Here is a 115,343-nt window from a genome sequence, read left to right as displayed (position 1 = left end):
ATCAGCCGAAAGTGGTTCTTGTGGATGAAAAAAATCAAGTGATGGAAATTCGCGGCCATGAATAGTTTAACAAAATTATCAGAAAAAATGGGTTTAAAACCTCGTCCCTTCGGCTTTGCTCAGGACAAGCCTTTTAGGGCGACTTGGTGTGAAAATATGTTGAAGTCGTTGACTTTGGGAACCCAGGAAACAAGAGACACTCCATAATCCCTAAAACTCTAGCCATCACTGGTAGAAAAGCTTTCATCGTCAGTCCAAATGGCCAGAGCGAAGTCAAAATCAAATAGGGTAGGGCATACCCGAATTTACGCTTGGGGAGTAGTCTGTAAGAGTGCTTACTGTAAAAGGTGTAGTCAGATACGACATGAAACTGTAAGACCAAAACTAACGAGGGTTAGTGGAGGCAGGATTCAGCCCAAGAATCCCCACGCCTTTAGGCTGGGGAGTGTCAAAGAGACCCCTTGGGGATAGGGAGTGGCTGCTAAACGTTAATCCTTTAAAAAGGGTTGGATAAACATGATCACATCTGTCTATTCTAACTTAAACGCTAGAATAGTTCTGGTTGTGGAACTTGCTTGGGTCTAAGAAATTCTGGAAACTGTGTTGAAATTATGGATGATCAATCAGTCATAACAGTAACTAGGGAGTATTGGGTCTCAAGTGTTGCTTATCTCACTGCTGTTCAACCTCTGTATCAGTTAAAATGCCAGTTTCTGATCGACCTGTTAAAAATCCTCAAGTTTCCGATAATAATGCGATGAATGATAATTCGGCTCCTGTGGAGTTTTCTGTACAGTTTTGGGGGGTGAGGGGAAATATTGCTACCCCTGGCCATAAAACTGTTCGATATGGGGGGAATACCTCCTGTGTCGAAATGCGTCTGGGAAATCAACGTTTGATTTTTGACGGAGGGACTGGGTTAAGAGTTTTGGGTTTGGATCTGCTCAAACAAATGCCCGTTGAAGCCTCTGTCTTTTTTTCCCATACCCACTGGGACCATATCCAGGGGTTTCCTTTCTTTGTGCCAGCATTTATCCCGATTAATCGCTTTCATATCTATGGGGCGATCGCTCCTGATGGCTCAACGATTAAGGAACGCCTGTCTGATCAAATGGTACATCCTAATTTCCCGGTTCCCATGCACGTCATGCAATCAGACCTGAAATTTTATGATCTGATCCCTGGGGATGTGATTGCTTTGTCTGATGACATTCAAATCGAAACGGCTCCCCTAAATCATCCTAATATGGCGGTCGGCTATCGGGTTACTTGGGAAGGCCGTACAGCTGTTTACTGTAGTGATACAGAGCATTTTCTTGATCGCTTTGATAATAATGTTCTGCACTTGGCTCGCAATGCCGACTTGCTGATTTATGATGCTACCTATACTAATGAGGAGTATCATGATCATAAGTGTCCCAAAATCGGGTGGGGACATTCTACCTGGGAGGTAGGGGTAGAAATTGCCAAAAAAGCGGGTGTTAAGCAGATAGCGATGTATCAACATGACCCATCCCACGATGATGATTTTCTCGATCGCGTCCAACTTGAACTTAAAGCTGCTTTCCCCCAGGGGGTTGTTGCCAGAGAAGGTATGGTCATTACCCTAGAATAAGCTAACTTCTATAATATGTTCAATTCCAGACTCTCCAATCGGCGCAGCGAAAGGAGATATTCTCTATTGATTCGATGCTGTTTGATTCTGGTTGCTGTCCTGATATCCTTGGGCATTACAACGCCAAGTATAGGTCAGTATTCTGTTAGTGCGATCGGTACTGTTGATTTTGTACCGCCAGAATTTCAACTGGGCCAGGAACTCTATTTAGAAAACTGCGCTACTTGCCATATTCCTATTCCGCCGTCAGTTTTACCGAGACAGACTTGGCAACAAATTCTCCAGGATAGTCAACATTATGGCACTCAAATTGAACCTTTAGTGGATCCGGCTCGCCTGTTGGTGTGGAATTATCTCCGCCATTTTTCCCGTTCTATGACTGTGGCTGAAGAGGGTATCCCTTTTAGAATTGAGCGATCGCGCTTTTTTAGGGCGCTACATCCCCGCGTAGAATTTACGGAACCCATTAATATTCATAATTGCCAAACCTGTCATCCGGGTGCATCCGATTATAACTTCCGTCTTTTGACTCCAGAATGGCAAGATTCTCCGTAGTGAATTTTTACCAATTATCTGGGGGATGACGGGGATTATCCCAATCATCTTGAGATGAATCTTGGTATAAATAAGGGGCAATATCTGAGGGTTTGTCTAATTCTAATTCTAGTTCATCATCGGACTCTGCTGATGATTTATCGAGGTGCAACGGTTCAATCACTCGGGCGATCGCATCTTGAATAAATCCTCGCACAAACTCATCTCGCCGATTAAGTTGAAATTGTCGCTGCACCACCTCTGTTATACCCCCATCTCCCCAATCTTGATTTTGGCGAAAATACTCGATAAAACTACGCCCCGCAATTCGGGTTAAATAAGCCGCAGTTATCCCTTGAATCGCCTTACCAACTACAATAGTACCGATGTGAAAATGTAGGGCGGTAGCTACTAACTGAATCGCACCTTTCACAATTCCTAAACTGCCTAAAGTTTTCGCTAGAGATAAAGCCAACTCTCGCCCTCTATCCATATTTAATTCACACCCATATATTTTGCCAATTTCTACTACCATTTGGGCATTAACTGCCGCAGTTGCTAATAAATCTACCACCGGAAGCGGCGTAACAGCAATAGCCCCAGCCCCAATCCACTGATATCTATCGACAATTTTTTCGGCTTGGCGTAGACGTTGGTTATCAATTAAACGCCGCGCTTCTTCGCCTAATCTTTGAGACTGGAGAAGGATATTATCAGCTATTAATTCTTCCCCTTCGGCGCGTAGAATTGTGGCGATTTTATGAATAAGTGGCATGATATCAGGCTCAGGTTTAAATGTATCTCCATTGTCCAGATTAATTAGTTGAGGATTAGCGGCGATCGCTATGACATCTTCCGGAGAAATAAACCCGCTCACTCGTTGCTTTAATCGATTTAAAATCTGATTTTTATCAGCTTCTGTATACAAGTCCGTTTTGTTAAAAATTAATAGCGATCGCTTCCCCATTTCCGCCAAATTCCGCAGAGGATACAATTCGGATTGACGCAAATCATTATCCACCACAAATAATAATAAATCTGCCTCTGTAGCCAGGGTTCTAGCCATTTCTGAACGAGTCGCCCCCCCTTCTCCGACCTCCCCAATTCCCGGAGTATCAATAATTAAAATTTCTCGATTTAACCCCTTTAATTCTAGTCGATAAGTTTCCCCATTTATAGTAGTTCCCATGGGTGCGTTAACCCGCCCTACCATCTCCCCCATTAACCCATTAACCAGAGATGTTTTCCCGGCAGAACCTGTGCCAAATATCACCACCTGAATACTACCTTGAGATAGGTTAGCTTCTATATCCTGAGAACGACTTATTAACGCCTGACGCGCTACTTCATCTTGAATTTGATTAACCTGTTGTCGGATAGCTTTTAAAGAGGTTTCAGCCGCCTCTGATTTATCCAAGGGTATACGCCAGTTATGGCCGCGTTTTTTTCTCCCATGACTTCCAAATTGAAACAGCCTAAAATAGTAGAAAAACGTATAAATCAATAACCCTAGCAAACCTATTAACACAACTAGCAATAAATTTGCTAAAATCGGGTTAGCCATCCACGCCACTTGACTGTATAACCAAGAAATCGATGTGACTAGCCAAATCATTAAACCCAGGATGACACAAACACCCACAATGATGATGAAAAGGCGGTATAAAGGCATAATCTTATGGTTAATCTCAAATCAGTCTGTTTTCTATCATAGCTGGTTAATTTGGGGATTTTGACTGACCTATGCAGCTATTAGGATTTGGGCTAAAATGGTATAGGTACAAAATTGGGGGCTGGTATAATGCAATTATGGCTGGCTATTAGTTTCCCCTGGGGGGATAATCCCGGATAGATTATTGATAGGTTAATCTAAATAACTAAGGTTTTCAGACCTTTGACTAAACGCCCAATTCCTTCGGCGGCGGTGTCTGGTTTTAACGCCCCATAAGCTACCCGTAAATAACAGCCTTGTGACATACCAAAGGTAGTCCCCGGAATTACGGCTACCCCAAACTGTTTAATCAGTTGTTGGGCTAATTCCATTGAGTCTAACTCTGTGTCTATTTTCAGTAGAAAGTAAAACGCGCCATCAGCTTGCGGAATTGTGCAAAAATCTGATAATTGGCTGAGTTCATTTAGAAATATATCCCGAACTTCCGTGATGGTTTTAATATGATTTTGGCAATATTCATAACCTACTTTTAACGCGCCTAAAGCTACATATTGGGAGATAACGGGAGGACAGATTAAGATGGTATCTTGAACTTTTTGGATGGGGATTAGTAAGTGTTCAGGAATTAGCATATATCCAATGCGCCAGGATGCAAAACCGTAGGCTTTGGATAAACTGAAGAGAGAAATTGTGTGGGATTCACTGTTAGGAAAGGTGGCGGGTGAGGTGTGTTTGATGTTATTATAGGTAAAGTATTCGTAGGCTTCGTCACTGATATGGTATAAGTGGCGATCGCTACAAATTTGATTAATTTCTTGTAATGCTTCTGGGGAATAAACCGCCCCGGTGGGGTTATTGGGAGAAATGGTAACAATCGCCCTGGTTTTATCAGTGATGGCGGCTTGAATGGCATCAATTCGTAGTTGATAATTGTCATCGGTCTGAATAACTACAGGCTGACAACTTGCCATCATAATCGCCATTTCATGATTAAAATAGTAAGGAGATTGTATAATGATTTCATCCCCAGGTGAGGTAATAGCTAAAATCGCATTCATAAACCCCATATTACTACCAGCAGTGACGACAATTTTCTGGCGATCGCTGAGATTAATATGATTCTCTGTTTGCAGTTTATCGGCGATGATCTCAAGTAGTGGAGTGATACCAATTACTGGTTTATATTTATGATTTTCTGGACTAGCTAAAAACTCGGATATATGGTCAAATGCCACAGGTGGCGGGCCATAATAAACTACCCCTTGACCTAGGGAAATTGTCCCGGGATGATTGTTAATTAGTTTTCCAATAATCGGAATAATTGGGGATTGGACTGATTGCATTCGGGAATAATCTAGGTTCATAATCTTAACAATGGTATGAAAATTAGATCTATGAAAAATCGCCGCCAATTTATAAGTGAGTTAGGTTTGACACTTTTAGCAACAGGATTTCCGGTATTAGCATCTTCTCCTAATCCTATTAAACCACCCCGTTTGCGGGTTGGGGATACAGTGGGAATAATTGCGCCTTCTGGATGGATTACCACACAGGAGTTAAAATTTCTAACTTTGCAATTAATGCAACAAGGACTTAATCCGAAAGCCGCACCTCACCTGATGGATAAATATGGTTATTTAGCCGGATTAGATCGAGACCGCGCCGCCGATGTTAATACCATGTTTGCTGATCCGAATATTCGGGGAATTATTACCGCCGCTGGTGGCTGGGGGGCTGCCCGTATTTTACCCTTATTAGATTATAACATAATCCGCAACAATCCCAAGGTGATTATTGGTTATAGTGATATCACATCATTATTATTGGCGATATATTCCCAGTGCAATTTTATCACATTTCACGGATTATTAGGCACTTCCCATTGGCGGAGTTTTTCGGTTAGTTACTTAAAGCGAGTTTTGTTTACGGGGGAAGCTGTTACGTTTGAAAATCCTGGGAATATTCAGGTAGAAACTATTACCAGCGGTAGCGCCAGGGGTCAACTGGTGGGGGGTAATTTATCAGTTTTAGCGGGGTTGGTGGGTTCGGAATATCTACCGAATTGGTCGGGAAAAATTCTATTTATTGAGGATATTAACGAGGATGTTTACCGGGTCGATCGCCTATTGACCCAATTAAAACTCGCCGGAATTTTAGATAAATTATCGGGGTTTATTTTCGGACAATGTAGCCGTTGTTCACCGGGGAGGGAAGGGGAATCATCTTTTAGCTTATGGGAAGTGTTAGTAGATCATATTCAACCCCTAGGAATACCCGCCTGGTATGGTTCAGCCATAGGTCATATTCGCGACCAATTTACGATAGCCATAGGTGCTATGGTAGAAATTAATAGCGATCGCGGAACTATCCAAATGCTAGAAGCCGCAGTTAGCTAAGTTAATTCAACCATTCTCCCTTAGCGATCGCCACCACTTTTCCCCCCACCATGACATCAATTTCATCCCCAACTTTTTGGGCTTTTAAAAATAGTAAAGAAGGGCGATTAATCTCATAACCCTGTTCCACACGCACATTAATCTCATCCCTATTATAATAGGAATTATGCACCAAATAACCTGCCAGACAAGAATTAGCGCTTCCCGTGGCTGGGTCTTCGGCAATTCCTAAAGCCGGGGCGAACATCCTAGCGCTGATATCATTTTCCATGTCATATGGTTCAGGACAAAAAACAAAAATCTCCTTAGCATTAGTGTTTTTAATAAACTCACCATAATGGTCTAAATTAACCTTAGCCTGTTTTAAAGCCCTTTGATTTTTGAGAGGGACGATTAAAAAAGGAATCCCCGTTGACACTTCTTGAATGGGAAAGTTATCGTCAAAATCCGCCATTTCCAAACCCAAAACCGGGGCGACATCTGCCGGATTTAAACAATTATAAAAAACGGGATTACTGGGGCGCATCCATAACAACTCTTGGTCAGTGTTACCATTACTCCAAGTCACCGGAATTTGACCGACTCCCAAATTCAATACCACCTGATCAACAGGTTTTTTAATCATTTCCCGTTGAATAATATAAGCAGTTCCCAGGGTAGGATGACCCGCAAAAGGCAATTCTTTAGAAGGGGTAAAAATCCGGACATCATAGCCACCATCAACCATTCCCTCGGAACGGATAAAAGTAGTTTCTGAATAATTAATTTCCTGGGCAATTTCTAACATTTCCTCATCGGACAGAGAGGAAACACCCTCACCGAAGAAAACAGCGAGTTGATTTCCGGCATATTTAGCTTCTGCAAAAACATCAACGATGTAGAAATTCATAAAAACTAACTCTCAGAAGTTTTCAGACAGCTAATGGCTTCCAATAACCCCCGCGCCTTATTGAGGGTTTCCTCATATTCCTTTTCCGGTTGGGAGTCAGCCACAAGTCCAGCCCCCGCTTGTACAGAAACTTGATTGATACCATCTTCCCCCTGACGGACAATCATAGTGCGGATCGTAATAGCCGTGTTTAGTTGTCCCTCAAAATCATAATAGCCATAAACGCCGGAATATGGACCTCGGCGGCTAGGTTCCAACTCATTAATAATTTCCATAGCCCGAATTTTCGGCGCACCGCTAACAGTCCCAGCGGGAAAACAGGCTTTTAATAAATCCCAAGCAGTTTTATCATCTGCTAAGTCTCCCACCACATTACTAACAATGTGCATAACATGGGAATAGCGTTCGACGACCATCAACTGATCAACCATTACGGTTCCATTTTGGCAGACGCGCCCTAAATCATTACGTCCGAGGTCTACTAGCATAACGTGCTCGGCGATTTCTTTGGGGTCCTGTAGCAAATCTTGCTCTAGGTGTTGATCCTCCTGGGAGTTTTTACCACGGCGGCGGGTTCCAGCAATGGGGCGAACGGTGGCGCGCGCCTTTCCGTCAATGTTTTTTTCGGCTTTGACCATCACTTCCGGGCTAGATCCAATCATCTGCCAATCCCCAAAGTTAAAATAAGCCATATAGGGGGAAGGATTGATTAAACGCAGGGATCTATACAAGGAGAAAGGATCGCCTTGGTATTGTGCCGCCAGGCGTTGGGAAATGACGACCTGAAAGATATCTCCCGCCCTAATATACTCCTTCGCCCGGTCAACAGCAGCACAAAACTGGTCGCGGGAGAAATTGCTGCTGTATTGGCGTGATGTTTCGGTATCATCAGATTTATTGCTATCGGGGGGAGTCCATTGTAATAGGGTACTCTGACGAGATAGGGGAGATCTCAGTTTATCTACCAATTGAGTAACGCGATCGCAAGCCTGTTGATAGGCTGTTTCTGGGTCTGTTTCCCGCAGGTCAGCATAAGATATAGCCCAAACCTTGCGCTTCACCTGGTCAAAAATTAGTAAACTATCAAGCTGCATCCATAGGCCATCGGGTAAATCATCGTCTGTAAGGGGATAAATGGGGACTCGTGGTTCAATCCAGTTGATTAATTCATAACCCCAAAACCCGAACAGTCCCCCAATTCCCGGCGGTAGTTCTGGCAATTTGACAGGTTGATAAGGTTTAAGACAGTCAGCTAATACTTTGAATGGATCGCCTTGAAAATCTTGTTGTTGACCGTCCCTAAATTTTTGAATCATGCGATCGCCACGGGCTGATAAAGTCCACAGAGGATCACAACCCAGAAAGCTGTAACGCCCAATTTTCTCCCCACCTTCGACTGACTCCAACAGGAAGCTGTAAGGTTGACCTGCACAAACCCGATACCACGCCGAAACTGGTGTATCCAAGTCCGCCACCCACTCCTGATAGACAGGAATGAAGTTACCCCTAGCCTGTAGTTGGCAGAATTGGGAGAAATCTGGAAAAATCATCGTTGTAATTTTTGGGAAAATTGGTAGCTGAATTTAATGCTACCGTGTATCAAAAATAACAGAAAATGCTGGTTTTTGGTGAACAATCAGGAACCAGCAAACCTGATCTTATAGGGAGTTTACCTGTAGTGTAGGGGTGGGTTCTACAAATGGCCTTATTCAGAATGAAAAGTCCGGTGAACCCCCCCTACCCATAGACCCCTAAGACTCGTAGGTGGCTTTACCGCTGAATTTGACACTAGCTGGGTTGGGGTTGTCACCAATCTTGCGATCGATTTTTCCGTTAAACTCCCGACCTTCGTTAACTTTCTCAGGGAAAACGCCATCTTTGGGGTGGAGATATTCCATTTCGCCATTGGGGAAAATCCGATAGATTTTGAAATCCTCGATTTTCGGCTTGAATTTAGTCCGCAGTTGGGTTCCCAAGGCGAGACACTGCTCTTTGCGAGCCAGATAGAGCAAGTTTTCTCCCTCGTTCATAATAGCTGCGCCACCTGTGGGCATTTCAAACACCTGTTCTTTGGTGCTGGTCCAGGTAATGGCATATTTCTCCTCAACTTGGGCTTTGGTGAGAAGACCACCTGTGCTACCACCGAATTTGGGAGCTTTTCCTGTCAGTGTTTCTACCATAGAAAATTATCTCAAAGGTTTTTACGGCATCCTATCACTGATAATACCTTGTCAGTAGCGATCGTAAAGATCCGTTACACAGATATCCACAGCAGCCATAAAAACAGCCAAACCTTGGCCCAACCCCTCGCAGGCGATCGCTCGCACAGGTAGGGATTAGCGCCAGGGCTGGTCATGATTGAGCCTGAGCAAAACCGGAGAGGGTGGGATTCTAAGTCGTCAGGATAGCTATAACCCCTATTTTACCGCCACTCTAATGCACTCAATAGCGATCGCACATTTAGGAGTTAGTGCAAAATGAGTGTAAGTACAAACAGTACACATAGTGGTACATATCAAGGCTTTCAAGACATTCTTGAGTTTTTTAACCTATCCCGCAAACAATGTCCCAAGGGTGTCAGGATTAAGCGTAACCGGGGGACGATTCAGCTAGATATTACCACTGACCCGGAAACCGGGGGACGTAAGCAACGGGGATGTAATTGTCAGTTCACTTCTGAGGGTATCCGTAAGGCTGTTGACAAAGCCTGGTTAGTTCATAAATCCCTTGACGGACAATTCCAGTCAGTATCTGAATGGCTGGACTGGTACAAGGCTACTATCCTTGATGAAAACAAAACCCCCCTAGAGAATGACTTAATCACTTATCGTCAAGTGTTTAAAGAAATGGAGGATGATTATTTTAATGGCGTACACAAAAACACCAAGCGAAAACGTTCCCGCGATATATCTAGCGATAAAAGTTCATTTAAACGATGTTTCCTTGATGTATTTAACAAAGTTACAGATTGGGATACTTACGTTAGCTGGGAGGGTATCAAAGAGGCATTGTATAGCCCACTACAGGATGACAGCAACCCGGTAGGCAGTAAAACCTTTAAAGACAGATACTATCGGTTAAAACAAGTAGCGGAACGTGCTGGATGCAAGAAAGCACTGGACAAGCTAGACAAGATTAATCCCGCTCAAACAGTATTTACCAAATCCCAAAGTATAGACTTGGACACCTTACTAAGTTTGCTAAATAAGGAACGCAACACTGATTATCGTTCTGTCATGGAAAATCAGGCACGTGATGGTTGGTGTTGGGTGTCGGCAATGTGCGCTTTATACGGGTTGAGACCATCAGAGATAGCAGCGGTCCAAAACCTAAACAAGGCAGTCAAGATTGACGGCATCACTTTCCCAGCCATATCTGACCCTAACAACCTTGAGTTAGTGCTGGTTATTGGTGAGTTTACTTACTTTGGTAGTAGCACCAAAACAGGTCAACGGTTAGCAGTCCCGATGTCAAAAGACAAAACTTTGATTAACCGCCTAGGGATTCATAACGTCTGTTTACCTATCACAAACTCTAAAGAACCCGGCAAATTTAATGATAATCATCGGTCTTGGCTTAAGCGTCATAATTGGGGAATTACTCAAACCTATGCTTTCCGACATCTAGCCAACCAACTGGGAGAGATGAACGGGATACCACAGGAAATCAGGGCGCGTTCGTTTGCTCACAGTGTTGCGGTCAATGACAGCAAGTACAAAAAACGTCGCAACCTTGCCACAGAGTTAGGTATCCTGACACGACATCACAAACAGCCATTGCCGCTAGAAATGGCAAAGCAAACATTACTCAATCATGGTATTGACCCAGAATCCCCAGAAATGAAAGCAGGCCTTAGACTAATCTATCAATTAGACGATTAATTCCCTAATAAACCCACAATACAACACCCTCTAGGCTAAATACCTAGGGGGTTTCATTTGACACTAACTCCTAAATGTGCGATCGGCATTGAGTGCATTAGAGTGACGGTAGAATAGGGGTTATAGCTATCCTGACGACTTAGAATCCCACCCTCTCCGGTTTTGCTATCACCCTACCCTAACGGCGATTGTCGGGAAACACTTAACCCGATAGTCGCATTACTACACTCTTAATACACTCTATCTAGTCTTAACATACGGGACAATTAGCGCATATCCCTTAGCAACAAAGCTTAATTATTGACGGGTTAATCAATAAGCACAACTTAATTAATCTGTCAAATATCTATATCACCACCCCAACCAAACAAGCGATAGGTTAACTCCCTTACGATACCCGTCAAGGGTATCCCTATCGGTTCGTACCTCACCCTTGACTGCTATCGTATCGGTCGTTTCCCCAATAGTGTTTGTTCCGGTTAGGGTGGAGGATTGTTTCTCAAAATCAACCACTACAGCAGTAAAGGATAATTCCCCAATCTATCAATGTACAAAGATAGTCGAGCTATTTTTCGTGGACTAGACCTATAGGTAAACCTATGAGCGATCGCTGTAGTGATTGTCTATGGGGTCAAATCTATGTTGGCAATCATCACGTGCAACAACCATTACCCACATAATCAGTTCACCCCCAAAATCTTAGCTATCTATTGTAGGTAAAATAGTTATGGGTATTATGTGGACACGATAGGGTGAGCATTCATATACTCTCGCTTTCATAGTGAATTATCATAATGAAAACCCAAAAATACATAGACACCCCCTACAGTCAGAAACCATAGGGGGCCATTTTAGGGTATTGGGTTATGGGTTAGGCGTTAGGGTTTTCGCCAATCATCAGCATTAGGGGTATCTTTACGGTTAGGGTTCTGATGATTGTTACTCGATTTACAAACGATTCTATCAAAGGAACTTTTCATAAAATCAAGTAAAATACGCAACAATTCACTGTTATAGTCAAGTTTTGACTCGATAACCTTATCCTCTTTAAGTATCGCATAAGTCGAAAATATAACTATAACTACTATTAAAGCTAATTCAATAATTACTATATTCATTGTGTTAATATCCAAAAATAAAGAGTGAACCATTTTATCCGTTCTAACGGGTCAAATACCGCATAAAAACTGCTATATGGGGGTGATTCGATTATTTGATATTCATTGAGCCAAATAGTCTCACGTTTAACCATCATATTCTGTTTAACATCATTGTATGCGTAAAATTTTAACCATCCCGCCATTTTCCAATAAACAGGGACTTGGTCTGCATTAAATAATATTCTAACAAATTTACTGCCAGATATATCATCGGGCAATCGTTTACTCCCGTGTGGGGTATCATCCTCTTTGATAAAATATTGGTTGTCAGTTAAAAACCATTTATTCTCTGATATATCGTAGTTGTTAGGCATATTATTAAGTTATCCAGTGAGTAGGTCTAATAGTTTGAAGACCAGACTCTGTTGCATGAGTTAATCCATCAACATCTATTGACAATGGATTCCAGGAAAAATAAATATTGATATCATCCTCACACGATAATAAATCCCAACTTACACCGTTATAACCACTATCTGTAAAGTGAGTTACTAGATATATTTCGTTGTTAGCTTGAGACATATAACAGCGTAATCCTGCTACAGATGGACTAAATGTATGAGCTTGATGATGTGTAGAGAAACTAACCCACATATAACCAGTGGCTAATACTCTCAATACTCCGGACAGATTTAGGGTGAAAGAGAACCGTAGGATAGGAGTTCTGAGTATTTGGGATGGGATTTAATTAAAGTCGGGTCTAAGTCCAACATATCGATAAATAGGTCAAAAAGATGCTCATTGAGAGCCAAGCGTTTGAGCGAGGTGATGGAAAAACTCAAAGGTTCAGCATCAGTGTGGGTCGATTGGGTCGATTGTAAGGTGGCTTTGGCTAAATTGAGAGCCATGAGACTGGCATTAACATGGGAATCGAGGGCTTCAGCCGAGCGAGCCTGGCAATCAGAGAACCCCAGAAACTGACGAGCATCACGAAAAATAAACTCAATTTGGAAACGAGCGGTGTAACAACGATAGAGATGGAGAGGGTCAATGGTGACATCGGTGGAAAACAAAACCACGTAACTGCATCGTCCATCCTGTTCTTTGAGCAAATAAGCCAAACGAACTGGCCGTCGAAAGTTCACTGACCAGACCACCGCTGTATACAGAGAAACTCCTTCGTCTAAAGTGGTGACGAAAGTTAAACGACTCGGGTCAGTCAAATCGACCTTACCGTCATAGCGACGGGGGCGACCTCGTCCCGTATGAGGACCGTCATAGAGAAACTTAAGATTGGCATCGCTACGCAAGCGACCGATGGCCTCGAAGCCTAAGCTCACCACCCCATTGACCCATTTGGACTTGCTGTAAAAGCCATCAGCCACTATATAACGAATCCAGTCAGGGAAAAAGATTGTGCAGTAAGCCAGATGCCCGAGGTAGAAATTCAAGCGGCCCCTCGAAGCCACTTGGTCCTCGGTTGGGGTCTTCTGAGTTCTCAAGTCCGCTTCCGTTTGTTGGGCCGACAAGGTATAGCCCGTCTTCTGCTGCAAGTCGATAATAGCCACGACCGACCATTCGAGTCCTTTTTCGGCTCGTTGAGCTTTGCTGTTGTCAAACCAATCCAAGCCATAGGTGTGACGACCACTTTTCTCGTTGAAGGTGCAATCGACTACTACTATCTGTTCGCTGTCGTCGGGTCGTAGCTGTTCGATTAAGCGGCGGTTGAGACTTTCAAGTCCCAGACCCGTCTCGAAGTGTCGTCGATAGGTCCGCTCGTCGAGACGGCTGTAGCGGCTGAGATTTGTATAGTTGACTCGACCACAAACGACAAAGAGAGTGGTCATCAGGGTCATCAGAAATTTCTGCTGGGGTTTACTAAATGGGTCGCTGTTTCCAGCAGACCCGCTACAATGCTCTTTAGGCTATCCATCTGTGCGGCTTTGTTAGATTTACCACCTGCACTTTAGACGATGGATAGCTTTTCTCCAACTCGGCCAGCCAACACCGCCGCTCTCTGGTGTCTCTCTCAACGACGTCAGCTCACACCCTCGGCAACTCCCTTTCTTTTCCCAACTCGACTTGTTGCACGAGACGGCACATCCCTGGCATCCTTTGCCTGATATAGGTGACAGGCGTTTGTCTTGCCGACTCAACTCGATAATGCCCAAAAAACTGTCCGGAGTATTGACCAAAAGAGCGATACAAAAAAGAAAACAAGACACAATTAATGACAGATTATCCATTGATGTAATCGCTACGCATTCAATGATATACAAAACATCGATAGATAGTTCAATTAAAGTATTTAATCACTACTGGGAATTGGTAGAAGAAAAAATATTTACAGTATCTAGCGGTACAGAACAATTCTTAGATAGTTTTATTGCTCAAAGTATTGAGAGTAAAACTAAACAAAATGAGCAAGCGATAAAAGCAGGCTGTCCCGAATTAATCGAACCGGTAACAGATATTGACCCCAAGACGCTGAAGATAGCCATAGAAACCGCTAAAAATGATGGTTACTTAGATTCACGGGTTACTGTAAATGAATTAACCAATCTGATGAAAAATAGAGGCTATAACATGATTAATGTTAACGGTAAAAATGTATGGAAACAAATTGTTTGATTTCCAATTAGTTTATTAACCTAGGAGAACAAAAATGATGAAAGATATCACAAATCAGATGTTTGTAAAGTTTAAAACTATGGTAGATAGTTTAGTTTACAACAGCAACAAGGAGGAAGGCTTGGCAACGTTAAAATCAATTTTAGACGATTGTGAAACAGAATTAGCTGCTACAGAACTCAAAAGGCAATTACTGATTAAACAATTGAATTACACAAAACACCTGATGGATAAAGTCCAGTAAATACCCGTCCGCAATGACGCTAAACTACGACAAAAACGACTGTATGGAGTTTTAATTATGAATGAATAACAAGCAAAAATGATGGTTATTGCGGAATTAGCGCGCGATATTTATATCCAGTTAATGTCACGGGATATTCCCTACAGCAACCAAGATACCAGAATTAAGTTAGCCGAGGTTGCGCACAATGCCGCTATTGACTTTATGACGGTACATCAACAATGGATATCATCCCACGATGCAATCATTCAACCAGCACCATTTATACCCAACTTTAATAGCAATGGATACAGTAGTGATATTTTTATGGGAGGCGAATTCAATGCCTAGATTGTTACCTGTAGTCAATTTACACGCCGGCGTTTTTAGCAACTACCTACAAGGACCTATTGGAACTTGTATAGAGTTAGACACTCCAGAATGGTTTGAATACCTGAGAAAAAACAAATCATTTTCGCTTGAGTTGAATGGTAAACGGTTTACAGCATGCAAGAAAACATCAATCAATGGTTTTGCGTACTGGAATCTGAAAGGTTGGGACGGTACGGTTAACCATCACATCTATATCGGAAAATCTGACCAAATGACAAACGAAAAAATCCAACAGGTTGCTATGGCTATGTTTTATCGGTGCAACCCCGATAGCAATCGAAAACCCTAGTAGCCTACCTAGCACCTAACCCATAACCCTAAAATGGCCCCCTATGGTTTCTGACTGTAGGGGTGTCTGCATATTTTTGGGAACTCATAATGAGAACTCATAATGAGAGTGAGAATATATGAATGCCTACCCTATCATGTCCAGATAATACCCATAACTAAGCTACCCCTAGCAGATGGTTTTATCTACAACCTACGGCTAAGGTTTTTGGGTAAGGTGATTATGTTGGTATCGACTCTCATCACGGCAATCGTCATCAATTAGAAAATGGTTTAGGGGTATCGGGTTAGTTCCGGCAGGAGATGATTCAGGTTTTGCGATCGCACTCCCAAGAATCCCCTCAGTAACAATCATGGCTTGGTCCCATAGACAATCACTACGGCGATCGCTCATAGGTTTACCTATAGGTCTAGTCCACGAAAAATAGCTCGACTATCTTTGTACATTGATAGATTGGGGAATTATCCTTTACTGCTGTAGTGGTTGATTTTGAGAAACAATCCTCCACCCTAACCGGAACAAACACTATTGGGGAAACGACCGATACGATAGCAGTCAAGGGTGAGGTACGAACCGATAGGGATACCCTTGACGGGTATCGTAAGGGAGTTAACCTATCGCTTGTTTGGTTGGGGTGGTGATATAGATATTTGACAGATTAATTAAGTTGTGCTTATTGATTAACCCGTCAATAATTAAGCTTTGTTGCTAAGGGATATGCACTAATTGTCCCGTGTGTTAAGACTAAGTGGAGTGTATTAAGAGTGTAGTAATGCGACTATCGGGTTGAGTGTTTCCCGATAATCGCCGTTAGGGTAGGGTGATAGCAAAACCGGAGAGGGTGGGATTCGAACCCACGAGGAGCTTGCACCCCTAACGAATTTCGAGTCCGTCGCAATCGACCATCTCTGCCACCTCTCCAGGCATTTCCAAGCCCATTAATCATTATAGCATTTCCTGGGAAAATTTCAACAAAAAAGCTGTAGGTGTTGGTTGGCCCACAGACACAGAAAAGCACCCCACTCTAATGCTGCGAACTGGTTTTACTCCATTTTAGAGATCGGGGGTTACTTCTGCTGATTTTCTAATTGCATAGGGATTCGGGATCAACTCCCCCCTGATACTCGCAGGTAAAACCATTTTCACACCAGGAAGCCATATCGACTTCTGGAAGGTGAACAACATCAGAACAACTCGGTTGCCAGATCTGGCTAAAAAAAGCCCAAAGTATGGCTCTGCTGAGGTCTAATATGGTTTTGATGAGAGATTCTGTGTTCCCGGGTATCCCGGATTCTTCTACTAATTCCATTTCTGGCCAAATCCCATGGGATCCTAACATGATTCTAGCCATCCATTGAGCCCTGGGAAGATGGGTATCTGAGGTGAGGATTTTTACATGGCGCGCACCCCACTGGGTGAGTAAGGGTTGACTAAACATATAATTGCCGAAGGTGGAGTTGGCACATTTTTCTAACCAAACTCCTTGGCTGGGGGCTTTGTTGCGTTCAAATAGCTTGACAATGCAGGGATCGTCGGAACCTTTAGAAATGATAATGGGGATTTGTGGATATTCTGTGGCTAGTTGGGAAACATAGATTTCTCGGCGAATACTTCCCCCCAATACTAAGAAGGTATCAACGGGTTCTCTAGCGGACGATCGCATTATTAATAGGTGATTGACCAGTCCTAGACTCATGAACAACATTAAGGCGATCGCTGCTATGCTCACAAGCCTCAAAAGGCGGCGATCGCCTTGTCTAATCAACCTGGGGGTGTTCTGAGGCTTCCTCATCTAAGGCTTCCCAAATCCTACTGCTATAATGTCAAATTGTGGAGACTTCCGCAGGCTGATACGCAATAAATATAACATGAGCATACCCCCAATTTGGCAACCATTTTTTTTCCTAGGTTCCCTGACTGTCACGGTGACTGTCTCTACGATGGCTGCTGCTGAATCTCCTAGTTACCAACAACAACCCAGGAATGCTTATCCTCAAGAGTTTGTCAGCAATTATGTGAGCAATTGTCGTGAGCGATCGCAGAGGTCAGGGCTAACTCCCCAACAGGCGCAAACTATCTGTCAGTGTACCATTTTTGAGTATCAAGATCGATTTTCGATTGAGGAGTTTGTTGGTATCGTACAGCAACTTCAGGAAACTGGACAAGCCCCAGATGAATTGGTGGATGTAGCCTTAACCTGTAGTGCGAAACTGGAAAATAATTAACCCGATGATGGTAAAGGCGCTATGATTAGTCATAGCGCCCTGAAACCGTCATAAGAAGTCGAAATAACTCGCGTCAATATCCAGAAAGAAATTATCTTGAATAACGGCCAACAGTTGCCGAGTACCATCTAGGGTGGTCTGAATAATTGCCGTCCCTTGTGGTAGACTAACATTGGTAGCAACAGATAAATCCAGGGATGGAACTAATTCATGATTGGCTCTGAGTCCCCGTAACATCACCGTATCTTTTTCTGGGTCAAAATCACCGATGAGGGTGTAACCTCTTCCGGCGCGACTTATCCCCACTAGGGTATCATTTCCGGTGTCACCAAATAACAGGTCATTACCACTACCGCCCACTAGGTAATCGTCTCCCTGACCCCCATAGATGGTATCATTGCCGCCGTCACCATAAATTGTATCATTGCCCTGGTTGCCAAATAACAGGTCGTCATCTGCGCCACCGTAAATGATATCATCACCGATATCGCCGAATATGGTATCTCTACCTTCAGCCCCTGATAAGATATCATTACCCTGACCGCCATAAATCAGGTCATCTCCCCCTTGACCATCTATGAAATCATCACCCATAAATGCGTAAATGGTATCATTTCCGCCGCGACCTAGGATGACATCATTCTGATTGGTTCCAAATAACTCGTCGTCGTCGTTAGTACCAATTTGAGTAGTGGGTGGACTCAGGGGAGGCAATTGGTTAAAATGATTCTGAAGTAGGAAAACATTATTACCAGGACCACCAAATAAGGTATCTATCTCATCCGTAGATACACGGGGAGGTATAGGTATTACCGGGGTTTCCGGGGTTTCCGGGGTTTCCGGGGTTTCGGTATTGGTTAGATTTTGAATTAGGTCTTCCATGGGTATAAAAAATAAACAACAACTCGGACTTGCACTGTGTTTTCTGCTACCTTCATTTTACATCAGGAAATTTGGCAAAAAATCCGATATTTGCGTCTGTATTGTCATTTACTTGTATGACATGAACCTTCTAGCGATTAGTTAAGAAAATCTAAAATAATCTGCCTCCAAATCCAAGCCGAAAACGTCCTTAACTACTGCAATCAACTCAAAATCTCCTTGGCGATTTTGACGGACAATTGCTGTCCCGGGGGGTAATTGTTCCGGAGAAGGTTCGAGTCGAAAAGTTCCTCGGAAGCCAGTTAATTGGATGATATCCTCATCAATATCAAAGTCATCAATTAATGTATAACCAGGAACTCGACCGCTAATACCCATTAAGGTATCATCCCCCTTATCACCCAATAACAGGTCGCTACCTGTTCCACCTACGAGAGAGTCATTACCTTGCCCGCCGTAAATGGTATCATCATCCTGGTCTCCATAGATGGTGTCATTCTCTTCATTTCCATATAAGATATCTCTCCCTGGACCACCATAGAGGACATCACTACCCCTTTCGCCAAATAGGGTATCATCTCCTGGATTACCAATGAGGATATCATTACCTTGACCGCCGAAAATGAGATCATCTCCCCCTTGTCCGTCTAGGAAGTCATCTTCACCGAAACCTAGAATTGTGTCATTTCCACCCCGGGCGAGAATGACATCATTACCATCAGAGCCCTCTAAACTATCATTATTGGGTGTACCAAATTGACTGACAGCGGGACTTAGGGGGGCGAATTGGTCGCCGTGATTTCGCAGTAAAAATACATCGGACCCTTCACCACCAATGAGGGTATCGACTTCTAGGGGTTCAGGAATGATGGCCACTGGTACATCAAGGTTAGTCAGGGCGATCGCACGGCTAATTTCATGATAACTCAGATCGAGGCTACTACTGACTAAATTAATAGTATAGGGGCGATCGCCATCTGGTTCTTGGTCAGGTTGTCCGGTAACGACCACAGTTTGGGCTGTATCCCAATTATCAGGGGTAAAGATAAGTTCTGTGGGGCTAGGAATACCCTCGGTGGGGTCAGAGGTTTCTACTGCAATAATCACATCATCTGTGGGGGCATTTTCCAAGAAGACAATCAGTTCAACAGTAGACCCACTTTCCCTAGTGACCAAGGGGGAACCCGGGGCAAAATTCACCACTAAATCTGCTTGAGAACTAACTGTTACTAGAAACTCATCACTGGTGGTATCTTCTCCATCAGAAACTGTGATAGTAATAAGTGCTTCGCCGCTTTGGTCGGGGGCGGGAATAATCAGCAGATTGCGATTTTCCGCTTCTCCTGACAGGATAATTCCTTCTAGGGGAATTAAGTCAGGATTATCGGAACTAGCAGTAACGACTAATTCCGTGGCGGGAGTTTCCACATCTTCCACACTAAATGCGATCGTGGGGGCGGGGATATTTTGGAATAGGGTTTGATCAGAAATCTCCGAAATAGTTGGCGGGTTATTCGGGGGGATTTCATCATCAATAATAATGAGTTGGGCGGTATTTTGACGACCAAAAAATACATCTCCATCAGGAGAGTCTAAAATCAGATCGACGATTTCATCATCTTCTAAAATATCATCATCAACAATAGGGATAGTGAAGGTTTGCACCAGTTGACCATCAGCAAATTCTACGAGAATGGGGGAATTATTGATATAGTCATCGGGGGAAGTAGCGGTATTGTCAGCGAGGTTAACATTAGCCCTGATAACTCCTTGGCTACCGCCACTACGAATGAGGGTAATAACGGCGTTAGGAGTGGCTTCGCCGACCTCAAATTTAGCCTCAGCAAATTGAATAGTACCCACGGGGTTATCGTTATCTTCAATAACTAAAATCGCGGTGCTTTGTTGGCCAATAACTGCCCCGCCCGTGGGATTATCTAGGAGTAAGTTAACGGTTTCATCGTTTTCTATTATATCATCATCAACAATGGGAATATTAACCGTTTGGCTAAGTTGACCATCAGCAAATTCTATGGTAACTGGGGATATATTTTGATAATCTTCTGGGGCGGTAGCTGTGCCGTCAGTAATAATAAGTTCGGCGCTAACTTCCCCTAAATCTCCTTCACTACGACTAATGGTAATTGTGGCGAATGGTACACCTTCAACAACGTTATATTCCGCCTGTTCAAAGGCTAAAGTTCCGGGGGGATTATCGTTATCTTCAATGGTGACAGTAGCTGTGCGTCTTTGACCTAAGCGGGTTCCTTGACTAGGATTTAATAGGGAGACGGTAAAGGTTTCCGGGTCTTCTCGGATGTCATCATCAATAATGGGAATTCTGACAATTTGGCGAGTTTGACCGTCAGTAAATCGCAAGGTGCGGGGGGAGATATTAGTATAATCCTGGGGGGCTTTGGCTGTACCATCTCTAATTAGTAAATCGGTGCTAATTTCCCCGGCGCTACCATTAACCCTAACCACGGTGATTTCGACATTAGGGCTGCCTTCGGTGACGGTATATTCGACTTGTTCAAATTCTAAATTTCCGGGAGGATCATCATTATCAAAAATGGTGACTATAGCGCGTCTGGTTTCTCCATAACTCGCGCCGCCGCTAATACTATCGAGGAACAAATTAAAGGTTTCGGTTTCCTCAAATATATCATCGTCAACAATGGGAATACTGACGGTGCGCCGGGTTTGACCATCGGCAAATTCCAACTCAATGGGGGTATTATTAATAAAGTCTTGGGGGGCGGTAGCAGTGCCATTAGCTGCTAAAAATACGACACTAACAGCCCCGGCGCTACCATCTCGCCGTAAGACGGTGGCGGTGACGCTAGGGGTTCCCTCAGTGACGGTATATTCGACTGCATCAAAGGTAATTAGTCCGGCGGTGTTATCATCGTCTTCGATAATTAAGGTGGCGTTAGACCGCCCCAATCTTGCGCCTCCGGTAGGATTTGATAGGCTAATATCAACGGTTTCTGTGGGTTCGGGAATATCATCATCGGTAATGGGAACCCTGACGGTTTGGCTAGTTTCGCCGTCAGCAAATTGAACGACTACGGGGGAAATATTAGTGTAATCTTCTGGGGATGTGGCTGTAGCGTCTCGCAGGTTGAGGGTGGCGCTAACACTTCCCTGGTCGCCTTCAATGCGGTTAATGGTAATTAGGGCGGCGGGGGTTCCTTCGGTGACACGAAATTCCCTTTGGCTAATTTCTAGGACTCCGGGGAGGACTTCGTTATCGATAATGGTGACGGTGGCTGTACCCTGGGAACCGACTAGGGCATTAATATTACCGCCTGCTAGACTATCTAGGACTAATTCAAAGGTTTCGTTTTCTTCGACAACTGTATCATCATTGATGGGAATGGTTAGGTTGACTCTGGTTTCCCCGGGTTGGAAAATGATGGTTTGGGGGGTGTTGTCAAAGTCTTGGATACCAGAGTTGGGGTTGAGGGGAGGTGTGGCCCCGGTGGCAGTGCCGTCCTGTAGGCGCAGGGTGATAACTGAGGCGGCGCTGATATCTCCTCCCCGGTCTAGGGTGATTTCTGCCCCCTCTGGGGTGCCGTCTTCGTTAACTCGATAGCTGGCGCGGGTGAAGTTAATTGTAGCAGGGGGTTGGGCGGCGCGCGCCCCAGAAAATTCGGAGGTGTCGCCCTGGGTATTAGTGGCGGTGGCGGTGACAAAATCTCCTATTCCTAGGGCTATGGGAAGGTTGAGAACAAAGCTGGTGTCGCCGTTGTCGTCGGTGGTGACAGGGGTTTCCCCGATTAAGTCGCGACCTTGGCGGGTGGCTTGGGTATTGGAGAAAAATTGCAGGGTAAAGGTACTATTGGGGGTACTGTTGAGGTTTCCGGTGATGGTGGTAGTGGTTTCGTCGGAAAAAGCGCCGGACAGGATGGGGAAGTTTTGCCGGCTATTGGCACCTGTATCGAGATCCTGGGGGTCGTTGACGGTGATGCCATCTCTACCTAAATCAATGCCGAGTCCACTGTTATTGATGATGGCATTATTGGTTATGGTGTTGCCAGTGCCTGTTTCTACGGCGATACCGTCGCGACGGTTAAAGGCTATGGTATTGTTGGCGATCGCATTATTATTGGCGTTGATCAAAATCCCCCACCGACCATTACCTAAATCTAAGTCGCCCCTAATGTCACTACCGATAATATTCCCTTGAATTTGGTTATCTGTGGCGTTAACCCCATCTATAACTATGCCACTGAAATTTTGACCGGAGATCAGGTTGGGGTTTTCGGGGCTGCCAATTATGTTATTGGCGCTATTGGAAATTGAGATACCAAAGCCATTACCTAGGGCGGTTGTGCCTAGGCTATCAATACCGATATAGTTACCGACAATGGTATTATTGCCCTCTTCGATTAATTCGATGCCAAATTGGGAAAAGCCGTTAATGGCTAGTCCGGTGATGGTGGTGTTTCCTCCTGTTACGGTTAAGCCACTAGCCGCCCCGGCTATACTGCCATCAAGTTGGATAATTGGGGTTCCCCTAAATCCTCCCTGGGTGGTACCGTCTATGATTACTGGGTTGGTAATGGGGGGAAGGGCTGACTCTGGGCTGATAGTATAGGTGTCTGTACCAAAGTCGAAACCTGGATCAAGGATGAATAGATCGAATACAATCTGGTTGGGTTCTGATTCTACGGCGGCGTTGGAGTCCAGAATCGCCTGACGCAGAGAACCTGGCCCTTGGTCGTCGCTATTGGTGACGGTGAATGTGGCAAATATACCAGGGTAGGTCTGTTGCAGTTGCGGGGAAAATGGGACCGATGATATGATCTCACCCAGATGATGGTCTAGGGTCCAGGTTCCTCCCTTCCTGGGGTTCCCTACGGCTTGGACTGAGGCGGCGATCGCTGCACCAGTTATTTCATGCAGTCGTTTGAGGAATTTTTGACCGTGGTTAGCCGCTATATGGCAGGTGTAAAGGCAAATCTGCCGGACTTTCCATTTATGGATCTGGGGGTAGCTGTCAATGGTGCTTAGGTTGAGATGGGTTTCTCCTAGGTTGATTTGACCCGGTAAGCCGTGGGCTACTAGGTGAAGGCTACAAATGGGGTGCGGCGCGCTTTCAATGGCTGCAGTGATTTGGTCGATGGGATGCCGATCATGATCTAGTATCAGGACATGGCTGCCGGGAATTATCCCGGCGGCTAGGCTTTGGTGGTTGTCAACATTGGGGTCGATGATGACTAGGCTGGTGGATGGACTAACTTTGATCATGATCGGTTGTGGCTGGTGATGATTTTTTCCCGATGAACACGGGAATTTCTGAGAATAGGCTACAGAACCTGATCGAATTATCTTCTACATTGACCGAAATTACAATAAGATTTTTTCACAAATTGGGGGGACATTTAACGGGCTGATTTTGATGGGTATCACCCTACGGACTAGGGGTGTGTGGGGATTTTTTCCATGTCTGTTTCAGGATATCTCCGAGATTCTCTGAGTAGGAAATACTTTGATATATCGCCGGGTTTTGCCTGAGTTTCTCCTGGAGGCGATCGCTATATTGTTCCCGGAATCTTCTATTATTTCCTAAAGCGATCGCTAGTTTTATATAGCCATGTTCATCCCGGGAAACCAGCTCCGCTAGTCCCAAATCTCTCAAGATAGCCGCGCTGGCGGTGTGGTGGGGAATGATGCTATCTTTGACCACTATTGGCAAGGGGACTTGGAGAGCATCATATATTGATATTATATCAGAAACTGGGTAGGAGTCAAGATATATATTGGCGATTTTTAGACAATTTCTGAAATCACTACGGCTGAGGGATGAATCTAGGTTTAACAGCAAAAGCCGACTGGGATCTATGGACAATTTACCCAGAATTTGACTGTAGTAATTTAACCAATTTTTTTGCAGGTAATTGGCTGCGGGATTGGTTAAAAATGGAGAGATTACCATCACCGAATTTTGCACTTCCGACAAAATTTCTCCCCAAGATTCGATTAATTCTGAGGTTATATTGACCAAAGAGACAGCCGATATAAAAACTGTTGAATTTTCAGATATTCCTAAATTATCGCGTTCTAAATTAAGGCGCGGAGAAGTTTCACCGATAGCAGGACTCCAGCAGTAACCGCAGCCGGGGATAGTCAATTGCTTGGATTTTTGGATATTTGGGGAGGTAATTAAATCACCAATAATCTGATAATCTATAGAGTGAAATTCGGTGAAAACCGGAGACAAGGAAAAATTTATTTGGATTCTGGCTAGTCGGTGTAAAGCCAATAAAACCAGGGGGGTTGTAGTATTCGTTAAAGTTCCACAAATTAACACCATATCCAAATCATCACCCCGAATTAGATTAACTTGATTTTCCAGGTTATCGGGAAGTTTAATAAAATCGTGGGTATGTTGTTTACAGTAACTCTCTAGGGGGTTTCCGGTTTCATTCAAACAGTACAATTTTATCTGAAACCCCGGGGGGAGATATTCATAGGTTGACAGACTCAGCAGAGTTTCTGGGGTGGGTTTCAGGTGAGAGATAATAATTCCCAACTTGATTAATTTTCGAGAGGTTTGATGAGGAAATTCCCAGGTTAAGCTGTGGTTTTGCAATTTCATCACCAGAGATAAAATTTCGACTCGCTGACGGTAGACCGTTTCTAGGTTTTCTTGGTGAGAGAGTATGGTTAAATCAGCGGAATTTGTAAATAAAATGGCTACAGTATTCCATAACTGAGATTTTGGATATTTGATAACTCGATGATGGATAAAGTTAATCAATTTTTGCAAATACTCACCATAACGTTTAATTCCCTGGGGTTGCGGAAAATATGCGGGAACTTTTAGCCAAAATTCTACTGTGTCTTGAATTAGCCAATGGGGAAGTAAGGACAATTCGGGAAATTGTGGTATTTCATCTCCCCAACAGTAGAGTTGAAAGCTAATCAAATATTGCAGATAATTGAGATTATCAAATCCTAACTGTAGCTGAGATTTAATGGTGGCGACAAAATCGATTTCTGGTTGAGTTAAAGGATGATATTTAAGGCTGGTGTTTAATAGCATTTTATGAGATTTACCTAAAAGTCCGTTATATTGCTTTTCCAGGACAGACAAGGGTGATTTTATCCAGGTTTCGGCGATGGTTTGGCGAACTTGTCGCAATTGGTCTAAAGCTAATTTATAGGGAGTTTCCTCTAGGGGGTGATATCTTTCGGTGAGGACAAAATAGGTAGCAATTGCTAACATTCGTAGATGCTGATTGAGATGATTAAAACTAGGGTCAAAAGCTAGTTTATGATAAAACTTTACTTGGTCAGATACTCCAGAATAGGCATTTTTTAGGGTTTGCTGTTGTAGGTGTAGGCGAAAATGGGATAGGGTTTGATTGACAAATCCTACCTTATATTTAGTGCAAATTCTTAGCCATAATTCTAGGTCAACCAGTTGGCGAAGTTGTGGGTCAAAACCTCCTACGGTATTAAAGACTTCTCGACGGATTAATACTACACTAGGTTCACCAATTTTGTTGAGGGGAATTTCGAGGATATTGGGGTCAGATAATAATTCTAATCCCCATTGTACAGATTCTAGTTTTGACCAAGATTTATGGAGGTTTTTACATCCTTGATAGATTTTTATTAAAGCGGGATGTTTTGCGTCTGACTCTGACAAGATTAAACTACGCTGAGAAAAGACTAAACCTATTTTTTCGTCGGTTTCGGCTAATTCTACTAACTTTTTAATGCAGTCTGATTCGATAATGTCATCTTGAAATAGGAATTTAATATACTTACCTTTGGCTTGGGATAGACAAAAGTTGCAATTTTGGGCGAGTCCTAAAGGTGACTGATGCTGAAATAAACTAATCTGGTAGGGAGACTGGCGGCGAAAGAGTTTGACTATGGTTAAACTGCGATCGCTTGAACTATCATCAGCTATAATAACTTCTAAATTTGGATAGGTTTGACCAGCTAGACTTTTGAGGGTAGCGGCTAGGTAAGTTTCACCGTTGTGGAGGGGAATACAAACGGTAACTAGGGGAGATTCTGGGGGGTCTGATAAGGAGGAAGTTTCGGATATATTGGCTGAGGTGAAATATGATTCTTGTAACAGTTGTTGATAAGCGGCGACCATTTCCTGAAAGCTGGTTAAGCCTTGGAGGACTAGGGGGGAGTTTTTGGCGAAATGCGATCGCATTTGGGGAGACCGCAACATGGAGGCAATAGCTATGGCTAACTCCTGAATATTTTCCGGCTGATAAAATAAGGCATTTATTCCTGATTTTAGTTGTTCTTTTATCCCAAATACAGGAGTAGAAATAATTGGAAGTTGATTAGCCATAGCTTCTAAAATTACCCGGGGGAAACTTTCAACGCGGGAAGTAAAAATCAACAGATCCGCCGCTTGGTAATATTTAGCCGTGTCGGGAGTTTCGGGGATCACTTTAATTCGCTGTCGCAAATGGTCAGGAAGACCCAATATAATACTATGAAGTTTATCACTATAGGGGCTAGGGCGATCGCCTACAATAAACACCTTAATCAGCTGTTGTAATTCTGGGGAGAGGTGAGATAAAGCTAGGGGTAAGTCTTGCTGTCCTTTGCGATCGCATACCGTCCCCAACAATAGCAATACTATATCTGTGGGAGAGACATCCATCTCCTGTCTGGCTGTTTCCCGCGTCCACTGTTTCGCCTCGGCTTCCCATTTTTGGCGATTAAAGCCATTATGAATTACCGTAAAATTATGAGATCCATTCAGGGATAAATACTGATTTCGAGAAGCATCAGAAACAAATACGACTCGATAGGGTAAGCCAAAACATTCGAGTCCCCGACGCGCGATTTCTGGTCCGAAACTATCCAACCATTCAGCATAATTTTGTTGAGGTTGACTCTCATGGATATTCCAAATACAAGGGATACCCATTTTGGCGGCGCAGTCTACCCAAAAAAAGTTATCAAGAGTATTGATATAAATCACATCAATAGGATACTTACTCACCTCGGACGCTAGTTTAGTAATAGCGTTGTGGTAATCATCCAACCGATAGACATTTTGGAGGGGATGACCCCCATAAACGGTAATAGGTATTTGATGATTTTGATATGCTTGTTTCAAGATACCATCAGTCAGACAAAAAGCCAGAGGTTTAATAGCATCTTTCTTGGCAAATTCCACCGCTAAATCAAACTGATGAAGTGGCGCACCCGTCAAGTCTAAAGCATTACTAACCATCAAAACTCGCAATTTTCGAGTTAATTTTCCCATCAAAAACCGACGAGGTTGGATAACAAACTGTTCATTATCTAAAGATAGATGGGGACTATAAAATCTATCAACTTGACTCCGATATTTTTCTCTAAATGTCGCGACTTCCTGGGGGTCATCTTCCCGACCACGAGATACACCTTCTCGGTGGATTAATTCCGCATCAGGACAATAGACAGACCGCCACCCAGCCACCCACAAACGATGACAATAATCAACATCATTATAAGCAACCCCAAATTCTGTATGATTAAACCCTCCCATATTCAAAAACAAATCCCTGGAGGTGAGTAAACAAGCCGCCGTAACTCCACTATAATTTTTAGGAGTATTCAAAGACCATAGATAACCAGAGGTTAACCGAGAAACCAGTTTAAAAGCGTGACCGACTAAACCATTATGTAAACCCCAAATAACCCCCCCATGTTGTATAGTTTGATTGGGAAAAATTAATTTGGCACCCACAGTCCCAACTTGGTTGATTTGGATATATCCCATCATCTGACTTAACCAATTAGGAGAAATTACGGCTGTGTCATTATTCAGGAATAAAATATAGTCGGTATCTACCAATTTTGCAGCCTCATTCATGAGGTATGCAAAGTTAAACCTTCCGTCGATATTTCCTAACCTAACTACCCGGTGGGGGAGTTGTCGCAAATATTCTAAAGTCCCTATATCATCGCTTTCATTATCAATAATCATCACCTGATAATTATGATAGCTGGTTTTGGCGAGAGACTCTAAACAGGTTTGTAGTAAATCCCGCTGATTTTTAGTGGGAATTATGATAGTTACGGGGGGACCTTCATCAGGAAATTTAATATTAAAAATACCACAATGGGATGTTATAGCCCAAGTTTGCTGATCAACTTTCCCGCTTATTTTCCGTCGATTTAAGGCTTCTTGAATGGCATTTTGTGCGGCGATAAAACTATGGGGTTTGGCGGAACCTGATGCAGCAGTCGAACCGGGAATAACCCGCCAATGGTATAGTATAAGGGGAATATGAGCAATATTTGTAGTAATTTCTGTGGCTCTTAATACCAAATCATAATCCTGAGAACCTTCAAAACCTTTCCGCATTCCGCCTAGGCGATCGCCTATTTTTTTTCGGATAGTTAATAAATGACCGAAATACATATAAGATAGTAATAATTCCGGCGACCAGTCCGGCTTAAATTGCGGAGAAAATCGTTGTCCTTCCTGGTCTATTTTGTCATCATCAGAATAGATAATATCGGTTTCTGGGTGTTCCGCAATATATAAGGCGACCTCCCCTAACGCATCAAGGGTTAATTCATCATCATGATCTAAAAATAGCAGAAAGTCTCCGGTTGCTTGTCGGATAGCAGTATTAGTCGCCTCGCTAATATTGCCGTTTTCTTCTCTAAAAATAACTTTGATTTTGGGGTGAGTCTGACTGATATTTTCTAAAAATTCCCTAACCCCTGGATGAGAACTTGCATCATCAGCTACACAAAGTTCCCAATGATGATAAACTTGGTTAATTACACTATATATTGCGGATTCTAAAAACCTAATTGGGGGATTATAAACTGGCATAATTACGGAAATCTTAGGTAATTTATCCCCCCAGATGTTTAATCTGGCTTGTAACTCTTTTTGGGCTTTATGATTCCATTGATTAACCCGTAACCAAGCCTGATATGGTGTTAATAAAGGAGGGGTATGGGGAGGAAGAAAGGCTAAATTATCCGATTTTTGCTGATTCTCAATTCTGGCGAGTCTAGTTGCTAAAATTTCCACTTGTGCTTGATATCTCTCTAACTCAATTTGGGTGTTATGTAACCTAGTATGAGTTAGGTTTAACTCTGTTTCTAACTGTTGATTTTGACTATGCTGTTGACGGACTTCTAACCAGTCAGACATTAGCCAAGTTTGGGAATTAGCAAACCTAGGAATAGACCCCCAAGATAAATTAGGTTCAGCGTTTAAAGGGGTCGCCTTGCTGTCGAGGGTTAAATAGATATCAATAGCTTCAGGATAGAATTTTTTGATAATACTTGGACGGAAACTTTCCGAAATATCAGTTTTTAATAATTCGGGTTCAAATATATTCCCAGTTATGGGATTAAAATTAAGGTTAAATTTATGGTTAATGGCTGAGATGACAGTTTGGGGAAACTGAGTAACTTGGTGAAGGTGAATAATTAGAGAATGGTCAGGAAAGCGATCGCTAAATTCTAGGATATTTTGGTTATAATGTATCCAGGTTAAAATGGCGATTTCTGGCTGTGATATAATTAGGCTATCTGTCCCCCGTCGATAGAGAGAATCGACGACCTCCCAAGGAGACCTATAGACAAAAATAAACCCAGCATGAGGAAGTAAGTCTCGCCAAAAATCGAGAAATAAACAAGTCCGAGGTTCCTTCCATCCCCATAGGGAATTATTAGATTTTTTGGCAATAATTTCCCTAGCCTTTTTCCGGAAAATTTCAACCACGGAAATCGGCAATTTTTCCAGCCAGCCATCGGAGTTCAAATTCTGCGATCGCAAAATTTCTTTATGGAAATCGATCATCTCTAAATCCTCAAAATGTCCGCGAATATTCCCCCGACTAGACCCTAATAAACTCTCCCCCAAATTCAGACCTGCTTGCTGTAATAAAGCCGCAAGTAAAGAAGTCCCAGACCTGTGCATTCCGGTAATAATTAAAACCGGAGACTGTATAATCTTAACCATAGCGATTAATTCCCCCTCAACAAAAACTCCAGCGGCGCACAATCAAACACCCATTCTAACCCAAAATTATTAATGGTTTTCACCATAATAATATCATCAAAATTCACCGCATCCAATTTTAACCCCAAATTCCATGTTTGGCCAGAATGATTTTCCCAGTTAATTGTTTCCCGATAAATTAAGAGACTATTAAGATAAACCAAAATTTCGGAAACCTGACCACCAGGGTTAATTTCGGAAACCCAACCCCCCAATTCCAAAACCCCATCAGCGGTAAGATGACAATGTTCAATTTTTCCTATAGGATGATGATAATATCGAAAATTCTCCCAAGTCATGGTCGGATTTTTCGCCAAAATATATAGGTCTTGATACCGACAAATTCCCTGGGGTATGCGATGATAAACAGCCTGATGGTCGGAAATATCAGCAATGGTATTAGCGACAAAATTTTCGCCGACATAACTGGTTCCATATTCCCCCAAGTCCAAAGTTCTGCTTTCACTATTCAGACAAAATAATAACTCGGAATCATCAATCATTAAATGAGATGGTAATAAACTGCGATCATGGACGCTAAATAATAATAAACCGTTGGGATTAAGTAAGTTATATAACACCTTTAACCATTGGGAAAAGGTAGCTTTAGGGAGATGGCTAAAAAAGGAACAAGCCAAAATCACATCAAAACTCTGACTACAAAGATAGTCTTTTGGCTGAGAGGTAGACACAATACCATTAACGCCAAATTGTTCAACCTGAAACTTTACCCCCTCGGCATAAATATCAGAAATCCAGACTTTATCTGAGGGTATTTCTTGCACAAAAAACCTGGTAGAGCGACCATAGCCACTAGCAAAGTCTAAAAAGGCACTGATTTTATTAAACCCGCCAAAATGCCAATCAACGACTTGTTTGACGGCATCAAAAATGCGAATACCATTGCTATAATAACGAATGATAGCCCGTTCATGGCTGCCTTGATTTTGGAGGGCGAATAAATACATCTCATCCTGATTGTCAATGGTTGAATTAAAGCGTTCAGGAAACTTAACTTGATTGTTAACAAATGTTTTAATGGCTGGCATTTTTGCGCCGGATGTGCTATAATTCATGCAAGATAATCCTCAAATATTGTAATATTTAGCTGGTGGAGACAGTCTAGCAGACTGGTTAGCACATCTCAACCGGAAGGAGCTGGGTCTGGAATGGGGATCCATGGTGGAGTTGAGAAAAAAGGTGATCGGAGGTTGTAAGATAAGATAAAGCTGTTGTTAACAACCCGATTCAAGATCATGAAAGTCTATGTCTTGCTGTTCAATGCCGGGACTGATAATGAGGGAATCCACACAATTCAGATGGGCGATCGCAATAAGGTGTTAATGTTTGAGGAGGAAGACGATGCCATCCGCTTTGGTGGTTTGTTGGAAGCCCAAGATTTCCCCAGTCCCTGTATTGAGGGAATTGATGATGATGAAATCAAAGAATTCTGTCGCAGTGTAGATTATGATTGGGAGCTGATTCCGTCTGGGGCTTTAGCGATTCCTCCAGAAAATAATGTGGAGGAGTTGGAGTGGGAAAAGCAAGGCAAAACCCAAGACGAAAGGGACTCAGAGGAATCCTCAGAATTCCCATCAGACGAACTCGACAGCATTCGCCGTCGCCTAGAAGGTTTACTTTAGCCTGATCACTTGTGAAGGACCAACAGCAAAACATGACTAATTTGGAAACGCGGGGCCATTTATTGACGGAACAGGCTAATGCGAGTAGCGAAAACCTCGATCGCCTGACTTCCCTGGAATTGGTGGATTTGTTCAACCGCGAGGATGCCAGAACTTTACTGGCGATCGCCCATGCCCGCGAATCCCTGGCCCTAGCCATCGACATAACTACACAATCCCTAAAAAAAGGGGGGAGGTTATTTTACGTCGGGGCGGGTACGAGTGGCCGTTTAGGGGTGTTAGATGCGGCTGAATGTCCGCCCACCTTCTGTAGTCCCCCGGAACTGGTACAGGGGATTATTGCGGGGGGCGCAGGGGCATTAATTCGTAGTTCGGAGGAATTAGAAGATAGGGCCACAGATGGGGAAAAAGCGATCGCCCACCGCCAAATCACGGAGTTAGATATCGTCCTAGGAATTACGGCTGGCGGCACAACTCCCTATGTTTATGGGGCGCTACAAGCAGCGAAAAGCCGAGGGGCAAAAACGATATTTATGGCTTGTGTTCCCAGGGAACAAGTGACCTTTGATGCTGATGTAGATATCCGCCTTTTAGTAGGTCCAGAAATCCTGGCGGGTTCGACTCGTCTGAAAGCGGGAACTGTCACCAAAATGGCATTAAATATCATCTCAACCAGTGTGATGGTGAGGCTAGGAAAAGTCTACGGTAATCGCATGGTTGATGTGGCGGTGACGAATAATAAATTACGCGATCGGGCGATGCGTATTTTAATTGATTTAACAGGTATGACTCGCTCACAAGCGGCAGAATTATTAGAACGCAGTAATAAATCGGTGAAATTAGCCCTATTAATGTATTGGACTGATTTAGATGCGTCAGGGGGAATTAAACTGCTTGATGAATGTCAAGGACAATTGAGAGATGCGGTGTTAAAGCATCAAAAAACCATCAAAAATAATTAGCAGTCAACTATCTATTTCCAGCTTAATGGTTTCCCTCACCCTAAATCCCTATCCCCAGTGGGGGGACTTTGATATAACTCCTCTATCAATTATCAATTAATGAGTGACTTTAACCGGTCGGAATGGCATGGTATTCTTAACCTGAAATATTCCCAAAATAATGGAATTACCCAAGTAGTTAATAAGTATACGATCGCGCCCTATAAAATCCAACGCCCTTTTTATCCGCCAGGGGAGGAAATTTGCCAGAGTGTAGCATTACATACAGCGGGGGGAATGGTGGGGGGCGATCGCCTATCGCAGAACCTGCATTTACAAGCGGATACGAAAGTTTTATTAACTACGGCGGCGGCGAGTAGAGTTTATCGTAGCACGGGAAAAACTGCCAGCCAAAATGTTAAGATTAAACTAGAAAAAGGCGCTTATTTAGAATATCTGCCCCGAGAAACCATCATTTTTAATGGTGCTATTTATCGTCAAGATTTACGGGTAGAATTAGCCCCAGAAGCGACCTGGTTAGGATGGGAAATTACCCGGTTTGGTCGTTCAGCCAGGGGGGAAAAATTTATGGAGGGAGAGTGGCGATCGCACACGGAAATATGGCAAAATGAGAAACCCCTATGGATAGATAGACAATGGCTTCCTGGGGGTGAAACCATTTTAGAGAGTCCCCACGGCTTAGGAGGATGGCCTGTAGTTGCTACTCTCACCTGGGTAGGTGAACCTGTTTCCAAAGAGACCCTAAACCATGTTAGAATGCTGTGGGGTGAACACCAAAGCGAAGGAGAAGCCGGGGCGACTCAACTGTTATCAGGGTTATTGTGTCGTTATCGTGGTCCGTCTAGCCAAGAAGCGATCGCCTGGTTTACTGAAATTTGGCAGTTATTACGCCCCAATTTATCAGGAAAAAACATCACCAAACCGCGAGTTTGGAATGTTTAATAACTGGACTCATTTAAGGAGTTGTGAATGCAACTATCACCCCAAGAAAAAGATAAACTACTAATTTTTACTGCCGCCTTAGTAGCGGAAAGACGTAAAGCCAGGGGAGTTAAATTAAACTATCCCGAAGCTGTCGCCTACCTATCTGCTGCCATTTTAGAAGGGGCGCGAGATGGTCGAACTGTGGCGGATTTAATGAGTTATGGAACGACTCTATTAACTAAAGATGATGTGATGGAAGGGGTAGCGGAAATGGTGGACGAGGTACAGGTAGAAGCGACGTTTCCCGATGGTACGAAATTGGTAACAGTTCATAATCCCATCCAATAAAACAATCACTATTTAATTAACTATGATTCCCGGAGAAATAATCGTTAAACCAGGAGAAATCGAACTTAATTCGGGTCGCGAAACTGTGAAAATCAATGTAGCTAATACAGGCGATCGCCCCATCCAAGTCGGTTCTCATTTCCACTTTTACGAAGTCAATCCCGCCTTAGAATTTGCACGGGAAACAGCTAGGGGAATGCGGTTAAATATCCCCGCTGGTACAGCCATCAGATTTGAACCCGGAGATAACCGGGAAGTCGAATTAGTGACTGTAGCCGGAAGTCGTGAAATTTACGGTTTTAATGGGTTAATTAATGGCACATTATCACCCGAAGTTAAGCGGGAAAAACGCAAAAAAGATAAGTCCAAAAAAAAGCCTAAGTAAATCTGGTGAGTTAACCCGCCGCCAGCTTGAAAATAGCTATATTGTGATTAATTAGGAGCCAAAAATGAGTTATCGCATGGATAGACAAGCCTACGCGGAAACCTTCGGACCGACGGTAGGCGATCGCATTCGATTAGCCGATACAGAACTATTTATAGAAGTTGAAAGAGACCTAACTACCTACGGAGATGAGGTCAAATTTGGGGGTGGTAAAGTAATTAGGGATGGTATGGGACAATCTCCCATTTCCAGGGAAGATGGCGCGGTTGATGTGGTAATTACTAACGCCCTAATTTTAGACTGGTGGGGAATTATTAAAGCTGATGTAGGTATTAAAGACGGTAAAATCTGCAAAATTGGGAAAGCCGGAAATCCCTATATTCAAGACAACGTTGATATTATTATTGGTCCGTCTACAGAGGCGATTGCTGGAGAAGGTAAAATCCTAACTGCTGGCGGAATTGATAGCCATATTCACTTTATTTGTCCCCAGCAAATTGAAACAGCGATCGCCTCTGGAATTACCACCATGTTAGGAGGTGGGACTGGACCCGCCACCGGAACTAATGCCACCACCTGTACTCCCGGACCATGGAATATTCATAGAATGCTACAGGCGGCGGAAGCCTTCCCCATGAATTTAGGATTTTTAGGGAAGGGAAATAGCGCCCAACCCCAAGGCTTAGTTGAACAGGTAATGGCGGGCGCAATGGGTTTAAAACTTCATGAAGATTGGGGAACTACACCAGCGGCGATCGATGTTTGTTTAACAGTTGCGGATAAATATGATATTCAAGTAGCTATTCACACAGATACCCTGAATGAGGCGGGCTTTGTAGAGAATACCATAGCCGCCTTTAAAGACCGGGTAATTCACACCTACCACACCGAAGGCGCGGGGGGTGGTCATGCGCCAGATATCATCAAAGTTTGTAGTTATAAAAATGTCCTGCCTTCCTCCACTAACCCCACCCGTCCTTATACTGCAAATACCCTAGAAGAACATTTAGATATGTTGATGGTTTGTCACCATCTCGATCGCCATATTCCCGAAGATGTCGCCTTTGCCGAGTCCCGCATACGTCGGGAAACGATCGCCGCCGAAGATATCCTTCACGACCTAGGCGCATTTAGTATGATAGCCTCGGACTCCCAAGCTATGGGAAGGGTAGGAGAAACCATTATCCGCACTTGGCAAACCGCCCATAAAATGAAGGTACAAAGGGGGTTATTACCATCCCCAGAAAATGCGGCAGAAACCCATGATAATTTCCGGGCTAAACGCTACATTGCTAAGTATACCATTAATCCTGCTATTGCCCACGGAATTAATGATTATGTCGGTTCCGTTGAAGAGGGTAAATTAGCAGATTTATGTCTATGGAAACCGGCATTTTTTGGAGTTAAACCGGAAATCGTGATTAAAGGGGGGGCGATCGCCTGGTCACAAATGGGAGACCCCAACGCCAGTATTCCCACACCCCAACCCATTTATATGCGTCCGATGTTTGCTAGTTTTGGAGGCGCGATATCTGCCACATCCTTAACCTTTGTTTCCCAGGCTTCTTTAGAGGGTAAAACTATGCAAAAACTGGGTTTAAAAAAAGCCACAGTTCCCGTATCTAATACCCGCCATTTGAGCAAATTAGACATGAAATTAAACGATAGTTTACCCCAGATCGAAGTAGATCCAGAAACCTACGAAGTCACGGCAGACGGGGAACTACTAACCTGTGAACCCGCCACAGTTTTACCCATGGCGCAGCGGTATTTCTTATTCTAACTTCACCCTTTAGGCAAGGTTGACAAACTCTCCCAGAAGCAGGTAGAATAAATTAAGATAAGGTGGCAACGATCGCACAGTTACGTCCGTTAGCCTTAGCGCGATATAAAGCCCCATCAGCCGCCTTGATTACAGCCATTGGGGTAGTTCCATGTTGAGGAAAACAAGCAACTCCTATAGAGGCGGTGAGGGTGTTTAAATTTTGACCGTTATGGTTGAGATGGAGTTGGCTAATAGCAGTGCGGATAGCTTCAGCCCGATCGCAGATAGCGGGTAAAGACAATTCTGGCATAATTAGAGTCATTTCCTCGCCGCCATAGCGACAAGCAATATCTGAACCGCGCACACTGTTTTTCAATACTTCAGCAACCACCCGTAAGACATAATCCCCTGCATCATGACCAAAGGTGTCGTTAAACTGCTTAAAATGGTCTATATCTAGCATGATCACACCAATGGGGTGCTGTTGACGTTGGGCGCGGAGAATCTCTTGATTAAAGGATTCTTCCAAATAGCGGCGGTTAAATAATCCAGTTAATGGATCTCGGATACTCTGATTTTGGAGGGTTTCTCGGAGGTTTAAATTAGCGATCGCTAAACTTAACTGTTCCGATACAGTGCGGGCTAATTGCTGTTTTGGTTCAGATAAAGCCGTGGCGGTTTTGGTAGCTAGATAAAATAATCCCAAAGTTTCCCCCTGAGCTACCATGGGAATACAAAGGGTAACCGCCAATTCTGTAGTGTTTTGGATATGCTGACACCGAGGACCTGAGCGTTGATTTCCTACTTCATAGGGACGACCCCGGCGCAGTCCCCAACAATGCTTAGGGTCAAAATCAACTGCTGAATGTAAATCAGACCCCCACCGAGCCACATTTTCAACCCGGTTGTGGGAACTACAGGTTCTAAACAGACCACCCGAACACTCAGGGAAGAGAGGTAGCACTAGGCGGGCGATCGCCTCATAAGCCTCATCGACATTGTTACAAGCCTGCAAAAATTCGTTAATTTCACCCAAAATCACCATCTCTTGGTGACGCTGCTTGAGATCATCTAACCTTTGTTCCAACTCTTGATTAACTTGTTGGAGAGCCTTTTCTGACTGTTTAGTTCGGGTCACGTCCCGGAAAGTGACCGCAAAACCATCCCCCAATTTAACCGCCACATTTTCAAACCAACAGTCAATGCCATCATGTTGATAATGAAACTCATACTGGAAAGGTTCGCCGGACTCCACCACTTGGACATAGGCATCAAATAAACCATCAGTTTTATTTCCCGGCATTTCTTCTAATAATTGTTTACCGATTAATTTTTGAGGCGATCGCCCCACCAATTTGCCAGCCGTGGGATTAGTCAACAACCAGATAAAATCCACTATTTCCCCAGTCTCATCCCGCAGAGAACGAAAAGCCATAATCCCATCAAGGGAACTATTTAATACACTAGCCAACTGCGCCTCAGAAGTTTGTAAAGCCTCCTGTATTTCCACCATGTGGGTGATATCTGTCACCAGTTTAATGCAGCCGTCATATTGCCCCATATCATCAAACAAAGGTGTAGCAGAAACCAAAGCCCAGACCACTTTACCATCACGGTGGCACAGCTTGGCGCGATGTTGACCCATTATACCCTGATGACGCTGGTTTAGATAAATTTCAGCCATCGAAGATCCTTCTGTGTCGATCAAATCTAGGAAAGACATTCCCAGCATATCCGTGACAGAATAGCCTAGCATTTTTGCCATTTGCTGATTGACAAAGCTGGTGTGATCTGTCTTATCTAAAACCCACACTCCCTCCTGGGTGGTTTCAATAATGGTGCGATATTTGGCTTCACTGTATTTGAGGGCTAATTCAGCCTGTTTGCGATCGGTAATATCGTAATTAATCCCCGTCATGCGTACAGGTTCACCGTCACTATGGTGCTGGACTATGCCTGCCCCTCGCAACCAACGCTTGATTCCATCGGGTCTAACAATACGAAATTCTACATTAAAAAAATTATCTTGGGCTATGGCTGCTTTGATAGCCTTTTCAACCTCGGTAATATCATCTCGATGGACGAGATTAGCCCAGTCTTGATAGACTACTTTACGCGGCCAACCTTGCAACCCAAAAATCTCATACATCCGCTGATCCCAGTTTACCGTATCTTTGAGATCCCAATCCCAAGCCCCAATTTGACCTGCTTCTAGGGCGAGGGAAAGGCGGGTTGACAGGTTTTGTAATTGGGCTTCCGCTTGTTGGCGACGGGTGATGTCACGGGCTGCTGAATATATGCGATCGCCAACTGCAACCGATCGCCATTCTAACCAACGATAGCACCCATCTTGGCAACGGTAGCGGTTGACCAAATTAATCACTTCCTCTCCTAATCGCAATTTTTCTATCGTTTCTAGGGTCTTTTGGCGGTCTTCTGGATGTACATAATCCATAAACTGTTTGCCTTCCAGTTGTGCTATTGGATAACCTAGGGTTTTTTCCCATTGGCTATTCAAACGCAAAAAATGCCCCTTTGTATCAGCAATAGAGAGTAAGTCTAGGGTGACGGAAAAAAAGCGATCGAGTTCTTCTGTTTTTTCCTGTAGGGCTATCTCGGCTTGTTTCTCTTGTGTAATATCCTTCATAAAGCAGTGATGCCCCAACAACACCCCCTGGGCGCTATAGTTAGCAATCATCATCACCTGCTTATAAAATACTGAACCATCCCGGCGCACACCCAAAGCGATCGTTTCCACTTTCCCCCGATGCAGCATAATCTGATACTTTTCTTCTAGTAACGGGATATCATCGGGATGAACTGTGTATTGCCAAGGTTTGCCGATCATCTCTTCTGGTTCATAGCCACAGATACCCGCATAAGCTGCATTGACCTTGGTATACCGACCTTGGGGATCTAGTTGGGAAATGCCAACTACTGCATTTTGTAGGGCTTCGTTTCTCTGCTTTAGTTGTTGATTCAGTTGGGAAAGTTCTGCAGTTCGGGCTACTACTTGCTGCTGTAGTTCCGCTTTGGTCTTTTTTAATTGGGCTATTAAATTCGCTTGATTTAGGGCTATGCCTACTTGAATGGCTATTTGTTGTAAACCGTCAATTTCTGGCTGTTCCCAAACTCTGGGTTCCGTGCAATGATGGGCAACTAATAATCCCCATAAATCCGATTCCTGAAATAGGGGAATTACTAGGTTGGCTTCCACTTGCAAGTTCTGCAAAAATTCCCGGTAGCAAGGGACTAAATCCGCTGTGCTAACATTGGCGATCGCTCTAAATTCTCCCTCGCTATATAATGGTTTGCCCAACTCTAGAAAACAGATGTCTTCTACAATATAACCCTCTAAGGACCACCTCTCATCCTCTACCGCCTCTACCACAATGCCACCATTCCCATGCAAGTCGATTTCGTACAATAAAACGCGATCGCATTTTAGTAATCTTTGCACCTCATCCGCTGTGGTCTGTAGAATTTCCTTGAGTTTCAGCGATCGCCGAATCCGCAGGGCCATAGTCGCGATGATATGATCCCAAGTCTGTCTGATTTCGTAGCTGTCGCGCAGTTCCTGACAACCATTCCTTACCTGGTCGGCCCATTTACTATTTAAATCTCTGAAGGGTTGATTATTCATCTGTATTAGCAAATGCCTTGAGGGCTGACCTGATCGAAAAAAAGTCTATACAATGGCAATCATGGCAATAATTTTAATATTTGTAATAATTGTAACTGATTACCTCCAAAAATTAAAATCCCTCCTCCCTCAGTGGCGATACTTGCTTTTTTTAGCGGCTGATGCTATCATATTATATAATGCACATATACACTAAATTATTTTTTTGGGAAAATAACCATTATCTAAGATTATGTAAATATGATATCACTAATCGCCGCCGCCTGTCAACCCCTCTGGCCGATTTCGGCGGGCTATTTTTTAAAAAAATTGACCAAAAAATCAACCCGAGATAATTTAACTGTAGAATAGAAGCAGGGAAGCCACAGGAGGAAATGATGATAATTAACCTAATTTGTAAGTTTATTCAAATGGTCAATTCATGCACCTTGTCGGCGAGTCTTTCGGGTTCTCCGGAGAGAGGAAATAGCAAAATATTAGGGATGTTAGGATTATCAATCAACTCGGGCAATCGATTCAATTGTCTCTCGGTAATGGAAATACCATCAGAGGCTTCGACATAGACCATTTCATCATCAAAATTTTCTTCAGCATAAACCTGGATAAAAAAGCGATCGACCCCCCATGCTTCTAGGTCTGCGGCAAAATACTGTTTTGCCCAATAGGGGTTATGGTGGCAGATATCAAAACTAACTGAGGGGTTAGCGGCTTTCATTTGTGCAATCATATTGCGGACAAAATTAGTTAATTTAGGAGTGCGATCGATTTGACCGGGTAACTCATCATGATAACCCAAATAATCATCCCATTGTACAGCATCAATGGTGGGGTATTTTTGGACAAATTCAACCACAATATCAGTAAAAAATTGAGCAACTTCTGGGATACCCACATTCAAGACATAATGATCAACTCCTGGGTGAGTGCGATCGACTCCTGGGACGATCCAACCTCTCTGGACTGCCCAATCAAAGGCGTGACTATTTTCATCTATTTTAATGCCTTTTTCAAAGTAAGCATGAACTTCCATGCCGTGTTTATGGGCTTCATCAATCAACCAATCAATCCATTCTTCTTCAAACAAATTTTGACAGCTACTATAACCAAATTTTGCCTGCATTACTTGACTTTCATACATGGTACAAGCGTTACCCCATACCCCATGAATAATGGTATTAATACCGCGATCGCGATAGTAGCGAACCCTAGCCCTAATGGTTTCTTCGCTAGCGTTATTTGTGGCTTGATAACGACTTAAATAAATGCCTCTAATGGGTTTACCTTCCCAGGTATTGAGTGGGGATGATGGTATAGGGGAAGGTGGCTTGATGGTTGGTGATTTGGGTGGCGTTTCCGGTTGGGCTTCCGGTTGTGGTTGGGGTTGTGGTTTCGGTTCAGGATTGGTAGTCTGAGGAATTTCTGGAATATTGGGTAAAGTAGGCGGTGATTTATCAGTGGAAGTTGCCCAAGTATTCAAAAATGGAATATCGGCGATAATCTCATGATTTAAAAACCGACTAATTTCCAAGTTATCTCGCTGTGTAAATAGCCAATAACCTCCACCTAAAAACAGCAGAATTACTGAAAAGGGAATACTGGCACATCCACAGCCTCCAGGTTCTCGTTTTTGATTAGACATGATTTGTTAATGAGTGCGAAACTACTTGAGAATATCGGCGATACTTTAATTATTACCTAAAAACCTGATTTCTGCCAACTGGCTATATTACTTAGGGTCTGTGGGTTGGCTGAAAATGATGGTAATGGCGATCGCATGATGTATAATGGTAGAGTCCAAGTGTGTCGCTGGATTAGGGATACCTGCATACAGACCGTTGTAGAAGCTGCTACAGGTTGTTCGCTTCAAAGATTCCCCTCACCCTCAATCCCTCTCCCACCCGGGTAGAGAGACGAGTGAAGACGTATTGCATAATTACTGAAAGGGCTGTATACTTCGGATTTAATCCGGAAAAGATTGGCAACAACCGTAAAGTACCATAATCCTATAGCTAGGAATACTAACTGAATCGCTGAATACTCAAAATTTAGTCTTGAAGGTTTGGGGGGGGATAAAAACAACTTCCGATAAATGTCAAGCTAAATTGATGCGAAAGCAACAGCAAAGCAATTATTTTTAATATGAAAATACTCTCTAACTGGCAATACAAAGTTCTGATATTAGTAGCTATATGCTTGGCAAGTATTTTGATTTTTCCCCCCTCAGTAAAAACTCAAGATGCGCCCATTTTTGTATCTTCAGAATCTCTAGTAAATCTGGCACAATTAAGCAGTGCTGAAACTTCGCCTGATAGTAATAGTTGGGATTTAGACTTGACTGAAGCTGGGGCAGATTATGATATTATTGAACTGCAAAAACGCTTACAAGAAAAGGGGTATTATCTAGGGGCGATCGATGGCATTTATGGCGAACAAACCCGAGAAGCTATTTCTAACTTTCAACTCAGTATAGGCTTAGAAAGCACTGGTATAGTGACTCAAGAAACCTGGGAGTCTTTACTAGGAAATTCTGCGGCAGTTTCCCAGGAAAACCAGTCATTAAACTCTATGTCGCCAGACTTGCAAAAAATCATGGATAGAGGAGAGTTAATCGTCGCGATAAATCAAGAAGATTCGCCGCCTTTTTTTGCGGAAGATGCCAACGGTGAATTAATCGGATTAGATGTGGCGATCGCCAGAGAAATTGCCCAAATTATCGGAGTAAAAGTTAGGTTAGACCGCAGTGCAAAAACCTTTAATGAAGTGGTCAATATGGTTTATCAAGGTGATGCAGATATGGCGATTTCTAAACTGAGTCAAACCTTAGAAAGGGCAAAAATTGTTTCATTTTCTCATCCCTATTTAACTATGCGCCATGGTCTCTTATTAAATCGCCTGCAATTAACTCAAGCCACAAGAAATAAAGATTTAGTTGAGTTTTTGAGAGATTTTGAAGGAAGGATGGGTGTGATTAATGCCTCTTCTTATGAGAGATTTGCCATAGAAAAATTTCCCAAAGCTACCATTATCAGATATTCCAATTGGGAGGATTTAATTAGAGGTGCAATGAGGGGAGATATACTAGCAGCATACCGGGATGAGTTAGAAGTTAAAAAGATTCTAATTAATTACCCCAATGTGGCTTTGAATTTTCAAACCGTCGCGTTAACAGATAGCCAAGATCTGATCGCGATCGCTTTACCGTGGTCTAGTAATCACCTGTTAAAGTTTGTGAATTTGTATCTGACAATGAACGAAAAACAATATACAGTTAATCAGTTATTAGAAGATTATTCTGATTTGTTAGTGTCCCCCTCTCAGTCTCGTCAACTCAACTCACAAAATTAACAAAAATACCCATTGATAAAATATGAATTTTTACAGCGTCTCTAAGCAGTTAATTAAAATCCTAAAAAATCCCTGGTCGATTGTTCCTTCTATCCTTCTGGGTTTATATATTGGCATTGTTCATAAAGATATTGCCTTGCTGTTAACCCCGTTGGGAGAACTCTATCTAATTCTCCTCAAAATGTGCGTTTTACCCTTGTTATTTTCAGCCATAACAATGAGTGTGGGTAAGCTGATTTCTAGTCATGAAGCCAATAAATATCTGAAACTGATTTTAATAGTATTTTCTGTCAGTTTATTAGGGGTTAGTATCATTGGTGCAACCGTGGCATTTTTAACTAATCCTGGGGGTAATTTAGAAGATTCTACCCTCGCAGCTTTGGGGGTAGTTGTGAATACTTCTGAGTTAGATTTTGAGTTATCTTTGACGGGTCCAATTATCGAAAATAGGGAAGAATCACTGCTGATATCTTTTTTGTTTAACTTAATTCCTGAGAATATTTTTGCATCTCTAAGCCAGGGTAATTCTCTGGAAATACTATTCTTTTCGATTGTGTTTGGCATCGCTATGGGACATTCCAAAGAAACCGCCAAGGAGGATGTATTTCATATTTTAGGAACCATATTTAATACATCCAAAAAGTTGATTGATTGGATAATTTTATTCTTACCGTTTGGTTTGTGTTTCCTGTTAGCTTCCCAAATGGCAACTACTGGTTTTGGGATTTTGGTAGCTATGCAAAATTTTGTAATGATTGCCATTGTAGCTTTTATAATTATATACATTATCAGTACCCTGGTAATTTGGCATAAGTCTGGCTATGGTTTTGGTCAGGTTTTGATGGTCTTAAAAGAACCGACAATTTTAGCTTTAGCAACTCGTAGTAGTTTTACCTGTTTACCTTCTGCTATTTCGGCTTTAGATGAACACTTAAACTTCGATAAACAAACAGTTAATTTAGTCATTCCCCTAGCGATAACGGTGTGTCGATTTGGTCCGGTGGCCTATTTTGCGACAACTTCGGTGTTTGTGGCGCAACTCTATAACTATGAATTTAACCTGTCGAGTTTTGTAATTATCATTATCGCTTCTATTTTAGCAGGAATGGCCACGGCGGGGGCGACAGGAATTTTAACGCTGACCCTGTTGGATCTAATTTTAAAACCTTTAGGATTACCCCTAGAAGCTATACTGGTATTATTAATTGCGATCGACCCTATTATTGACCCCTTCCGAACTTTAACTATTGTACACACGGGAATAGCAGCGACAGCAGCGATCGCTGATACTCACCCACTTTCAACTGAAAAAACCACAACCTTAGCGCTTTCTCAAGATACTACTATCGAATAATTGGTAACTATTTAAGGGGACTTGATATTTCGGGAATATTCTCATAGCCAAATGCTAAATCTAATGTCAAATTAGCCAGAATTTCCAAGGGATCTATTGCTATTAATGAAGTTTTATCCAGTAATTTTAAGGCTACAGAAATCTCTGTACATCCAGCAATTAATAATTCTGAACCTTGTATTTCAAGCCATTTTATAGCGGTTTCTAAGATGTGAATAGGGGGGGGCAAAATTTGAACTCCTGTGGATTTAATCCCCCAAATTGGATGGTAAATAGCATTCATAATATCTTGCTGTAATTCCGAGTTTAAAACCGGGGCGATCGCTGTCAATCCCGCCGCCGTTAAACTATCCTGATAGAGATGGGCTTGTAAAGTGCCATCGGTAGCCAAAATTCCCACGCGATTAAGTCCAGGATAATGGAGTTTAATAAATCTAACTGTCTCCTGCATAATATGAATCCAGGGAATATTTAACTGAGGCTGTACCAGATTATAAAATCCGTGGGAAGTGTTACAGGTAATCACCAAAAAATCTGCCCCAGCCACTTCTAATATTTTACCATATTTGACCAACCAAGGCACACAACTTGGCTGATTTCCTAGTAAACTTTGGGTGCGATCGGGAATGTCTGTAGCATTAATTAAAAACCAAATCGGGTGTTGGCGATCGCCACAAGCACCGCGAGTGGAATTTAAAGCCAGTAATAGCCGTTCAAATTCTATATGTGCTAAAGGACCCAATCCGCCAATAATTCCGGGGATAGCTTGTTGTTGAAAGATAGGTTGATTGTTCATTGAAATCATGTAATAATTAGGAATAAAGACATTTAATTAAATGGCGGTGGGTTATCAATCAGATCCCAAGGATTAGATTCTAGTTCAGGAGAAAAGGGTGTTAATTGTCTACCTGATGGGGTGTCTGAATCGGGGGTGTCTGAATCGGGGGTGTCTGAATCGGGGCTGATCAAAGGTGCAGGTTCTGGTTGAGGAAGAAGCACCCTTTCAATCAAAATGGAACGTTGAACCTGTTTCCCGTCAGTATTAGTGACTCTGAGAGTCAGGGTATCTTGTCCGGACTGAGGCGCAATGGGATAGGTCAAATTTCCACGGTTAGGAACCACACCTGGAACCGGGAGTAACTCGGTTTGTAGGTCGCCACTACCACTAACTTCCCATGATAAATTCAAAGGTGATGGAGAAGTTTCAGGGTCTATAATAACGACATATTTTAGGGGAGCATCCTCACCATTAATTTGAAAATTATTGATTTGAGGAGGAGCAACGGGGCGTGGTCGGATACGAATGCGATCGCTTTTAACAGATGTGGCATTGGCGGCTAAATTACTCTGATTAACAGGTATTAACTCAAAGATATAATCTCCGGGTTCTTGGGCGGAAGTGGGAACATTACGACAGGTAAGCTGTTCAGCATTTAACTGGCAGTTATTCTGAAGAACTGGGGGAATACTACCATTAAAAGGATAGAGAACTTCGGGAACTGTGACAATTCCCTCTGGTGAGCGCCCGATGATCCGAACACCTAGTAAATGTTGAGGATTTTTGATGTTCCAATTTAAACGAATAGGATTTGTCCCCGTCTGAGAGTTGGATGTTTCTGCCTGAAAATTGGTAATTTCTGGGGCTAATGGTGGTTGAATAGCGATCGCATGAATTTGTCGAGATGGCTCTGTTTCGGCCAGGTGGGAACGCTGAATAGCTGTCAACTCAAAATTATAGCGTCCTGGGTCTGGTAGTGAGATCGCGATATTATCGCAAACCAATTGTTTCCCGGTAACTTGGCATTTATCTTGTAAGGCCTGGGGAATTTGTCCATCAAAGCGATATGTAATCTTGGGGAAATTAACCAACCCTTCCGGGGATAAACTCCGTAACTCCAACTGTTGAAGTTGTGCGGCATTATCAATCACCCATTGAAACTCAATTTGTTGCTGTTCACCAACGCGATAAGTAGCTTTGCGGGAAGCAAAAGTAGTAATCCGTGGCGGTGGTGGCGGTTCCCACACAATGGGGTCAGCTTTGCGACTGTCGGCTACCTCTGCGGGGGAGTCCGAAGAAATGACCTGTAATTCAAAAATATAAGTGTCGGGTTTTTCCAATTGTAGCGATAACCCCCGACAGGTCAAAATCCCATCCCAATCAACCTGACAGGGACCGAGTAAATCTTCGGAAAATTCATCAGGACTGACAGTATAGGTTTTCTGGGGAAAATTAACGAAGCCATCAGGAGAACGACCCACCAATGTTAAGGTTTCGACTTGCGCCCCATGGAGAACCTGAAAACTCAATTGTGCGATCATTGGCTCGGGGTCAGAGAAAAAATCACTGTTAGGAAGGCTGTTATTGTTGGCGCGCGGATTATCAACCTGTTCTGGTGGCAATTCTTGGCGCTGCTGACTACTTAATCTGGCTGTGAAATTGGTAATTTGGGGAATAGGTAGAGGTTCAATCCTAATTAAACTGGTCTTTGCTAATTGAATATTGTCAATATCCTGTTTAGGAAACAACCTTAACTCAAAAATATACTCTCCGGGACGACGAGCATTAGTGCGAATGTTGTAGCATCGCAATACCTGTTCTAGGGTACACAAAGAAGCCAACTCATCGGGAATACCCCGACTAAAATCATAGGTAACGGCAGCACTGGAAATACTACCATCAGGAGATTTGCCAACAATTTCTATAGCACGGATTTCCCGAGTCGGCGGTCCAATTACCCAACCCAAATAAATAAAATCGTCATTAGCGGCGGCGTAGTTGAGGGACTCGGATCTAAACTCTAAAATCCGAGGGGGGGTGGGAGGCTTAAAAAAAACGGACCAGATCGCGAAAATCAAGGCAGCGATCGCTCCGAGTCCCAGCAAACAGGCAACCAACAACTGCCACCAGGGGCGAGGCTCCCAAATTAGAGTACCATTGATACGATCTTGAGGGAGGGGTAAGCGGTGCAAATCTTGGGGTTCCAAATAAAACTCAAATAGCCGTCCCCGCCCCCACCAAGGTCTGTACCACCAGTGTTTTGGCATGACCTCGACAGACATTTCCACAGTCCCCTCTGGGAGTAGCCGAAACTCATCTGGCATCAGAGTATACAGACAATTTTCTACCTCTCCCTCTTCTCTGGGATTAAACCGCAGTTGGCGATCGGTATTACCTCGGTTTTGGATTTGCAGTTGAAACTGTCCGCTTCCGCTGCGAATGCGACCCACGACGGTCTGTAGATCCCACACCAAATCATAGTTAGGCTTAATGTGAAAGTGGAGGATATCCAACAGGGCTAAATCAGGAAGATTTTCCGAGTTCAGTGACAAGGTGATGGCATATCGCCCCCCATGAACATCCACGGGTAGGTTTAACTTTAACTTAATCTCTCCGATCGCCCCAGGATTGAGGGCTAAACTATCAGTGACGACTACTAAACCCAAATCATTCAAGCCTTCTGGGTATTCGATCTCTACCCATTCGGGGGGGACATCGGTACAGTGCAACCGAAACCGATCCACTCGCCGCGTGCGGTTATTGACTATTACACTGACGGTTAACGGCTGTCCTGGTATGGCGATCGCTGGTTCAGTTGATGTGGTGTGTGGTATCAGGCTAAAAGTGGGATCATCGAGTTGCACCGCTGACGCTAATTGTGGGAGTACCTGAAGATTAGCTTGGTGGTGGATGGGGGTATCTTCTGGGTAGTGTAATGGTGCATCTACAACGAGCAAGTAACTATAAATTCCGGGAGTCGCCTGGGGGGGAATAGGACATTCAAAGACTACTTCCGCACTCTGCTGAGGACTTAGGGCTAATCGTTGTTGAGGCGTGCGACACCATTCCCATACTGATGCAGAGGTTTGATCAATATAAACGTCAATAATCGCACCCATAGTACCCATGTTAACTAGGGTGATATGCAACTCGAAGGTTTCCCCAGCAGTAATAGCAAAATCCCCAGACGGGTTGGCAATTAGGGCTAGGGATTTTCCCCAAGTCGGCTGGTCGGGTTCCGGAACCCCCTCGACGATTTGGTTAGGTTGTTGTCGGCCGTTATATGAAAGTTCTGTACTGCTCATGGCTCAGTCAATAAAGAATAATAGATAATTAATAGTTGTTCTACCTGTGCTAATTACAGAGAGTGGCAGGTTGTTGAATGCGGTGAAGGTTAACTTGGTGATCTCTACTTCCTGTGATCATGTGGAGGTAGGAGCCAATGGCAATCATATCTAGACTGTTTTTTGGGTAACGCGATCGCGCGATCGCCTCACCCGCGAGATTTTGGGTAGATCGCTCTCCAGAGCGCTGCAATAGCCACAGCATAACCTCTCCGTCATCTCCGGTACTGGCTAAATAGCAGCCATTAGCCGTCAAAGCTAGAGAACGGATGGGCTGGCCCCCGTGAGCTTGCCACTGATCTATAATTTGACAAGTGGCGGACTGGTTGGTTAAGCATTCTCTGAGATTCCAGAGACTGATGGAACCGCGATCGTCTGCTGTAGCCAGCAAAAAAGGTTGATCTGCTGCTGTAGCTAGAGAGGTGATGTATTCATCTTGTCCCCCTGCTGGGTAGGGAACAGTTCGCAACCCTTCATTACCGCCGGTGGTATCCCAAAGCACCAATTGGTTATAGCGACCAGCGATCGCCAGAGTTTCCTGTCGTGGCCCAACCAGGGCGATATCATAAATAGCGAAATCAAATTCCTGAATTAACTGAGGTTCCTCAACATTAGTGAGATTTACCGTGGGTCCCACATACCATTGCAGTATTAAACCGCTGCCGTGGCCACTGAATAAATACTGGGAATTTTGACTATAAGCCAAAGCCATGACCCGATCATCCCGGCGATAGGACAGGGAGCGCCGGGGGCTGTCAGTGGAGCGGAGCAAGTCCCAAATCTGAATTTCGCCGTTTTCCAACCCCACAGCCACCTGATCATTATCCACAGGGCGATACAAACCTGTGCGCCCCGCTTTCCCCAAATTCCGCAACCAACCGTTATGTCGCAGTCTATTTCCCTGAACCCGCCACCCCCGCAGAGTCTGGTCATTGGAGGTGCTAATCGCCATATCCCCCAAACCGTTAAACCTAACCACATTGACGGGAGCAGTATGGTAGTTAAGCCGGAAAGCAGCATACAAAAACCACCAAATACCACCTAAAATCAGTAGTGCGATCGCCACCTGTAACCACCGGGGAATAATGGGTAACAGTCTCAACTCCAGAATTGGCAATGGTTGTGGATGCTCACTGTCGGAACCATAATCCTCTGAAGGTCTGGTCGTCGTCAATTCATCAATTCCCCCTACCCTAGGGGAAATTTTGGTTTCTAACCTTTGGAGTGGGTCGGTTAACTCCCCTGTAGGTCTGACCGCCAGAGAACCAGCCCCCACTTTGCCTTCCCAGCCTACTTCAATGGTCTGTGTTCGACCCAAACCCCACCAAGGCCGTTTGCTATAGGCGAGAAGTTCCACAGTTTGGATTTCTCCAGGCTCCAAACTTACCTGTTCGGGAATAATCGAAAACTCATTGATAATCGGATCTTGGGTCTGGGGATTGTTGATAATTTCTACGGTTCCCCCTTGGGGATAATTAGAATTATTGGTAAATTCCAATTGGTAAACTGCGGGAGCTATACCCCACTGAGGTAGCCATGGCCGAAGTGCTGGTTGTCGTTGCTGTTTAGGAAAAGCGTCAAATTCTAAGGTTCCTGTGGGTAAAACCTCGATACTGCCAGTAGACGAGGCTTCTGTGGTTGTCCTCGCGCTCAACGGACTGAGGCTTGAACCGGCCCCTACGGGTGAATTATGGTTAGCTGAAACACACCTAATGGTAAAGGGATAGACTCCCGCTAGAGCTTGTAAAATTTCGGGAACTTTGCAGGTAAAGGAGTAATTCTGACTCTGCTGGGGGGGAAGGTTGAGGGGGGTTTGATTATCCAACAGCAACCATTCCCGCTTAGGGCTAATAACCGATAAAATTAGAGCGATCGCCTTTTGACTGTTATTGTGGATACCGACTAAAATTTCCACTTCGTTATTGGGCAGAGTCTGAATGTGGCTGGTGGGGAGTTCCACTCGAAAGGGACATTCTCCCAATCCCTGCATAACATTCAGCCTGAGAATGTGACGATCTTCGGTCATTAATTCCAGGGAAAATACTTTGACCGTGAGATTTACTAACCCCACAAATCCGGGAATAGGGGAGCGCAGCACTGTCACGTGAAACTCAGTTTTGTCCCCCGGTGGTTTGTTCGCACTTTGGGGTGTAACTGTGTACCACTGGGATTCACGATCTGACTCCACCCCAGCAGCGGATATCTCTAGTTGGAAGCTACTCATGCGATCGCTATCATTGATAACCACCACATCAAATGTAGTGTCTTTTCCATCCGGGTATAGAGTTAAATCCTTAGTAGAGATATCTGTTTTCATGGATTTATGTTTCCGATAATTTAGATAAAAGGCTTCATAACAAATACACACAGCCCGTCCCCCACGTGGTCCGGTGGAGAGAGCCAATTGTGCGTCACATCATCAAGTTTTTCGTTTTCTGTGTCCTGGGTCGGATAGTACCCCGACCGCGCAGCGGCGGAGGGTGCAGCATTCTCCTGTTTAGTGGTGCTGCTTTAGCACCCGCCCCTACTATGCTAACCACTTTTTCTAGCCTGTCTGGCTCGCTCCATCAATTCCTGAAATAGCACAGTCGGGTCTTGGTTTTGATGGCTCGCGCGCCGCCATTGTTCTTGCTGGCGATGCAATTCCACTAACTCCTCACTCAGATTTTTCTCACGAGTCTGGACAATTGCTGCCATTTCCACAAAGGCTTGACCCAATTCTCCCATTTCATCAGAGCGCGAAATAGTAGATTCAAGCATTTCTGGCGAGAAAGAATTAGCTTTGATAGCTTTCGCTCCCGCGTGTAGATTATCGATGGGTTGGATAATCCACCAAGAGGCGATCCCCCCCAGTGTAATCGCTACCACCGTCACACCCAAGCCGATAATCATCGTAAACCGAAGGTTGTTATAAATCAGTTCCATAAAATCAGATTCCGGAATGACCACAACAATTAGCCAATCCAAACCCATACTTTCCATGGGAGTCACCTGTAGCAATTGGCGTTCACGATTCAATCGAAAGCTAGAGGAAATCGGTTGTTGAATTTGGTTCAGGCTTAACTCAGTATCGAGTAACTTTTGGACTGTAGAGTAGATCACCGGTTCTTGACTTTCGAGGGCGAGTAATCGTCGTTGTTGACCATTTTCATTCAAAAAGGGTTGTTCGTCTGTAGAACTGGCTACTAAATTTCCAGCGCGATCCATAATAAATGCGATACCCTTGGGGCTGATTTCCAAACTTCTCAAAAAATTGCTGAGGTCTTTCAAGCCCAAGTCAATACCCACAACTCCCATAGTATCACCTCCACGACTTTTAACTGGAATTGCGGAGGTCATTCCGAGTTCTAATGTGGAGCCAAAAATATAAATGGGACTCCAACTGATTTCACCGATTTCTATGGCTTTTTTGTACCAGGGGCGTTGTCTGGCATCATACTGGGCTTCTAAGGATCTGATTTTTCCGGCACGAACTCCCGCTGAATCAAGCTGATAAACACTTCGACCTTCAGCTTCTGCCGCATTTCCAATCACTAATACTTGGGTTCCATCTGGCTGTTTTTGAACACCGAGAAAATCCCCGGTTTCAGTTCCTAGATAAATGTAAGATAACCCATTGATCGCATCAACCTGATTCTGAAAATAACGGGTCAATAGTTGAACATCATTGAGGTCGAGCAAGTCATTTTCAATGGTGATCAGGTTGAGTTTATTTACCAGCTGGGGAACTTGTAGGTAGGTGTCTATGTGTTTTACGATGGAATTTATCGATTTTTGGCTCAATTTGGCAATCAGACTATTGACGGCTTTACTGCCACTATAAAAAGCTAATGTTGCTGTAGTTATGGTAGCTAAAGCTAAGGGAACCACGACTAATAGGGGAATAAAATATCGGATAGAAAGAAATGGTTTCATGGCTTTTTCTTGTCGTTATTTTGGTCAAAATTACTGCGGACTTTGGCCCGGCATTTGACTGCTGGACAATTGGTAATGATGGTGGGCAAAATTCAGAATATTAATCCCTAATTCTTGGGCGCTGCGGATGGATTCTCTGGACAATCCCAGATGACTATTTAATCCCCAACCAGAGGATAGACAGCCTATGGATATAATAATTTTACCCCAATTTATCAATCGGGTTTGCTCTCTATTAATAATTGGTAATTCATCAAATAAAAAGGGATGAATTTTCAGCGGGTCTTGGGCGGATATTTGGTTAATACTCGAGAGATTAATCCCCAGATATTGATGGGCTATATTTCCCAGAGGTTCTAAGGCGGATTGTAGGCGGTTGTTAAGTTCAGCTTCACAGATAGTTAATTCGGAGGACAATTCCCTTCTGAATTCCGCAACTTGGGAAAATTTAAGATCATTGATAGCCTGTTTAAGTTCGCCGATCGCCGAATTAATATCAGCAATATTGACTTGTTCTGATGAGGCTTCAATCAACAATACGGTGCCGCGATCGCTGTAATATTTGAGAGCATTATATTCTGTTTCTCCCCAATAAAGCATCTGAGAATATCTCATATATAGCAAGTTATAGTCTCGCGGATGTTCAGTCTCCTGGGAAGTTAAGGTAATTTCTTGGACTGGTTCAGCATCCATAGTGACCGGTGCTAAAACCGAAAGCGATCGCAATAGACAATCGAGATTTTGCCCTAAATAAAAATCGTCAGCATTCCCCTGTAAAACCATCCCCACTCGCAGAGTTTTAGCGGAGCGCGGTCGGACTCGCACCCGGTATCGTAAATCCAACTCGTTTACATCAGGATAAAAAACATCTGTGGCGGGTCGAATTTCCATGCAATCCGGAGAAATAGCGATCCGACACAGTTCGATTTCCTGGGGTGAGGGTGGGGTATTTTTTTCGTCGATCCTAAAACTTTCAGCTACCAAAACTTGATCGCTTTGACGGTAGAGAGTTTCTGGATCAACATAGCGGAGAACTAAATAAATAGTGCTGGGTTCTGTCTGCACCAGATGGGCAATCCGAAAATCGATAGGGCGATCGACAATAATCGGATTTCCGGTCAAATCGATGGCAATTCCGGGTTGAATTTGCACCCAGCGATTATCCCGATATTGGGCAGATATCCTCTCTGGGGCATCGATTACACACACCCCTAACCCCCTCACTATCCCTGGTTGGTAAAGAGATTGATAATGGAGATTTTGTCGCGATCGGTGGTATTCGTGCGATTGTCGCCAACGCTGGGCATTTAACAGCAATCCATCGTCAACTATCAAACGTTCGAGGGGATGAATTTCTGGCTGCGGATAATCATAGAAATTTCCATCAGTGATGATCATATATTATTGTCCGAATCTATTTTTAGGTCATAAGTGCAGAAGGCTGGTGTCTGTGCTTCAATAACAGTGCGAACCAATTTCTCGTCAATAGTATCAGGATCGCACCGCAGGCGGACTTGAAAGTGAAAAGGTTTGCCACCGCCTAAAATGGTATCTATACCCAGATAGGAGCGGCCCATGACCGCCCCTTGGGTAAAGTTTTCCAGAATTGAAATGTGTTTGGACACTTCCGGCAAATCTTCATCGAGAGGTAAACCAGTTACCAGGTGTAGGTAAAACCGCAGCCCCCGCCTAGTTCCGGAAGCACGATAAATCTCTAAAGCGTAGCGAATTAAACGGCGTTGCTGTTGGAGACTCAGAGTTGGGATGTTCTGCCAGCCAACCCAGTGGGCTAAAAATGGCAACATATTTTCGGGGGCGGTGAGGGGATCTAGGTAGGCCCAGAGATGGCTCAATATTTGCAGATCTGGGTCGAGAGTGGTTTCAATAATTTTCAGGAATCGGCCGACAAAATCGATTTCCTGATAAATTTGCGGTAGTAGTTTGATATATGGCGATCGCGGTCGCAGAAATAAGTCAAACTCGACAAATTCCAGTAGAGGCTTATTATCGGACTGGTTATTGATATAACTGCCATAGACACTAAAGCGACCAGAATAGTTGAGTTGCAGTCCCTCGGTATCCACGGAAAGCGCTTCTGTCTCGAAAAAATCCCGACGGACTTGAAAACAGAGAACGACTGAGCGCCGTTCTCCGGGTAAGAGGGTAACAAATAATTGTGAAGCGTAGGGGATTACTGGTTGTCCAGGGGGTTCGCCAAGGGTGGGCACAACGGGTATCTGAGTCTGACACCAGTGGTGGGGAAAATTCCCGGTCAGTTCACAGGCGAGGTGCAATGGCCGGGTGTCTAGGTTTTCCAGGTCAATGACGACAGAGCTGTTTTCCCCTGGGATTAGTTTCACGGGGGCTCGGTCTGGTTCTGGTTGGGAGAAAGTACCTGATAATTCAAGCAACTGAGTTGGTTCTGTCTCGGGCAATGGGACGGAGACAATATCTAAGAGGATAGAATGTTGGTCAGGAAGCTGGGTCATGGCGAAACAGTGGTCTACTGATTGACGGGGACTACCATAAACGGACGGGGATTCTTGGTTAAATGTATCTGATCCCCGCCGCCCCTCTCGTGTCCAGGGCTAAAGGCTTATACTGAGGGTGGCTGAAGCGGTCGGTGAGGGCCGCCGAACCGTAGACGGGGGCTTATGGCTCTCCGGAACCCCCACCGCCGATAATGTTGATCACGTGGCCATAGCCTCCGGCATCAGACCAGGAACAGATAGTGCCGTTAGGACCAGGGTCAATGATGGCTGTAGGTTGTCCCCGCACCCACCGCCCGCCCTGGCGGCGGATCGGAAAGAGTTGCACAGCCCCCAAGCTGATCACAGCAGGAAATTGCTGTAGTAGGGCGATGATATCGGCTGTATACAGGGGCTGACCGAATGGCCAACCTTGGGATTGAGCGCCGCCAATGATGGGGTTAAGGAACCGATACAGAGCTATTTGCAATTGCGATCGCATCTCTTCCCGGGCGTTGGGGTTGTTGTATTGCGCTCCGATAGTGATTTCGGCGGCGACCACGACTCCCACATACTCTGGTTCGCGACATTTTACTTGTATCCCCAGCAGGCGACGTTCATCAAGGTAGCTGAGAACCTGGCGATTGAGTTCGGAACTGATGGCTAATTCATCTGGAGAAATGCCGACTCCTTGTTCGATACCTAGCAAACTGGTGCGGGGTATCAACAGCAATTCAACGGTTCCCGCTTCCCCAGGACTTGCCCTGAGACAGCGAGAGCGGGCGATCGCTCCTTGTCCTGCTACTATTGCTAGGGTTTCAAAGTCTTCGGGGGTGACAGCGCGATCGCGGGTTCGCAACATTTGGGGGACGCGAATGGCGGCCATCTCCAAGGATTCGGCATCGGAACCAGATCGGGCTGGAATATGGTTGACCACAGCCCCGACGTAGGGTACAGCAGTTTTCATCACCGTGATGGTTCCGGGTTGGACGTTCCCCTTGACTCCTCCTCCGGTACGATAGCGAACCATCCGCAGAGCCGCTCCGGCTGGGGGTATAGCACCATACTGTCGCTTTTGATGGTCGGCGGGTAAAACTGCCCTAGAGTTGCCTGTGGTTTGCCACAGAGCGCGATACTCGGTTTCTCGCACCAGTTGAGTCGGTTCGCTCACCTGGGGTCCAAATTGTACTATTCCGGTTAGGGAGTCGATCACATAGTGGCGATCGTCCGGTCGGGAATTGGAAAAGTCCGGGACTTCTTCCCAAGTTTGAGGTAGTTCTCCGGTCGGGGTAACAGTTAGGTATTCTCCGGGGAGGCGAGCCAGCACCGGGGTGCGTTGGAGTCGGTATGCTAGGCCAGGAGTCCCGTCGCTCACTCCTAGTAATTCGTCGCTGATTACTTGACACTGGGTGGCTATGGTGCTTCCTCCGATCGCACGGGAACTGATGCCGACAATGCGGGGGGATGCACTATAAGGGGATTGGTCGAGGGTCGGTTCTGTGTAGACGCAGCGCAGCCAGCGACCTTGATAGGCGGTGAACTGGGCGACGGGAAATTCTACGGGTAAATGCAAAATAATATCCGATCCGCCTTGGGGGTTTCGACCCTGTTTGACTACATCTTGAAAACTGAAGCCTTGGCTTTCGTCGTCTGCTTCTGTCAGTAGGACTGATTGCCAGTATCTCCCATTCCAGGCTTCCCAACGACGAGGGGGATGGTCGGGGTTTATCCCTGTGGGCGTGGCTGCTTGGCCTCTGACTGAGATAGCGATGACGTTGCCTTCAATGGTACTGTCAGGGTGAAAGACTAGGTAAAAACATTGCCCTGGTTCGGGGCGATCGCTAAACAAGGACAGTTCTGGGCCAGACCATGTGCCATCTTCTGTCCTCGTCCACCAGTTCGTTAACCGATCGCGCAACATTTTTGGGGTCTCTTCTGGGGTTTCAGCGTGCAGAATGTGTCCGATCAGGGGTCTGCCAATAACTAACGGGCGAGCCGTACTAAATACGATTGATTCCGCATCAGGTAGCCTAGTGGTCGCTATTTCGATGCCTTCGGGGATGGTATAGGCTTCGGGAAGATCTGATACCAGATAAAAGGTGATTTCCGTTTGGGCGGGGTTGGGAGGCTGTAGGCGAATTCCTAGCAGTTCTAAAAATAGGACGTAGTTTCGCCTGGGAAGCTGGTTGAAGCGACTCAGCATCTGGTCCATCAACCATGCAAACAGTTCCAGCAAGGTTATCCCTGGATCGCTGGGGTTGTAGTTACTCCACTCGGGACAATAGCGAGGGATTCTTAACAAGCATTCTTGCAGCAGATCCTCATAGGTCCGATCATCTAGGCTGGCTTTGGGAAGGTTGGGTAAAAAGTCGAATACCATGGCAGCTTATTCCGGATCTTTTTGTAGATAGAAAGGATAGACTAGGCTCCTCTTATCTTCACTGGGTTTGAGACTATAGTTAATCACTAAATCTACTCTCCCACCATCGGGGTCGGGAATCGCTTCTACGTCTCTCAGCATGATGCGCGGTTCCCACTGTTCTAAGGCTTCTTGCACGAAGATTCGCATTAACATCAGGGTTTCCGAGTTGATTGGTGCAAAGCTGAGTTCCCACAAACGACAGCCGAACTCTGGCCGGTTGACTCGCTCCCCAATATTGGTCATCAAAATTAGTAAGATCGACTCTCGGACGTTGCGATCGCCTGCACTCAAAGCCCAATTGCCTTGCTGATTTACGAACAGTGGAAAAGCCAATCCTTGACCTATATGCGCCGGGAAACGGGGTTGATTAATCATCTGAATTGTCTCAAATTCCTGGGGTCAATGTTTTCGGGGTTAATAGTTTTTAAAAGTAGAGTATATTCAAGTGGCTTTCAATCGCCTATTAAGTTATGATAATCCTAAAATACGGCAATTGATGAATCGTCAAATTTCCTGGTTTTAACCACCAGGCAGTTTGATAACTGATTCCTGCTTCTTTTCTGGGTTATGACAGTTCCCGCGTCCGTATGTTATCAGATATGACTATATCTGAACTATATCCTTATTGAAACTTTACAACACCACAGCATAGAGGCTTATAGTCCCAGGGGCTACAAATTTTGAGCCTGTACAGCCTTAAATTCCCCCCAGGTCCACTTGAACGCCTCAGCTATAATATCGCTGGGTGGTTTTGGTTTGTGGTGTATCGTGTTTCCAGATGAAATCAGCTATATTTGTGGGTAGACTGTCTTGGTGGGGAGATTGAAATAAAACCGATCGCTGAACGATATTGGCATCAGCTAATCGTCTTTCCACGCGGGAGGGGATGCCATAGTTGTAGACTACATGACCCTTTCCGACAATAACTACCACGGTAAAGTCTGGGTTAGCTTGGACAAAATTGGCGATCGCATCAGCCATCGTTTCATCCCAAAGAACTTGGGCTTCCACAAAGCGATCGAACCCGCCCTCACTGCCTTGGTGTTGGTGTTGCCTATAGACATTGTAGAGCATTTGCCGATAGTTTTCATTATCCGTCTTGATTTCCTCAATGGGGGGAATGTAGCGTTTGTGTTCAGCTTGTAGGCTGTCTAAACCCCCCGCCGCCACTTGTCGCGTCACCTCCGTGGGGGTATTAATGGCTAAAACCGGAAGTTGATTCTCCCGCGCAAATCTAACAATGGGGGCGTAATATTTCCAGGGAAAACCCCAACGTTGCAGATATTCCGTGTCGCGGACCAGTTGGGTTTCTGAGATCTCCCCGGCTAAATATTGATCTATCACTGACTGATAGGGACGCTGGAACATTTCCATGGCGATCGCTATTTGGGGATTGTGCTGATGCAATATTTGCAAAATCTCGAATTGGGCTTGATGGTCCAGGGTGTTGTCGTGGGTTTCCCCCAGATAGATGATGTTAGCCGTTTTGAGAGATTCTAAAATCTTTTGGCGCGCGGACGAACTGACAGAGGCGACGCGCGGAAACTCAGCTAAAGCCTGGGAGGATGGATACATAGCTGATAGTAGGGGAAACACCAAAAACAGTCCCAGGGAACAGGTGCAGAATCGAGTAATCAGTTGGACTTTCAGGATATTATGCTTTTTATACATTATTTTGATGTGGTAAGTGCATATAAACAAAAAATCTGTAGCCTAGGCTACAAAATCCCCACAACTAAAGACTTAGGCTGAGTTTATGGTATTTAAATAGTGTAGCAATAGATTTTCGGGATTTCGACAATTTCCACATAAGTATAACTCCCCATTTTCAACTGATAAGTTGCGGTTTGGGGAGTCAGTTTGTGTCGGCATAGAAACAGAAGAAATTTTAATAAAAATACCCTGTTATCAATGGCTACCTGTTTTGGTGATATCTACCATTTATCTGGATATCACTAATGGGGTGGTTAGCGCGCAATGCAGCCATAAGCTGAGGTTTAACCGCTTTCACCCACTGGTCAAAGTCAAAATTTTGATCATGGTTAGAATTAGGGAGAGTGGTACGGTTGCGGTCAGTGCGGGTGGTACTCATAGGGATAGCTTATCAAGAGAAAAGATTGACTTATCATTAGCCTAGCGATATATCCCAAAATATTCAACACTAAATGCAAAACTTAACCCAAAATTAATCTAGCAAGAGCGAGGAGGGGTTCTAGGTGGGAACTGGGGACGACGGGCATGGTCTGGGGTCAGGTAAGATTTCCCGGTTGATATGCGCCACCAATTTTGATAATTTGATAGGCTAACTAAATAGTGTTAGGAACCTGTAAAGAAGTGGATATTGTAATTGGGCGTGGTAAAAAGGCTCGTCGAGCATACGGAATTGATGAAATTGCCCTAGTTCCTGGCCCTCGAACCCTTGATCCAAGTTTAGCGGATACCAGTTGGACTATTGGCAATATTAACCGAGAAATTCCGATTATTGCTAGTGCGATGGATAGCGTGGTAGACGTGAATATGGCGGTGAAACTGAGCCAAATCGGTGCGTTGGGGGTTCTGAACTTAGAGGGTATCCAGACCCGTTATGAAGATCCCAACCCGATTTTAGATCGGATTGCCTCGGTGGGAAAAACGGAGTTTGTGACGTTGATGCAAGAACTCTATGCTGAACCGATTAAGCCGGAACTGATTAAAAAACGGATTGCAGAAATTAAGGCTCAGGGCGGTATTGCGGCGGTTAGTGCTACTCCAGCCGGAGCCAGTAAATATGGCGGTGCTGTTGCTGAAGCGGGAGCAGACTTATTTTTTGTACAAGCTACGGTGGTTTCAACGGCTTTTCTGTCCCCGGAATCGGTGACTCCCTTAGATTTGGCTCAGTTTTGTGCAAATATGCCTATCCCGGTGATTTTAGGTAACTGTGTCACATTAGAGGTGGCGCTCAACCTAATGAAAGCCGGAGCGGCGGGAATATTGGTAGGTATTGGACCGGGTGCGGCTTGTACTTCTCGTGGTGTGTTAGGGGTGGGAGTTCCCCAGGCGACGGCGGTGGCTGATTGTGCTGCGGCTCGTGATGATTTTTATCAGGAAACTGGGCGTTATGTTTCTGTGATTGCTGATGGAGGATTAATTACTGGGGGCGATATCTGTAAGTGTATTGCTTGCGGTGCTGATGGTGTGATGATTGGCTCTCCCTTTGCTCGTGCTGAAGAATCTCCAGGACGGGGATTTCACTGGGGTATGGCTACTCCTAGTCCGGTGCTTCCCAGGGGAACACGGATTCAGGTGGGTTCTACGGGAACATTAGAGCAAATTCTCCGGGGTCCGGCTCAGTTGGATGATGGGACACACAACCTGCTGGGAGCTTTAAAAACGAGTATGGGAACTTTGGGAGCGAAGACTATCAAAGAAATGCAGCAGGTAGAGGTGGTGATTGCTCCCTCGCTGTTGACTGAGGGTAAGGTCTATCAAAAGGCACAACAATTGGGAATGGGTAAGTAGCAATTATTGGGCTTTCTGTACCCGACTGGCTGATTTTTCCGGGGGGTGGTCTGATTAAGTATCGTAAAATTTAGTGTTACCCACTGGAATTATTCGGGAAAAAGTGCCACAATAGAAGTGGCGGAGACAAATGTTTCCGTTCACTCCTCACACCACACTCCGCCTGGACCTACGGTTCGGGCGGTTTCTTAATTGGGTAATCGTTTAGGTTAGCCAAAATTTTTGGCGATCGCCTGATATGATTAACTTCGATATGCTGTAGTCTTTTGTACAGCCCGGTATCAGAACCATCGGGACAAAATTGCTAATTCTGCCCCAGTTGGTTTGGTGGTAGAATGATTTACGATTTAGATTAAGGATTGGAAGGAATGTCAACAGCCGTAGAAGTTACTGATAGCACCTTTGAGCAGGATGTACTGGAAAGCGAACTTCCGGTGCTGGTGGATTTCTGGGCTCCCTGGTGTGGCCCGTGTCGCATGGTCGCCCCTGTAGTTGAGGAAATTGCAGAGCAGTACGATGGACAGATTAAAGTTGTTAAGCTCAATACCGATGAAAATCCCCAGGTAGCAAGCCAATATGGAATTCGCAGTATTCCCACATTAATGATCTTTAAAGGCGGCCAGCGGGTCGATATGGTGGTGGGAGCGGTTCCTAAAAGTACCCTTGCTAATACATTAGAAAAGTACCTTTAAACCATGGGCTAGAACCGAAACTTGAGATTAAGGGCTTTATATGTGATGGGCTCTAAAAGAATCAGGTTTGAGCGGGATTAAAGGTTCTCCAACCTATCTCGACCCCTAATTAATGCGCGTAAGGTGTTACGGAAATTTCCCGCCTATAGGCAAACTATCCCTATCCTACCTGCACCATTAGTCAAGGCGGCGGGAGTGTCAATAAATAAAAAGCCTGTCTGTCAGGTCCAAGGTGGAGAGTCGGCAAGCGGGTTGTCCCGCCTGCCCCTTTTCCTGGAATTTTCAGCTATGATTGGTGGAATTTTGTAGATAGATAGCCCGGTCAAACTGCGAATATAGGGCGAATTGTTGTCAGTTGTTCTGATTTTATGAATGCTTCTGGAAATGGAGATACGCTGGCATCTCTCAAGAGAGAGATTAACGAACTCATTGATGAGCTACCGGAATTAAAGCACGAAAAATGGATTTTGCGATCGCTTTCTAGCCTGGTGCGTATAGCACAATCGGAGATTGAGTCCTTGGACTGGAAAATTCTCTCGGCTGCTGTGTTGGATATGGAACAGGGATTTGAGATTTTTTATCCTTATCGCCATGTTCGCAAAATCTGCATTTTTGGTTCGGCGAGAACTTCACCAAAAGCCCCAGAATATGATATGGCGGTAGAGTTAGCGCGTTCGATGACTCAGCAGGGATTTATGGTGCTAACAGGCGCTGGCGGCGGAATTATGGAAGCGGCTAATTTGGGCGCGGGTGCAGAGCGATCGTTTGGTTTAAATATCAAACTCCCCTTTGAGCAGTTTTCTAATCCCTACATTGAGGGAGATCCTAAGCTGATTAAGTTTAAGTATTTTTTCACCCGCAAATTGTTTTTTCTGCGCGAAAGTGACGCTTTGGCTATGTTTCCGGGTGGTTTTGGCACTTTGGACGAAACTTTTGAGGGTTTGACTTTGGCTCAAACGGGAAAGTTTGGTCCGGCTCCGGTGATTTTGATTGACCATCCGGGGGGAGATTATTGGTATGATTGGCAAGAATTTGTCAGAAAACAGCTTTTGCGACGGGGTTTGATTTCCCAGGATGACCCTAGTATCTACACGATTACAGATAGTTTGGCTGTAGCAGAGGCGGCGATCGCTGATTTTTACCAGGTGTATCACTCTAGTCGCTATGTGGGGGATTTATTTGTGATGCGCCTAAATTCTGAACTGAGTGATGAACAGGTAGAATATCTCAATCAAGATTTCCAGGATATTCTCTCGCGGGGACGCATAGAAAAAAGCCCAGCCCTTCCCAAGGAATTAGGAGATGAAACGGAACATCTACCCCGCTTAGTTTTTGATTTTAATCAACGGGACGTGGGGCGTTTATATCTTATGATTGCTGCTATCAATAAGATGGGGCAAAATTTACCAGGTGCATCTCATCCTGAACAGAAGTAGTCAGGGGAGGCCAAGAAAAACTAATTCCCAAATCGATATCCTTTTCCATAGACAGTGTGGACGAGGGGGACTTCGTTGGGTAGTTCGATTTTGCGCCGCAGGAGGCGAATTTGAGCAGCTAGGACGTTGCTGCTGGGTTTTTTATCTGTTTCCCCCCATAGGTGTTGGTGAATTTCGGTGTGGGTGAGGAGTTGTCCTGGGTGGCGCATGAGATACTCTAGTAATTGGCTTTCCTTTTCTGATAATTCGATCGCTCTTTGTCCACGATAGGCTAATTGAGTTTCACAATCGAATTGTAGATCACCGAATTGTAGGCGGTTCTGGGAAGCGACATCTAAAATAGGAGGGCGACGCAATAGCGCCCTGACTCGGGCTAGTAGTTCCCGCAGTTCAAAGGGTTTAACTAAATAGTCGTCTGCGCCTGCGTCTAGTCCTTTTACCCGGTCGTCTAGGGTATCTTTGGCGGTGAGAAATAGTATGGGGGTGCGGTTTTGCTGCGATCGCAATTGGGCGCAAATTTCTAATCCTGATTGATGGGGTAACATCCAATCAAGAATCAATAGGTCATAGTGATGGTTTTGGGCGAGGGTCCCGGCTTGTATACCTTCATAAGCCTTATCGACTGTATAACCTTCTCGACTGAGGGCGCGACTGAGGGAATTGGTTAATTCCACTTCATCATCTACAAGTAGAATCCGCATGAATATTAAGCTAAATTTGTTGACATATTGACGTACTCACGGCGCTAAAGCAGCGGTGATTCTGGGCGACTCATAGCAACTCGCCTCATGGTTTCGGGTCTAGGTCTCCCTGTCAACCCCAAAACAGTACATGGGGAAGGAAGAGGAAAAGGGTCTTTGAGGGCGAGGCTGCAACGGAAAGATTTAATAAGATTGTATCAATATTGTTCCAGTAAGGTTAAGCTAACTCATGGTTAAATAAATTTCCGAAGTTATTATGATTACTGTTGCACTTCCTAAAGGCGCTTTACTGAAAGATAGTATTGGTTTGTTCAAAGGGGTTGGACTGGATTTTAGCGCTTTTCTGGATTCGGCTAATCGCCAATTACAGATTGAAGATCCGACAAAAACGGCTAAGGCTTTGCTGGTACGAGCCCAGGATGTGCCTGTTTATGTAGAATATGGTCAGGCGCAATTGGGGATTGTGGGCTATGATGTTCTGCGGGAAAAAGGTTCTCAGGTGGCTTCTGTGGTTGATCTCCAATTCGGAGGATGTCGGATGTCGGTAGCTGTGAAAAAATCTAGCCCCTATAGTCGTCCGGTCCAACTCCCCCCCCATAGCCGAGTTGCTTCTAAGTTTGTTCACTGTGCGAGTGAATATTTTGAGAGCATTGATTTACCTGTGGAGATTATACCACTTTATGGGTCGGTTGAATTAGGGCCGATTACGGGAATGTCTGAGGCGATCGTGGATTTGGTGTCAACGGGTCGCACGCTACAGGAAAATGGCTTAGTGGAAATTGAGGTGTTGTTTCAAAGTACGGCTCAACTGATTGCTCATCCCCTCAGCTATCGGTTAAATTCTGATGGTTTAAATGAGTTGATTGCACAAGTGCGATCGCAGATTTTGGTAGCTGTCTAATCACTGAGCATTACTCACAGTTTACTCACAGTTTACTCACAGTGCGATCGCATACGTGGGGATGGTTTAGGAAGTTGAGTGAATCGTGATTAGTTGTTGAGAAACCCTGACTAACTACCTGGGAGTAACAATAGTGCATTTCCCCCAGGGACTACGGGAGTGCATAGTCAGGGAAAACCATAACCACTCGCGGGTCAGGTTAGTTAAGAAAAACTTAATCTTAACCTGATAAAAAATGTGGTATAAATGATTGTATAAGCCATAGTTTATGGAATCCCTAAAACTACCAACTCCCCACAGGTGTCGGTATTATGGCTATTATTCGGTGCAATATTTATCATGAGGAGTCGTAAAAAATGACTAATGCTCAAGTTGTCCGAGAACAATTAAGCGCCACCGATCCGGCTAGTCCCTCTCTGCGTAATCCAGCCTTACTGACCCGCTACGATGATTATATTATTCAGCCTACCTTTCCCAATGCGAATATTTCGATCGCTGTAGACGCATTTAATACAATGCAATATGACCCAATTGTGAAAGTTTTTCAACTTGGGCCTAATGATACTGCTCCTTTCCCTGGTCAAAGTCCGATCGCAGCCAATGACGATCGCGCCTTGGGAAACCGGAACGCCACTATTGCGCCAGGTCAGATTGAATTTGGTACAGGTTTAGGGGCACCGAGTACCCTGAGAGCCGATGGGGTTTCCCGGTATTTAGTGCGGGTAACAAGTTACGATCCTCTGCCGGATACTAGCACATTTCCCCCGACGGGAGAACTGCCCCAAGACTATCAATTAGCGGTTAGTGTTGATTTAGGAAATTTAAACCCTCCAGATATTGCTAATGGGGGAATTTTAGGACCTAATGAGTTCGCCACCAATCCCGATATCGATCCTTTGACAGGTGTAGCTAGATTCTGGGATGCTGAGGCGGGTTCCCATATTTTTACAGCTGATCAAATGGAAAAAAACACCTTAGCCAGCAATCCACAAAGATTTGTGAATGAGGGGTTTGAATTTGTATCAGAGGGAGATACAGTCCTACAACGCTTTAGAAACTCCCAGGGTGGTTTTTTCTATGCCAGCAATCCCGGGGAAATTAGTTTTGTGCAAACTCTGCAAGAATGGGTACCGGATAATCCCGGAACTTCGATTCGGGTTTTTTCGTCTCCCGTGCCTGGTGCATTACCCGTATTCAGAGCTTTTAATCTGGATACTAATGGTCATTTCTATACGATTGACCCCAATCAAGCAGCCTTTGCTAATGATTTACCCAATTTCATCGGTCAAGGGGTTTCATTCTATGCGCGACCGATTGCGTAAATGGGGAATGAGGTTCTGCGGAATTAACTATTAACTAAACAGTGGTCATCTTAACTCCCTGCTGCTAGAATTTGGGATAGCAGTAGGGATTTGCTATGAACAGGGGGGTTAATCAGCCCCGGAAAGGGCGATCGCCTTTTGAAAAAATCCATAGCAGTGAGACCATTAGAATAATTAGCACTGATGAAAAAAATTATATTAGGATTAATAGTCTTTGCTTTAGTGATGATCACTCCAGCATTAGCAGAACAGCCTTTATTTGTAGCGTATCCTCCTAACCAACATAGGACTATATCCGATCGCATTTTTCTAATTGGCACCGCCGCCCCCCATGGTGAGGTATTAATCAATGGTCAAGTTATCGATCGCAGTCAAGGGGGACATTTCGCCCCCACTTTTCCTCTGGAATTAGGGGAAAATGAATTTATCCTCCGCCACGGTGATCAGGAAATTCGCCGCACTATTACCCGCGTTTCTAATCAACCACCTATCCCCGATGGAATAGCGTTTGTGCCGGAATCCTTGACCCCTTCTAGCCCCATTTCCCGACTGCCAGGGGAAATTCTTTGTTTTAGTGCGATCGCACCTCCTAACGCCGAAGTTTCCGTGGATATTGGGGGGGAAACTATCCCGCTATTTAAGCAAACTGAAAGTCGGCAACTTCCTGATAATAAGGCGGTTTTGACTGGTACGAACCAACCTATAAATATAGGGGGAAAGTTCGGGGGATGCGCCACTATTTCCCCAGATACTGATTTTGCTAATAATCGGAAGGCGATCGATTTAGGTCAACCCCGATATCAACTTATTCTCAATGGTGAAACCGTCACGCAAACAGCCACCGGAACCGTGTCTATTTTGTCTCCGACTAAATTTGAAATCGCCGAAGTAATTGTCGATGCAGGGGTCGCCAGAACCGGACCTAGCACTACTTATTCCCGTCTAACTCCCCTTCCCAAAGGAACCAGGGCGCGCATTACTGGTAGGGATGGAGATTATTTACGTCTGGACTATGGCGGCTGGATAAAAGCGGATGAAACCCGGATTTTCTCCGGTTCTATTCCTCCTAATTCCATGATTCGCAGCGCTAGTGCGCGCCGAGATGGACAATGGACTAAGGTTTATTTTCCTTTACAAGTTCCGGTTCCGATTAGTATTAAACAGGGCGATCGGACTTTAACTATTACTCTGCATAATACAACTGCCCAAACTGATACTATCCGCTTTGATGATAACCCATTAATTGAACGGATGGACTGGCAACCTGTTCTCTCACCCATGGGAGAAACTCAAGCAGCGGTTGAATATACTTTCCATTTTAGAACTTCTCAGCAGTGGGGATATGAAGTTAATTATGCTGGCACAACTTTGGTTTTATCCCTTAAACATCCCCCCGAATTGGGTGCGTTAGATGATCAGAGTTTTCTGGCATCTATTCGCCGGGGAAGACCTCTAACCGGGGTGAAAATTTTACTAGACCCCGGACATGGTAGTGATGAGGATTTAGGCGCGAGAGGACCGACAGGATACCCGGAAAAAGATGTCGCTTTGATCATGTCTTCTCTGTTGCAAAGTGAGTTAATTAAACGGGGTGCAACGGTGTTTATGACCCGCGAGGGTGATGATGATTTATGGCCTCATGAACGGGTGGAAATGATTAATCAACAAAAGCCGGATCTGGCTTTTTCGATTCATTATAATGCCTTACCGGATAATGGAGATGCCATCAATACCAAGGGAGTTGGGATGTTTTGGTTTCATCCCCAAGCCCACAATTTAGCGGTTTTTCTGCATAATTATTTGGTAGAAAAATTGGATCGACCTTCCTATGGTGTCTTTTGGAATAATCTCGCCCTAACTCGTCCTTCTGTTACCCCTTCGGTATTATTGGAATTAGGGTTTATGATTAATCCCGAAGAGTTTGAATGGATTATTAACCCGGTTGAACAGCGGAAATTAGCGACTACTTTGGCTGATGCTATTGTGGAATGGGTACAGTCTAGGGTAACAGATTCTTAATAATCGACAACGTAGGGGCGGGTTCTGCCAGTTTCTCGTTTGCCTAGGAGAGGATTAATAAACCCGCCCTCACCCAGTGATTAATTAATAATTGTTAATTGTCGGGGGGTTCTGCCAGTTTCTCGTTTGCCTAGGAGAGGATTAATAAACCCGCCCCCACCCAGTGATTAATTAATAATTGTTAATTGTCGGGGGGTTCTGCCAGTTTCTCGTTTGCCTAGGAGAGGATTAATAAACCCGCCCTCACCCGGTGATTAATTAATAATTGATAATTGTAGGGGCGAGTTCTGCCAGTTTCTCGTTTGCCTAGGAGAGGATTAATAAACCCGCCCTCACCCGGTGATTAATTAATAATTGATAATTGTAGGGGCGAGTTCTGCCAGTTTCTCGTTTGCCTAGGAGAGGATTAATAAACCCGCCCTCACCCGGTGATTAATTAATAATTGATAATTGTAGGGGGGTTCTGCTAGTTTATCGCCTCCCAACCGGAGGATTAATCAACTCGCCCTTTGGGGAGAGAGGGATAATGGCGTGGGGTGTAAATCCACTGCTGGTTTTGGTTTTGGTTAATGATGCGAGTTTGGCTGTTTCCAATTAAAATTATGGTTCGCATATCGGCATCTTGAGCGGTTAATTGTTCGAGTATTTTGACGGTGACGGTTTCTCCTTTTCTGCCTAAATTTCGGGCTAAGATAATGGGAGTTTGGGGAGACCTCCACTTTAATAATATCTGTTTTGCTTGGTCAAGTTGCCAGGTTCTTTGTTGAGAAACAGGGTTATAAAATGCCATGGCTAAATCGGCTTTGGCGGCTAATTCAATGCGGTTGATAATGACATCCCAGGGTTTGAGAATATCTGATAGGGAAATGACGCAGAAATCGTGTCCTAATGGTGCGCCAACTCTGGCGGCGGCGGCTTGCATGGCGGAAATACCTGGACAGACCTGGATAGCGATCGCCTCCCATTCTGGTTTGGCTTTGGTTTCTAATACTTCAAATACCGCTGAAGCCATGGCGTAAATTCCTGGATCGCCGGAAGAAATTAGCACCACTGAACGCCCTTTAGCGGCTAAATTTAAGGCAGTCTCCGCCCTATTTAATTCTACCCTATTATCAGATTCATGGCGGATAATTTCGGGTTTTCTTAAAAATTCAACTAGGTCTAAATAGGTTTTATAACCTACCCAATCACTAGCATTTTCTAAGACCTCGCGAACTTGGGGAGATAGCCAATCATGGCTTCCGGGTCCGGTGCCAATTATGGCTAATTTACCGGTGATTTCTGGTGAACTCTCTAACTGATAAATTAAGCGATCGCCCCTAGGTTGAAGAGTGTCTATATCTGCTTTATCTACGATTTGAATAGTCAATTTTCCCTGTTCATCAAAGGGCAATTTACTATTTTGTAACCAGGGTGCATCTCCTATCAATTTAACTTGTTCTCCCGCCAACAAATCGGAAATAAAGGTTTTGGCATCATCAGGATTAATCAATTGATAACCCTTGGGGGGAGATAATAAAGCAGTTTTAAATCTAATTTCTCCTGTGGTGGTAATAGCTGGAGAAACCTGCAAGAATTGGGCAATTTTACGCGCCAAATCATTAACCCCTTGTAAACCCCCTAAAAGTGGCACGACGGCGCTACCATCTTCAGCCACAGCTAAAACCGGAGGTTCCTGCCATTTATTGATTAATAATGGTGCTAAAGTGCGAATTAAAATCCCCGCCGCACAAATGCCAATAATGGGGGTTCCTGTTTGGAAGAGTTCCCGCAGGGTATCCCCAAAATTATCATAGGTTAAATCAGCCGACTGGGTGCGTTTTGGGGAACCATAGATAATCCCATTACCTAGCGCTTTTTGGATGTTCTTAGCCACATCAAGACTATTTTCGGTTAAAACAATAATGGCTGGTTGGTTCATAACTTAGGGGGAATTAAGGGTTAATTCGGGGTTATTTGGGCAGGTTCTGACTAGGTACTAAAATTAATGACCAGTAGGTAACTGAGTTATGGTCAACTTCTGTAATGGGGATAATTGCCTGATTTTTCCAAGTAGCGCGTTCGATATATAAAGCCCTTTGTAGTAGTCCTAAATCTGCCAAAATTTGATAAACTTTAGCAAAATGCCGACCTAATTTCATAATGGCGGCTGCATCAGCTACCGAGAGGCGATCGCGTAATATATCCGCCTCTAATGTAGCCGGAAGAATGGTAAAGACATCATTGCGATAAGTTATCGGTACTCCCAACATAGCCGCACTAGCCATCACTGAAGAAATACCCGGTATGACCTCAATTGAAAACCGCCCTGATAAGCGATTAAAAATGTACATAAACGTACCATAAAGCATCGGATCTCCCAGACACAAAACCGCCACATCTTTCCCCTGGCTGAGATGTTCGGCAATTTTTTCCGCCCCGATATCATAATAAGGCTGTGACGATCGCTGCACACTAAAGGGTAGGGGGATAGGAATTTCGATCTGATCAGGGGAGATAAAATCGGCGACGATCGCCCTAGCTAAAACCTTGCCATTTTCCAAACTGGGATAGGCAATGACGGGAACAGTTGTTAAAATACGATGTGCTTTTAAAGTTAGTAATTCCGGATCTCCCGGACCAATTCCCAACCCATAAAGTCGCCCTAATTTAGTCATAATTCATTTTCCTTTGCTAACGCATTTACTGCCGCCGCTGCGATCGCACTCCCACCGCGCCGCCCATGGAGTGTCATAAATGGAATACCACGGCTATTAGATGCCAATTCAAGTTTCGACTCTGCCGCGCCGACAAAGCCGACCGGAAACCCTAAAATCAGTGCAGGTTTCACTAAACCATCATCCAACATTTCCAGCAGGTGAAAGAGGGCAGTCGGTGCATTACCAATGGCTACCACTGCGCCTTGTAAATTATCCCCCCATAACTCCAATGCTGCCGCCGACCGAGTATTATTAATCTGGCGAGCGATATTAGGGACATCTGGATGATTTAGGGTACAAATAATCGGGTTATTTTTAGGTAAGCGTTTTTTAGTAATTCCCCTAGCCACCATCATGGCATCACAAAAGATGGCTTTTCCCTGTTGTAGTGCCTCCCGTCCGACTTTAACGGCATTTTCTGAGGCTTGTAAATCTCCGACAATATCCGTCATTCCGCAGGCATGAATTAACCTAACTGCTACATGAGATAAATCATCTGATAAACCTTGAAAGTTGGTTTCATCCCGAATTATTCCAAAGGATTTATGATATATTTGGTTGCCGTCACGCAGGTAGTCTATCATCAGCAAATTTGCAGGTAATTAGTGATTAATTAAGTGGGCGATTTTGGGTCAAAAAATTGGCTAAAAATTCGGGTATTTCGGTAAATACTCCCTCAAAAATTTTGTGTTTTAAGGATTGTTCACCATCCCCAATATATACTTGGTAGCCTTCGATAGTTTTGCCATCTTGATTAATTGTATGCCCTAAAAGGGTGATTTCTGCGGGACTGGGTTGAGCGCAAAATTTAGGGCAACCAGTTACATGAATATTAATAGGAGTATCTAAATTTAATCGCTGGTGGAGATATTCTGCTAATTGGGAAGCGTGAGTTTGAGTGTGGGTAAGTGATGCGGCACAGCCAGGCTTACCACCACAAGCAGCGATCGCCACTTGATTTGACTCAATTTCCGCGAAGCCTAATAAAGATAGTTTCGGCAATAATTGGCTGATTTGTTGATGGGGAATATCTGGCATTATAATTGTTTGCCAAGGGGTTAATCTTAACTCGGCATTACCAAAGGTTTCTGAAAGTTCGACTAATCCTAACCATTGTTGTGCATTAATTTGTCCTAGGTGTAATGATATCCCAATATAACACAATTCGGCGTTTTTTTGGGGATAAATTCCTAAATGATGATAGGGTTGGCTGGGGGTAGGTTCAGCGGACAATATCGGCAAGGGCTGGGTTAGTTGGCTGTTGACTTGCTGGATATATGTATCTAATCCTAGATGGTCAATTAGCTGTTTCATCCGAGGCTTTTTCCCGGTATCTAAGGGGTTGTTTCGGACATACTCCCCATAGACATTAATAAGGGTAGCGACTACAGATAAACATTGTTCTGGCGTGATGACAAGTTGGGTATTATATAGCTTTTTATCTCCGGCGATCGCCAACTGAAAATTAATGCTATTATTCCCATCATCTACCGATATCGCATTAAGCTGAATCTCATTATATCGATGTTCCCAAGCCACCGGAGAACGGATACCAATTCCCACAGTCCCCCCCCCATCAACTCCGATGCTAAACTTAGGACTAAGTTCGCCAATTAACGGGTGATTTTGAATCAGATTATCCAGGGCTTTAATCAGGGGACGAGTATCAATTAACTCCTGGCTATCAATTCCCGCCGTCGGACTACCCATAATATTGCGTAGGTGGTCTATGTGGGGATTGTGAGCAGCTAAATTTAATTTTTGCAGCATCTCAAAAACGGCGCTAGTTGGTGGTTTTTGCACTCCCCGAATTTGTAAATTCGCGCGATTAGTTACTTGTAGCGTCCCTCCCCACTCCGTTAATAAATCACCCAATAATTTCCCCTGTTTACTATCAATTAATCCGCCCGGAGTCCGAATGCGGATTAAAAAACCATCCTGGGCGTGGGTTCCATAAAATAGACCCGGACAAACATTTGCTTTAACTAACCAATTCATGGTGATTTGTTTCTCCATGCGACGCAGAGAATGAGCCGCAAAATTAGCTGATTTTGACAACTCATCAATAACTTGTAGTTGGCATTCTGACTCAGAAAATTGTATTACAGTTGCGGCACAGTGTCGGAATCTCACCGAACTTTCCCAACTACAAGCCCAAATACTATATCATGAATACTGGTATTTTAACTATAAATCATGGTGAGCAGGGATTTTTCCCACAAATGGTTATCAATTGTAGGAATTGGGGAAGATGGGTTAGAAGGGTTAAGCGCCACGGCGCGATCGCTTTTATCTATGGCTTCAGTAGTTGTCGGTGGTCAACGTCATTTAGCAATGTTACCCCCGGAGGATAAACGAGAAAAACTCCTCTGGACTTCTCCTCTGGATGAGTCGATCGCAGAAATTATCCGCCGCCGTGGTCAACCCGTCTGTGTTTTAGCTAGTGGCGATCCGATGTGGTATGGTATTGGCGTTACCCTTACCCGTCGCCTACCCCTTGAGGAAATTACTATAATTCCTTCTCCCTGTACATTTAGCCTAATTTGTAGTCGTTTGGGTTGGTCTTTAACCGATGTAGAAACCCTGAGTTTATGTGGTCGTCCCCTGGCTTTATTAAATCGGGTAATTTATGGGGGTGCGCGTCTGTTAATTTTAAGTGCTAATAGTCGCACTCCCGCCGCCGTGGCTGAACTCCTAACACATCAAGGATTTGGTGATAGTTTAATCGTCGTGTTGGAACATTTGGGAGGCAAAAAAGAGAGACAAATTTCGGGTATCGCTTCCTCTTGGGATGTTGACGAAGTGGCTGATTTAAATGCGATCGCCGTAGAGTGTATTAGTTCTAATCCCGTTAACTTTTCCCCTAGTTTTCCGGGAATTCCTGACAGCGCCTACCACCACGACGGACAGTTAACTAAACAGGAAGTCCGAGCGATTACTCTCAGTCGATTATCCCCCATACCGGGACAACTTTTATGGGATGTCGGTGCAGGTTGTGGGTCCATTGGTATTGAGTGGATGAGAAGCGATCGCCGTTGTCAAAGTATCGCCATAGAACAGCATCCCAGACGCTTAGAATATATTGCTGATAATGCCACAGCTTTAGGGACTCCAGACCTGCAAATAATAGCCGGAAAAGCACCCGAATCATTAATTAATTTACCTTCCCCTGATGCCATTTTTATTGGTGGTGGTATTACCACCCCAGGTCTATTAGAAACCTGTTGGGAAAAATTGCGATCGGGAGGTCGTCTAGTGGCTAATACAGTCACAGTTGAGAGTGAGTTAATTCTGTTACAATGGCATAATCAATTAGGGGGGGAACTTACCCGAATTGGCATTGAAAGAACTGCAGCCATTGGCAATTTTTTAGGCTGGAAACCCTTAGCTACTGTCACTCAATGGTCAGTGCTGAAACCATAACTAAAAAGGCGGTTTATTGTTGGTGTAACCAAGCGATCGCCGACTCAATATCAGCCACTGTTTCCCCCATAGGAATGGGAGGACGTTGCACCATAACCACAGGTAATTTCAACTCTCGCGCCGCCACAATTTTGGCGTAGGTAGCATCACCGCCGCTATTTTTACTAACAATTGCACCCAGTTGATATTCCCGTAAAATTGACAGTTCATCTATCACCGAAAAAGGCCCCCTTTGTAACAATAATTCCCCCCTAGGTATAGGTAAATTCGGCTGAGGTGGGTCAATCATCCGCATTAAAAACCAGATATCTTTTAGTTCAGCATAGGCGGAAAGTTCCTGACGACCAATAGTTAAAAATACCCGTTCAGCTAACCCTGATAAAACCATAGTAGCCTGTGAGTGACTATCCACCTCAACCCAGTTATCGCCGGGGACTTTTTCCCAAGCCGGACGGACAACCATTAACCGTTTAATTCCACATTCATTAGCTGCTATAGCCGCATGGTCAGAAATTTGGGCAGCAAAGGGGTGGGTAACATCAATTAAAATATCAATTTTTTGTTGTTTTAAATAGTCGATTAAACCCTGAACACCGCCAAAACCGCCAATCCGAAAAGCCGCCGGGTCTTTCGGGGTAACTGGCTGTTGAGTGCGACCCGCAAAAGAAGCGATCGCCTCTATATTCGCCATAGTTTGAACCCTATCATATAGGGCTGTCGCTTCCGCCGTTCCTCCCAAAATCAAGATTTTTTTACAGTAATTACTCATCCAAATTAATAGGTTAAGATTAGCCCGATAAACCCCAGCAAAAACCAGGTTTTCTATGGGAATTCCAGACAGACTTAACCATCAATTCCATAAAAAACCCAGTTCTTGACTGTCAGAATTATCTACAGACCAGATAAAACTTCCCGCGCCGCCGCCAGAGTTTGATCAATATCTTCCTCAGTATGCACAAAAGAAGTAAAACCAGCCTCAAATTGTGAAGGAGCCAAATAAATACCCCGTTCTAACATACCTCGATGGAAGCGACCAAACTTCGCCAAATCCGACTTTTTAGCATGATCATAATTATGAACAGGTCCCTCCGTAAAAAAGAACCCAAACATCGCGCTAATTTGGCCACCACAGGCTGCATGACCTGTTTCTTTAGCAATTTCCAATAAGCCATTACTCAGCTTTTTGGTAATTTGGTCGAGATATTCATAAGTCCCCGGCTTTTGCAATAGTTCCAAAGTCTTAATTCCCGCCGTCATGGCTAGGGGATTTCCTGATAGGGTTCCCGCTTGGTACATGGGACCTGCTGGCGCGACCATAGCCATAATATCCTGACGACCGCCATAGGCTCCCACAGGTAAGCCACCACCGATAATTTTACCCAAAGTAGTTAAATCTGGGGTAACACCAAATTTTTCTTGAGCGCCACCGTAAGCAATGCGGAAGCCAGTCATCACCTCATCAAATACCAGTAAAGCGCCATTTTCCTCGGTCAGCATCCGCAAACCTTCCAGGAAACCCGCATCAGGAGGAATAAAGCCAGAGTTGCCTACAACGGCTTCTAGGATGATACCTGCGATTTGACCTGGATTTTCCGAAAATAGTTTTTTGACCGCTTCTAGGTCATTGTAGGGGGCGGTGAGAGTGTTTACAGTCACATTTTTAGGTACGCCGGGAGAATCGGGTAAGCCGAGAGTCGCCACACCCGATCCGGCTTTGACTAGGAACATATCCGCGTGGCCGTGGTAGCAGCCCTCAAATTTGATGATTTTTTCGCGACCCGTAAAGGCTCGCATTAGTCGCAGTACGGACATACAGGCTTCCGTACCAGAGTTGACAAACCTTACCATTTCGATGCTGGGAACAGCGTCGATCACCATTTCCGCTAAAACGTTTTCTAGGGCGCAGGGTGCGCCGAAACTGGTCCCTTTTTCTAGCGCTTCGTGGAGAGCGGCGATTACTTCTGGGTGAGCATGACCGCAAATAGCTGGCCCCCAAGTGCCAACATAGTCAATATATTGGTTCCCGTCAACGTCCCAAACGTATGCTCCTTTGACGCGATCGAAAACTATGGGTTGACCGCCAACGGATTTGAATGCACGCACTGGGGAGCTAACCCCCCCTGGCATGATTTTTTGGGCGGCGCTAAAGATTTCCTCAGATTTTGTTGTTTTTAATGGGGTGCTTACCACTTTAATCTCCTTATGCTGAATATGTTTGGATGCTGTGGTGCCAAATTTGCTAACGGTGAGACACAAAATGATATTCTAAACAGTAGTGGTGTTTTTTATGAAATTTAGTGGAGTTATGGCAGCCGGGAAACCCCCAGAATTGGGGAATCTGATTGATATTGATAAAATTCGTTACGATGATCAGGGCCTGGTAGCGATCGCCATTCAAGATATCTTAAATGGTGGGGTTTTGGCTTTGGGGTCGATGAACCGGGAAGCACTACAGAAAACCCTGGCGACTCAACAACTGTGGTGGGTTCAACAGTCACAGATTGAACTTTGGCATCCTGATATTATACTGGAGTCCATTAGCTATGACTACCGGGGCAATTTTCTGGTGGCTGGAGTGGCCTATTGTCCCTCGGAGTTAAATGGCTCTGGTGGACATACCTTGGCGGGTTTGTTTCGGGTAATTTGCGATCGCCGTGATCATCCAAATTCCCAGTCCTATACCTGTCAGTTATTCGCCGGTGGAGATAATAAGATTCTCAAGAAAATCGGAGAAGAGGCGGCGGAAGTAGTTATGGCTTGTAAGGATGATGAGCCGCAGGCGATCGCCTCGGAAGTAGCCGATTTATTCTATCATTCCCTGGTGGCTCTGGCTTATCATCAGGTGGATTTACGGAAAGTTTATGAACAGTTAGAAGCACGTCGTCAATGAGTAAATTAACTCCGATTTCCTTAACGGTTCATTATATTAATGGGGAGTCCTACGAGTTTGAGTTTATGCCTCAGCAAACTTTGCAGGGTAGCGCTGTCAGTCCTCTGCAACAGATTTTAGGTTCCCATGAAATTATTATAGAGTTGGAGGATCGTTTGTTAGTAATTCCCATGGAAAATATACAGGCGATCGAGATTTCTCCACCCCCTAGCATTTTACCGGATACGGCTATTCGTAATGCTCAACAGGTGGATTAATGGAGTATTTGGCGACCTCTATTTGGGGTCATTTTCGGCTAGGACATCCCCCGCTATTTTGGCTTTAATTTGGTCAATAAAGGCTTGATGATCTATAATAGGTTTGGGGATGTAACCATCAGCGCCACTTTGGGCTAAGAAATATTCGCGATCGCTTTCATCCCCTTGGGCGGTCACCAAAATCACTGGTAAATTAGCAGTTTCAGGATTAGCTTTGAGCATTTGGGTAATTTTAATGCCATCAATGGGTTGACCCTCATAATAACTATTGTTTAGATAAATATCCATCAAAATCAGATCAGCTTGTTTAGCAGTTGCCATATTGATCACCGTTTCCACATCCTCAGTATGACAGGCAAGCATCCCACCTTTACGGGTGATAATTCTTTGAAATATCTGCCAATTAATCGGATTATCTTCAACTACTAAAACAGTTTTCATATTTTCACCCTCATTTGCAGAATTATAGTGACTCAACATACAGGCTATATGATTAGCATCTTCTATTCCACTGATTCTGTCGATCGCAATAAGTTCAGGATTTTCAGGTGATGGCTATGGTATCTGATGCCCATTTAGAGGCGAAAAGGATGGAAAAGTTCAGGACAATTCAATTCCTTATCTAGTATAGCAGTGGTATCGGTGACGAGGTACAGCGAAGATACTTAATCAATAGAGTTTGTCAATGGATAAATCATATTTCATCTGAGAATATGCCCCTCGCCCTCGAAAACTGCCGTTTATGGGACTAGCATATTCAGGAATAGCACTAGAAACCAGGGCGATATTGCGATCGCTGATAGCTAAATTCTGAGTCGGGTCATAACCGCGCCATCCCCCCCCCGGAAGATAAACCTCAGCCCAGGCGTGAAGATGGCGATCGCTATTATTTAGGTCCCCTTCCTGGTAGCCACTAACAAACCGAGTGGCCAAACCCATGGCCCGACAAGCCTCCATAAACAAAACCGTCAGATCTCGACAGGAACCCGCTTGCTGTCTCCAAGTAATCCCAGGGGGGAAAGCCGCCCCAGTTTCCCGAATAGTATAGCGACAAGTCCGATAAATGCGTTGATTTAAATCACTTAAAAACGTGAGAATCTCCCCCCGGGAACCATGCCAAATTTCTTGGGCCAATTGCACAGCCGCCGGGTCAACTCTGCCTTCCATATAAGGCTGTAAATGCCTTAAAATCGGTGCGGGATAGTCAGCGATCGGCAATCTCATCGCCCAAGGTTCCAGCAAATAGTTAAAGGGGTTATGACAGTGAGTTGCGACTCGGGAACTTACTTTAATTTTTAATTCTTTCGTGGGTTCATCAAACCACAATTTCAAGACATCATTACCATTGAGGTCAACAATTGCCGAAATTCCTTTAGGTTCGGGAACCACATCAATAGCAAAATCCTGTAGAGTTTGAAAGGCATCTGAACGGGGTCGTAACCTGACGATATGGGGGGTTAATTCTACATACTTAGTATAAGTGTATGTAGTGGTATGAACAATCTGATAAATCATCACTGTGTCAGGAGTATTTTAACTAGGAAAAGGGCTGACGAGGTACAGCCCCGCCCCACATCCCAGTTAGTGGGAATAGGTGGGGAAGGAGAGAGGCATACTTATGTCAATGTCAACCTACTTGACTTTGACTGACTGTCTCCGGTATAGGTTCCAGGGCAAAAAATGTTTCAAACATTTTACCTTGAATCCCATTAACCCGGGTTTGCAAATTATCGAGAAATTCATGTAATCCTCGATTCATAATCTCATCAATCATGATATAATCCAACTCCGATCGCAAACGTCCCAACTCCAGGTCTACGGGATTTTTCCAAGTTCCCGGTCTAGTTCCGGTAATATGTTGAAGCGATCGCTCTGCCTGTAGTATGCAATACTGAATCGAGCGCGGAAATTCCCTATCCAAAATCAAAAATTCTACCACACCAAAAGGGGTAATCCGGTGTTGTCTGCGTTTACGATACATCTCATAAGCACTAGCAGATTTCAGCAAAGCGATCCACTGAATTTCATCTAATGTAGTTCCGACATCCTCCACAGAAGGCAGCAAAATAAAATACTTAACATCCAGAATCCGAGAAGTTTTATCAGCCCTTTCTAGCATTCTTCCCATACGTCCAAAATGCCAGCCCTCATTGTGAGTCATAGTCGCATCCATAACCCCAACAAATAAATGGGCTTGCTGCTTCACCTGATTAAAAAACTCTGGCAAATAATAGGAACTATCCCCCATAGCAGCATCGCGCACCATCATATAAAACTCATTGACCTGTTCCCACATTTCCGAGGAAATAATTTCCCGGACAGAGCGCGCATTTTGTCGCGCCAACCGCAGACAAGATAAAATCGAGTTAGGATACTGATTATCAAAAGTCAGGAATTGAATCACATTTTCAGCAGTCGCCTCTCCGTAGCGTTCTTTAAACAGTTCTAAATCCCCAGTAGTTAACACCAAAGGTCGCCATTGTTGCTTCATTCCCGAGGGAGAATCCAACAACAAATTTTGGTTAACATCAACAAACCGGGCAATATTTTCGGCTCTTTCTATATAGCAATTCAGCCAATAGATAGAATCAGCAACACGACTGAGCATAGTTTTTTCGACTCAAAATGTAACGACAATTTTGGCTAACAAAGTTACCGCAAAGATTAGAATAAAACCCAAGTATCCTTACTGCCGCCCCCTTGGGAAGAGTTCACCACCAAAGAACCTTTTTTCATAGCCACGCGGGTCAAGCCGCCTGGATGAACATAAACCCCTTGGGGACCGTAAAGGATATAGGGTCGTAAATCGACATGACATCCCTCAAAGCTATCCCCTAGCAGGGTAGGAACGCGGGATAAAGAAAGGGTAGGTTGAGCGATATAATTGCGGGGGTTCGCCTTAATGCGTCCAGCAAACTCTAGTCGTTCTTCTTCTGTGGCTTGAGTCCCAACTAGCATCCCATAGCCACCAGCTTCGTTAGCGGCTTTAACGACTAATTTATCAAGGTTAGCCACCACATATTCAAGTTGCTGAGGTTCCCAACATAGGTAAGTAGGAACATTAGCCAAAATCTGATCTTCTCCCAGATAGTAGCGAATCATCTGGGGGACATAGGCATAAATTACCTTATCATCAGCGACACCCGTACCCAAAGCATTAGCCAGGGCGACGCGACCATTGCGATAGACCTCAGTGATACCAGGAACTCCTAAAAGTGATTCAGGATTAAAGGTCAGGGGGTCAATAAAGGTATCATCAATGCGGCGGTAAATTACATCAACCCGCTGTAAACCTTTTGTGGTTCGCATTTGCACATAACCATCTGCTATCACCAAATCCCGTCCTTCCACCAATTCTACTCCCATTTGTTGGGCGAGGAAAGAATGTTCAAAATAGGCAGAATTATAAATCCCCGGAGTCAGAACCACCACGGTCGGGTCATCGATGTGGGAAGGGGCTAAATTCAGCAGGGTATCTAGGAGATGACTGGGATATTCATCAACGGGTTGAATCCCTAGGGTAGCGAAGATTTGGGGAAAGGTGCTTTTCATTACCCGGCGGTTTTCCAGAACATAGGAAACCCCAGAGGGACAGCGTAGGTTATCTTCTAAAACATACCATTGACCATCGCGATCGCGTACTAAATCCGTCCCGGTGATATGACACCAAATATTTTTAGGGGCTTCAATTCCCATACAGGGTTTAAGAAAGCCTTTAGATGAGTTAATCAAATCTTCAGGAATCACACCATCTTTGACTATTTTCTGATCACTGTAAATGTCAGATATAAACAAATTGAGAGCCTGAATTCTCTGGATTAGTCCTCGTTCTAAATACGCCCATTCCTGCGCGGAAACAATACGAGGAATCATATCAAAGGGCAAAATCCTCTCGGTCCCCTCACTATCGCTATAAACGTTAAACGTTGCCCCTAGTTTCATCATGGCGGTTTTCGCCGCCTGTTGTCGCATCCTAATTTCTTCTGGGGACAGGGAATTAAGCCTATCTATTAACAGTTTGCCTTCGGGTCTCGGTTCCCCTGGAGAGGCAAATAGTTCATCGTAGAAATCACCTGGATCGTAAGAATCAAATAGCACAAATTGTGGCCCCAACTGCTCTAACACCTCTGATGATAAGGGGCTGAGTCCGTCCGGGAACTGTAGTTAATGATACCAACTGGTTAGCCCCAAGTTAGTGGTGTTTTTTTGTCGGAGCCAATTCTACCATACAACGGGTCACAGTTACAGTACAATTTGCTGGCCCCTATTGGTAAAGTGGACTTGTTGGATTTGCCAAACGGGGTTGCTAGTTAGGGTTTGGCGTAAACTACCGAACAGCGCTAGTTGTTCACAGGAGGACAGGGAGGTAAACACGCGGGGGCTATTGCTGGGAACCCGAAAATCTATGGTGATGGTATGCTGATGGCGGATAATTCGATACCCCAAGGAAAAGTCGGCGGATTCCTGGTTGTCTAAAACCTGCTTGACTGCCAATTCTAGGGACTGTTCCGCCGGAAGTGTAATGCTTCTTGGTACTAGGTTTTGACAGGTGCTGTCGGCTTGATAAAGGGTGACTGGGATAGTATTTGCTGTGGGGACGGTGGTTTCTTTTAGGGGCGGCGGCACGGGAGGGGTTTCTGGTTTGCTTTGGGCGCTGCTGGTTTGGGGGTCGGGTTGGTTGATGGGGGTTTCGGAACTTTCCTCAACGGGGACACTACAGCTTGTCAAGGCGACAATCATCACTGTAGTCAAAACAGGGGGTAACAAATGTTGGATACTAATCATGGCTGGTATATGGGTATGGGGTATAGTTAACCATTCAAGGCTAAAAGGCTTGACTCCGAATAGCATTCACCTGTCCCCGTTATCCGGCCCGATAGATAAATATTTCTTGAATGAGGCTAAATGGTTACGACAAACTGGAATCGCCGACATATCCTATCTCTGGCTGATTTCACTGCTGCTGAATATGATACGGTTTTGCAAACTGCTGCTAGTTTCCGGGAGGTTCTCGGACGTAGGACTAAAAAAGTCCCGGCTTTACAGGGTCAGGTGGTGGCTAATTTGTTCTTTGAACCTTCGACCCGGACTCGCAATAGTTTTGAATTGGCCGCGAAACGTCTGTCGGCGGATACGTTGAATTTTGCGCCGGGGACTTCTTCGCTTACTAAGGGTGAAACTATCTTGGATACGGCTAAAACTTATTTGGCTATGGGAACGGATATGATGGTGATCCGACATCGTGAAGCGGGGGTTCCTTTGGCGATCGCCTCGGAGATGGATCGCCTTAATACTCAGGTGGCGATTTTGAATGCGGGAGATGGTCAACATGAACACCCATCCCAGGGATTATTGGATTTGTTTACTATTTGTCGGGTTTTTGACCCGGAAAATCCCCGCCTGGATTTATTGCGGGGTAAGAAAATTGCGGTGGTTGGGGATATTTTGCATTCTCGGGTGGCGCGGTCTAATATCTGGAGTTTGACGGCTACGGAAATGGAGTTGCATTTAGCTGGTCCGCCGACTTTGCTACCTAAATGGTTTGCGGGGTTGGGTAGCGATCGCCCGGGAAAATTGTTTTTACATTGGAGTTTAGATGAGGCTCTGGCTGATGCTGATTTTGTGATGACTTTGCGCTTGCAAAAAGAACGGATGACTAATTATTTATTGCCGAGTCTGCGAGAGTATCATCAACTCTATGGGATTACTACGGAACGCTTAAAGTTATGTCGTCCTGATGTGAAAATTCTCCATCCCGGTCCGGTTAATCGCGGTGTGGAAATTAGTTCGGAGTTGATGGATAATCCCGATCGCAGTTTGATTTCTCAGCAAGTTACTAACGGTATTGCGGTCAGGATGGCTTTATTATATTTGATTGGTGTCGGTAAGGGAGGATAGAAGACCTGTGCGGGTATTTCCAGACCCTCAACAGTTACAAATGGCTATGGATGCGATCGCTCAATTTCAGGCCTCTCCTGTTCCTGGGGTCTGGTTAGGCTTGGATCGGGAACAGGTGATTAGTGAAATGCGATCGCGCCTTCAAAACCCCTTTAGTCTCAGTCAGGGAGGACAGCCTTTTTGTGGTCCGGCGGTGATGATTTTTGAACTGATTAGACATCACCCCCAACAATATGTCAAAATTTGTCGTAACTTGTTTCAACTCGGCGGCTTTCATACCCTCAAAAATACCTGGATTTCTGCGTCGGAACGTCTGCGAAATACCCACGGCAACTTTCTGATGCCTCAAGCTGATTGGATGCTACTTTCTACCCTGCGAGAATCTCAAAATTTATGGCTTCCTATTGAGCCTAATGCGCCGGATCTTCTCCGTAACTTGGCGGGAATTACTAAGCCCTGGGAAATTGTGGGATGGACTCAGGAACTTCTCGGCTTTGCTGATGTTAATTTCACCAAACCTTATTTATTTGGTCATCTCCAAGCTATGGAAAATGCCACTGCTGTTTTAGACCAAGGTGGGGTGGTGTTGGCTTTGATAAATGCTGAGGCTTTACTCAAAAATAAGCCCCCTTTAATACCTTATCCTAGTCATTGGGTGGCGGTGGTCAGTGCTATGGATTTCACTGATACTAATTCTCCCCAATTAATTGATTTTCAAGTTTACAGTTGGGGTCAAAAAATGCGGGTTACAGCTACTCCTCAAGCCTTCTCCCTCCACTTCTGGGAAGCTATTACCGCACAACCATTATAAGGCGATCGCATCGGTGGATTTAACTAGATTAATTCCGGCGGCGGAAAACCTTTTAAATGCGGCTTCTGCGGCTTCTGTGAAATCGACTACACCCGGAACTATTACCGGAGAAGTACAATCTTCTAACACATAAATCCGTTGCGCTAAAGTGCGATCGCGCTGTTGAATTTCTGTCAGTAAATCCTCCACAGTCCAGGCGACACAGTGACTCTTAGCTTGACCCGCAATAAATAGCAGATCAAAGTTCAGCAGTTGCTCAATTAGCCCCTTATTTGTGTTACCAATACTCACGCCATTACTAGCCACTGAAACCTCTGGCTTTAGGGCTGAATAATTTTCCGTGAGGGGATGTTGACCTTTTAATTCTAGGTGAGTTTGACTGTAACGGGCGATATTATGAAAAAATAGGGCTTCTTCTACTCCTGAAACTAAAGCATGACTAATACCGCCCACCATACCATGATAGGGCCAAATCGTCAGAGGATAGCGCCCCCCTTCCGTCAATTGATGGGTATAATAGCGGGCGTGTTGTGCTAAGGTTTGTTCATCCCAACCCCTAAAATTTGGGGCGATCGTTGGATTAACCCGCCATCGACCTTTAGCGATATCCTCATCAGTAATAGTCCTTCCCGGTTCGGGATATTCACCACTATCATTCACCCAAAAAATCGGATGAAAAATCTGCATAGCAGTGTGAGTATCTAGGGTGGCTATAATTCCAGTAATTACACCCAAATGGCGATAAATAAACTCACATAATCGTTGATTATCTTGTACTGCACCCCTCACAAATAACTCAAATCCGGGAATACAAAATGTATTCTGAACATCAATTAGTAATAAACCAATCCGTTGAGTATCCTTAGCTGCAGGTTGAATGTCATGTTCCTGCGCCCAAAGCCGTGCCTCTCTCTCCCGCTGCTGATAGGGTACTTTCCACACTTCCTCAAGTTTATGGCTATCAAAGAAAACCGGAATCGGCAGAGATTGGTTCATTCTTAACCCCCTATGATCAGTATTGGGCCGGACTAAATTTGCATATTCAGCCGATATCTAATAGTACCATAAACCACATTATATGAGACTTGTAACCCATATTTTTCTTGTAGCCAGCTTTGGACATCACAATAAGTTTTAAAGCCAGAGTCTTGGCGAGTCAGCTTATACTTGAGTTCCTGTAACGCATCCGGGGGAATTTTTTGCCTACGTCCTTTTTTATATTCATTAAAAATTAAACGATCTATTCCACCTTGTTTATAGCGATTTAACCAGCGATGGATAGTAATTCGGTTCACCCCTAATACTACCGCTAATTTAGTAATACTACTAACCTTATTAGACTTGAGCAGATAAAGTGCTTTAACTTTCGCAAACCCCTCAGTTGCTATGGTTTGACACATTAAAAATTTCAGGTCTTCGAGCGTTTCTTGGATTTCCAATTGATGGTATTTCATCTCAATCACTCCAGGCTATGCAGGCTAATCAAATTAATCTTGATGATGATTTGCTAAAAATAAATATTCGATCGCATTAAAAATCACTTAGACCCAGCTATAAACAGTGATCAAATATACTGAATATTCAATCCTCCCTAAATTGTCACTAAGGCTAATGATTAATAATTGCCCTACCATTTAAACCCAGCTTACCAAGATAATCAACTGATTAATAAAATTACCCACAAAACCCACTTTATAAATCTTTTGCCTCCCCCCAAAACCTCCAAAACCCACCTTTTTTTAGGCTACTGCCACATCCCAGAATATTTGGACCATACCCAGATACCCTTGACAAAAAGCTGGCTATGTGCATAAAATAAAAAATTATCATATCTCTACAAAACTTAACAACCTTTAAATTGTGACCAAAAATCCTACTATTTCTAAGTCCCCTCTGAGGCGGTTATTTGAATATGCCGATCGCTATCGTCTGCAAATTTGGCAGGCCAGTATTTGCTCAATTCTCAATAAAATCTTCGACCTAGCGCCTCCGGTTCTCATTGGTGCGGCGGTGGATGTGGTAGTTAATGAACAGGACTCATTTATCGCCAGATGGGGTATTGAAAATGTCCAAAGTCAACTAATTGTTTTATCGATTATCAGTGGCATAATTTGGGGTTTAGAATCCCTATTTGAATATATTTATAAACTACTGTGGCGTAACCTCGCCCAAACCATTCAACATGAACTGCGTTTAGATGCTTATCGACACCTGCAAAATCTGGAGTTATCCTATTTTGAAGAACGCAGCACCGGCAGTTTAATGTCTATCCTGAATGATGACATTAATCAACTGGAAAGATTTTTAGATGTTGGGGCTAATGAAATTCTGCAAGTAGTGACCACAATATTAATTGTCGGCGGTGGTTTTTTCATTATATCTCCCGAAGTGGCTTGGTTAGCTATGCTACCGATGCCGTTCATTGTTGGGGGTTCCATACTGTTTCAAAAAAGGTTAGCGCCCCGTTATGCAGAAGTCCGCGAAAAAGTTGGTTTTCTGAATGGTCAATTGTCTAATAATTTGACGGGTATTACTACCATTAAAAGTTTTACTGCCGAAGAATATGAAGCGGAAAGAATTGGCAAGCAAAGTCAAGGCTATAGACTAGCTAATCGACGTGCGATCGCTTTTTCAGCCGCCTTTATTCCGATGATTAGATTCTTGATTTTCTTTGGTTTTACTGCCACCTTAATTGTTGGCGGTTTACAAACCATAGAAGGACGGTTAGCAGTAGGCAGCTATAGTGTTTTGGTGTTTATTACTCAGCGTCTGCTGTGGCCTTTAACTCGCCTAGGAGAAACCTTTGACCAATATCAACGGGCGATGGCTTCTACCAATCGGGTGATGAATTTACTAGATACCCCCATTGCTACTCACCCCGGAAATATTGCCTTAAAGAGTCAGGAAGTTAGGGGAGAAATTGACATTAAAAATATCACTTTTTCCTATAACCCTCAAATGCCAGTCATGAAAAATCTATCCCTATATATTCCAGCGGGAGATACCATTGCTATTGTCGGGGCTACTGGGTCTGGTAAAAGTACGTTAGTCAAACTGTTATTAAGGTTATATGAAATCCAGTCAGGAACCATTTTGATAGATGGCATAGAATTACAACAAATTAAACTTGAGGACTTACGAAAAGCGATCGGTTTAGTCAGTCAGGATGTGTTTCTGTTTCATGGGACTGTAGCCGAAAATATCGCCTATGGCACTTTTGATGCCAGTTTTGATGAGATTGTTAGTGCAGCGAAAGTGGCTGAGGCTGATGGTTTTATCAATAGTTTTCCCCTAGGATATGATACAATTGTGGGAGAAAGAGGTCAGAAACTATCGGGAGGACAGCGACAACGAATTGCGATCGCTCGTGCTGTGTTGAAAAATCCCCCCATTTTGATATTAGATGAAGCGACATCAGCGGTAGATAATGAAACGGAAGCGGCTATTCAGCGATCGCTGGAATACATCACCCAAAATCGTACTACTATTGCGATCGCTCATCGTCTTTCCACTATCCGCAATGCTGACTGTATTTATGTGATGGAAGATGGTCAATTAGTCGAGTGGGGAAGACATGAGGAATTGCTGGAAAAACAGGGAGTTTATAACGGCTTATGGCGAGTTCAGTCGGGCTTGAGGTTGTCAAAGTAACCATGACTGCTAGAGAGCAAAATTAAGTCTTGACAAAAATTGATTTTAGATTTAAAATGGGATTATTGTCGGAAAATGTCCTAAACCATATACCGTTAATTTGGGGGAGGTGATGGTTGTGAAATTAGCAGAAGCCTTAATTTTACGCGCTGATCTGCAGAAGCGAATCGCTCAATTACAACAGCGGTTGTTGCGAACTCTGAAAGTTCAGGAAGGCGAAGAACCTCCCGAAGATCCCCAAGACTTAATGGGGGAGTTAGAAAATCTAAGCGCTGAACTGCTGCGTTTAATTCAGCAAATCAATCGGACTAACTCAGTCACGCAATTAGAGGGAAAATCTCTATCAGATGCTTTAGCAGAAAGGGATACACTCAAACTCAAGCGCAGTGTTTATAAAGCGGCAGTTGAAGCAGCATCAGAACGCTACGATCGCTATACCAGAGGAGAACTGAAAGTATTAACTACGATTAATGTGGCTGAGGTGCAAAAATTGACCGATAGTTTAGCCCAAAATCATCGACAACTAGATACAAAAATTCAGGCTTTAAATTGGGCAACCGATCTAATTGAGACTTGAATAAACCCGGATAATTGTTGGTAGCCAAACCTTCAGAAGCGAGTGTGAACCGCCAACTCGGTAAGTTGGGAACATCAAACAAAAAAAACATGGTTGGATACTGGGCGTATTCTGGGTTCGACTCCCATTACAAATTTTGCCCAGCATTGTAACAAGGTTACAAGAGAAATGTCACATTTTACTACCGCATACTGGTCTGTATGGTTTGGTGAGGGTGGGTTAGGGGATAACAATTATCTGTAGGGGTTGATTGTCCTATAATATACTAGAGGCAATATTATTGATATAGTATCCAATGACGATCGCGATCGATTTGGGAACCAGTAACACAGTAATTTCCCGTTGGAACCCAGTTACTGAACAACCGGAAACCCTAAAATTACCTGGTTTGTCACAAATTTCAGCCCAAAATCCCCCATTAATTCCTAGTCTGCTTTATGTAGAAAATGCCAAGGAAAAACAAGTTTTATTAGGTCAACAAGTGCGCGATCGCGGTTATGATTTAGCCAACGATCCGCGTTTTTTCCGTAACTTTAAACGGGGAATTGGTAGTAATATTCAGGGATTTTTACCAGAAATTGACGGTGAGATAATCACCTTTGAAACCGCCGGAGAATGGTTTTTAAAAAATGCGATCGCCGCTATCAGCAACATTCCCCTAACGGTAGATTCCCTAATTTTTACAGTACCCGTAGATAGTTTTGAAACCTATCGCAACTGGTTAGGTCGTATCTGCGAGTCCTTGGAAGTCCCACAAGTGAGGATGATAGATGAACCGACAGCGGCGGCGTTGGGTTATGGATTAGGCGATCGCCAATTATTGCTAGTCATAGATTTTGGTGGTGGCACCCTGGATTTATCCCTAGTCCGTTTAGATGCCACGACCGCCAAAAATCCCCTAGGTTTTATTCTGAAATGGGGTCAAAAATCCTTAGCGGAATCTTCTGGACAAAAAGCCAAAACCGCGAGAGTTATCGCCAAATCAGGTCAGAATTTAGGAGGTTCAGATATCGACTATTGGCTGGTAGATGATTTCGCCCAAACCCAGGGATTAGTCAAAAATGCTTTAACCACCCGTTTAGCCGAAAAGCTGAAAATTCAGTTATCCCTAAAAACCCAAGCCAGTGAAGTTTATTTTAATGAGGAAACCTTCGAGAGTTACGAGTTAGAAATGACTCGCGATCGCTTCAATGAAATCTTGACACAAAACCAATTTTTTGAGAACCTAGATAAAGCCATGGGTCAGGTTTTACAGCAGGCGCGTCGCCAAGGGATAGAAGTGGGGGATATTGACGCGGTTTTATTAGTAGGGGGGACTGTACAAATTCCGGCTGTTCAAGACTGGGTAAAGCAATATTTTAACCCGAGTCAAATTCGCAGCGAAAAACCCTTTGAGGCGATTTCTCATGGTGCATTACAACTAAGTTTAGGCACTAAAATTGAGGACTTTCTTTATCATAGCTATGGTGTTCGCTATTGGAATCGCCGGGATAATTGTCATGATTGGCATCCAATTATTAAATCTGGTCAACCCTACCCCATGACAGAAGCGGTAGAATTATTGTTAGGCGCTTCCTTAGAAAATCAACCCAGTATTGAATTAGTTATTGGTGAATTAGGCGACGAAACTGGGGGAACAGAAGTCTTTTTTGATGGCGATCGCCTAGTTACTCGCAGTCTCAACACCGGAAAAGCTACTGTCCAACCTTTAAATGATACTGACACCGGACGCAGTATTGCTAAATTAACCCCTCCGGGAAATCCTGGTAGCGATCGTATTCGGGTACAATTTCAGATTGATGAACAGCGTTTTTTACGAATTACAGTCGAGGATATATTGACCAGTCAAACCTTATTAAATAATCAAACAGTCGTCCAATTAAGCTGACACCAGGGAGTTAGGCTAGTGATTATCTTTCACGGTGCATAATTAAAATGGCGGGGGCTAGATAGAAATTCATTAATCCAGCTTTCCCGTCGTTTTCCCTGTTGATTAGCTTGCCAAATTTTACCTGTGTTGATATCCAAACAAGTTAGCCACCCTTTAGGGCTATATACCCGTGTATCAAGACAAATTGCATAGCCAAAATTTACAGGTTTTCCGCTTTTCTGGCTAGTATGACCACATACCATAATTTTACCAGAATAGTGAGGTTTAGCACTATAAAACTTTTCCCAAAATAAATGGTCATTGGATTGTTTAGATAGGGGGATATTGGGCGCAACATTAGCATGAACAAAAAAATGAGTTTCTTCTTCCCAATAGTCTAAACAGGTTTGTTCGACAAATTCCCAATGTTCAGGTAAAATATGGTTAATTTTAGGTTTTTTTCGGGATGAATTTTGGTAAGATAATATAGTTTGTTGACCGCCACAAATTTTCCAGGTATCTAAACTATTAGGATGCGATCGCGCTGCTAACATCATAATTTCATGATTTCCCCGTAGAGGGATTAACTGACCCTGATTATACAGATAAATTAACCTATCAATTACCCCCTTAGAGTCAGGACCGCGATCGACATAATCCCCCAGAGTAATCACGCGGTCATCTGGTTGAATACTCACCATATCTATGAGAGTATCAAAGGCTTTTGAACAGCCATGAATATCACCAATCGCCAAAATTCGCATAAACATTAATTGAGATATTTTGCTACTATTTTAACGCCGATTTAGGCGCATCCTAAATCGAATCGGGACGTAGGGAATCTCAAAATCATCAATCCAGCCAGTTTGTTTTTCCCCCTTTTGATTAGCTTGCCAAATTCTGCCACTATTGACATCTAAACAAGTTAACCAACCCTGACCACAAACCCAAGTATCAATGCAGATAGCATGACCAATATTAAGAGGTTGACCAGTTTTTTGGGTAGTATGACCGCAAACCATAGTTTTTCCAGAATAGTGAGGAGAAGGATGATCAAATGATTGCCAAAATAGCATCCTTTCCGGTTGTTTATTTAAAGGTAAATTGGGATACACATTAGCATGAACAAAAAAATGCGATCGGTTTTCCCACCAATTTCGACACACCTTTTCGAGAAAATACCAGTGTTTTTCAGGGATAGAATTAATCCCCTTATACCCGCCATGATGACCATAAGAAGCCATAGTTTCTTCCCCACCAGAAGCCTGCCAATGATACCAGGCATCCCAACCCAAAGAACGCGATCGCAACATCAAAATTTCATGATTTCCCCGCAAAGCAATCAATTGTCCTCGGTCATGTAAATCGATGAGGCGATCGATAATTCCCTTCGAGTCTGGGCCGCGATCCACATAGTCACCCAAGGTGATAATCTGGTCATTCGGTTGCAGTTTAATCGCCCTAATTAGGGTATCAAAAGCCACCGAACAACCGTGAATATCACCAATTGCCAAAGTTCGTTTAGGCTTGTGAATCCTACTACTCATGTACTATAACAGGTGTGCCAACTGATGCCCACTCAAATAGCCATCTAGCATGGTCTACAGCAACATTTGTGCAACCGTGGCTAACTGGAGTTCCAAACATATTATGCCAATAAGCGCCATGAATTGCCATGCCGCCATCGTAGTACATTGTATAAGGAACATCCGGCACATCATAACCAGGGCCAGTCATACGGGTACTACGATACTTAGTTTGAACCCTAAAATTACCAACACGGGTAGGAGTTGAGGGTTTTCCAGTAGAAACAATCACCGCATAAACCGCTTTATTTCCCTCCCAAGCGATCAACCGTTGGCTAGTCAGATCAATTTGAATCCAACGTTCCGAAGACTGTTGTAAATCCAACATCCGCCGCGCTATCATATTATGAAATTCTTGGGCTTGTACCGGAGTTGAGTCCCCGTAAAGCAGTGTTACCCCTAGACTCAGCCCCGCTACCAATAGTCCCAGCTTACGCCATGGAATTGAACTTTTCATGATTTCACCTTCCTAGAGTCTGTGCATAACTAAATCCATTTTAGAAGAATTTTACCCCTTCTGAATCATGGGATTTGTCCCCATTTTCTGACTTTTCCCCAGAGTTCAGGATATCTATTAAATGTTGCGCGCGCCCAGTAATTTCCTGCCAGTTACCCTGGGATATCGCCTGTTTAGGGAATAAATCTCCTGATAATCCCACCGCTATAGCCCCCCCTTCAATAAACTTAATAGCATTGTTTAAAGTAACTCCCCCAGTAGGAATCAAGGGTATTTGACCTAGGGGACCCTGTAAACTTTTAATATAATCAACACCTCCCACCGATGAAATCGGAAAAACTTTAACACAACTCGCCCCATTTTGCCACGCAGTCACAATTTCCGTCGGCGATAAAGCCCCCGGAATTATCGGAATTGTCCTGGCTTGTGCTAATTGAATTAATGATAAATTAATGTGGGGAGAAAATATAAATTGTGCGCCACAATTGACAGCATCCCGTAAATTTTGCTCAGTTAAAATTGTGCCAGTCCCAATTAAACAATCCGGCAACTCGGACCTAAGTTTACTAATGATTTCCGGTGCCTTTTCACCATTCCAGGTAATTTCAATTAAGCGAATACCGCCCCGGCTAACAGCCCCAGCCATTTGTAAACCTAGTTCCCAACTGGGGGGGCGAATTACAGCGATCGCTTTATGGGTTTTCAGTTGTTTTAACCAATCCCTATTTTCCATAATCTCTAACTTGGTTATAATAGTTAAATTAGTCTCACTACAACAATTCCTGTTCACTAATTATGGCCCCCACTCCCACTCCCACCAAAAAAAGCGGTAGCCCCCTCCCCCCAGGGGCGATCGTCCGTTTAGGAAAGTTCGCCTGGACTACTATGTGGCGGTTGATGATGTCAAAGTTAGCCCCCCGTAATTCTTCTGGGGAATATATCCGCCCCGAAAGCCAATTTCGCCACCAGGTAGGGACAGCAGCCTATCCCCCAGAGGCGGGACGCTATCAGTTAATTGTGGGCTGGGGTTGTCCTTGGGCCCACAGAACCCTAGTTGTCCGGGCTTTAAAGGGGTTGTCCTCTGCGATATCCATAAATATCGTTTCTCCTTCCCCCGACTCGGGAATGTGGGTTTTTGACCAGCCAGAAGTCGAATTTAACACCCTACCTGAATTCTATCATAATGCTAAACCGGGTTATCAGGGGCGAGCTACTGTCCCCCTCTTGTGGGACACGCAGCAAAAGGCGATCGTCAATAATGAAAGCGCCGAAATTATTGTTATGTTAAATTCCGAGTTTCAGCAGTTCGCGAAATACCCCGATCTAGATTTATATCCTCCCGCCTTAAAAGAAGCGATCGACTCTTGGAATGAGCAAATTTATCAATATGTTAATAATGGTGTCTATCGCTGTGGTTTTGCCCAAACCCAGACCGCCTATGAAACCGCCTGTAATCAGCTATTTGATACCCTCGATTTAATCGACCAAACCCTAGCCAATTCCCGTTATTTATGTGGCGATCGCATTACCTTGGCAGATGTCCGATTATTTACCACCCTCTTTCGATTTGATACCGTTTATTATAGCCTGTTTAAATGCCACCGTCGCCGCCTAGTGGATTATCAAAATCTCTACCCCTATTTGCGCGATATATATCAACTTCCCGAAGTCGCCGAAACCTGCAACTTAGAAGTTATTAAACGAGACTATTACGGCAATTTATTTCCCCTCAACCCCGGCGGAATTATCCCCCTCGGTCCTGACCTGGATCTACATCAACCCCATGACCGCGATCGTCTTACCCAAACTAATTAATTTTCTAGTGATAGCAAATTATCTCCCATGACCCTGATTCCATCTAACCAGAATAATTATCCATTACCCTGCCATGTCTTCACAATATCCTCAATTTGTGCGGGGATGGGGCTAGGTACAAAAATTGAGAAATCCGTGATTTTAGTGTCCTGATTATCTAATCTTTTAGCCCGATTATCTAATTGGTCAGAAGCCCCTTGGTCAAATAATGTTGGTTGTATATAAACTTCCTCTGAATTACTCCCACTACTTTTGACAAAATCACCCATAGGTTTAATACCATGTTCAAATCGATTTAAAATTGTCTTAAACGCTTCTATACTATGATCTACACCAATCCAATTACGTTGCATTTCATCAGCGATCGCTAAACTTGTCCCCGAACCGGCAAAACCATCAAGTATCAAATCTCCTGGATTCGATGAAGCCGCAATTATTCTTCTCAATAAATCAGGATTTTTTTCAGTTGGATATCCCGTAATTTTAACATTTTGATTATAAGCATCCCGGAACTCTAGCCAAATATCCTGAACTCCCACCCCTGAATGTTCATTGAGATAAACCTTCCTTCTAGGATTACCATTTTTAGACCAGAAGATTTCACCTCGTGCGTCCATTTCATCCAGAGTCTTTGGGGGATATTGCCAATGTTTACCCGGAGGCGGCATTTTACCCCGCCAAGGCTTCCCAGTTTCACCATGACGCACACCTGGTGCATGGAGTGGAACCTTCATAAATTGACGACCAGTTTCTGGTTCAATATATTGATACTCCTTTTTACTATTTTCCGACAAGGGGACTTTGGGTTGATTCCATATATATGTATCTGACTTGGTATAAAATAATATAAAATCTGCAGTTTTCCCATAAGTTCTACGAGTATAATTTTTGGGATTGCATTTTTGTCTGACTATCATATTTCGATAGTTTTCAGCACCAAAAATTTCATCCATTATTAGCTTGATATGAAAAATCATCTTTTCATCAAGATGTAAATAAATTGAGCCATGATTTGACAGTAATTGATGCAGCCATATCAGACGTTCTCGTAAAAATTCCACGAACATAGCACCCGTTAAGGTATCATCATAAGCCTTCGACTGTTTTCGTGACAAAAAATGGCTTTCTGTCGCAAAGGGTGGGTCTATATAGATTAAATTAATACTCCCGCATATTTCGGGTTCCGTAGCCAGTAAACGAAGAACATCTAAATTATCGCCAAAATATAACCTTTTAGGTGAAGCATGAGAATAAATACTTTGATATTCGACTAAATCACTATTAATAATTTCCTGGTATGATTTTTTATGGGCATAGACCAGCTCAACTTGATTATCGTCAAGCAATTTATCTTTTTTAGGTATTCCAATTGCCATAAATTAACTGTTATGATACTAACCACTCGATGTTTATGCGTTCTGGAAACATTCGGAGAGTAACCACCTTACATAATCTCGCCACATTGAACCCAGAAGTAAGCCGGGGCTATCGTTAAGAAATATGACTTTAAGATTTAATCCATTAGTTTGAGCATATTTCAGAATCTCACTAGCACAATCACGATACTGGCCTGTTCGATCATCTTCTTGAGTACCACCTCGGTCTGAATCATACCTAGCTAAACCTACAGCAACTGGCTGATTATTATGTAATAAAACAAAGTCTACTGGGCGATTTGGTCTAGGATAATTATCAAAAAATTCTCCTAATCTTACATCTTTGCCAGCACGTTTAGGGCCGATAATCTCCAGTTTTGAATATTGTTCACGAACGATTTTAAATAGCCTTTCTGTTAGATCATATCCTTTTTTACCACGCTCCTTATATTCCCAAAGCACGGCACATAAAGCCTCATCAGGCATAGGTCTCGACAAAAATTGGGATTGAACTTCTGTAATTAAACGAAATCCCTTGCCAAATCGATTACATATTTGATCAGCATTTGATTTTTTTTGAGCATTTCTACAGGTGTTTCTGGACTCACATATTTTCTGAATACTCGACAAAGTTGTATCCGCATCCAAACGGGTTGGATTTGTGTAATTGCCAAAAATAGATCCGTTGAAGAATGGGATGACTTTAACAGATGACCAAATGTGACCAGTACAGGTTGATAAAGTTGACAGGCTAATGATAGGATATCTGGATAGTATTCACCAGCAGATAAGGTGATCCAAAGATGACCATCTTCTTGATAATCTCGGAAGCTGGTTTGATCACTTTTTGGCAATTTGCTAATCTCTCCTTTTCATTGAATGATACCAAAAATCAGAAAAATTAAAGGATTCCGAAGCTATAGCCTCAGAATCCTTAGAAGTTAATTATAGAGCCGAATCCCCAGAATTAGGCAAAATAGATCCCCGTCACTTCAGGAAAACTACATTAAGCCTAATTGAGACAGAATACCTTGGCCAGTCAGTAACTCGGTGCCAACACCGATAACGAAACCAAGCATAGCGAGGCGACCGTTCCAGGTTTCCGCGAATTCGGTGAAACCAAATTTAGTTCCTTGATTTTCCATTGTGAGTTACTCCTAAATAGGTTTGCTTGATCCAACTAAACAAAAGTTAACACACTTACCGCCAATTTTGCAACATTTGTTTACACTTTTCTGAAAAAAAAATACGCCAACCGCCGAAACCCCTTCAAATCAAGGGTTTATCCTCTAGCCAGACTATGGGCGATCGCATCTAATCAACAAACTAGCCGATAATAAAAACCGTAGCAGTAGAGCAGGCATCATGGACATTCGCATCGGAAACGGATACGACATTCACCAGCTAGTCGAAAACCGTCCCCTAATACTAGGCGGCGTTAAAATTGAGCATCATCTAGGATTACTCGGTCACAGCGATGCCGATGTCCTCACCCATGCCATCATGGATGCTATGTTAGGGGCGCTAAGTTTAGGAGATATCGGCGTTTACTTTCCCCCCACAGATGAACGCTGGGCGGGTGCTGATAGCCTAGTCTTACTAGAACAAGTTCATAGCCTCATACAACAGCGAGGCTGGCAGTTATGTAACATAGACTCAGTAATTGTGGCTGAACGTCCCCAACTCAAACCCCATATCCCGACAATGCGCGATCGCATCGCCAATGTCCTAAAATTGGAACCGGACCAGGTAGGCATCAAAGCCACCACCAACGAAAAACTCGGACCCGTAGGACGAGAGGAAGGAATAGCCGCTTACGCCGTCACCCTCCTAAAAAGAGCCTAAAAGCGCAATCGCCATAAACTTTGCCAGTTATGAACCATTTAGTCTATCCAGGGTCAAAGCGCGGGTTACTCATCCGCCTAGCCTCAGTATTATTAGTAGTATTATTAGCCCTAGGCTTATGGGGTTGTGGTGTCGCCCAATCTGCCGACAGACCCTCCCGCCTAGTCATTCCCACCCCTAGCGGTCCGAGTACGTTTAACTATCCGCTAAATCAATCAGCCTATAGCGTTTTTGGCTATATTTATAGTCCCGTCATCGAAGAACACCCCGTTACCGGAGAACTCCAACCAGGTCTAGCGGAGTCTTGGGAAATTGCCCCAAATGGTCAAAGGATTATCATCACTCTGCGATCGGGTTTAAAATGGTCTGACGGTGAACCCATGACCGTAGATGATGTGATTTTCACCTACAACGAGATCTATTTCAATGACCAAATCCCCAGTAGCTTTAAAGATATTCTCAGAGTAGGACGCGATCGCACCCTACCCACCGTTAAAAAACTCGATGATCGGCGGGTCGAATTTTCCGTCCCCGAACCCTTCGCCCCTTTCCTCCGATATGCAGGCGGTTTACCAATTTTACCTGCCCATATTTTAGCTGACTCCGTTCGGACTTTCGACTCTCAAGGAAATCCCCTATTTTTGAGTACCTGGGGAACCAATACCGACCCCCAGGAAATTGTTGGTAATGGTATGTACCGCATCAGAAGCTATAACCCCAATCAACGGGTTATCCTAGAACGTAACCCCTACTATTGGCGGGAAGACTCACAGGGGAACCCCCAACCCTATATAGAGCAAATAGTGTGGCAAATTATCGAGAGTAGCGATACCCAACTACTCAATTTTAGGTCTGGTTCCCTGGATACCCTAGATGTTCAACCCGAAGCCTTCCCCCTGCTGAAACCTGAAGAAACCAGGGGTCAATATACCATCTATAGTCCGGGTCCTGATACCGGAACTGTGTTTATGTCTTTTAATCTTAATCAGGGTAAAAATGCCGACGGTAGACCTTTTGTGGAACCCTATAAATCCCGATGGTTTAATAATCTAGCCTTTCGTCAAGCAGTATATTATAGCATAAATAGAGAGGTGATGAAAAATAATATTTTTTTAGGATTGGGTGAGTTACAACATTCGCCGTTCCCGGTGCAAAGTCCTTTTTATCTATCTCCAGAACAGGGATTAAGAACCTATAGCTATAACCCGGAAAATGCTAGGGAATTATTGCGAGAGGCGGGTTTTTCCTATGATGTTAATGGCAATTTAATCGATGACGAAGGTAATCAAGTCCGGTTGACGTTGTTGGTGGCGGCGGGTCGAAAAGTTCGGGAACAAATGGCGACCCAAATTGCTCAAGATTTATCCAGAATCGGCATCCGAGTAGACCCACTATTTTTGAGTTTTAATACTTATGTTAGTCGGTTGTCTAAGACTCGGAATTGGGATGCTTTTTTGGGTGGATTCACTGGGGGGGTTTTAGAACCCCATGGCGGCTATAATATTTGGTCTGTTAATGGTCGTCTGCATACGTTTAATCAAGGTCAGCAACCGGGAGAACCTGAAATAGAAGGTTGGGTGGTATCAGACTGGGAGCAAAAAATTGATGATTTATATGTGCAGGCTTCCCAGGAACTAGATAATGATAAACGTAGGGAACTTTATGGAGAAGCCCAGAAGATTATTGCCGAAAATTTGCCGTTTCTGTATATGGTTAATCCTTTGGTATTCGATGCCATACGCGATCGCATAGAAGGCATTAACTATACACCCATCGGCAGAGGGTTCTGGAATTTATACGAGTTAAAAATTCGCGAATAGGGATAAATAAACGGTATCCTCAGATGACCAGTATCAGGAAATTTTCAATGACACCGGAAGCCTTAAAACAGCTATTAGAATATGTCGCACAAGGCTATTTATCCCCCATAGAAGCCCTGAACAAAATGCGATATTTTGACTTTGAGACGGTCGGGAATTATGCCAAAATAGATAATCACCGACAACTGAGAACCGGATTTCCCGAAGTGATTTGGGGACCCGGAAAAACCCCAGAGCAAATCCGAGAAATAATGCAGACTATGCAGGGGCGAAATCCGGTAGTGATGGCGACCCGAATTGATCCGGAAGTTTATGAAGAACTGCGGCGGGAAATGCCAGATTTAGAATATTATCGAGAGGCTAAGATTTGTGCCTTAGATGGACGTTATCGGTCCGCTGAACCGCAATCTGTGGGTGTAATAGGAATTTTAACCGCCGGAACTGCTGATATATCTGTGGCGGAGGAAGCAGCGGTAACCGCCAGCTTATCAGGGTTTCAGGTAAAGCGACTGTGGGATGTGGGGGTAGCAGGAATTCACCGACTATTAGGAAACTGGCATTTAATCTCGGATGCTGATGTTTTAATTGTAGTAGCGGGGATGGAAGGAGCTTTACCCAGTGTCGTGGCTGGTTTAGCTGATTGTCCAGTAATTGCTGTCCCCACCAGTATTGGCTATGGTGCGAGTTTTAATGGGTTAGCACCCCTATTAACTATGCTGAATTCCTGTGCGGCGGGTGTAGGAGTAGTCAATATAGATAACGGATTTGGCGCGGCTATCTTGGCTGGCCAAATCCTGCGAGTGGGAGAGCGATTAAACAGAAAAATGGATCAACACTGAGACAAGTTTTTGCACAAAAACAGTCGCCTCGGCTGACCCAAAAACACAGAATCCCAACTCCAATCTATCTGGGCTATGCGATAGCCCACTTGATGATAAAGTTGTCGTGCTTGGGAATTATTTTCCAGAACATGAAGGTACAAATCAGAGAAACCCCATTTCATAGCGACTTGTTCGCAACCAATCAGGAGCTCTCTAGCCACACCCTGGCGGCGGGCTGTGGGATGAACAGCTAAATTAGAAATATATGGATAGCGATCGCCAATTGACCAGGGATTGTGCGATCTTAACCCCATTTCCACCGTTCCTACCAAATGTTCTGGGACATTTAGAGGTATATTACCTAATTGACGGGGAGAATCTGCGATCGCAGCTACTAGACAGGTATAATACCCCGAGCTAGTAGCCAAGCGATTACGCAAATCCTCGTAAATGCCCAGGCGAAAAATAGGATACATCAAGCCACCGAGTCCCTGTCGAGTATGAAAACTCTCAGCGAGGATCTCCGTTAATCGGGTAACATCAGCCCGGTTGGCTGCCCTAATTTTTAGGGGATAACCCTTGAGGGCACCACCGGAACCTTCTCGTTTGTAAGTTGTTGAGGTCAAGAAGAACGGCTCCACGATTCCAAGCCAACTTCTTTACACTGTACCATTACTCCATTGGCATCGGATCAATTAACTAGGCTAGTGGTATGGCGATCGCCCATAGCTTATAAATTATGATCGACATGAGGGTGCAGCGATCTAGCCACGGCTGGGTATAACAATATTGTCAACCCTCCCACTAAACTCACTTGATGAAAAGGCACATAGTCGAAGTTCCAGTATCGCTCCCGACTAGATGAATATAGCTCCCTCTCGAACTCAGCAGTCTACAATGGTCTACCGTAAGCTCAACAACTCTCAAATTAGACGGGCGGGTTGGGTTGGCTTGCTTATCGTGAAGAGTCACCTACGGTGTAATCTACCCCACGATAGACAACCCATTAGTGGTACTGACATCAGAAGTCCCCGAATTGATGAGCCCTTCCAGCAGGAGATCGGTGCATGAGTTCCCCCAACAGAAAATTGAAGCCCACCATATTAGTGGTTGATGATGAGCCAGATAATTTAGATCTGCTATACCGGACTTTCCATCGGGAATTTAAAGTTCTCAAAGCCGAAAGTGGGCCGGCTGCATTGAAGATCTTAGAAGAGGTGGGGGAAGTAGCAGTAATTATCTCTGATCAGCGGATGCCATACATGAGCGGCACGGAGTTTCTCAGTTTGACGGCGACTCAATATCCCGATTCGATCCGCATTATCCTCACTGGTTATACCGATGTTGAAGACCTGGTAGAGGCAATTAACTCCGGTAAGGTGTTTAAATATGTCACTAAACCTTGGAAATCTGATGAACTCAAGGCGATCGTTCAGCAAGGTTTAGAAACCCATAATGTCCTGAAATCTCGCACTGAAGAACTACGCCGCGCACTGCAACAGGAATCGTTACTTTATGAAGTGACAAGTACCATTCGCGCCTGTCCTAATTCCCAGGAAATGTTGCAGCGCATAGTTGAAACAGTGGGTAAAATGTTTGAGGTTAGCTATTGTCTGCTGCGTTCATTCGGTGTGGGTTCGGACCTGATAGGGCTGGGGGCTGGAGTCAGCCCTACCAAACAGGATATCACTGCTACAGCAGCACTTTGCCCTACCCAGCAGGATATGATTGCTGCACCTACCCCGGAGTGGTTTGCATACTTAGCTGAAGGTCAGAATCATCAAAATTCCACGACAGACAACATCAGGGCTATTAAGAGTAATGATCTGGAATTGAGATCCCTGGTTTGGGAAACTACAGAAGTAATGATTCTTTCGGAAGGTCTGGGAAATGATATTTCTGACCATGACGGACCGGAATGGCAGCGGCGACGAGAAGTTTACCAACGCGCAGATATTCGCTCCAGTTTGATAGTGCCTCTGTACTACCGTCAGGAATTGTTGGCGGTTTTGGCACTCCACCACACGGGATCGCCCCGTAATTGGCATGAACATGAAGTGCAGTTAGCTGTGACAGTAGCAGACCAGGCGGCTTTGGCATTGTCTCAGGTGCGCGCATACGAGCAGGTGCGAGAATTGGCTCGTAGGGAAGCGCTGGTTAATACGATTACCAATGCTATTCGCTCCAGTCTTGACCCTCAGAAAATTTTTGCGGCTATCACTGAGCAATTGGGGGAGGCTTTGGAGGTTGATGGCTGTGCTTTGTCTCTCTGGAGTCCGGGAGATGAATATATGCAGTGTGTAGGCCTTTATAATGCTGCGATTAAAGAAACAGTAGTAGAGACGAGACCGGCGGCTTTGTCTGAACCTGATACCAGCACGACGACGAATTTGCCCCTATTGGGGGTAGAAACTAATCAATCCATTGAGTCCGATGATTTGCCTCAGTCGGCGGCTCCTATTAGTGGCAACCCGGTACTTCAGGAATTGATTAGAACTCGCGCTCCGGTGGCGATCGCTGATATCGAACAGCGACCAGACTCGATGGTGATGTTGCCTTTGCGATCGCGTTCTAAGGCTCTATTGGTCGTGCCACTATTGCTCGATGGTGATATTATTGGCAGCATTTCCCTACGCCAAAATGACCAAGTTCGCTATTGGCAACCCTCGGAAATTGATATGGTCCTGTTAGTGGCAGCCCAAGCCGCTTTGGCGGTACAGCAGGCTCGTCTATACCAAAAAACACGCCAGCAAGCAGAACGCCTATTAGAAGCCGACCGCCTCAAAACTGAGTTTTTTCAAAATGTCTCCCACGAGTTTCGCACCCCTTTGACTTTGATGATAGGTCCTTTGGAAACCGCCGTTAATCAACAGCAGGATCTGTCATTAGACCAAGCTAAAATTGCTCTGCGTAACTCCAGGCGACTATTACGCTTGGTTAATCAATTATTGGATTTGCAACGGTTTGATGCTGGACGAATGCAGCCCAGTTTTCGCCCCTGTGACTTGGTGGAGTTTTGTCAGCAAACGGTAGAATCATTTAAGTCTTATTGCGATCGCAAACAAATTAATCTAGTTACCAATTTACAGAGTTGCCCCCAACTTTATCTTGATCTGGAAAGGTTTGATAAAGTCCTTTACAATTTGCTCTCTAATGCCATGAAGTTTACCCCCACCGATGGCACTATTACCGTTAGTCTCCAGCCCGAAGGGAATTATTGCCGTCTCCAGGTCAAAGATACCGGGATTGGTATTAAACAAGAACAACTCCCCTATTTATTTGAACGCTTCCGACAAGCTGAAGGTTCGGCCAATCGCTCCTTTGAGGGGAGTGGCTTGGGATTGGCTCTGGTTAAAGAGTTGGTCGAACTCCATCATGGTCGCATTACTGTAGAGTCTGAGTATGGTCAGGGAACTACATTTACCGTCTGGCTAGAAATGGGGAATCTTCATCTACCACCAGAGCAAGTTCTTGATGTTCCCGCTGAGTTTGATGCACGTCGAGCGGCTGTAGAATTGGCTGATGTTGAAGTCGATTTACCAGATGTACAAATTGACGACATAAATCTGCCGGAGGTTTTGGTTGCTGATGGACAGTTGGAGTCTAATACTGTCCTGGTAGTTGATGATAACCCCGATTTGCGCCGCTATGTGTCCATGATGTTGCAAAATGCCGGTTTTAATGCGGTTTTGGCTAATAATGGCGCTGATGGTTTTAATAAGGCTCAGACTTATCATCCTGATGTCATTGTTACTGATTTGATGATGCCACAGGTGTCTGGGTTGGAGTTGATTCGCATGATTCGCTCCTCACCTGAACTTAGGGGAACTCCAATTATTTTGTTGACTGCTAAGGCTGATGAGGATACCCGCATCGAAGGGGTTGAGCGCGGCGCTGATGCCTATGTTTCTAAGCCTTTTAATGACCGGGAGTTGATAGCTGAGGTCAGGAATTTACAGGCCCTCAAGGCAGAGGAACGACGGGTAGCCCATTTGAATAAGTATCTGACTGAATCAGTATTGCGACGGTTTTTGCCGGAGTCTATGGTCAAAAAGGCGGCGGCGGGGGACTTGACTCTGGATTTGCGCCCGGAACCGAGGCTGATTACCATTTTATTTAGTGATATTGTCGGTTTTACTCGGATGTCTAATGCTCTACAGTCTCAGGGGGTGGCGGAATTGCTTAATGAGTATTTGGGGGAAATGACTCGGGCGGTTTTTGAGAATCAGGGGACTGTTGATAAGTTTGTGGGAGATGCGATTATGGCTTTGTATGGAGCCCCGGAGGAGATGAGCCCCTCTGAACAAGTCCGACGCGCGATCGCTACTGCTAGACAAATGTTGGTGGCTCTCGAAAAACTTAACCAGGGTTGGCAGGAACGAGGTTTGGTGGGTAATAATGGAGTGCCTCCGGTGCGCTTCCGCTGTGGGATTCACCAGGGTATGGCTGTGGTGGGGTTGTTTGGTTCCCAAGAGCGATCGGATTTTACGGCCATCGGTCCTTCGGTTAATATTGCTGCCCGTCTTCAGGAGGCTACTGCCCCCAATAGTATTATGGTATCCGGTATGGTGGCTCAGTATGTCCCCGATGAGGAGATTATTAAGCGCGAATTTCTCGAACTTAAGGGCATTGATGAGCCGGTAATGACTTGTGTGATTAGCCCAAAACTTGAATCCGTAAGAGATACAGCCTAAAAGCAGATGGTTGGAAAAAAAATGCGATCGCACTATTGCAATTTTTCTTTCCCTGTGTTAGATTAGTTAAGTGCAAATTTGCGGGCGTAGTTTAGTGGTAAAACCTTAGCCTTCCAAGCTAATGATGGGGGTTCGATTCCCCCCGCCCGCTTCTTCGACAACCTCTTATCCTGGCTGCGATAACCGGGAATCATCAACCCGATAACCGTACCGTTGCACACAAAATACACCCCATTCAGTCTTAACATACGGGACAATTGCTGCATATTCCCTAGCAACAAATCTTAATTATTGGCGGGTTAATCAATAAGCACAACTTAATCAATCTGTCAAATACCCATATCATCCCCCCCAATCAGACCAGCGATTTACCGAATCATGAGTAATATATGAGTAATTAGGTGCAAGGATATGGTTAAGCCATAACTTGCGATCGCCATCAGGATCACATTTTTCCAAAAATGCCAGGAGGCGGACTTGAACCGCCGACACGAGGATTTTCAGTCCTCTGCTCTACCGACTGAGCTATCCCGGCTTATTCCCACGATTAACTATCGTATCAGCAGTCAATCGATTTTGTCAACCCCCTAGGCGGAATTTTTTTGATAGTGAACTCAAAAGCCGATGTATATGGGTTGATCAGCTATTGGGGGTCAATAGGGAAAACTCATCAAATTTGATCACTTGACTATTAGGCTGTTCTGTGTTAAAGAGATAGCTGCTAACAGTAGCCGTGCCAGTGTCCAAAATACTAAAAACTGTAATATCATTACTAGCGATATAGGGTTGAGGTGCGCCATCTCTATCGGAAACGGGACTAAGGTTAGGAATGATAGGCGGGAGTCCGTTGGGGTCTCCTAGGGGGGTATATTCTTCGGTAAATGCTGGGGGAACAAATCGGCGATTATTTCCCCAAGCCGCACCATAACTATTTCCGACATTGGAAGATTCTAAAAAGTTAATTCCGGTGGGTCCTATAAATCGGTTCCACAGGTGGGAATGTCCGTAATACACCAGTTGCACTCCGGCGGCTTCTAATAATGGCATAACATCCCTAATTAAATAATCAGATGGTTTGGGATATTCATAGCGAATCATAATAATCTTGCCGTTATTATCAACACTCTTAATTTGCACGGGGTCTGTATAGGCGGGAACTATATTATCCCCTAAAGTGTGGGGAGGGTGATGGAACATAACGATTTTATATTTAGCCTGTTGAAATTCCGGGCTATTGAGTTCCTGTTGTAACCAGATATATTGTTCGCTTCCGGCGGCAATAGGTTCAAACAAATGTTGTCCATAGCCCCAATTTTCCGGACGGTCAAAGTCTGCGTCTCTTTCTCGATAACGTCCTCTAGCGTGGGAGTCTAACCTATCAACTCGCCAAACATTAGTCGCAAATAAAACTACTAACCGGACATCTCCAAAGGTAGTAGCATAATAATTTTGAGGAGAATTGGGGAGAGTAAATATTTGTTTAGAGGTATCTAAGTTGAAGCTATGGTCTTGGATCCATTGTTGTGCTATGTCGGGGTCATTATTGGGATTGATGGTGGCAGAATTTTGTTGATAAAGCTGTTGGGCGGCAAATTGAGGGTAACTATTATTAAACTGGTTGTTTAAGCTGTCGGTTTCGGAAAAAGCTCCCATGATTTCATGATTACCAATAGCGGGGAATAATGGCACATTTTGAATTAAAGCGCCGCCTTGATAAGTAGTGGTGACACCATTTTTTTCGAGTTGATAATGGGCGCGACCTTGCAGACAGGGGAAAAAGGCCCCGCCGCGATTATCGTCGAACCATTCGGAAGCGCGATCGGGAATATTGACTAAATCACCAGCCATAAAAACAGCATCAATATCGACTGTTCTTGCACCTATATTGAGATTGGCGGCGGTCATGGGTTTAAGTTGGTGATCGGAGGTGAGGAGGATTTTTAAAGGTGTCCCGGGTTGGGGTAAGCCAGCTAGGCTGAACACTTGGCTACTGATGGGGATGCCGTTGTCTGTGGTACTGTGAACTTGATAGGGAACCCGTTGGCCTGGGGTTAGGTCTGTAATAGTGGCTTCGTGTCGCCAAATGGGTCTGGAAATAGGTTGGGTGTAGATGCGGTTGTTTGGGGTTTGGACTCCTACCCAGGAATTTTGGTCTTCCCGAGTGCGAGTGAGTTGGGAGGTGGTGGCGATCGCATTTTGTTGGAGGTCTACCCCATAACTCACCTGATGATCAGAACCAGAAAACTCGGTAAACCACACGACCCGGACTGAGTTTTCTGTGGGTAGCTGTAAAAAAGGATCGCTAAGGAGATGAGGTTGTAAGGCTATTGAAACCATAATCAAAATCGAGATCACACTAGACAGTAACAGACCAAAAATCCAAAAATAGCGGGTAGCAGGAATCATGAGTGGAGGGGCGATCGCACCCGACTACAAACCGATCATAAGAAACCTATAAGTTAAACGGTATCAGAAAAGCCGGGAATTTTTCCCGAATCTTTCCGATACAATATGGGGGATGTCGCGCCCTCGGTCTGGTGAACATGGGCAACCGCGTACAATCCTGGGTGTAACCTATTGTTGAGTTTCCTTATGGTGGAATTACTATGCTGATTGTTCAAAAATATGGTGGTACTTCTGTTGGGTCAGTAGATCGCATTCAAACGGTAGCCCGTCGGGTGGCGAAAACCGCCCAAGACCATTCTGTGGTGGTGGTGGTTTCGGCTATGGGAAAAACTACTGATGGTTTGGTGAAACTAGCCCAAGAAATTTCTAGCCATCCCTCTCGCCGGGAAATGGATATGTTGTTATCTACTGGCGAACAGGTGACGATCGCTTTAATGAGTATGGCACTACAGGAAATGGGACAACCAGCCATTTCCATGACCGGGGCGCAGGTGGGAATTGTCACAGAGGCTGAACATAGCCGCGCCCGGATTTTAAATATCCAAACTGAACGCCTAACTCGTCACCTAAAAGAAGGCAAGGTGGTAGTAGTGGCGGGTTTCCAGGGAATTAGCGATCGCGAAGAATTGGAAATTACTACCCTAGGACGAGGAGGGTCGGATACTTCTGCAGTCGCTTTAGCCGCAGCATTACAAGCCGATAAATGCGAAATTTATACCGATGTACCTGGAATTTTAACTACAGACCCCCGCATTGTTCCCAAAGCACAGTTGATGGATGAAATAACCTGTGATGAAATGCTGGAACTTGCTAGTTTGGGGGCAAAAGTTCTCCATCCCAGGGCCGTGGAAATTGCCCGAAATTATGGGATTCCTTTAGTAGTGCGATCGAGTTGGACTGATGATCCGGGTACACGGGTGACTTCCCCATCACCGGAGGTGCGACCTCTGGAAGGGTTGGAACTGGTGCGACCTGTGGATGGGGTAGAATTCGATCGCGATCAGGCGGCGGTTTCCTTATTGCGTATTCCCGATCGCCCCGGAATTGCAGCCCGTTTATTCGGCGGAATTGCCCTCCAGAAGCTGAATGTGGATTTGATTATTCAGTCGATCCATGAGGCGAATATTAATGATATTACCTTTACCGTCACTCATAACTGCTATAAACGGGCGATCGCTGTAGCTGATGCAATTTTACCAACCTTGGGACGCAACAATGACTCCGAAATTGGAGAACCGGAAGTGCGAGGCTATGATAGCCCTATTGCTAAAGTTAGCATTGTTGGGGCCGGGATGATTGGTCGCCCTAAAGTCGCTTCCCAAATGTTCCGCACTTTGGCGGAAGCCGGAATTAATATTCAGATGATTTCCACCTCCGAGGTTAAGGTTAGTTGTGTGATTGATGCCAATGAGTGCGATCGGGCTGTGGCTGCCCTCTGTCAAACCTTTGATGTGCTAACCCGTAACACCAAAAATATTCCAACTGTTGACCGACCTCATCTTCCGCCAGTGCGAGGGGTCGCCCTAGACCGTAACCAAGCACGTTTGGCGATCCGCCATGTTCCCGATCGCCCCGGAATGGCTGCCGAGTTGTTTACTCTACTTGCACATCACAATATTAGCGTTGATATGATTATCCAATCACAGCGCTGTCACCAGTTTAATGGTGTTCTCACCCGTGATATTGCTTTTACTGTCGCTCAAGGTGATGCAGAAGAGGCTAAACTCGTGATTAAAAAGGCGATCGCTAATTGGGGTTATGGAGAAGTTACCCTGAATTCAGCGATCGCTAAAGTTAGCGCCGTAGGGGCTGGAATGGTCGATAACCCCGGAGTCGCCGCCCGTATGTTTGAAGCCCTCGCCGCCGAAAATATCAACATCTCCATGATTGCCACTTCCGAAATTAAAATCAGTTGTGTAGTCGATGAAAAAGATGGCATCAAAGCCGTCCAGGCGATTCATGATGCCTTTGGTTTGTCCGGCGATGAGGTCGTGACTATTCCCACCCCCGCCGCTGCCTTGTAGAGTCAATAAACCCCCTAGGGCGGGTTGATTAATCTGCTCATCTATACCAGGTGATGATTAATCAGGGAACCCGCCCCCTCCAGACCATTACTCGTGGACAATCGCCAACTGATCAATAATAACTACCATCGGAAGGTGTACAATGTAGCCGTTAACCAGAGAGTGTGTAGTGCGAAAGTAGTGTCAACCATTCAAATTGAGACAGGATGCCATCAATAATAGTTAGCAAACTGAACGCTGTTTTCACCCTGTTTCTCAGCCTGTTAGTGGAGGCCATGCCCTTCCTGTTACTGGGTGTCATGTTGTCCAGTCTACTGCTGTGGTTAGTGGATGAACGCAAACTGCTATACTACGTTCCAACTAACCCTTTCCTGGGGGCGATTTTTGGCAGTCTGTTCGGGTTTATGTTTCCCGTGTGTGAGTGTGGAAATGTTCCCGTTGCCCGTCGCCTCTTGAGTCAAGGAGTACCTGCCTCAGCAGCGATCGGCTTTTTATTTGCTGCCCCCACCATTAATCCTATTGTGATTTGGTCAACTTGGGTAGCCTTCCGGGGACAACCAGAAGTCGTCGTTTTACGGATTTTATTTTCCCTGATAATTGCCATAACATTAGGCTTGGTTTTTAGCGCCCAAAAAGACCTGCGGCCCTTTCTGCAAACAGCCCTCGCCCGTTTAATTCCTCAACCTGACTTCACCGAAAAAGCCGTCGATGAGATGCCCAAATCTTCCCTACTAACATCGGGAACTTATATTATGGGTCAGTCAGCCACACCCGTGCGTTTGCAGTCCATGCCTATGTGGAAAGCTGAGGGAAAAGGCGTTCAAGCCGTGGCTACTATGCCTCAAACAAGTGTCAGTTTCTCCTCTATTTTTATCCGCCCCACCCGCGACCGGGTTGGTTTAATGATTGAAAGTGGGGTGCAGGAGTTTCGAGAATTGGGGGGAATGTTGGTAGTCGGAAGTGCGATCGCTGCTATTATTCAAACAGTAATACCCCGCGAAATTATCCTCAGCTTAGGTTACGGTCCCATTTCCTCCATTCTGGCTATGTTATTACTAGCCGGAGTAGTTTCTATTTGTTCCACCGTTGACGCATTTTTTGCCCTCTCTTTTGCCGCCACTTTTACCACTGGTTCTTTACTAGCATTTTTAGTATTCGGACCCATGATTGATATTAAAACCGTCGGCTTGATGATGTCGATTTTCCAAACTCGCGCCATCATTTATCTGATGATTCTCGCCGCCCAGCTTACCTTTTTGCTAACCTTGGCTGTCAATCTCAATCTGAACTATTAATCTCAGCGCCTATGAACCGTGTTAGACCTCCATTAAATGGATTACCATCTCGTTTACAGCAGTGGTTGCAGTCTCCTTGGGTGGACGCTATAGCTATATTAGCTTGGGGATTCCTCCTCCTCAGATCTTGGCTGACTGGACAACTTTATATCCTCATTCATCCTAACTATTTCCCCCTCGCTATCGGTGGCGGTTTTCTGTTATTAATTTTTGGAGGATTTCGGATTTGGGAACTGTCCCAGAATTACCAAAAAACTGAAGACCAGATAGAACAACAATCCCTACAACATATTAGTTTATTTCCCAAAGGTTGGAGTACCGCCCTACTATTAATTTCTCTCCTGTTAGGTCTTTTCATTACCCCCCGAAATCTGGGTAGCTATGTCGCCTTACAACGGGGTCTGATGGAGTCTTTACCCGCTACACAAATTCAGCCCCAAGAATTTCGTACCGCTTCTCGACCAGAAGAGCGATCGCTGATAGAATGGATTAGGCTACTTAATGTCAATCCCGAACCGGATACATATAGAGGTCAAAGAGTCAATGTCACCGGGTTTGTCATTTATCCCCCTAACCTTCCCCAAAATTTTATCTTTATTACCCGGTTTGTAATCACCTGCTGTGCCGCTGATGCTTACCCCATTGGGCTTCCTGTCATGCTTCCTAATACTAACCGGGGGGCATATCCCCAAGACAGTTGGCTACAGGTTGAGGGTGAAATGACTACCGAAGTTCTCAATAATCAACGGAGGTTAACTATCAAAGCTGACAAATTAACCCCAATTCCAGAACCTCGAAATCCCTATGAATATTGATGCTTGATAATTGCAAATTTTTTTGGGAGACTTGGAAATGCAGCTAATCGATTTCATGAGTTTGATTCATCCATTTCTAGCCATAGTTGTCGTATTTCCCATAATTGGAATTTCTACCCACATGGCTTGGCAAACTCGTCAGCGTCGCCTACAAACCCTAGAAAAGGGAAGCACAAGTCGCATTCCCCCAATGGTAGGTCGGGAACACTTAAAAATGGGGCGTTTGCTGACCGGGACCGTCGTAGGAGTAACCCTGATTGCTTTAGCGTATTCCATTGGATTTAAGGGGGTATTTAAGGAACTTTCTAATGAGAATATGTTTGAGGCGATTTTTATCGTTTTAATCTTTATCGGAACGATCGCCTCCTTAGTTTTTCTGTACCGCGCTAATGCTAATCAACCCCTGTGGCGGGGTGTTTTTGCCACCTTAACCGGGGCGGGATTAGTAATTTTGGGGGCGCAAGATGGGGTATTTCGCCGAGGTTATGAATGGCACTTCTCCCATTACTATTATGGCATTACTTCCGCTTTATTGATGATTTTTGCCTTGGCAATTGTTCCCGATATTTACAAATCCTACAAATGGCGCATGGCTCATACCATACTTAATTGTATAGCCTTATTGCTATTTATAGGACAGGGATTTACCGGGTCTCGCGATTTGTTGGAAATACCCCTGAGTTGGCAACTAGACCATCTGAGAAAGTGCGATTGGGGCGCGCAAACTTGCCCTAATAATTCCCAGTCTCGCGCACCGGAAGAGTTGATAATTCAGGCTGTGTCGAAATAGTCTCTAATTGTCGGATAGCAGCGATCGCATGAAATTTGACACTATCATTAACATCCGTTTTGAGGACTTGCAGAACCTCCATAGTTTTCGCATCTCCTAACTGACCTAAAGCGTAAGCTAAAGCCTGTTTAATCCGTGTTTCGCTGAGGCTAGGATGTTCGGTTATGAATAAATCTAGCAACATTTGACCCGCCTGATTTTTGAGATTAGCAGTTTTGAGGCGACCTAACAACTGGATAGTTTCCAGGATAACTGTTTCGTGAAAACCTGATATACATTGAGCAATGCAGTCTAAACCTGCTGAACTTTCCATCCAAATTAAGGCTTTAATACAGGCAATTTGTAAAGGAATTGGGGTCAGCGAAGATTGTAAAATTGTTGATAGACTTTCAATAGCTGCATCCGTTTTTAAGCGCCCCAGAGCCATTGCTGCTTGCTGACAAACAGTGACGTTAATATCATACAGTAATGGGTCTATAGACTCTACCAAGCGCCATTGTGTGGCTATATCTGACCGAAATCCTAAACTAATCACCGCTTCCGATCGCACTATGGCTGCATGGTCTTCTAGGGCATTAATTAAAGCCGGAATTACCCGATCATCCCGAAAACTGCCCAAGGTTTCAATGGCGATCGCCCTCACCTGGGGGTCGGGGTCTTCAACAACAGTTAACAGGGGAGAAATCACCTCGGAAATCCGAATTTGAGATAAGGCGCGCACACCCATAAGACGGGTTTTGGGGTCTTCTAAAAGAGTAGTTAAACTTGCTACCGTCTCCGGTCCTAAATTCGCTAAAGCACTAGCAGCGATCGCTATCAATTCATCATCAGCATCGCTACTGAGGAAATTCACCAAACAGGCGATCGCTTCTGGGGTATGAAAATCGCCTAAAATTCGCCCTGCAAACCATCTATATTCTAGATCTGCTGCTTCATCCTCGAAAATTTCTATCAACGGGACACAGGCTGATTTACCCAATTTCGGCAATAGTTTAGCTACATCCCAACGGGTGTGAAAATCTCCATATTGTAAAGTGGTTAAAGCTAAAGCGATCGCCTCTTCCCAGCCATCATTTTCCCCACTCACACCAAACTGTTGTAGGCAATAAACAACCTGAGACCAATCTTGATTATCACTAGCAACCTTAGCCAAATTAACCAATTCATTCATATCATCAAATTCCATTATTTAGTGATGATTTTCAGAGGTACAGGACGACATCCAGACAGAACATTATTTAAGCCAACCACCTCACCAATAACAGCAATAGCTGGCGCTTCAAAACCCGTATTTTCAACCTGTTCAATAATAGTGGCTAAAGTACCTTGTAATTCCTCCTGGTGCGGACAAGTTCCCCAACGAATTAAAGCTATGGGAGTTTGGAGGCTTAAACCACCAGCCACCAAAGCCTCAATAATATTACCCAAATTCTGAACCCCCATATAAATAACAATAGTTTCAGAACCCTTAGCAATAGCCCCCCAATTAACCTCTGGGCGATACTTTCCCGCCGCTTCATGACCTGTTACAAAAGTCACAGAAGAACTATAATCACGGTGAGTTAAAGGAATCCCCGCATAAGCTGGCGCGGCAATACCAGAAGTCACACCCGGAACCACCTCTACCGGAACTCCCGCCGCGATTAAAGCCTCCATTTCCTCCCCACCACGACCAAAAACAAATGGATCGCCGCCTTTTAATCGCACAACTACCCCATGAGTTTGGGCTTGATCAATCATTAATTGTGTCGTTTCCTCTTGGGGTAAAGAATGGCGACCCCGACGCTTTCCGGCATGGATTTTTTCAGCCTTGGGGTTAATCATTGCTAAAATTTCTTCACTCACCAAAGCATCATAAATAACCACATCCGCTGATTCAATCAAAACCTTGCCTTTTAATGTCAGCAAACCCGGATCACCAGGTCCTGCACCCACTAAATACACCTTGCCAATAGCTTGATTTTTTTCCATAATTCACCTCGTTAATTAATTACTAAATAATACCCAGACATTAGATAAGTTTAAACTTTCGGCTATCAGGTTGATGAACCCAAATTATGGTGAATTTCCCCGTAATTTGGTATTCAAAAATACTAAAATCTGATTAATATGCGTTTTTTACATATTATATATGCAATAACTGCAAACTCTTGGATTTTATGTATCTTAAACTACAAATTATCACTGATTCTGAATTTAATCTACAAATCATTGTTAACCTCAGTTATAGATAAACTCATGGTTGTCGCCTCTGAACCCAAAGTCAAACTCAATAAAATCGAAAAAGCTAAAGCTGATAAAGATGGATTAGCCGTTAAAGACGAGTTAGAATATTTTGCCAAAATCGGTTGGGAAGCCATGGATAAAACCGATTTAGAAATGCGTCTTAAATGGCTGGGGGTGTTCTTCCGACCTGTTACTCCCGGTAAATTTATGGTGAGATTACGGATTGCTAATGGTACTCTCAACAGCGCACAAATGAGGGTATTAGCCGAAATTGTCCAACGCTATGGAGATGATGGTAGCGCCGATATTACTACCCGCCAAAATATCCAATTACGCGGTATTCGTTTGGAAGACCTCCCGGATATTTTTGCCCAAATGAAAGCTGTAGGAATGACCAGCATTCAATCGGGTATGGATAATGTTCGCAACCTGACAGGTTCTCCCATTGCTGGTATTGACCCAGATGAATTGTTCGACACCCGAGAATTGTTGCAAAAATTGGAGATGGTAATTACCAATCAAGGTGAGGGTAATTATGCTTTTTCTAACCTTCCCCGTAAGTTCAATATTGCTATTGAAGGGGGACGAGATAATTCCATTCATGCTGAAATTAATGATTTGGCTTTTGTGCCTGCTTATCGCGATCGCATATTAGGATTTAATGTCCTCGTAGGTGGGTATTTATCGGCACA

General features: G+C 44.3%; 97 protein-coding genes, 3 tRNA genes and 1 riboswitch (2 of these 101 only partly in view). Of the genes, 44 read left to right on the top strand and 56 right to left on the bottom strand.

The window, feature by feature from the left end; all coding sequences use genetic code 11:
* From panD to NLZ44_RS19025, 4 genes are all read left to right on the top strand, one after another.
* Positions 1-65, top strand: the 3' portion of a protein-coding gene (gene panD, locus NLZ44_RS19040) for an aspartate 1-decarboxylase (protein ID WP_493750791.1). It extends 301 nt beyond the left edge of the window; only the last 65 of its 366 coding nucleotides appear in the window; the start codon falls outside the window, past its left edge; the stop codon is at positions 63-65.
* Positions 58-207 (top strand): hypothetical protein, encoded by a 150-nt coding sequence (locus NLZ44_RS19035; RefSeq protein WP_493750790.1) that lies wholly within the window; start codon positions 58-60, stop codon positions 205-207. Before panD ends, NLZ44_RS19035 begins: the two co-directional genes overlap by 8 nt.
* Before the next feature lie 496 nt (positions 208-703).
* On the top strand, positions 704-1,615 hold the full coding sequence (locus NLZ44_RS19030) for an MBL fold metallo-hydrolase (RefSeq protein WP_493750789.1): 912 nt from the start codon (positions 704-706) through the stop codon (positions 1,613-1,615).
* Positions 1,616-1,630: 15 nt separating this feature from the next.
* Positions 1,631-2,170 (top strand): cytochrome C, encoded by a 540-nt coding sequence (locus NLZ44_RS19025; protein WP_493750788.1) that lies wholly within the window; start codon positions 1,631-1,633, stop codon positions 2,168-2,170.
* Positions 2,171-2,177: 7 nt separating this feature from the next.
* On the opposite strand, the gene NLZ44_RS19020 is transcribed toward NLZ44_RS19025, so the two are convergent.
* Entirely contained in the window at positions 2,178-3,821 is a 1,644-nt protein-coding gene (locus NLZ44_RS19020; RefSeq protein WP_493750787.1) for a YcjF family protein, read from the bottom strand.
* A gap of 197 nt (positions 3,822-4,018) precedes the next feature.
* Positions 4,019-5,185, bottom strand: a complete 1,167-nt coding sequence (locus NLZ44_RS19015) for a pyridoxal phosphate-dependent aminotransferase (RefSeq protein ID WP_008050449.1) — start codon at positions 5,183-5,185, stop codon at positions 4,019-4,021.
* Between the two features lie 30 nt (positions 5,186-5,215).
* Between NLZ44_RS19015 and NLZ44_RS19010 the strand changes: the two genes are divergently transcribed.
* Positions 5,216-6,217: a S66 peptidase family protein gene (locus NLZ44_RS19010; RefSeq protein ID WP_315642371.1), complete on the top strand. Its 1,002-nt coding sequence runs from the start codon at positions 5,216-5,218 to the stop codon at positions 6,215-6,217.
* Between the two features lies 1 nt (position 6,218).
* On the opposite strand, the gene NLZ44_RS19005 is transcribed toward NLZ44_RS19010, so the two are convergent.
* The 3 genes from NLZ44_RS19005 to NLZ44_RS18995 form a co-directional block, all read right to left on the bottom strand.
* Positions 6,219-7,106, bottom strand: coding sequence for a PhzF family phenazine biosynthesis protein (locus NLZ44_RS19005; protein WP_315642370.1), 888 nt, complete (start codon positions 7,104-7,106; stop codon positions 6,219-6,221).
* A 5-nt stretch (positions 7,107-7,111) separates the two neighbouring features.
* Entirely contained in the window at positions 7,112-8,656 is a 1,545-nt protein-coding gene (trpE, locus tag NLZ44_RS19000; protein WP_315642369.1) for an anthranilate synthase component I, read from the bottom strand.
* Positions 8,657-8,857: 201 nt separating this feature from the next.
* Positions 8,858-9,286, bottom strand: a complete 429-nt coding sequence (locus NLZ44_RS18995) for a photosystem I reaction center subunit II PsaD (RefSeq protein ID WP_006616635.1) — start codon at positions 9,284-9,286, stop codon at positions 8,858-8,860.
* 297 nt (positions 9,287-9,583) lie between these two features.
* Here NLZ44_RS18995 and NLZ44_RS18990 point away from each other — a divergent pair, with 297 nt between their 5' ends.
* Positions 9,584-10,987 carry a site-specific integrase gene (locus tag NLZ44_RS18990; RefSeq protein ID WP_493750786.1) on the top strand — a complete coding sequence of 468 codons (1,404 nt, stop codon included), beginning with the start codon at positions 9,584-9,586 and terminating at the stop codon, positions 10,985-10,987.
* Between the two features lie 878 nt (positions 10,988-11,865).
* On the opposite strand, the gene NLZ44_RS18985 is transcribed toward NLZ44_RS18990, so the two are convergent.
* From NLZ44_RS18985 to NLZ44_RS18975, 3 genes are all read right to left on the bottom strand, one after another.
* Entirely contained in the window at positions 11,866-12,105 is a 240-nt protein-coding gene (locus NLZ44_RS18985) for a hypothetical protein (protein ID WP_233497782.1), read from the bottom strand.
* Positions 12,102-12,461: a hypothetical protein gene (locus NLZ44_RS18980; protein WP_111892372.1), complete on the bottom strand. Its 360-nt coding sequence runs from the start codon at positions 12,459-12,461 to the stop codon at positions 12,102-12,104. Before NLZ44_RS18980 ends, NLZ44_RS18985 begins: the two co-directional genes overlap by 4 nt.
* A gap of 318 nt (positions 12,462-12,779) precedes the next feature.
* On the bottom strand, positions 12,780-13,934 hold the full coding sequence (locus NLZ44_RS18975) for a transposase (RefSeq protein ID WP_493750785.1): 1,155 nt from the start codon (positions 13,932-13,934) through the stop codon (positions 12,780-12,782).
* A 316-nt stretch (positions 13,935-14,250) separates the two neighbouring features.
* Here NLZ44_RS18975 and NLZ44_RS18970 point away from each other — a divergent pair, with 316 nt between their 5' ends.
* From NLZ44_RS18970 to NLZ44_RS18955, 4 genes are all read left to right on the top strand, one after another.
* The gene (locus NLZ44_RS18970) at positions 14,251-14,718 is read left to right on the top strand and encodes a hypothetical protein (protein ID WP_233497743.1); all 468 of its coding nucleotides are present in this window, start codon (positions 14,251-14,253) and stop codon (positions 14,716-14,718) included.
* 34 nt (positions 14,719-14,752) lie between these two features.
* Positions 14,753-14,962 carry a hypothetical protein gene (locus NLZ44_RS18965; protein ID WP_111892168.1) on the top strand — a complete coding sequence of 70 codons (210 nt, stop codon included), beginning with the start codon at positions 14,753-14,755 and terminating at the stop codon, positions 14,960-14,962.
* A gap of 78 nt (positions 14,963-15,040) precedes the next feature.
* On the top strand, positions 15,041-15,292 hold the full coding sequence (locus NLZ44_RS18960) for a hypothetical protein (protein ID WP_493750784.1): 252 nt from the start codon (positions 15,041-15,043) through the stop codon (positions 15,290-15,292).
* The gene (locus NLZ44_RS18955; RefSeq protein ID WP_493750783.1) at positions 15,285-15,623 is read left to right on the top strand and encodes a hypothetical protein; all 339 of its coding nucleotides are present in this window, start codon (positions 15,285-15,287) and stop codon (positions 15,621-15,623) included. Before NLZ44_RS18960 ends, NLZ44_RS18955 begins: the two co-directional genes overlap by 8 nt.
* 198 nt (positions 15,624-15,821) lie before the next feature.
* Here the strand turns inward: NLZ44_RS18955 and NLZ44_RS18950 are convergent, their stop codons facing one another.
* The 3 genes from NLZ44_RS18950 to NLZ44_RS18940 all read right to left on the bottom strand — a co-directional run bounded on the left by NLZ44_RS18950 (position 15,822) and on the right by NLZ44_RS18940 (position 17,415).
* The gene (locus NLZ44_RS18950) at positions 15,822-16,016 is read right to left on the bottom strand and encodes a hypothetical protein (RefSeq protein ID WP_158536347.1); all 195 of its coding nucleotides are present in this window, start codon (positions 16,014-16,016) and stop codon (positions 15,822-15,824) included.
* Positions 16,017-16,456: 440 nt separating this feature from the next.
* A tRNA-Ser gene (locus tag NLZ44_RS18945) sits at positions 16,457-16,544 on the bottom strand.
* 163 nt (positions 16,545-16,707) lie between these two features.
* Positions 16,708-17,415: a YdcF family protein gene (locus NLZ44_RS18940; protein ID WP_493750782.1), complete on the bottom strand. Its 708-nt coding sequence runs from the start codon at positions 17,413-17,415 to the stop codon at positions 16,708-16,710.
* 76 nt (positions 17,416-17,491) lie between these two features.
* On the opposite strand from NLZ44_RS18940, the gene NLZ44_RS18935 reads away from it, so the two are divergent.
* Positions 17,492-17,848: a hypothetical protein gene (locus NLZ44_RS18935; RefSeq protein ID WP_493750781.1), complete on the top strand. Its 357-nt coding sequence runs from the start codon at positions 17,492-17,494 to the stop codon at positions 17,846-17,848.
* Between the two features lie 48 nt (positions 17,849-17,896).
* Here the strand turns inward: NLZ44_RS18935 and NLZ44_RS18930 are convergent, their stop codons facing one another.
* The 4 genes from NLZ44_RS18930 to NLZ44_RS18915 form a co-directional block, all read right to left on the bottom strand.
* Positions 17,897-18,730 carry a calcium-binding protein gene (locus NLZ44_RS18930; protein WP_493750780.1) on the bottom strand — a complete coding sequence of 278 codons (834 nt, stop codon included), beginning with the start codon at positions 18,728-18,730 and terminating at the stop codon, positions 17,897-17,899.
* 141 nt (positions 18,731-18,871) lie between these two features.
* Positions 18,872-23,986 (bottom strand): Calx-beta domain-containing protein, encoded by a 5,115-nt coding sequence (locus NLZ44_RS18925; protein ID WP_493750779.1) that lies wholly within the window; start codon positions 23,984-23,986, stop codon positions 18,872-18,874.
* 163 nt (positions 23,987-24,149) lie between these two features.
* Entirely contained in the window at positions 24,150-30,701 is a 6,552-nt protein-coding gene (locus tag NLZ44_RS18920; RefSeq protein WP_493750778.1) for a glycosyltransferase, read from the bottom strand.
* A 5-nt stretch (positions 30,702-30,706) separates the two neighbouring features.
* Complete coding sequence (locus NLZ44_RS18915) at positions 30,707-31,816, bottom strand: methyltransferase (protein WP_493750777.1); 1,110 nt, start codon at positions 31,814-31,816, stop codon at positions 30,707-30,709.
* Positions 31,817-31,996: 180 nt separating this feature from the next.
* On the opposite strand from NLZ44_RS18915, the gene NLZ44_RS18910 reads away from it, so the two are divergent.
* The 6 genes from NLZ44_RS18910 (at position 31,997) to ureC (ending at position 36,785) form a co-directional block, all read left to right on the top strand.
* Positions 31,997-32,383: a DUF3110 domain-containing protein gene (locus tag NLZ44_RS18910; protein WP_006625993.1), complete on the top strand. Its 387-nt coding sequence runs from the start codon at positions 31,997-31,999 to the stop codon at positions 32,381-32,383.
* A 32-nt stretch (positions 32,384-32,415) separates the two neighbouring features.
* Complete coding sequence (gene murQ / locus NLZ44_RS18905; RefSeq protein WP_315642784.1) at positions 32,416-33,345, top strand: N-acetylmuramic acid 6-phosphate etherase; 930 nt, start codon at positions 32,416-32,418, stop codon at positions 33,343-33,345.
* A 99-nt stretch (positions 33,346-33,444) separates the two neighbouring features.
* Complete coding sequence (locus NLZ44_RS18900) at positions 33,445-34,287, top strand: urease accessory protein UreD (RefSeq protein WP_493750776.1); 843 nt, start codon at positions 33,445-33,447, stop codon at positions 34,285-34,287.
* Between the two features lie 27 nt (positions 34,288-34,314).
* On the top strand, positions 34,315-34,617 hold the full coding sequence (gene ureA / locus NLZ44_RS18895; protein WP_006619200.1) for an urease subunit gamma: 303 nt from the start codon (positions 34,315-34,317) through the stop codon (positions 34,615-34,617).
* 22 nt (positions 34,618-34,639) lie between these two features.
* Positions 34,640-35,002 (top strand): urease subunit beta, encoded by a 363-nt coding sequence (locus tag NLZ44_RS18890; protein ID WP_006625996.1) that lies wholly within the window; start codon positions 34,640-34,642, stop codon positions 35,000-35,002.
* A gap of 64 nt (positions 35,003-35,066) precedes the next feature.
* Positions 35,067-36,785, top strand: coding sequence for an urease subunit alpha (ureC, locus tag NLZ44_RS18885; RefSeq protein ID WP_006625997.1), 1,719 nt, complete (start codon positions 35,067-35,069; stop codon positions 36,783-36,785).
* A 52-nt stretch (positions 36,786-36,837) separates the two neighbouring features.
* Here ureC and NLZ44_RS18880 read toward each other — a convergent pair whose 3' ends face one another.
* The 3 genes from NLZ44_RS18880 to NLZ44_RS18870 form a co-directional block, all read right to left on the bottom strand.
* Positions 36,838-40,410 carry a PAS domain S-box protein gene (locus NLZ44_RS18880; protein ID WP_493750775.1) on the bottom strand — a complete coding sequence of 1,191 codons (3,573 nt, stop codon included), beginning with the start codon at positions 40,408-40,410 and terminating at the stop codon, positions 36,838-36,840.
* Between the two features lie 406 nt (positions 40,411-40,816).
* A complete protein-coding gene (locus NLZ44_RS18875; protein ID WP_008050418.1) occupies positions 40,817-42,049 on the bottom strand; it encodes a family 10 glycosylhydrolase in 1,233 nt (410 codons plus the stop codon).
* 87 nt (positions 42,050-42,136) lie between these two features.
* Positions 42,137-42,277 (bottom strand): hypothetical protein, encoded by a 141-nt coding sequence (locus NLZ44_RS18870; RefSeq protein WP_157234388.1) that lies wholly within the window; start codon positions 42,275-42,277, stop codon positions 42,137-42,139.
* A 272-nt stretch (positions 42,278-42,549) separates the two neighbouring features.
* Here NLZ44_RS18870 and NLZ44_RS18865 point away from each other — a divergent pair, with 272 nt between their 5' ends.
* Together NLZ44_RS18865 and NLZ44_RS18860 are read left to right on the top strand one after the other, a co-directional pair.
* A complete protein-coding gene (locus tag NLZ44_RS18865; RefSeq protein ID WP_493750774.1) occupies positions 42,550-43,755 on the top strand; it encodes a transporter substrate-binding domain-containing protein in 1,206 nt (401 codons plus the stop codon).
* Between the two features lie 22 nt (positions 43,756-43,777).
* Positions 43,778-45,109 carry a dicarboxylate/amino acid:cation symporter gene (locus NLZ44_RS18860; RefSeq protein ID WP_493750773.1) on the top strand — a complete coding sequence of 444 codons (1,332 nt, stop codon included), beginning with the start codon at positions 43,778-43,780 and terminating at the stop codon, positions 45,107-45,109.
* 7 nt (positions 45,110-45,116) lie between these two features.
* On the opposite strand, the gene NLZ44_RS18855 is transcribed toward NLZ44_RS18860, so the two are convergent.
* The 10 genes from NLZ44_RS18855 to NLZ44_RS18810 all read right to left on the bottom strand — a co-directional run bounded on the left by NLZ44_RS18855 (position 45,117) and on the right by NLZ44_RS18810 (position 60,128).
* Positions 45,117-45,905 carry an aspartate/glutamate racemase family protein gene (locus tag NLZ44_RS18855; protein ID WP_493750772.1) on the bottom strand — a complete coding sequence of 263 codons (789 nt, stop codon included), beginning with the start codon at positions 45,903-45,905 and terminating at the stop codon, positions 45,117-45,119.
* Positions 45,906-45,937: 32 nt separating this feature from the next.
* Positions 45,938-49,192 carry a COG1470 family protein gene (locus NLZ44_RS18850; protein ID WP_493750771.1) on the bottom strand — a complete coding sequence of 1,085 codons (3,255 nt, stop codon included), beginning with the start codon at positions 49,190-49,192 and terminating at the stop codon, positions 45,938-45,940.
* A 49-nt stretch (positions 49,193-49,241) separates the two neighbouring features.
* Complete coding sequence (locus NLZ44_RS18845) at positions 49,242-51,548, bottom strand: hypothetical protein (protein WP_493750770.1); 2,307 nt, start codon at positions 51,546-51,548, stop codon at positions 49,242-49,244.
* 215 nt (positions 51,549-51,763) lie between these two features.
* On the bottom strand, positions 51,764-53,146 hold the full coding sequence (locus NLZ44_RS18840) for a PDC sensor domain-containing protein (protein ID WP_493750769.1): 1,383 nt from the start codon (positions 53,144-53,146) through the stop codon (positions 51,764-51,766).
* A 30-nt stretch (positions 53,147-53,176) separates the two neighbouring features.
* Entirely contained in the window at positions 53,177-54,544 is a 1,368-nt protein-coding gene (locus tag NLZ44_RS18835; protein WP_493750768.1) for a hypothetical protein, read from the bottom strand.
* On the bottom strand, positions 54,541-55,635 hold the full coding sequence (locus tag NLZ44_RS18830) for a phage tail protein (RefSeq protein WP_493750767.1): 1,095 nt from the start codon (positions 55,633-55,635) through the stop codon (positions 54,541-54,543). The genes NLZ44_RS18835 and NLZ44_RS18830 overlap by 4 nt, the downstream gene beginning before the upstream one ends.
* Positions 55,636-55,798: 163 nt before the next feature.
* Positions 55,799-57,994: a putative baseplate assembly protein gene (locus NLZ44_RS18825; protein ID WP_493750766.1), complete on the bottom strand. Its 2,196-nt coding sequence runs from the start codon at positions 57,992-57,994 to the stop codon at positions 55,799-55,801.
* Between the two features lie 6 nt (positions 57,995-58,000).
* Positions 58,001-58,411, bottom strand: coding sequence for a GPW/gp25 family protein (locus NLZ44_RS18820; protein WP_008050396.1), 411 nt, complete (start codon positions 58,409-58,411; stop codon positions 58,001-58,003).
* Between the two features lie 351 nt (positions 58,412-58,762).
* Positions 58,763-59,707, bottom strand: a complete 945-nt coding sequence (locus tag NLZ44_RS18815) for a ChaN family lipoprotein (RefSeq protein ID WP_493750765.1) — start codon at positions 59,705-59,707, stop codon at positions 58,763-58,765.
* A gap of 244 nt (positions 59,708-59,951) precedes the next feature.
* Positions 59,952-60,128, bottom strand: a complete 177-nt coding sequence (locus NLZ44_RS18810; RefSeq protein WP_493750764.1) for a hypothetical protein — start codon at positions 60,126-60,128, stop codon at positions 59,952-59,954.
* A 242-nt stretch (positions 60,129-60,370) separates the two neighbouring features.
* Between NLZ44_RS18810 and NLZ44_RS18805 the strand changes: the two genes are divergently transcribed.
* The 3 genes from NLZ44_RS18805 to NLZ44_RS18795 all read left to right on the top strand — a co-directional run bounded on the left by NLZ44_RS18805 (position 60,371) and on the right by NLZ44_RS18795 (position 63,662).
* On the top strand, positions 60,371-61,534 hold the full coding sequence (locus tag NLZ44_RS18805; RefSeq protein ID WP_493750763.1) for a GuaB3 family IMP dehydrogenase-related protein: 1,164 nt from the start codon (positions 60,371-60,373) through the stop codon (positions 61,532-61,534).
* Positions 61,535-61,902: 368 nt separating this feature from the next.
* A complete protein-coding gene (gene trxA, locus NLZ44_RS18800) occupies positions 61,903-62,226 on the top strand; it encodes a thioredoxin (RefSeq protein WP_493750762.1) in 324 nt (107 codons plus the stop codon).
* Positions 62,227-62,594: 368 nt separating this feature from the next.
* Positions 62,595-63,662, top strand: a complete 1,068-nt coding sequence (locus NLZ44_RS18795; protein ID WP_493750761.1) for an LOG family protein — start codon at positions 62,595-62,597, stop codon at positions 63,660-63,662.
* 20 nt (positions 63,663-63,682) lie between these two features.
* Here NLZ44_RS18795 and rppA read toward each other — a convergent pair whose 3' ends face one another.
* Positions 63,683-64,363: a two-component system response regulator RppA gene (rppA, locus tag NLZ44_RS18790; RefSeq protein WP_493750760.1), complete on the bottom strand. Its 681-nt coding sequence runs from the start codon at positions 64,361-64,363 to the stop codon at positions 63,683-63,685.
* Positions 64,364-64,619: 256 nt separating this feature from the next.
* On the opposite strand from rppA, the gene hisG reads away from it, so the two are divergent.
* The 3 genes from hisG to NLZ44_RS18775 all read left to right on the top strand — a co-directional run bounded on the left by hisG (position 64,620) and on the right by NLZ44_RS18775 (position 68,605).
* Positions 64,620-65,264 carry an ATP phosphoribosyltransferase gene (gene hisG / locus NLZ44_RS18785; protein WP_006626023.1) on the top strand — a complete coding sequence of 215 codons (645 nt, stop codon included), beginning with the start codon at positions 64,620-64,622 and terminating at the stop codon, positions 65,262-65,264.
* Positions 65,265-65,620: 356 nt separating this feature from the next.
* The gene (locus NLZ44_RS18780; protein ID WP_493750759.1) at positions 65,621-66,586 is read left to right on the top strand and encodes a nuclease; all 966 of its coding nucleotides are present in this window, start codon (positions 65,621-65,623) and stop codon (positions 66,584-66,586) included.
* Between the two features lie 183 nt (positions 66,587-66,769).
* A complete protein-coding gene (locus NLZ44_RS18775; RefSeq protein WP_493750758.1) occupies positions 66,770-68,605 on the top strand; it encodes an N-acetylmuramoyl-L-alanine amidase in 1,836 nt (611 codons plus the stop codon).
* A 493-nt stretch (positions 68,606-69,098) separates the two neighbouring features.
* Here the strand turns inward: NLZ44_RS18775 and cobJ are convergent, their stop codons facing one another.
* Genes cobJ through cobG form a run of 4 tightly spaced genes read right to left on the bottom strand, consistent with a single transcriptional unit; the run spans position 69,099 to position 73,362 of the window.
* Positions 69,099-70,526, bottom strand: coding sequence for a precorrin-3B C(17)-methyltransferase (gene cobJ / locus NLZ44_RS18770; RefSeq protein WP_493750757.1), 1,428 nt, complete (start codon positions 70,524-70,526; stop codon positions 69,099-69,101).
* A 31-nt stretch (positions 70,527-70,557) separates the two neighbouring features.
* Entirely contained in the window at positions 70,558-71,262 is a 705-nt protein-coding gene (gene cobI / locus NLZ44_RS18765; protein ID WP_008050382.1) for a precorrin-2 C(20)-methyltransferase, read from the bottom strand.
* Complete coding sequence (locus NLZ44_RS18760; protein WP_111894787.1) at positions 71,259-71,888, bottom strand: precorrin-8X methylmutase; 630 nt, start codon at positions 71,886-71,888, stop codon at positions 71,259-71,261. The genes cobI and NLZ44_RS18760 overlap by 4 nt, the downstream gene beginning before the upstream one ends.
* Before the next feature lie 25 nt (positions 71,889-71,913).
* A complete protein-coding gene (gene cobG, locus NLZ44_RS18755; protein ID WP_493750756.1) occupies positions 71,914-73,362 on the bottom strand; it encodes a precorrin-3B synthase in 1,449 nt (482 codons plus the stop codon).
* Positions 73,363-73,373: 11 nt separating this feature from the next.
* Positions 73,374-73,457: riboswitch (adenosylcobalamin-variant (AdoCbl-variant) riboswitch) on the bottom strand.
* 43 nt (positions 73,458-73,500) lie between these two features.
* Here cobG and cbiE point away from each other — a divergent pair.
* Positions 73,501-74,727, top strand: a complete 1,227-nt coding sequence (cbiE, locus tag NLZ44_RS18750; protein ID WP_493750755.1) for a precorrin-6y C5,15-methyltransferase (decarboxylating) subunit CbiE — start codon at positions 73,501-73,503, stop codon at positions 74,725-74,727.
* A gap of 13 nt (positions 74,728-74,740) precedes the next feature.
* Here the strand turns inward: cbiE and NLZ44_RS18745 are convergent, their stop codons facing one another.
* Positions 74,741-75,496 (bottom strand): cobalt-precorrin-6A reductase, encoded by a 756-nt coding sequence (locus tag NLZ44_RS18745; protein ID WP_006626035.1) that lies wholly within the window; start codon positions 75,494-75,496, stop codon positions 74,741-74,743.
* 122 nt (positions 75,497-75,618) lie between these two features.
* Positions 75,619-76,917, bottom strand: coding sequence for a glutamate-1-semialdehyde 2,1-aminomutase (gene hemL, locus NLZ44_RS18740; protein ID WP_193520189.1), 1,299 nt, complete (start codon positions 76,915-76,917; stop codon positions 75,619-75,621).
* A gap of 97 nt (positions 76,918-77,014) precedes the next feature.
* Here hemL and hisE point away from each other — a divergent pair, with 97 nt between their 5' ends.
* Together hisE and NLZ44_RS18730 are read left to right on the top strand one after the other, a co-directional pair.
* Positions 77,015-77,617, top strand: a complete 603-nt coding sequence (gene hisE / locus NLZ44_RS18735) for a phosphoribosyl-ATP diphosphatase (protein WP_081593251.1) — start codon at positions 77,015-77,017, stop codon at positions 77,615-77,617.
* On the top strand, positions 77,614-77,874 hold the full coding sequence (locus NLZ44_RS18730; protein WP_006626038.1) for a hypothetical protein: 261 nt from the start codon (positions 77,614-77,616) through the stop codon (positions 77,872-77,874). Before hisE ends, NLZ44_RS18730 begins: the two co-directional genes overlap by 4 nt.
* An 18-nt stretch (positions 77,875-77,892) precedes the next feature.
* Here the strand turns inward: NLZ44_RS18730 and NLZ44_RS18725 are convergent, their stop codons facing one another.
* The 5 genes from NLZ44_RS18725 to NLZ44_RS18705 form a co-directional block, all read right to left on the bottom strand.
* The gene (locus NLZ44_RS18725) at positions 77,893-78,315 is read right to left on the bottom strand and encodes a response regulator (protein ID WP_493750754.1); all 423 of its coding nucleotides are present in this window, start codon (positions 78,313-78,315) and stop codon (positions 77,893-77,895) included.
* Positions 78,316-78,543: 228 nt separating this feature from the next.
* Entirely contained in the window at positions 78,544-79,389 is an 846-nt protein-coding gene (locus NLZ44_RS18720) for a transglutaminase family protein (protein ID WP_493750753.1), read from the bottom strand.
* Positions 79,390-79,501: 112 nt separating this feature from the next.
* Positions 79,502-80,482 (bottom strand): alpha-E domain-containing protein, encoded by a 981-nt coding sequence (locus tag NLZ44_RS18715; protein WP_493750752.1) that lies wholly within the window; start codon positions 80,480-80,482, stop codon positions 79,502-79,504.
* Positions 80,483-80,538: 56 nt separating this feature from the next.
* Positions 80,539-81,972, bottom strand: a complete 1,434-nt coding sequence (locus NLZ44_RS18710; RefSeq protein ID WP_048895401.1) for a circularly permuted type 2 ATP-grasp protein — start codon at positions 81,970-81,972, stop codon at positions 80,539-80,541.
* A gap of 144 nt (positions 81,973-82,116) precedes the next feature.
* On the bottom strand, positions 82,117-82,725 hold the full coding sequence (locus NLZ44_RS18705; RefSeq protein ID WP_493750751.1) for a hypothetical protein: 609 nt from the start codon (positions 82,723-82,725) through the stop codon (positions 82,117-82,119).
* Between the two features lie 54 nt (positions 82,726-82,779).
* On the opposite strand from NLZ44_RS18705, the gene NLZ44_RS18700 reads away from it, so the two are divergent.
* Positions 82,780-83,772, top strand: coding sequence for an aspartate carbamoyltransferase catalytic subunit (locus tag NLZ44_RS18700; protein WP_315662686.1), 993 nt, complete (start codon positions 82,780-82,782; stop codon positions 83,770-83,772).
* Positions 83,773-83,779: 7 nt separating this feature from the next.
* Positions 83,780-84,583 (top strand): hypothetical protein, encoded by an 804-nt coding sequence (locus NLZ44_RS18695; RefSeq protein ID WP_493750750.1) that lies wholly within the window; start codon positions 83,780-83,782, stop codon positions 84,581-84,583.
* On the opposite strand, the gene NLZ44_RS18690 is transcribed toward NLZ44_RS18695, so the two are convergent.
* Together NLZ44_RS18690 and NLZ44_RS18685 are read right to left on the bottom strand one after the other, a co-directional pair.
* Positions 84,578-85,579, bottom strand: coding sequence for a cysteine hydrolase family protein (locus tag NLZ44_RS18690; protein ID WP_493750749.1), 1,002 nt, complete (start codon positions 85,577-85,579; stop codon positions 84,578-84,580). The two genes, NLZ44_RS18695 and NLZ44_RS18690, sit on opposite strands and share 6 nt — an antisense overlap.
* Positions 85,580-85,611: 32 nt before the next feature.
* Positions 85,612-86,037 (bottom strand): helix-turn-helix domain-containing protein, encoded by a 426-nt coding sequence (locus NLZ44_RS18685; RefSeq protein ID WP_493750748.1) that lies wholly within the window; start codon positions 86,035-86,037, stop codon positions 85,612-85,614.
* 406 nt (positions 86,038-86,443) lie between these two features.
* Between NLZ44_RS18685 and NLZ44_RS18680 the strand changes: the two genes are divergently transcribed.
* The 3 genes from NLZ44_RS18680 to NLZ44_RS18670 all read left to right on the top strand — a co-directional run bounded on the left by NLZ44_RS18680 (position 86,444) and on the right by NLZ44_RS18670 (position 90,699).
* Positions 86,444-88,234: an ABC transporter ATP-binding protein gene (locus tag NLZ44_RS18680; RefSeq protein WP_493750747.1), complete on the top strand. Its 1,791-nt coding sequence runs from the start codon at positions 86,444-86,446 to the stop codon at positions 88,232-88,234.
* A 112-nt stretch (positions 88,235-88,346) separates the two neighbouring features.
* A complete protein-coding gene (locus tag NLZ44_RS18675; RefSeq protein WP_006619497.1) occupies positions 88,347-88,811 on the top strand; it encodes a DIP1984 family protein in 465 nt (154 codons plus the stop codon).
* Between the two features lie 295 nt (positions 88,812-89,106).
* On the top strand, positions 89,107-90,699 hold the full coding sequence (locus NLZ44_RS18670; RefSeq protein WP_006626051.1) for an Hsp70 family protein: 1,593 nt from the start codon (positions 89,107-89,109) through the stop codon (positions 90,697-90,699).
* A 29-nt stretch (positions 90,700-90,728) separates the two neighbouring features.
* Here the strand turns inward: NLZ44_RS18670 and NLZ44_RS18665 are convergent, their stop codons facing one another.
* Genes NLZ44_RS18665 through NLZ44_RS18650 form a run of 4 tightly spaced genes read right to left on the bottom strand, consistent with a single transcriptional unit; the run spans position 90,729 to position 93,457 of the window.
* Positions 90,729-91,451 (bottom strand): metallophosphoesterase family protein, encoded by a 723-nt coding sequence (locus NLZ44_RS18665; RefSeq protein ID WP_008050361.1) that lies wholly within the window; start codon positions 91,449-91,451, stop codon positions 90,729-90,731.
* A 24-nt stretch (positions 91,452-91,475) separates the two neighbouring features.
* Entirely contained in the window at positions 91,476-92,228 is a 753-nt protein-coding gene (locus NLZ44_RS18660) for a metallophosphoesterase family protein (RefSeq protein ID WP_111894157.1), read from the bottom strand.
* Positions 92,221-92,724, bottom strand: coding sequence for a L,D-transpeptidase (locus tag NLZ44_RS18655; RefSeq protein WP_111894155.1), 504 nt, complete (start codon positions 92,722-92,724; stop codon positions 92,221-92,223). Before NLZ44_RS18655 ends, NLZ44_RS18660 begins: the two co-directional genes overlap by 8 nt.
* Before the next feature lie 40 nt (positions 92,725-92,764).
* Positions 92,765-93,457 carry a bifunctional 4-hydroxy-2-oxoglutarate aldolase/2-dehydro-3-deoxy-phosphogluconate aldolase gene (locus NLZ44_RS18650; protein ID WP_493750746.1) on the bottom strand — a complete coding sequence of 231 codons (693 nt, stop codon included), beginning with the start codon at positions 93,455-93,457 and terminating at the stop codon, positions 92,765-92,767.
* A 62-nt stretch (positions 93,458-93,519) separates the two neighbouring features.
* On the opposite strand from NLZ44_RS18650, the gene NLZ44_RS18645 reads away from it, so the two are divergent.
* Entirely contained in the window at positions 93,520-94,539 is a 1,020-nt protein-coding gene (locus tag NLZ44_RS18645; protein ID WP_008050359.1) for a glutathione S-transferase family protein, read from the top strand.
* A 56-nt stretch (positions 94,540-94,595) separates the two neighbouring features.
* Here the strand turns inward: NLZ44_RS18645 and NLZ44_RS18640 are convergent, their stop codons facing one another.
* From NLZ44_RS18640 to NLZ44_RS18625, 4 genes are all read right to left on the bottom strand, one after another.
* Entirely contained in the window at positions 94,596-95,915 is a 1,320-nt protein-coding gene (locus NLZ44_RS18640; RefSeq protein WP_006626057.1) for a site-specific DNA-methyltransferase, read from the bottom strand.
* Between the two features lie 33 nt (positions 95,916-95,948).
* Positions 95,949-96,401 carry a hypothetical protein gene (locus NLZ44_RS18635; RefSeq protein ID WP_493750745.1) on the bottom strand — a complete coding sequence of 151 codons (453 nt, stop codon included), beginning with the start codon at positions 96,399-96,401 and terminating at the stop codon, positions 95,949-95,951.
* A 35-nt stretch (positions 96,402-96,436) separates the two neighbouring features.
* Positions 96,437-96,769, bottom strand: coding sequence for a hypothetical protein (locus NLZ44_RS18630; RefSeq protein WP_493750744.1), 333 nt, complete (start codon positions 96,767-96,769; stop codon positions 96,437-96,439).
* Between the two features lie 147 nt (positions 96,770-96,916).
* The gene (locus tag NLZ44_RS18625) at positions 96,917-97,060 is read right to left on the bottom strand and encodes a chlorophyll a/b-binding protein (RefSeq protein ID WP_006619489.1); all 144 of its coding nucleotides are present in this window, start codon (positions 97,058-97,060) and stop codon (positions 96,917-96,919) included.
* A gap of 220 nt (positions 97,061-97,280) precedes the next feature.
* Here NLZ44_RS18625 and ispF point away from each other — a divergent pair, with 220 nt between their 5' ends.
* The 3 genes from ispF to larB are packed head-to-tail and all read left to right on the top strand — an operon-like array spanning position 97,281 to position 100,419.
* Positions 97,281-97,760, top strand: coding sequence for a 2-C-methyl-D-erythritol 2,4-cyclodiphosphate synthase (gene ispF, locus NLZ44_RS18620; RefSeq protein WP_006626062.1), 480 nt, complete (start codon positions 97,281-97,283; stop codon positions 97,758-97,760).
* A 29-nt stretch (positions 97,761-97,789) separates the two neighbouring features.
* Positions 97,790-99,580: an ABC transporter substrate-binding protein gene (locus NLZ44_RS18615; protein ID WP_493750743.1), complete on the top strand. Its 1,791-nt coding sequence runs from the start codon at positions 97,790-97,792 to the stop codon at positions 99,578-99,580.
* A 47-nt stretch (positions 99,581-99,627) separates the two neighbouring features.
* Positions 99,628-100,419: a nickel pincer cofactor biosynthesis protein LarB gene (gene larB / locus NLZ44_RS18610; protein WP_493750742.1), complete on the top strand. Its 792-nt coding sequence runs from the start codon at positions 99,628-99,630 to the stop codon at positions 100,417-100,419.
* Here the strand turns inward: larB and NLZ44_RS18605 are convergent.
* Positions 100,410-101,027: a GNAT family N-acetyltransferase gene (locus NLZ44_RS18605; RefSeq protein WP_493750741.1), complete on the bottom strand. Its 618-nt coding sequence runs from the start codon at positions 101,025-101,027 to the stop codon at positions 100,410-100,412. The genes larB and NLZ44_RS18605 overlap by 10 nt on opposite strands.
* A gap of 441 nt (positions 101,028-101,468) precedes the next feature.
* Between NLZ44_RS18605 and NLZ44_RS18600 the strand changes: the two genes are divergently transcribed.
* Positions 101,469-105,095, top strand: coding sequence for a response regulator (locus tag NLZ44_RS18600; protein WP_493750740.1), 3,627 nt, complete (start codon positions 101,469-101,471; stop codon positions 105,093-105,095).
* 80 nt (positions 105,096-105,175) lie between these two features.
* A tRNA-Gly gene (locus tag NLZ44_RS18595) sits at positions 105,176-105,246 on the top strand.
* Positions 105,247-105,437: 191 nt separating this feature from the next.
* On the opposite strand, the gene NLZ44_RS18590 is transcribed toward NLZ44_RS18595, so the two are convergent.
* From NLZ44_RS18590 to NLZ44_RS18580, 3 genes are all read right to left on the bottom strand, one after another.
* Positions 105,438-105,587 (bottom strand): hypothetical protein, encoded by a 150-nt coding sequence (locus NLZ44_RS18590; RefSeq protein ID WP_493750739.1) that lies wholly within the window; start codon positions 105,585-105,587, stop codon positions 105,438-105,440.
* Positions 105,558-105,630 (bottom strand) — tRNA-Phe (locus tag NLZ44_RS18585). Before NLZ44_RS18585 ends, NLZ44_RS18590 begins: the two co-directional genes overlap by 30 nt.
* A gap of 104 nt (positions 105,631-105,734) precedes the next feature.
* Positions 105,735-107,501, bottom strand: a complete 1,767-nt coding sequence (locus NLZ44_RS18580; protein ID WP_493750738.1) for a purple acid phosphatase family protein — start codon at positions 107,499-107,501, stop codon at positions 105,735-105,737.
* Between the two features lie 200 nt (positions 107,502-107,701).
* Here NLZ44_RS18580 and NLZ44_RS18575 point away from each other — a divergent pair, with 200 nt between their 5' ends.
* From NLZ44_RS18575 to NLZ44_RS18560, 4 genes are all read left to right on the top strand, one after another.
* Positions 107,702-109,525, top strand: a complete 1,824-nt coding sequence (locus tag NLZ44_RS18575) for an aspartate kinase (protein WP_493750737.1) — start codon at positions 107,702-107,704, stop codon at positions 109,523-109,525.
* 206 nt (positions 109,526-109,731) lie between these two features.
* Entirely contained in the window at positions 109,732-110,820 is a 1,089-nt protein-coding gene (locus tag NLZ44_RS18570; protein ID WP_493750736.1) for a permease, read from the top strand.
* 11 nt (positions 110,821-110,831) lie between these two features.
* Positions 110,832-111,635 (top strand): TIGR03943 family putative permease subunit, encoded by an 804-nt coding sequence (locus NLZ44_RS18565; protein WP_493750735.1) that lies wholly within the window; start codon positions 110,832-110,834, stop codon positions 111,633-111,635.
* Positions 111,636-111,672: 37 nt separating this feature from the next.
* Positions 111,673-112,425 carry a DUF4079 domain-containing protein gene (locus NLZ44_RS18560; RefSeq protein WP_493750734.1) on the top strand — a complete coding sequence of 251 codons (753 nt, stop codon included), beginning with the start codon at positions 111,673-111,675 and terminating at the stop codon, positions 112,423-112,425.
* Here NLZ44_RS18560 and NLZ44_RS18555 read toward each other — a convergent pair.
* Entirely contained in the window at positions 112,367-113,596 is a 1,230-nt protein-coding gene (locus tag NLZ44_RS18555) for a HEAT repeat domain-containing protein (protein WP_493750733.1), read from the bottom strand. The two genes, NLZ44_RS18560 and NLZ44_RS18555, sit on opposite strands and share 59 nt — an antisense overlap.
* A 14-nt stretch (positions 113,597-113,610) precedes the next feature.
* On the bottom strand, positions 113,611-114,396 hold the full coding sequence (gene cobA, locus NLZ44_RS18550) for a uroporphyrinogen-III C-methyltransferase (RefSeq protein WP_062945784.1): 786 nt from the start codon (positions 114,394-114,396) through the stop codon (positions 113,611-113,613).
* A gap of 267 nt (positions 114,397-114,663) precedes the next feature.
* On the opposite strand from cobA, the gene NLZ44_RS18545 reads away from it, so the two are divergent.
* On the top strand, positions 114,664-115,343 hold the 5' end (the start) of the coding sequence (locus NLZ44_RS18545; RefSeq protein ID WP_493750732.1) for a ferredoxin--nitrite reductase. The gene runs 877 nt beyond the window's last position; 680 of the gene's 1,557 nt are visible here — the first part of the coding sequence; the start codon lies at positions 114,664-114,666; the stop codon falls past the right edge of the window.

The sequence above is a fragment of the Arthrospira sp. PCC 9901 genome (genome assembly GCF_059013425.1).
Note: the sequence above shows the minus strand (reverse complement) of the source record. Positions and strands in the feature narration are given on the sequence as shown.

Excerpts from the sequence above, each read along its gene's own strand:
- NLZ44_RS19035 (WP_493750790.1), top strand. The coding sequence starts at position 58 with ATGAATAGTTTAACAAAATTATCAGAAAAAATGGGTTTAAAACCTCGT.
- NLZ44_RS19030 (WP_493750789.1), top strand. The coding sequence starts at position 704 with ATGCCAGTTTCTGATCGACCTGTTAAAAATCCTCAAGTTTCCGATAAT.
- NLZ44_RS19025 (WP_493750788.1), top strand. The coding sequence starts at position 1,631 with ATGTTCAATTCCAGACTCTCCAATCGGCGCAGCGAAAGGAGATATTCT.
- NLZ44_RS19020 (WP_493750787.1), bottom strand. The coding sequence starts at position 3,821 with ATGCCTTTATACCGCCTTTTCATCATCATTGTGGGTGTTTGTGTCATC.
- NLZ44_RS19015 (WP_008050449.1), bottom strand. The coding sequence starts at position 5,185 with ATGAACCTAGATTATTCCCGAATGCAATCAGTCCAATCCCCAATTATT.
- NLZ44_RS19010 (WP_315642371.1), top strand. The coding sequence starts at position 5,216 with ATGAAAAATCGCCGCCAATTTATAAGTGAGTTAGGTTTGACACTTTTA.
- NLZ44_RS19005 (WP_315642370.1), bottom strand. The coding sequence starts at position 7,106 with ATGAATTTCTACATCGTTGATGTTTTTGCAGAAGCTAAATATGCCGGA.
- trpE (WP_315642369.1), bottom strand. The coding sequence starts at position 8,656 with ATGATTTTTCCAGATTTCTCCCAATTCTGCCAACTACAGGCTAGGGGT.
- NLZ44_RS18995 (WP_006616635.1), bottom strand. The coding sequence starts at position 9,286 with ATGGTAGAAACACTGACAGGAAAAGCTCCCAAATTCGGTGGTAGCACA.
- NLZ44_RS18990 (WP_493750786.1), top strand. The coding sequence starts at position 9,584 with ATGAGTGTAAGTACAAACAGTACACATAGTGGTACATATCAAGGCTTT.
- NLZ44_RS18985 (WP_233497782.1), bottom strand. The coding sequence starts at position 12,105 with ATGAATATAGTAATTATTGAATTAGCTTTAATAGTAGTTATAGTTATA.
- NLZ44_RS18980 (WP_111892372.1), bottom strand. The coding sequence starts at position 12,461 with ATGCCTAACAACTACGATATATCAGAGAATAAATGGTTTTTAACTGAC.
- NLZ44_RS18975 (WP_493750785.1), bottom strand. The coding sequence starts at position 13,934 with ATGACCACTCTCTTTGTCGTTTGTGGTCGAGTCAACTATACAAATCTC.
- NLZ44_RS18970 (WP_233497743.1), top strand. The coding sequence starts at position 14,251 with ATGCCCAAAAAACTGTCCGGAGTATTGACCAAAAGAGCGATACAAAAA.
- NLZ44_RS18965 (WP_111892168.1), top strand. The coding sequence starts at position 14,753 with ATGATGAAAGATATCACAAATCAGATGTTTGTAAAGTTTAAAACTATG.
- NLZ44_RS18960 (WP_493750784.1), top strand. The coding sequence starts at position 15,041 with ATGATGGTTATTGCGGAATTAGCGCGCGATATTTATATCCAGTTAATG.
- NLZ44_RS18955 (WP_493750783.1), top strand. The coding sequence starts at position 15,285 with ATGCCTAGATTGTTACCTGTAGTCAATTTACACGCCGGCGTTTTTAGC.
- NLZ44_RS18950 (WP_158536347.1), bottom strand. The coding sequence starts at position 16,016 with ATGAGCGATCGCCGTAGTGATTGTCTATGGGACCAAGCCATGATTGTT.
- NLZ44_RS18940 (WP_493750782.1), bottom strand. The coding sequence starts at position 17,415 with ATGAGGAAGCCTCAGAACACCCCCAGGTTGATTAGACAAGGCGATCGC.
- NLZ44_RS18935 (WP_493750781.1), top strand. The coding sequence starts at position 17,492 with ATGAGCATACCCCCAATTTGGCAACCATTTTTTTTCCTAGGTTCCCTG.
- NLZ44_RS18930 (WP_493750780.1), bottom strand. The coding sequence starts at position 18,730 with ATGGAAGACCTAATTCAAAATCTAACCAATACCGAAACCCCGGAAACC.
- NLZ44_RS18925 (WP_493750779.1), bottom strand. The coding sequence starts at position 23,986 with ATGATCAAAGTTAGTCCATCCACCAGCCTAGTCATCATCGACCCCAAT.
- NLZ44_RS18920 (WP_493750778.1), bottom strand. The coding sequence starts at position 30,701 with ATGGTTAAGATTATACAGTCTCCGGTTTTAATTATTACCGGAATGCAC.
- NLZ44_RS18915 (WP_493750777.1), bottom strand. The coding sequence starts at position 31,816 with ATGAATTATAGCACATCCGGCGCAAAAATGCCAGCCATTAAAACATTT.
- NLZ44_RS18910 (WP_006625993.1), top strand. The coding sequence starts at position 31,997 with ATGAAAGTCTATGTCTTGCTGTTCAATGCCGGGACTGATAATGAGGGA.
- murQ (WP_315642784.1), top strand. The coding sequence starts at position 32,416 with ATGACTAATTTGGAAACGCGGGGCCATTTATTGACGGAACAGGCTAAT.
- NLZ44_RS18900 (WP_493750776.1), top strand. The coding sequence starts at position 33,445 with ATGAGTGACTTTAACCGGTCGGAATGGCATGGTATTCTTAACCTGAAA.
- ureA (WP_006619200.1), top strand. The coding sequence starts at position 34,315 with ATGCAACTATCACCCCAAGAAAAAGATAAACTACTAATTTTTACTGCC.
- NLZ44_RS18890 (WP_006625996.1), top strand. The coding sequence starts at position 34,640 with ATGATTCCCGGAGAAATAATCGTTAAACCAGGAGAAATCGAACTTAAT.
- ureC (WP_006625997.1), top strand. The coding sequence starts at position 35,067 with ATGAGTTATCGCATGGATAGACAAGCCTACGCGGAAACCTTCGGACCG.
- NLZ44_RS18880 (WP_493750775.1), bottom strand. The coding sequence starts at position 40,410 with ATGAATAATCAACCCTTCAGAGATTTAAATAGTAAATGGGCCGACCAG.
- NLZ44_RS18875 (WP_008050418.1), bottom strand. The coding sequence starts at position 42,049 with ATGTCTAATCAAAAACGAGAACCTGGAGGCTGTGGATGTGCCAGTATT.
- NLZ44_RS18865 (WP_493750774.1), top strand. The coding sequence starts at position 42,550 with ATGAAAATACTCTCTAACTGGCAATACAAAGTTCTGATATTAGTAGCT.
- NLZ44_RS18860 (WP_493750773.1), top strand. The coding sequence starts at position 43,778 with ATGAATTTTTACAGCGTCTCTAAGCAGTTAATTAAAATCCTAAAAAAT.
- NLZ44_RS18855 (WP_493750772.1), bottom strand. The coding sequence starts at position 45,905 with ATGAACAATCAACCTATCTTTCAACAACAAGCTATCCCCGGAATTATT.
- NLZ44_RS18850 (WP_493750771.1), bottom strand. The coding sequence starts at position 49,192 with ATGAGCAGTACAGAACTTTCATATAACGGCCGACAACAACCTAACCAA.
- NLZ44_RS18845 (WP_493750770.1), bottom strand. The coding sequence starts at position 51,548 with ATGAAAACAGATATCTCTACTAAGGATTTAACTCTATACCCGGATGGA.
- NLZ44_RS18840 (WP_493750769.1), bottom strand. The coding sequence starts at position 53,146 with ATGAAACCATTTCTTTCTATCCGATATTTTATTCCCCTATTAGTCGTG.
- NLZ44_RS18835 (WP_493750768.1), bottom strand. The coding sequence starts at position 54,544 with ATGATCATCACTGATGGAAATTTCTATGATTATCCGCAGCCAGAAATT.
- NLZ44_RS18830 (WP_493750767.1), bottom strand. The coding sequence starts at position 55,635 with ATGACCCAGCTTCCTGACCAACATTCTATCCTCTTAGATATTGTCTCC.
- NLZ44_RS18825 (WP_493750766.1), bottom strand. The coding sequence starts at position 57,994 with ATGGTATTCGACTTTTTACCCAACCTTCCCAAAGCCAGCCTAGATGAT.
- NLZ44_RS18820 (WP_008050396.1), bottom strand. The coding sequence starts at position 58,411 with ATGATTAATCAACCCCGTTTCCCGGCGCATATAGGTCAAGGATTGGCT.
- NLZ44_RS18815 (WP_493750765.1), bottom strand. The coding sequence starts at position 59,707 with ATGTATAAAAAGCATAATATCCTGAAAGTCCAACTGATTACTCGATTC.
- NLZ44_RS18810 (WP_493750764.1), bottom strand. The coding sequence starts at position 60,128 with ATGAGTACCACCCGCACTGACCGCAACCGTACCACTCTCCCTAATTCT.
- trxA (WP_493750762.1), top strand. The coding sequence starts at position 61,903 with ATGTCAACAGCCGTAGAAGTTACTGATAGCACCTTTGAGCAGGATGTA.
- NLZ44_RS18795 (WP_493750761.1), top strand. The coding sequence starts at position 62,595 with ATGAATGCTTCTGGAAATGGAGATACGCTGGCATCTCTCAAGAGAGAG.
- rppA (WP_493750760.1), bottom strand. The coding sequence starts at position 64,363 with ATGCGGATTCTACTTGTAGATGATGAAGTGGAATTAACCAATTCCCTC.
- hisG (WP_006626023.1), top strand. The coding sequence starts at position 64,620 with ATGATTACTGTTGCACTTCCTAAAGGCGCTTTACTGAAAGATAGTATT.
- NLZ44_RS18780 (WP_493750759.1), top strand. The coding sequence starts at position 65,621 with ATGACTAATGCTCAAGTTGTCCGAGAACAATTAAGCGCCACCGATCCG.
- NLZ44_RS18775 (WP_493750758.1), top strand. The coding sequence starts at position 66,770 with ATGAAAAAAATTATATTAGGATTAATAGTCTTTGCTTTAGTGATGATC.
- cobJ (WP_493750757.1), bottom strand. The coding sequence starts at position 70,526 with ATGAACCAACCAGCCATTATTGTTTTAACCGAAAATAGTCTTGATGTG.
- cobI (WP_008050382.1), bottom strand. The coding sequence starts at position 71,262 with ATGACTAAATTAGGGCGACTTTATGGGTTGGGAATTGGTCCGGGAGAT.
- NLZ44_RS18760 (WP_111894787.1), bottom strand. The coding sequence starts at position 71,888 with ATGATAGACTACCTGCGTGACGGCAACCAAATATATCATAAATCCTTT.
- cbiE (WP_493750755.1), top strand. The coding sequence starts at position 73,501 with ATGGTGAGCAGGGATTTTTCCCACAAATGGTTATCAATTGTAGGAATT.
- NLZ44_RS18745 (WP_006626035.1), bottom strand. The coding sequence starts at position 75,496 with ATGAGTAATTACTGTAAAAAAATCTTGATTTTGGGAGGAACGGCGGAA.
- hisE (WP_081593251.1), top strand. The coding sequence starts at position 77,015 with ATGAAATTTAGTGGAGTTATGGCAGCCGGGAAACCCCCAGAATTGGGG.
- NLZ44_RS18730 (WP_006626038.1), top strand. The coding sequence starts at position 77,614 with ATGAGTAAATTAACTCCGATTTCCTTAACGGTTCATTATATTAATGGG.
- NLZ44_RS18725 (WP_493750754.1), bottom strand. The coding sequence starts at position 78,315 with ATGAAAACTGTTTTAGTAGTTGAAGATAATCCGATTAATTGGCAGATA.
- NLZ44_RS18720 (WP_493750753.1), bottom strand. The coding sequence starts at position 79,389 with ATGATTTATCAGATTGTTCATACCACTACATACACTTATACTAAGTAT.
- NLZ44_RS18715 (WP_493750752.1), bottom strand. The coding sequence starts at position 80,482 with ATGCTCAGTCGTGTTGCTGATTCTATCTATTGGCTGAATTGCTATATA.
- NLZ44_RS18705 (WP_493750751.1), bottom strand. The coding sequence starts at position 82,725 with ATGCTATTCGGAGTCAAGCCTTTTAGCCTTGAATGGTTAACTATACCC.
- NLZ44_RS18700 (WP_315662686.1), top strand. The coding sequence starts at position 82,780 with ATGGTTACGACAAACTGGAATCGCCGACATATCCTATCTCTGGCTGAT.
- NLZ44_RS18690 (WP_493750749.1), bottom strand. The coding sequence starts at position 85,579 with ATGAACCAATCTCTGCCGATTCCGGTTTTCTTTGATAGCCATAAACTT.
- NLZ44_RS18685 (WP_493750748.1), bottom strand. The coding sequence starts at position 86,037 with ATGAAATACCATCAATTGGAAATCCAAGAAACGCTCGAAGACCTGAAA.
- NLZ44_RS18675 (WP_006619497.1), top strand. The coding sequence starts at position 88,347 with ATGGTTGTGAAATTAGCAGAAGCCTTAATTTTACGCGCTGATCTGCAG.
- NLZ44_RS18670 (WP_006626051.1), top strand. The coding sequence starts at position 89,107 with ATGACGATCGCGATCGATTTGGGAACCAGTAACACAGTAATTTCCCGT.
- NLZ44_RS18665 (WP_008050361.1), bottom strand. The coding sequence starts at position 91,451 with ATGTTTATGCGAATTTTGGCGATTGGTGATATTCATGGCTGTTCAAAA.
- NLZ44_RS18660 (WP_111894157.1), bottom strand. The coding sequence starts at position 92,228 with ATGAGTAGTAGGATTCACAAGCCTAAACGAACTTTGGCAATTGGTGAT.
- NLZ44_RS18655 (WP_111894155.1), bottom strand. The coding sequence starts at position 92,724 with ATGAAAAGTTCAATTCCATGGCGTAAGCTGGGACTATTGGTAGCGGGG.
- NLZ44_RS18650 (WP_493750746.1), bottom strand. The coding sequence starts at position 93,457 with ATGGAAAATAGGGATTGGTTAAAACAACTGAAAACCCATAAAGCGATC.
- NLZ44_RS18645 (WP_008050359.1), top strand. The coding sequence starts at position 93,520 with ATGGCCCCCACTCCCACTCCCACCAAAAAAAGCGGTAGCCCCCTCCCC.
- NLZ44_RS18640 (WP_006626057.1), bottom strand. The coding sequence starts at position 95,915 with ATGGCAATTGGAATACCTAAAAAAGATAAATTGCTTGACGATAATCAA.
- NLZ44_RS18635 (WP_493750745.1), bottom strand. The coding sequence starts at position 96,401 with ATGCCTGATGAGGCTTTATGTGCCGTGCTTTGGGAATATAAGGAGCGT.
- NLZ44_RS18625 (WP_006619489.1), bottom strand. The coding sequence starts at position 97,060 with ATGGAAAATCAAGGAACTAAATTTGGTTTCACCGAATTCGCGGAAACC.
- ispF (WP_006626062.1), top strand. The coding sequence starts at position 97,281 with ATGGACATTCGCATCGGAAACGGATACGACATTCACCAGCTAGTCGAA.
- NLZ44_RS18615 (WP_493750743.1), top strand. The coding sequence starts at position 97,790 with ATGAACCATTTAGTCTATCCAGGGTCAAAGCGCGGGTTACTCATCCGC.
- larB (WP_493750742.1), top strand. The coding sequence starts at position 99,628 with ATGACACCGGAAGCCTTAAAACAGCTATTAGAATATGTCGCACAAGGC.
- NLZ44_RS18600 (WP_493750740.1), top strand. The coding sequence starts at position 101,469 with ATGAGTTCCCCCAACAGAAAATTGAAGCCCACCATATTAGTGGTTGAT.
- NLZ44_RS18580 (WP_493750738.1), bottom strand. The coding sequence starts at position 107,501 with ATGATTCCTGCTACCCGCTATTTTTGGATTTTTGGTCTGTTACTGTCT.
- NLZ44_RS18575 (WP_493750737.1), top strand. The coding sequence starts at position 107,702 with ATGCTGATTGTTCAAAAATATGGTGGTACTTCTGTTGGGTCAGTAGAT.
- NLZ44_RS18570 (WP_493750736.1), top strand. The coding sequence starts at position 109,732 with ATGCCATCAATAATAGTTAGCAAACTGAACGCTGTTTTCACCCTGTTT.
- NLZ44_RS18565 (WP_493750735.1), top strand. The coding sequence starts at position 110,832 with ATGAACCGTGTTAGACCTCCATTAAATGGATTACCATCTCGTTTACAG.
- NLZ44_RS18560 (WP_493750734.1), top strand. The coding sequence starts at position 111,673 with ATGCAGCTAATCGATTTCATGAGTTTGATTCATCCATTTCTAGCCATA.
- NLZ44_RS18555 (WP_493750733.1), bottom strand. The coding sequence starts at position 113,596 with ATGAATGAATTGGTTAATTTGGCTAAGGTTGCTAGTGATAATCAAGAT.
- cobA (WP_062945784.1), bottom strand. The coding sequence starts at position 114,396 with ATGGAAAAAAATCAAGCTATTGGCAAGGTGTATTTAGTGGGTGCAGGA.